Origin of the sequence: Providencia sp. JUb39, assembly GCF_012272845.1 — a bacterium.
Lineage (GTDB): Bacteria > Pseudomonadota > Gammaproteobacteria > Enterobacterales > Enterobacteriaceae > Providencia > Providencia lanzhouensis.
Map to the genome: position 1 here is coordinate 115,344 of NZ_JAAWXD020000001.1, position 115,343 is coordinate 230,686.

94 protein-coding genes, 2 tRNA genes, 3 rRNA genes and 1 pseudogene (1 of these 100 only partly in view) are annotated in these 115,343 nt (G+C 43.8%); 44 read left to right on the forward strand and 56 right to left on the reverse strand.

Annotation, left to right across the window (positions count from 1 at the left end):
* A protein-coding gene (locus tag HFU86_RS00510) for a hypothetical protein (RefSeq protein ID WP_187128503.1) crosses the window boundary here: on the forward strand, nt 1-282 show its 3' portion. Its footprint begins 246 nt before the window's first position; only the last 282 of its 528 coding nucleotides appear in the window; its start codon lies beyond the left edge, outside the window; the stop codon is at nt 280-282.
* Between the two features lie 300 nt (nt 283-582).
* Here the strand turns inward: HFU86_RS00510 and HFU86_RS00515 are convergent, their stop codons facing one another.
* From HFU86_RS00515 to HFU86_RS00525, 3 genes are read right to left on the reverse strand one after another with little or no spacing between them, the layout of a single operon-like run.
* On the reverse strand, nt 583-789 hold the full coding sequence (locus tag HFU86_RS00515; protein WP_187128504.1) for a DNA translocase FtsK: 207 nt from the start codon (nt 787-789) through the stop codon (nt 583-585).
* 54 nt (nt 790-843) lie between these two features.
* Nucleotides 844-1,203, reverse strand: coding sequence for a hypothetical protein (locus HFU86_RS00520; protein ID WP_187128505.1), 360 nt, complete (start codon nt 1,201-1,203; stop codon nt 844-846).
* A gap of 13 nt (nt 1,204-1,216) precedes the next feature.
* Nucleotides 1,217-1,744, reverse strand: coding sequence for a hypothetical protein (locus HFU86_RS00525; protein WP_187128506.1), 528 nt, complete (start codon nt 1,742-1,744; stop codon nt 1,217-1,219).
* Nucleotides 1,745-2,129: 385 nt separating this feature from the next.
* On the opposite strand from HFU86_RS00525, the gene HFU86_RS19925 reads away from it, so the two are divergent.
* The 3 genes from HFU86_RS19925 (at nt 2,130) to radC (ending at nt 3,661) form a co-directional block, all read left to right on the forward strand.
* A complete protein-coding gene (locus HFU86_RS19925) occupies nt 2,130-2,501 on the forward strand; it encodes a helix-turn-helix domain-containing protein (protein ID WP_187128507.1) in 372 nt (123 codons plus the stop codon).
* Nucleotides 2,502-2,614: 113 nt separating this feature from the next.
* Nucleotides 2,615-3,160, forward strand: coding sequence for a hypothetical protein (locus HFU86_RS20030; protein WP_187128508.1), 546 nt, complete (start codon nt 2,615-2,617; stop codon nt 3,158-3,160).
* 12 nt (nt 3,161-3,172) lie between these two features.
* Nucleotides 3,173-3,661 carry a RadC family protein gene (gene radC / locus HFU86_RS00540; RefSeq protein ID WP_187128509.1) on the forward strand — a complete coding sequence of 163 codons (489 nt, stop codon included), beginning with the start codon at nt 3,173-3,175 and terminating at the stop codon, nt 3,659-3,661.
* Here the strand turns inward: radC and HFU86_RS00545 are convergent.
* Together HFU86_RS00545 and HFU86_RS00550 are read right to left on the reverse strand one after the other, a co-directional pair.
* Nucleotides 3,658-3,957: a hypothetical protein gene (locus HFU86_RS00545; protein ID WP_187128510.1), complete on the reverse strand. Its 300-nt coding sequence runs from the start codon at nt 3,955-3,957 to the stop codon at nt 3,658-3,660. The two genes, radC and HFU86_RS00545, sit on opposite strands and share 4 nt — an antisense overlap.
* A 53-nt stretch (nt 3,958-4,010) precedes the next feature.
* Nucleotides 4,011-4,709, reverse strand: coding sequence for a hypothetical protein (locus HFU86_RS00550; protein WP_187128511.1), 699 nt, complete (start codon nt 4,707-4,709; stop codon nt 4,011-4,013).
* A 203-nt stretch (nt 4,710-4,912) separates the two neighbouring features.
* Here HFU86_RS00550 and HFU86_RS00555 point away from each other — a divergent pair, with 203 nt between their 5' ends.
* Nucleotides 4,913-5,098: a helix-turn-helix transcriptional regulator gene (locus HFU86_RS00555; protein WP_187128512.1), complete on the forward strand. Its 186-nt coding sequence runs from the start codon at nt 4,913-4,915 to the stop codon at nt 5,096-5,098.
* Nucleotides 5,099-5,479: 381 nt separating this feature from the next.
* Nucleotides 5,480-6,871: a hypothetical protein gene (locus tag HFU86_RS00560; RefSeq protein WP_187128513.1), complete on the forward strand. Its 1,392-nt coding sequence runs from the start codon at nt 5,480-5,482 to the stop codon at nt 6,869-6,871.
* Between the two features lie 125 nt (nt 6,872-6,996).
* Here HFU86_RS00560 and HFU86_RS00565 read toward each other — a convergent pair whose 3' ends face one another.
* The 3 genes from HFU86_RS00565 to HFU86_RS00575 are packed head-to-tail and all read right to left on the reverse strand — an operon-like array spanning nt 6,997 to nt 9,993.
* Complete coding sequence (locus tag HFU86_RS00565) at nt 6,997-8,931, reverse strand: AAA family ATPase (protein WP_187128514.1); 1,935 nt, start codon at nt 8,929-8,931, stop codon at nt 6,997-6,999.
* Nucleotides 8,918-9,418 (reverse strand): ABC-three component system middle component 5, encoded by a 501-nt coding sequence (locus HFU86_RS00570; protein WP_187128515.1) that lies wholly within the window; start codon nt 9,416-9,418, stop codon nt 8,918-8,920. The genes HFU86_RS00565 and HFU86_RS00570 overlap by 14 nt, the downstream gene beginning before the upstream one ends.
* On the reverse strand, nt 9,412-9,993 hold the full coding sequence (locus HFU86_RS00575; protein WP_187128516.1) for an ABC-three component system protein: 582 nt from the start codon (nt 9,991-9,993) through the stop codon (nt 9,412-9,414). Before HFU86_RS00575 ends, HFU86_RS00570 begins: the two co-directional genes overlap by 7 nt.
* Nucleotides 9,994-10,435: 442 nt before the next feature.
* Between HFU86_RS00575 and HFU86_RS19725 the strand changes: the two are divergent.
* Nucleotides 10,436-10,644 (forward strand): annotated as a pseudogene (locus tag HFU86_RS19725) (type II toxin-antitoxin system death-on-curing family toxin); the annotation flags it as partial.
* A gap of 214 nt (nt 10,645-10,858) precedes the next feature.
* On the opposite strand, the gene HFU86_RS00580 reads toward HFU86_RS19725, so the two are convergent.
* Complete coding sequence (locus HFU86_RS00580; RefSeq protein ID WP_187128517.1) at nt 10,859-12,115, reverse strand: nucleoside permease; 1,257 nt, start codon at nt 12,113-12,115, stop codon at nt 10,859-10,861.
* Between the two features lie 124 nt (nt 12,116-12,239).
* Nucleotides 12,240-13,058: a purine-nucleoside phosphorylase gene (locus tag HFU86_RS00585; protein WP_132497004.1), complete on the reverse strand. Its 819-nt coding sequence runs from the start codon at nt 13,056-13,058 to the stop codon at nt 12,240-12,242.
* Between the two features lie 203 nt (nt 13,059-13,261).
* On the opposite strand from HFU86_RS00585, the gene HFU86_RS00590 reads away from it, so the two are divergent.
* Nucleotides 13,262-14,464, forward strand: a complete 1,203-nt coding sequence (locus HFU86_RS00590) for an ROK family protein (protein WP_187128518.1) — start codon at nt 13,262-13,264, stop codon at nt 14,462-14,464.
* Nucleotides 14,465-14,554: 90 nt separating this feature from the next.
* Here HFU86_RS00590 and HFU86_RS00595 read toward each other — a convergent pair whose 3' ends face one another.
* The 6 genes from HFU86_RS00595 to fdhE all read right to left on the reverse strand — a co-directional run bounded on the left by HFU86_RS00595 (nt 14,555) and on the right by fdhE (nt 22,827).
* Nucleotides 14,555-15,721, reverse strand: coding sequence for a nucleotide sugar dehydrogenase (locus HFU86_RS00595; protein WP_132497003.1), 1,167 nt, complete (start codon nt 15,719-15,721; stop codon nt 14,555-14,557).
* Between the two features lie 76 nt (nt 15,722-15,797).
* Nucleotides 15,798-16,799: an NAD-dependent epimerase gene (locus HFU86_RS00600; RefSeq protein WP_108479134.1), complete on the reverse strand. Its 1,002-nt coding sequence runs from the start codon at nt 16,797-16,799 to the stop codon at nt 15,798-15,800.
* A 65-nt stretch (nt 16,800-16,864) separates the two neighbouring features.
* Nucleotides 16,865-18,523 carry an LTA synthase family protein gene (locus HFU86_RS00605; protein WP_036950700.1) on the reverse strand — a complete coding sequence of 553 codons (1,659 nt, stop codon included), beginning with the start codon at nt 18,521-18,523 and terminating at the stop codon, nt 16,865-16,867.
* A gap of 75 nt (nt 18,524-18,598) precedes the next feature.
* Complete coding sequence (gene selB, locus HFU86_RS00610) at nt 18,599-20,467, reverse strand: selenocysteine-specific translation elongation factor (protein WP_187128519.1); 1,869 nt, start codon at nt 20,465-20,467, stop codon at nt 18,599-18,601.
* Entirely contained in the window at nt 20,464-21,855 is a 1,392-nt protein-coding gene (gene selA / locus HFU86_RS00615; protein WP_108479132.1) for an L-seryl-tRNA(Sec) selenium transferase, read from the reverse strand. Before selA ends, selB begins: the two co-directional genes overlap by 4 nt.
* A 36-nt stretch (nt 21,856-21,891) precedes the next feature.
* On the reverse strand, nt 21,892-22,827 hold the full coding sequence (gene fdhE, locus HFU86_RS00620; protein ID WP_132496999.1) for a formate dehydrogenase accessory protein FdhE: 936 nt from the start codon (nt 22,825-22,827) through the stop codon (nt 21,892-21,894).
* Between the two features lie 316 nt (nt 22,828-23,143).
* Between fdhE and HFU86_RS00625 the strand changes: the two genes are divergently transcribed.
* The gene (locus HFU86_RS00625; RefSeq protein ID WP_132496998.1) at nt 23,144-23,797 is read left to right on the forward strand and encodes a YoaK family protein; all 654 of its coding nucleotides are present in this window, start codon (nt 23,144-23,146) and stop codon (nt 23,795-23,797) included.
* A gap of 71 nt (nt 23,798-23,868) precedes the next feature.
* On the opposite strand, the gene fdoI is transcribed toward HFU86_RS00625, so the two are convergent.
* Genes fdoI through fdnG form a run of 3 tightly spaced genes read right to left on the reverse strand, consistent with a single transcriptional unit; the run spans nt 23,869 to nt 28,525 of the window.
* Complete coding sequence (gene fdoI / locus HFU86_RS00630; RefSeq protein ID WP_036950687.1) at nt 23,869-24,525, reverse strand: formate dehydrogenase cytochrome b556 subunit; 657 nt, start codon at nt 24,523-24,525, stop codon at nt 23,869-23,871.
* Nucleotides 24,522-25,466: a formate dehydrogenase subunit beta gene (gene fdxH / locus HFU86_RS00635; protein ID WP_036950684.1), complete on the reverse strand. Its 945-nt coding sequence runs from the start codon at nt 25,464-25,466 to the stop codon at nt 24,522-24,524. Before fdxH ends, fdoI begins: the two co-directional genes overlap by 4 nt.
* Before the next feature lie 11 nt (nt 25,467-25,477).
* Entirely contained in the window at nt 25,478-28,525 is a 3,048-nt protein-coding gene (fdnG, locus tag HFU86_RS00640; RefSeq protein WP_154599595.1) for a formate dehydrogenase-N subunit alpha, read from the reverse strand.
* A gap of 175 nt (nt 28,526-28,700) precedes the next feature.
* Between fdnG and fdhD the strand changes: the two genes are divergently transcribed.
* Entirely contained in the window at nt 28,701-29,531 is an 831-nt protein-coding gene (fdhD, locus tag HFU86_RS00645) for a formate dehydrogenase accessory sulfurtransferase FdhD (RefSeq protein WP_187128520.1), read from the forward strand.
* Between the two features lie 97 nt (nt 29,532-29,628).
* Here the strand turns inward: fdhD and mnmE are convergent, their stop codons facing one another.
* From mnmE to rpmH, 5 genes are all read right to left on the reverse strand, one after another.
* Nucleotides 29,629-30,993, reverse strand: a complete 1,365-nt coding sequence (gene mnmE, locus HFU86_RS00650; RefSeq protein WP_187128521.1) for a tRNA uridine-5-carboxymethylaminomethyl(34) synthesis GTPase MnmE — start codon at nt 30,991-30,993, stop codon at nt 29,629-29,631.
* A gap of 111 nt (nt 30,994-31,104) precedes the next feature.
* Nucleotides 31,105-32,766, reverse strand: coding sequence for a membrane protein insertase YidC (gene yidC, locus HFU86_RS00655; RefSeq protein WP_036950675.1), 1,662 nt, complete (start codon nt 32,764-32,766; stop codon nt 31,105-31,107).
* 2 nt (nt 32,767-32,768) lie between these two features.
* Nucleotides 32,769-33,029 carry a membrane protein insertion efficiency factor YidD gene (yidD, locus tag HFU86_RS00660; protein WP_006660611.1) on the reverse strand — a complete coding sequence of 87 codons (261 nt, stop codon included), beginning with the start codon at nt 33,027-33,029 and terminating at the stop codon, nt 32,769-32,771.
* Complete coding sequence (gene rnpA, locus HFU86_RS00665; protein ID WP_006660612.1) at nt 32,993-33,352, reverse strand: ribonuclease P protein component; 360 nt, start codon at nt 33,350-33,352, stop codon at nt 32,993-32,995. The genes yidD and rnpA overlap by 37 nt, the downstream gene beginning before the upstream one ends.
* Before the next feature lie 18 nt (nt 33,353-33,370).
* The gene (rpmH, locus tag HFU86_RS00670) at nt 33,371-33,514 is read right to left on the reverse strand and encodes a 50S ribosomal protein L34 (protein ID WP_004906236.1); all 144 of its coding nucleotides are present in this window, start codon (nt 33,512-33,514) and stop codon (nt 33,371-33,373) included.
* Nucleotides 33,515-34,317: 803 nt separating this feature from the next.
* On the opposite strand from rpmH, the gene dnaA reads away from it, so the two are divergent.
* The 5 genes from dnaA (at nt 34,318) to HFU86_RS00695 (ending at nt 43,598) form a co-directional block, all read left to right on the forward strand.
* Complete coding sequence (gene dnaA / locus HFU86_RS00675; protein ID WP_036950671.1) at nt 34,318-35,709, forward strand: chromosomal replication initiator protein DnaA; 1,392 nt, start codon at nt 34,318-34,320, stop codon at nt 35,707-35,709.
* 5 nt (nt 35,710-35,714) lie between these two features.
* Entirely contained in the window at nt 35,715-36,815 is a 1,101-nt protein-coding gene (dnaN, locus tag HFU86_RS00680) for a DNA polymerase III subunit beta (protein WP_132496996.1), read from the forward strand.
* A gap of 9 nt (nt 36,816-36,824) precedes the next feature.
* Nucleotides 36,825-37,919, forward strand: coding sequence for a DNA replication/repair protein RecF (gene recF, locus HFU86_RS00685; protein WP_036950667.1), 1,095 nt, complete (start codon nt 36,825-36,827; stop codon nt 37,917-37,919).
* Between the two features lie 18 nt (nt 37,920-37,937).
* Complete coding sequence (gene gyrB, locus HFU86_RS00690; RefSeq protein WP_132496995.1) at nt 37,938-40,352, forward strand: DNA topoisomerase (ATP-hydrolyzing) subunit B; 2,415 nt, start codon at nt 37,938-37,940, stop codon at nt 40,350-40,352.
* Nucleotides 40,353-40,610: 258 nt separating this feature from the next.
* Entirely contained in the window at nt 40,611-43,598 is a 2,988-nt protein-coding gene (locus HFU86_RS00695; RefSeq protein WP_187128522.1) for an autotransporter domain-containing protein, read from the forward strand.
* A gap of 97 nt (nt 43,599-43,695) precedes the next feature.
* Here HFU86_RS00695 and asd read toward each other — a convergent pair whose 3' ends face one another.
* Nucleotides 43,696-44,802: an aspartate-semialdehyde dehydrogenase gene (gene asd / locus HFU86_RS00700; RefSeq protein ID WP_036950661.1), complete on the reverse strand. Its 1,107-nt coding sequence runs from the start codon at nt 44,800-44,802 to the stop codon at nt 43,696-43,698.
* A gap of 325 nt (nt 44,803-45,127) precedes the next feature.
* Between asd and HFU86_RS00705 the strand changes: the two genes are divergently transcribed.
* Nucleotides 45,128-46,312, forward strand: coding sequence for an MdtL family multidrug efflux MFS transporter (locus tag HFU86_RS00705; protein WP_187128523.1), 1,185 nt, complete (start codon nt 45,128-45,130; stop codon nt 46,310-46,312).
* Nucleotides 46,305-47,270, forward strand: coding sequence for an HTH-type transcriptional regulator YidZ (yidZ, locus tag HFU86_RS00710; protein WP_036950656.1), 966 nt, complete (start codon nt 46,305-46,307; stop codon nt 47,268-47,270). The genes HFU86_RS00705 and yidZ overlap by 8 nt, the downstream gene beginning before the upstream one ends.
* Nucleotides 47,271-47,344: 74 nt before the next feature.
* Here yidZ and ykgO read toward each other — a convergent pair whose 3' ends face one another.
* A complete protein-coding gene (ykgO, locus tag HFU86_RS00715) occupies nt 47,345-47,470 on the reverse strand; it encodes a type B 50S ribosomal protein L36 (protein ID WP_006660624.1) in 126 nt (41 codons plus the stop codon).
* A 211-nt stretch (nt 47,471-47,681) separates the two neighbouring features.
* Between ykgO and nagK the strand changes: the two genes are divergently transcribed.
* The 5 genes from nagK to HFU86_RS00740 all read left to right on the forward strand — a co-directional run bounded on the left by nagK (nt 47,682) and on the right by HFU86_RS00740 (nt 57,573).
* Nucleotides 47,682-48,593 (forward strand): N-acetylglucosamine kinase, encoded by a 912-nt coding sequence (gene nagK / locus HFU86_RS00720; protein ID WP_036950654.1) that lies wholly within the window; start codon nt 47,682-47,684, stop codon nt 48,591-48,593.
* Nucleotides 48,594-49,022: 429 nt separating this feature from the next.
* Entirely contained in the window at nt 49,023-49,661 is a 639-nt protein-coding gene (locus HFU86_RS00725) for an OB-fold-containig protein (RefSeq protein WP_132496992.1), read from the forward strand.
* Between the two features lie 74 nt (nt 49,662-49,735).
* Nucleotides 49,736-51,937, forward strand: coding sequence for a flotillin family protein (locus HFU86_RS00730; protein WP_132496991.1), 2,202 nt, complete (start codon nt 49,736-49,738; stop codon nt 51,935-51,937).
* 120 nt (nt 51,938-52,057) lie between these two features.
* Nucleotides 52,058-56,995 (forward strand): DNA repair ATPase, encoded by a 4,938-nt coding sequence (locus HFU86_RS00735; RefSeq protein ID WP_187128524.1) that lies wholly within the window; start codon nt 52,058-52,060, stop codon nt 56,993-56,995.
* Nucleotides 56,995-57,573: a rhomboid family intramembrane serine protease gene (locus HFU86_RS00740; RefSeq protein WP_187128525.1), complete on the forward strand. Its 579-nt coding sequence runs from the start codon at nt 56,995-56,997 to the stop codon at nt 57,571-57,573. The genes HFU86_RS00735 and HFU86_RS00740 overlap by 1 nt, the downstream gene beginning before the upstream one ends.
* Here the strand turns inward: HFU86_RS00740 and HFU86_RS00745 are convergent.
* On the reverse strand, nt 57,557-58,219 hold the full coding sequence (locus HFU86_RS00745) for a helix-turn-helix transcriptional regulator (RefSeq protein WP_187128526.1): 663 nt from the start codon (nt 58,217-58,219) through the stop codon (nt 57,557-57,559). The genes HFU86_RS00740 and HFU86_RS00745 overlap by 17 nt on opposite strands.
* 74 nt (nt 58,220-58,293) lie before the next feature.
* Here HFU86_RS00745 and HFU86_RS00750 point away from each other — a divergent pair, with 74 nt between their 5' ends.
* Complete coding sequence (locus tag HFU86_RS00750; protein ID WP_187128527.1) at nt 58,294-59,724, forward strand: MFS transporter; 1,431 nt, start codon at nt 58,294-58,296, stop codon at nt 59,722-59,724.
* 231 nt (nt 59,725-59,955) lie between these two features.
* Here the strand turns inward: HFU86_RS00750 and HFU86_RS00755 are convergent, their stop codons facing one another.
* On the reverse strand, nt 59,956-61,446 hold the full coding sequence (locus HFU86_RS00755) for an MFS transporter (RefSeq protein ID WP_187128528.1): 1,491 nt from the start codon (nt 61,444-61,446) through the stop codon (nt 59,956-59,958).
* Between the two features lie 93 nt (nt 61,447-61,539).
* On the opposite strand from HFU86_RS00755, the gene HFU86_RS00760 reads away from it, so the two are divergent.
* A complete protein-coding gene (locus HFU86_RS00760; protein ID WP_132496986.1) occupies nt 61,540-62,079 on the forward strand; it encodes a TetR/AcrR family transcriptional regulator in 540 nt (179 codons plus the stop codon).
* A 69-nt stretch (nt 62,080-62,148) separates the two neighbouring features.
* Entirely contained in the window at nt 62,149-63,021 is an 873-nt protein-coding gene (locus HFU86_RS00765; protein WP_187128529.1) for a hypothetical protein, read from the forward strand.
* Between the two features lie 74 nt (nt 63,022-63,095).
* Here the strand turns inward: HFU86_RS00765 and HFU86_RS00770 are convergent, their stop codons facing one another.
* On the reverse strand, nt 63,096-64,172 hold the full coding sequence (locus HFU86_RS00770; protein ID WP_187128530.1) for a nitrilase-related carbon-nitrogen hydrolase: 1,077 nt from the start codon (nt 64,170-64,172) through the stop codon (nt 63,096-63,098).
* A 559-nt stretch (nt 64,173-64,731) separates the two neighbouring features.
* On the opposite strand from HFU86_RS00770, the gene HFU86_RS00775 reads away from it, so the two are divergent.
* Nucleotides 64,732-66,024 carry an MFS transporter gene (locus tag HFU86_RS00775; RefSeq protein ID WP_187128531.1) on the forward strand — a complete coding sequence of 431 codons (1,293 nt, stop codon included), beginning with the start codon at nt 64,732-64,734 and terminating at the stop codon, nt 66,022-66,024.
* Between the two features lie 53 nt (nt 66,025-66,077).
* Here the strand turns inward: HFU86_RS00775 and HFU86_RS00780 are convergent, their stop codons facing one another.
* The 3 genes from HFU86_RS00780 to HFU86_RS00790 all read right to left on the reverse strand — a co-directional run bounded on the left by HFU86_RS00780 (nt 66,078) and on the right by HFU86_RS00790 (nt 69,079).
* The gene (locus tag HFU86_RS00780) at nt 66,078-66,722 is read right to left on the reverse strand and encodes a 3-keto-L-gulonate-6-phosphate decarboxylase UlaD (protein WP_132496983.1); all 645 of its coding nucleotides are present in this window, start codon (nt 66,720-66,722) and stop codon (nt 66,078-66,080) included.
* A 50-nt stretch (nt 66,723-66,772) separates the two neighbouring features.
* The gene (locus tag HFU86_RS00785; RefSeq protein WP_132496982.1) at nt 66,773-67,240 is read right to left on the reverse strand and encodes a PTS sugar transporter subunit IIA; all 468 of its coding nucleotides are present in this window, start codon (nt 67,238-67,240) and stop codon (nt 66,773-66,775) included.
* Between the two features lie 66 nt (nt 67,241-67,306).
* Nucleotides 67,307-69,079 (reverse strand): PTS ascorbate-specific subunit IIBC, encoded by a 1,773-nt coding sequence (locus tag HFU86_RS00790; protein ID WP_187128532.1) that lies wholly within the window; start codon nt 69,077-69,079, stop codon nt 67,307-67,309.
* A 427-nt stretch (nt 69,080-69,506) separates the two neighbouring features.
* Between HFU86_RS00790 and ulaR the strand changes: the two genes are divergently transcribed.
* Entirely contained in the window at nt 69,507-70,262 is a 756-nt protein-coding gene (gene ulaR / locus HFU86_RS00795) for an HTH-type transcriptional regulator UlaR (RefSeq protein WP_154599604.1), read from the forward strand.
* Nucleotides 70,263-70,377: 115 nt separating this feature from the next.
* Nucleotides 70,378-71,445 carry an L-ascorbate 6-phosphate lactonase gene (gene ulaG, locus HFU86_RS00800; RefSeq protein WP_187128533.1) on the forward strand — a complete coding sequence of 356 codons (1,068 nt, stop codon included), beginning with the start codon at nt 70,378-70,380 and terminating at the stop codon, nt 71,443-71,445.
* 105 nt (nt 71,446-71,550) lie between these two features.
* On the opposite strand, the gene HFU86_RS00805 is transcribed toward ulaG, so the two are convergent.
* From HFU86_RS00805 to asnC, 16 genes are all read right to left on the reverse strand, one after another.
* Nucleotides 71,551-72,846 carry an SLC13 family permease gene (locus tag HFU86_RS00805; RefSeq protein WP_187128534.1) on the reverse strand — a complete coding sequence of 432 codons (1,296 nt, stop codon included), beginning with the start codon at nt 72,844-72,846 and terminating at the stop codon, nt 71,551-71,553.
* 231 nt (nt 72,847-73,077) lie between these two features.
* Nucleotides 73,078-74,910 (reverse strand): glutamine--fructose-6-phosphate transaminase (isomerizing), encoded by a 1,833-nt coding sequence (glmS, locus tag HFU86_RS00810; RefSeq protein ID WP_036950619.1) that lies wholly within the window; start codon nt 74,908-74,910, stop codon nt 73,078-73,080.
* A 247-nt stretch (nt 74,911-75,157) separates the two neighbouring features.
* Entirely contained in the window at nt 75,158-76,528 is a 1,371-nt protein-coding gene (gene glmU / locus HFU86_RS00815) for a bifunctional UDP-N-acetylglucosamine diphosphorylase/glucosamine-1-phosphate N-acetyltransferase GlmU (RefSeq protein WP_187128535.1), read from the reverse strand.
* A 123-nt stretch (nt 76,529-76,651) separates the two neighbouring features.
* Nucleotides 76,652-77,077 carry a F0F1 ATP synthase subunit epsilon gene (locus HFU86_RS00820; RefSeq protein WP_006660646.1) on the reverse strand — a complete coding sequence of 142 codons (426 nt, stop codon included), beginning with the start codon at nt 77,075-77,077 and terminating at the stop codon, nt 76,652-76,654.
* Between the two features lie 21 nt (nt 77,078-77,098).
* Complete coding sequence (gene atpD / locus HFU86_RS00825; protein ID WP_006660647.1) at nt 77,099-78,481, reverse strand: F0F1 ATP synthase subunit beta; 1,383 nt, start codon at nt 78,479-78,481, stop codon at nt 77,099-77,101.
* Between the two features lie 34 nt (nt 78,482-78,515).
* Nucleotides 78,516-79,379 (reverse strand): F0F1 ATP synthase subunit gamma, encoded by an 864-nt coding sequence (gene atpG, locus HFU86_RS00830; protein ID WP_006660648.1) that lies wholly within the window; start codon nt 79,377-79,379, stop codon nt 78,516-78,518.
* Nucleotides 79,380-79,434: 55 nt separating this feature from the next.
* On the reverse strand, nt 79,435-80,976 hold the full coding sequence (atpA, locus tag HFU86_RS00835; RefSeq protein WP_006660649.1) for a F0F1 ATP synthase subunit alpha: 1,542 nt from the start codon (nt 80,974-80,976) through the stop codon (nt 79,435-79,437).
* Nucleotides 80,977-80,990: 14 nt separating this feature from the next.
* The gene (atpH, locus tag HFU86_RS00840; RefSeq protein ID WP_036950613.1) at nt 80,991-81,524 is read right to left on the reverse strand and encodes a F0F1 ATP synthase subunit delta; all 534 of its coding nucleotides are present in this window, start codon (nt 81,522-81,524) and stop codon (nt 80,991-80,993) included.
* A gap of 12 nt (nt 81,525-81,536) precedes the next feature.
* A complete protein-coding gene (atpF, locus tag HFU86_RS00845) occupies nt 81,537-82,007 on the reverse strand; it encodes a F0F1 ATP synthase subunit B (RefSeq protein ID WP_036950611.1) in 471 nt (156 codons plus the stop codon).
* Nucleotides 82,008-82,064: 57 nt separating this feature from the next.
* Entirely contained in the window at nt 82,065-82,304 is a 240-nt protein-coding gene (gene atpE, locus HFU86_RS00850; RefSeq protein WP_004246596.1) for a F0F1 ATP synthase subunit C, read from the reverse strand.
* A 47-nt stretch (nt 82,305-82,351) separates the two neighbouring features.
* A complete protein-coding gene (atpB, locus tag HFU86_RS00855; protein ID WP_006660652.1) occupies nt 82,352-83,170 on the reverse strand; it encodes a F0F1 ATP synthase subunit A in 819 nt (272 codons plus the stop codon).
* 33 nt (nt 83,171-83,203) lie between these two features.
* Entirely contained in the window at nt 83,204-83,578 is a 375-nt protein-coding gene (gene atpI / locus HFU86_RS00860; protein ID WP_036950608.1) for a F0F1 ATP synthase subunit I, read from the reverse strand.
* A 590-nt stretch (nt 83,579-84,168) separates the two neighbouring features.
* On the reverse strand, nt 84,169-84,792 hold the full coding sequence (gene rsmG / locus HFU86_RS00865; RefSeq protein ID WP_187128536.1) for a 16S rRNA (guanine(527)-N(7))-methyltransferase RsmG: 624 nt from the start codon (nt 84,790-84,792) through the stop codon (nt 84,169-84,171).
* Between the two features lies 1 nt (nt 84,793).
* Nucleotides 84,794-86,683, reverse strand: coding sequence for a tRNA uridine-5-carboxymethylaminomethyl(34) synthesis enzyme MnmG (mnmG, locus tag HFU86_RS00870; protein ID WP_132496976.1), 1,890 nt, complete (start codon nt 86,681-86,683; stop codon nt 84,794-84,796).
* 376 nt (nt 86,684-87,059) lie between these two features.
* Nucleotides 87,060-87,506 (reverse strand): FMN-binding protein MioC, encoded by a 447-nt coding sequence (mioC, locus tag HFU86_RS00875; protein WP_132496975.1) that lies wholly within the window; start codon nt 87,504-87,506, stop codon nt 87,060-87,062.
* Nucleotides 87,507-87,597: 91 nt separating this feature from the next.
* Nucleotides 87,598-88,059 carry a transcriptional regulator AsnC gene (gene asnC / locus HFU86_RS00880; protein WP_036950600.1) on the reverse strand — a complete coding sequence of 154 codons (462 nt, stop codon included), beginning with the start codon at nt 88,057-88,059 and terminating at the stop codon, nt 87,598-87,600.
* 161 nt (nt 88,060-88,220) lie between these two features.
* Here asnC and asnA point away from each other — a divergent pair, with 161 nt between their 5' ends.
* Complete coding sequence (gene asnA, locus HFU86_RS00885; protein ID WP_036950599.1) at nt 88,221-89,213, forward strand: aspartate--ammonia ligase; 993 nt, start codon at nt 88,221-88,223, stop codon at nt 89,211-89,213.
* Here the strand turns inward: asnA and viaA are convergent, their stop codons facing one another.
* Both viaA and ravA read right to left on the reverse strand, forming a co-directional pair.
* The gene (gene viaA, locus HFU86_RS00890; protein ID WP_132496974.1) at nt 89,214-90,671 is read right to left on the reverse strand and encodes an ATPase RavA stimulator ViaA; all 1,458 of its coding nucleotides are present in this window, start codon (nt 90,669-90,671) and stop codon (nt 89,214-89,216) included.
* Nucleotides 90,668-92,191, reverse strand: coding sequence for an ATPase RavA (gene ravA, locus HFU86_RS00895; protein ID WP_187128537.1), 1,524 nt, complete (start codon nt 92,189-92,191; stop codon nt 90,668-90,670). The genes viaA and ravA overlap by 4 nt, the downstream gene beginning before the upstream one ends.
* A 392-nt stretch (nt 92,192-92,583) precedes the next feature.
* On the opposite strand from ravA, the gene rbsD reads away from it, so the two are divergent.
* The 6 genes from rbsD to rbsR all read left to right on the forward strand — a co-directional run bounded on the left by rbsD (nt 92,584) and on the right by rbsR (nt 98,470).
* Entirely contained in the window at nt 92,584-93,003 is a 420-nt protein-coding gene (rbsD, locus tag HFU86_RS00900) for a D-ribose pyranase (RefSeq protein ID WP_187128538.1), read from the forward strand.
* A gap of 7 nt (nt 93,004-93,010) precedes the next feature.
* Nucleotides 93,011-94,525 (forward strand): ribose ABC transporter ATP-binding protein RbsA, encoded by a 1,515-nt coding sequence (rbsA, locus tag HFU86_RS00905; protein WP_187128539.1) that lies wholly within the window; start codon nt 93,011-93,013, stop codon nt 94,523-94,525.
* Nucleotides 94,522-95,484 (forward strand): ribose ABC transporter permease, encoded by a 963-nt coding sequence (gene rbsC, locus HFU86_RS00910; protein ID WP_036950589.1) that lies wholly within the window; start codon nt 94,522-94,524, stop codon nt 95,482-95,484. The genes rbsA and rbsC overlap by 4 nt, the downstream gene beginning before the upstream one ends.
* Before the next feature lie 39 nt (nt 95,485-95,523).
* Entirely contained in the window at nt 95,524-96,414 is an 891-nt protein-coding gene (gene rbsB / locus HFU86_RS00915; protein ID WP_132496970.1) for a ribose ABC transporter substrate-binding protein RbsB, read from the forward strand.
* A gap of 121 nt (nt 96,415-96,535) precedes the next feature.
* Nucleotides 96,536-97,459 carry a ribokinase gene (rbsK, locus tag HFU86_RS00920; protein ID WP_132496969.1) on the forward strand — a complete coding sequence of 308 codons (924 nt, stop codon included), beginning with the start codon at nt 96,536-96,538 and terminating at the stop codon, nt 97,457-97,459.
* 9 nt (nt 97,460-97,468) lie between these two features.
* On the forward strand, nt 97,469-98,470 hold the full coding sequence (gene rbsR / locus HFU86_RS00925; protein WP_187128540.1) for a ribose operon transcriptional repressor RbsR: 1,002 nt from the start codon (nt 97,469-97,471) through the stop codon (nt 98,468-98,470).
* Here the strand turns inward: rbsR and mdtD are convergent.
* Both mdtD and HFU86_RS00935 read right to left on the reverse strand, forming a co-directional pair.
* Nucleotides 98,467-99,879 carry a multidrug transporter subunit MdtD gene (gene mdtD, locus HFU86_RS00930; protein ID WP_187128541.1) on the reverse strand — a complete coding sequence of 471 codons (1,413 nt, stop codon included), beginning with the start codon at nt 99,877-99,879 and terminating at the stop codon, nt 98,467-98,469. The genes rbsR and mdtD overlap by 4 nt on opposite strands.
* A 45-nt stretch (nt 99,880-99,924) precedes the next feature.
* Nucleotides 99,925-100,617 carry a FadR/GntR family transcriptional regulator gene (locus tag HFU86_RS00935; RefSeq protein WP_132496967.1) on the reverse strand — a complete coding sequence of 231 codons (693 nt, stop codon included), beginning with the start codon at nt 100,615-100,617 and terminating at the stop codon, nt 99,925-99,927.
* Nucleotides 100,618-101,146: 529 nt separating this feature from the next.
* Between HFU86_RS00935 and HFU86_RS00940 the strand changes: the two genes are divergently transcribed.
* The 6 genes from HFU86_RS00940 to HFU86_RS00965 all read left to right on the forward strand — a co-directional run bounded on the left by HFU86_RS00940 (nt 101,147) and on the right by HFU86_RS00965 (nt 107,228).
* Nucleotides 101,147-102,686, forward strand: a 16S ribosomal RNA gene (locus HFU86_RS00940).
* Between the two features lie 65 nt (nt 102,687-102,751).
* Nucleotides 102,752-102,828: transfer RNA gene (locus HFU86_RS00945), tRNA-Ile, on the forward strand.
* Between the two features lie 133 nt (nt 102,829-102,961).
* Nucleotides 102,962-103,037 (forward strand) — tRNA-Ala (locus HFU86_RS00950).
* 201 nt (nt 103,038-103,238) lie between these two features.
* A 23S ribosomal RNA gene (locus tag HFU86_RS00955) occupies nt 103,239-106,144 on the forward strand.
* 142 nt (nt 106,145-106,286) lie between these two features.
* Nucleotides 106,287-106,402, forward strand: a 5S ribosomal RNA gene (gene rrf / locus HFU86_RS00960).
* The 16S, 23S and 5S rRNA genes sit together here with 2 tRNA genes alongside, the layout of an rRNA operon.
* 397 nt (nt 106,403-106,799) lie before the next feature.
* The gene (locus tag HFU86_RS00965; protein WP_187128542.1) at nt 106,800-107,228 is read left to right on the forward strand and encodes a hypothetical protein; all 429 of its coding nucleotides are present in this window, start codon (nt 106,800-106,802) and stop codon (nt 107,226-107,228) included.
* A 58-nt stretch (nt 107,229-107,286) separates the two neighbouring features.
* Here HFU86_RS00965 and actP read toward each other — a convergent pair whose 3' ends face one another.
* The 3 genes from actP to acs all read right to left on the reverse strand — a co-directional run bounded on the left by actP (nt 107,287) and on the right by acs (nt 111,404).
* Nucleotides 107,287-108,936, reverse strand: a complete 1,650-nt coding sequence (actP, locus tag HFU86_RS00970) for a cation/acetate symporter ActP (RefSeq protein ID WP_036950135.1) — start codon at nt 108,934-108,936, stop codon at nt 107,287-107,289.
* The gene (locus HFU86_RS00975; RefSeq protein WP_006663518.1) at nt 108,933-109,244 is read right to left on the reverse strand and encodes a DUF485 domain-containing protein; all 312 of its coding nucleotides are present in this window, start codon (nt 109,242-109,244) and stop codon (nt 108,933-108,935) included. Before HFU86_RS00975 ends, actP begins: the two co-directional genes overlap by 4 nt.
* Before the next feature lie 204 nt (nt 109,245-109,448).
* Nucleotides 109,449-111,404: an acetate--CoA ligase gene (acs, locus tag HFU86_RS00980; RefSeq protein ID WP_187128543.1), complete on the reverse strand. Its 1,956-nt coding sequence runs from the start codon at nt 111,402-111,404 to the stop codon at nt 109,449-109,451.
* A 397-nt stretch (nt 111,405-111,801) separates the two neighbouring features.
* Here acs and sodA point away from each other — a divergent pair, with 397 nt between their 5' ends.
* The 3 genes from sodA (at nt 111,802) to HFU86_RS00995 (ending at nt 114,193) form a co-directional block, all read left to right on the forward strand.
* Complete coding sequence (gene sodA, locus HFU86_RS00985; protein WP_132497200.1) at nt 111,802-112,428, forward strand: superoxide dismutase [Mn]; 627 nt, start codon at nt 111,802-111,804, stop codon at nt 112,426-112,428.
* A 142-nt stretch (nt 112,429-112,570) separates the two neighbouring features.
* Entirely contained in the window at nt 112,571-113,251 is a 681-nt protein-coding gene (gene yiiM, locus HFU86_RS00990; RefSeq protein WP_132497205.1) for a 6-hydroxyaminopurine reductase, read from the forward strand.
* A gap of 36 nt (nt 113,252-113,287) precedes the next feature.
* Complete coding sequence (locus tag HFU86_RS00995; protein WP_132497199.1) at nt 113,288-114,193, forward strand: LysR substrate-binding domain-containing protein; 906 nt, start codon at nt 113,288-113,290, stop codon at nt 114,191-114,193.
* Between the two features lie 32 nt (nt 114,194-114,225).
* Here HFU86_RS00995 and HFU86_RS01000 read toward each other — a convergent pair whose 3' ends face one another.
* Nucleotides 114,226-115,104: a pirin family protein gene (locus HFU86_RS01000; protein WP_187128544.1), complete on the reverse strand. Its 879-nt coding sequence runs from the start codon at nt 115,102-115,104 to the stop codon at nt 114,226-114,228.
* Nucleotides 115,105-115,343: the final 239 nt, after the last annotated feature.

Sequence of the window (115,343 nt, forward strand, 5' to 3'; positions counted from 1 at the left end):
AAAAAAATGATTTGGGCTAGCTTACTGGCATCTTATAATGGAATCGATAAAAATGCATATATTGAAAGGATAAGAAAAAAGATAACTAAAAAATATGGACGTGAATGGTGGGATGATATTAATAGAAGAATAAAACCCACTTATATTGCAAGACAGCGGCTATTAGAGCAAATAAACTCCACAGGACCAGCTTTAAAATATGCAGCATCGCAAAGTCTGTTTTTTGGGAGTCTTTTAAGTGAATCTCGCGATGATGTTTTAAAAAAGATTCCGAAAAAATAGATAAACCCGAAATACTATGCTACCTAACATTAAAAATGTATATTAATTTTAACTATTAATGGTAATGCTATAAGTGTTATCTGTACACGTTATATATCGTTAATGTTAAAGAGTACATATCGAAGTTAGTGGTGATCTAAAATCCGCCCCCCTCCCCCCAAGATGCTCTTGTGATTAAAAGATAGCTATTTTACCGCCTGCCATACACTAAAATATTACACTTTATAATTGTAACGTGGACAAAAAAGATTAGTATCGCTAAGGTCGATATTATGTAATTGGTTATTCACGGTATTAATTTCAAGTCGTAGTTTCCGCTTCCAGCATATCAAGAATACGAGCAGCGCGATTAAAACCAATGCGGAAATGTCGTTGTATTCTGGATATTTTTGATGTTTCAGATCGTGTTGTCTCCATTAACTGGTTCTGCGCAGACCATTCGCGAACTTCTGGCATCAGCGGATCTTTTTGATCGTTTATCTGTATAACTTGAGGTGTACTTGGCATAATCAATTTCCCTCTTTAATTGTAATAAGTTCATCTAACCTAGATTCTTTCACACTATCTAAGACCCATCATATTCACATACACACTCTCTCCATCATCAGTAATTTGAACGGTATAAGTAACGGGTTTTCTATGTGAAAAAGATTTAGAATTAGGGTGTTTGGGATAAACAGTATAGCCAACATCAGCGGCACATTGTCTTATTCCTGTTGAACCGTCGTATCCTAGCGTTCTTATATTTTCAATGTCATAAGTTGCATCTGAACCATCATATGATTTCCAACGGCTTTCCAATAATTGGTGAATAACCGCTTTGGTTGATTCATCGCTACACTTTGGCGTTTGTTCTTTACATCCAACTAATAAGAGCGTAGGTAATATGGATAATAACCAAACAGATTTCGATAATCTCATTATTTATTATTCCTTAGTTAACACGAATGTTTTTTGCAATTTTTCCAAATGTGAGTGGTCGCCGTTTCTTTACATAGAAATAAGCAACGTTGAAAGCGGATTTTTTATGGTTTCCGTGTAGAAGAGAATGCCATCCCTTGAAAGCTTCAATCTGTAGTGGCGTAAATGGCGTAGATGAGAAGTCAAACAGCACAAGTAAGGCCTTACCGTCATATGCCATCAGCTTTTTTATTTCAGTGGAATTTGTGTATGCTGCAAGTGTTGCTTTAGGAGCATCAGGGCGTCTAACGGCAAACTCTATAGCGACATCATCAATGACAAAATCAATGTAGCCATTGCCCGTCAATGTGCCAGGAAGCTTTGCCTGTACTTCTGGTGTAAGGTTGTCACCAAACCACCCCAAAAGGTAGCATCTTACCAGCGGTAAAAGTTCTCTTTCGTTACACTCATTAAGACGTAACGTTTTGACAAACTCTTGCCTATAGAGAGAACAGAATAGGTACTCGAAACTTTCAACAACGTTTTTTATTGTGGTTGCCATATCATATTAAATCCTATAACTATTTAATAATAATGAAAAAACATGGGGTTAACCACCATTGATATGATGTTTGGTTGGGCTTTTCTTACAAGGTTGGCCTACTGACGCTACCGCACCACAGTAGATACACTTTCGTTTCCCGTGATCAACGACATGATAATCAGTTGGACTTTTCTTACAGGGTTGGCCCGCATTAGCGGTCAAACCACAATATTTACACTTAGCCAAAATCTTTTCTTCCTTTTAAAGATACCTTTTTGATAAAAATGTCCATAAGCGAGTGTTGTTTGGCCATTATTACACTAATAGTGATATTTATACAAGTGCAAACGTAGCCGAAAATTCCACTTACTAGGTAAAGCGTGATACTAAGGTAGGTGGTTCAATGTCAAAACTCACGGTAACAGAAGCCGATAAACTTATTGGAAAGCGCATTCAGCAACGCCGCAAAGAAAGTAAGCTAACGGCAGCTAGCCTCTCTGAAAAGATTGGGGTTTCACAACAACAACTCTCTCGTTATGAACGAGGAACTAATAAGATCAATGTCAGCCACTTAATTGATATTGCTGCCTATTTGGACACACCAATTAGCTGGTTTTTTACCAGTCATGACGAAGAAATCAAGCAAGAGTCTGATAAGGTATACTTGAGTGTAAAAACAGAGGAGTTAAAAACTCAATTGGATACTTTATGGACAAAACTATCTACTGAGCAGCAACATGCTTTTGTTGTGCTTCTTGATAAGTTAATCAAATGATAATAAGAATCATTTGCATTTTAGTATTGAGATTGATATAATGCTAAAAGTGGTAAATATTGTATTTCCACTATCCAAAGTATATATTCAAAATCAAGCTAAGGTATTATCTATTGAAATATAATAGAGGGTTACGAGCGTCCCAACAAGGTCACTTAGACTGTTTATGTGGTATATATAGTTTAGTTAATGTACTAGCTTATTTATATGATGGGCGGATAAAAAGAAAACACCTTATTAACTTATTACTGCGACAATATAAATACCGATACGACATTTATGATTTAATATCATCTGGATTAGATGATGATGAAATGGACTATCTAATTCAATCAACCCTCCAACAAGGATATTATCTTAAGCACTACCCTCTAATAATCAAAAAACCTTATCAATACAAAATTAAACTCCGCACTAAAAATATTATAAAAGATATATTTACCTTTATTAATGATAAGAACAATCTTTATCAACGAGTAATATTATTTGGAACACAAGAACATTGGTCGATCATTACTGGTGCGGATAATAAATATTTCTATTTTTTTGACAGTTGTGGCAATGTAAAAGCACAGCATAAGTCCTTCTCCTTAATACCTCAAAAAACACGACATACACTATTCCCCTCAGCTATTTATTTTATTGAACGACTATTTTAGGTGAGAACAATCATGTTATTTAAACCAGCTAAAGAGAAAGGCTATTACACTATTAACAATCCCGTTACTGAGCAAGATATTTTTGATATAGCCAATACATTCCTAGCCAAACGATTCAAACGACGTACTAAATTAACTTCCCCCAATCAAACCCGTGAATACTTTAAATTAAAGCTGGCATCCTATGAGTATGAGGTATTTTGTGCTATGTTTCTCAATAATCAGAACCAAGTGTTAGCGTTTGAGGAGCTGTTTCGAGGAACAATTAACGAAACTGCCATCTATCCCCGAGAAGTTGTCAAGCAAGCACTATCATTAAATGCCGCCGCTATCATTTTTGTTCACAATCATCCAAGCGGCGCTCCTGAGCCAAGCAAAGCCGACAAACACATTACGTTAAAGTTGAAATATGCGCTTGAACTAGTGAATGTCAGAGTACTGGATCACTTTATTGTGGCGGGTAACGAGAGCCTTTCATTTGCTGAGCGTGGATTAATTTAAATGGGAAGATTAGCCTCATCAGCGCCTTGTTCAAGTAACTCATGACGCCTATATGCTATTTCTAAAAGAGAATCACGTTCATAGTTATCAACAAGGCATATAACAAATTCCCAGCGCGGCGGGAAATTACACAAAATTACGTGCATTCCAGCTTCTTTTAACAAGGCTGATAGCATGTGCGCAACTGGTCGAGTTTCTGAAATCCAATACCTACCAACCTTGCTGATAGATTCAACAGATGGAATGTAATAATTTTTAAATACAATTCTTCTTAGCTCCTGCATTTCTACATTCATTACTTATTTTTCCTATTAAAGAATATGCTCACACCTTAGAATAACAACGGCAGCTAACTTTTACGCTTTTTATTCTTCTTCAACGGATTAGTTCCACGTATTAAAAGCGCCTGTTCATTCCACGTAGAAATCTGTTTATTAATTAGTTCTCTATCCCACAGCGCTTGAATTTCCCTTGGAAGCCACTCCTGATTACCCTGTTCATCAATAAAAGCATCTTCATAACCATCCTCTTCAACTAATGGCGCAAGTTTAAAGTTACTATCTACTTGGCTAATATGTGGAAAATATTGCTTTCCACGCTTATTTTCAGCATTGAATTTTTCTGCAATTGCCATAGCATCTTTTTCTTCATCCTCAAGAGGCATAGCCATTTGATAATACCGATAGAGTAGCTGTCCTGCTGGTGTCATAGCGGCTTTTATCGTTGGAACCGGTCTCTTACGATCTATAGCCATTTCTTTGCTGTTATAACATTTGTTGATGCAAAAGCTGAGCAAATCACCTAATACATCGTAACTGAGCTCATTTACATTAAGCGTTTTTCCATACTGAACGTTGTAAATAAAGGCCAATTTCTCTAATGCATCCTGTCCTAAAAACGCTTTCTTAAGACTCAGGCCAACACTTTTAAATGCTTCGCATCTCTGCCTCTGACTTCTTGCACTTATATTCTCACTGCGATGCTCGCTTTGTTCTTCTGATGAATATGTTACGACCTCATTCAATGAGTCGTCTTGACTGGTATCCATTTAACCCTCCATTTCTATTGAGACTCAAGTGAAAAGTTGAGTCTCAATATTATCTGGTGAGTAAAAATATTTTTCAACTATTTTAGTTGTTATTAATCAACATGATATACCGATAGGTAGGAAAACTACTGCCTCCCCTCTCCAAAGGAGAAAACCCGCCCTCTTTAAACGCATTGTTCCATTAACAAAAGAGGAACAACGTTATGTACCAAGATCGCATCCTTCGTAAAAAAGAAGTCGTTAATCGTACTGGTCTTGCAGGGGCAACTATCTACCGGCAAATAGCAAAAGGTACTTTCCCGAAACCGAGGAAATTGACAGGAGAGGGAGGGCGTGCCGTTGGCTGGCTTGAATCAGAGATCAACGCATGGATCAGCAACCGCCAATAATGAACAGACATCTGGCATTTATGGCTGTTTCCATTTTTAAAAATGGAAAAAATACACTAACCCATTGAATGTGGTGAAGTAGTAAAAAATGAGCCGATCCCACTGGCAGGCGCTCTACTCAAGGGGTTCCTGTATCAGACATGGCTACTGATCAACAGTATAGAAAATTTACTACACATAATGGGGGGAGCAGGGTCTCCTCCCATTTAACCATACTATCCCTCATTCTATTCAAGCATTCATTTAATGAATTAGGGGGTAAATCAATGGAGATGAAATCGTTTTAAAGAGCAGCCGGAACCGCTGGTGGGTGCGCCTCCAAGCGCAAACCCAGACCATGCGGGAACAAGGCTGCTCTGTGAAATAACGCAGGAAATACTCATGAATAACAGGAAAATCCCAAAATGGACCTATGACCGAATTCAGGAAATCTGCAATATGGTTGTAGATAATGGTCAAATGCAAATAAATCGCAGGCAATGCTTAAGACGCTTCCTCACCCATATCTGGTTGGAAAGCGAGGAAAATGGCTGGACAATCATTACAAAACGCACTATTCGCACCGATTTTAATGCACTGGGACGGCGCTGGTGGATATTAGTAAAAGGAAAAAGAATGAATGCATATCCTTTAAAAATACTCCCCAAACTGATACCAGAACTGGAGTTTCATGCAGGAAAAGCCGCTAAAGACAGCAAGAAACGTAAATCTGATCGCTGGCTATTTGATCCCAAACGACCAATCGATGATATTGGGCAACTTTTGCTGGCTGATGTAGATACTGGTGAAACCTTCGACGTATGGACGCTGCTAAAGAAAACAGGAAAAGCTCCACAGCATAACGTTGATCTCATCCCTAAAAGTCAATATGAGCTAAAAAAGCGGGAAAAGCAGTGGTTAAAAGGTGTATCAAGAGGCCGGATGCATATGCGATTTATCGAGCAACTGAAAGAACACATCCCAATGCCTTACTATAAGCAGGGGATCCGCAGTCTTAACCATCTGTATAACGCCAAAGCTGAAGGAGATTATGTTACCTACGATCATACCTATAAACTGACGTTTGGCGGCAGGTTCTACGATAAAGCATATCAAAACTTACCTGGTGACTTGAAAACGGCTTTTCGTACGGGTTTGTTGAACTATGATATTGCTGGGTGCAGCTTGGCTTGTCTCAATACACTCTTTGCACGCTATGACATAGACTATCGGGTTGATAGTGCGCTATATCAAACCATCATGGAAAAATCAGGGCTTGAGCGTAAACAGAGCAAACTGCTTGTTCTTGCGACGATCTATAAGATTGGAAAGGTAACCGTTGGTATACAAAACGGGATAGGGGAAGATGTTTATCATTGGCTGGGTAACAATGAAGCTGAAGCCAAAAAATTGCTTACATGGTGGAAACAGCAAGCAAAGCCGCTACGTATAGCATTAGGTAGGCTGGTTCGCCGTATTAAACGGCAACACCGTAAAAATTGTGCATCACCACGGCAGTATAATCTATACCCTAATGATATTGGATTGGTGCTGAATTTAAAGCAGGAAAAGTATGAGCGGAAAGACGACAATGGGAGCATAACTTACAGTAAATTTGCACAAAATAAAGGGTTACTAACGCACATGGTTACGGGTATTGAGCAAGCTTACATACGCGAGGTTATACGGTTAAACCCCGGAAAAATTTGTATGTTAGACCACGATGGATTTGCTGCAATTGATGAGATTATTCAACCAGAACATGAGTTTATTAGGTTGGAATTAAAAACATGAGTAGCAACTCTGCTCTATATTTATCTATTTAATTAAAGCAGGGATAATGCCAAAACATTTTATTGGTTATTAACCCTGCTTTAGATTAGCAATGTTGTGAACGAAAATTTATATAATTTAAAAAATCAAATTAACGTCCCAGTGATAGCAGTTTTATTTATATCTAGAGAGCGAGCTTCTGTTTTGAAATGACGCCCTACAGTTAAAGAGGAATTTTCATATTCAGGATTGATTTCTGAAGTAGCGAAAATCAGCTGAAAATCATTCTCATAATTTGATGTTTCTTTCACAATAATCTGTTGAAGATTATGGCTTCTTTCTTTTTCCATTCCACCATCATCTATTCCATCAAGCATCATGAAACGTGGCAACCTCATGTATTCCTTTTTTTGACTAGCACTAAGCAATGATAGATGAAAAATATGTCTCAATACAACGGCAGAACTTTCAGAGAAGTTAATTGAGCCATTGACAGTGACAGAGTTTTCATAAAAACTAAAACTCACATTTTTAGCATCGATAAACTCAGACTGTCTTTCAAGGTCTTCTTTTAATAACCTAATAGCAATATTACTTACAGTTTCTGCAATATCATTCCGCCTACTCTGCTCTTTATTTTGTAGGGACTCAACCAGAGAAGTTAGCTCCTCTTTCTCTTTCTGTAGAGCATCTCTTGACTGTTGAAGGTCGGTAATAACAGTATGAAGCTTCTTATGCTCATAACTCTGATTTATTTCTTCTTCAATTGCTCCGATCTCTTTTGACACCTTTTCAAATTCTATTTCAAAAGAACTTTCCCAATTATTTATCGAAATATCAAAATCTTGTACAAGTTTCTTTGCTTCTTTATCTAATTGAGGTGATTTTAATTGTAATTCTGATAATTTTTTATACTTGTGTTCTAATAAAAACTTTGATTCTTTTAATTGCACAGATATCTCATTTCTCATTCGTAATAGTTGTGATGACTCCTTGCCTTTAGGAAGATGAGATTTACATAAACCACAACAATTTTCATCTGCAATATCTATTTCACTTAAACAACTGGGGCAAAAATTAAATTTAACTGAACCAAAATATTTTTTAGCCTCACCAGATTCATTTAAATTAAGCAGACGTTCTTCTAACTCATTAACAAACATTTCTGAATCAGCTATATCAAGTTTCAAACTCTCGATATCACTTTTATTTTTCTGTACTAAAGCTTTAGCTTTGTTTAAAGCTTTTCTTATATTAGATGTTTTATCTTTATCAGCTTTATTATCATTAGCTAACTCATAGCTTCTATTTTTTATTTGAGATAATTTATCTAATAAAGACATTCTTCTATTTTCAAGTTCCGTAATTTTTTCATCAATATAATGTAAATTTTCAGATTGACCAGATCTTCCTAAAATAAGAAATATACTCTTTAATTCGGAAATTCTTTTTGCTAATTCCACATCAACTTGCTTGAGACGTATTTGAGAGCTATATAACTTATCATCAAATATACCACAAATATAATCACCAATAGTTTCTCTTGTTAGAGGTTTATCAAAACTATCGCTACGAAAAATAGGGCTATGAAGAGACGGTTGGTCTGCATATAATATTCTGAGAATCTGATGCATAGTCAGAATCGACGCGCCATCGCCCTGCGCTAACGGAAGTTCTAAAGCATTTAATATTATTTGAGAAAAACTTAAACTTTGTTCTGAACGCCTAAAGGGATAAGTTTCCCATTGACTCGGCGATGATTCTATTGCCTGAGCCATATTCCCCCAAAATATACTCATAGGTCTCATTGACTCTTCACTGATTTCTCTCTTAAAACATGCGGGTTTACCGTTAAGAGAAACTTCAACTAACGTCATAGAGCATAACAATGCTTCAGGCTTCCATTTGATATTTTCAGCACCAAGAGAAAATGCCAAAAGATCCATAATAGTAGTCTTACCTGAACTATTTCTTCCCCTTAAAACATTAACCCCTTTATGAAATAAGCAGCTAAAAGCTTCATGACCCTGTTGAAAAACTTTTAGTTCACTTACCATAAGTGTTGGTTTAAGAAAAGTCATATCTATACTCCATTAACCCTGTTCTATCTTTCAATCCATCCTTGCCAAAAAGATGAAATTGAGAAAGCTTTTCGATAATAAAACTATTGATATCATCCCTTCTTTCTAAATATTTTTTCATAGAAATAAGTAATTCATCAGGTATTTTCATATTCGTTCTATATATTAATCCCCTGTTTAATTTTTCTTTAACTATTAAACCTGTCGCGGCCAAACATTTAATTGCAGCCAACTGAATTTGATACATATCTTTAAATGTTATATCTTGACTAATTGGATCATGATACTGGTTATGATATAATTTCGCTAATTTCTTTATCTGACTATAATTCACCGGCATTCTAATATTTTGAATTAAGGACGGAAAAATCATATAAAAATCAAGAATTCTAGCTTTATCAACCTCTAACTCTTGTACATGATCAACAATTGCAATCATCCGAAACAAACAATGATATGCGTCATATGCTGGATGGTAAATTAACATTTATCCCACCTAATATGGCAATTTCCACCAAGAAAAAATAACAACCCTAAAAGATCTCTTTGCGTTAATTTTAATAAATTACTTCCTAAAGACTCATATATAGAATTGATTAACTCATTAGTCTCTTTATCGATTACTGAATTTTCATTACCTTCTTGAATTAATGGAGTAATTGTCATCAAAAAATTTGTATAAATGCGATCAAGTATAATCACAAATATCCTCTGTGCTGTTCGAGATGTTTGAGTACGCATTACTTCCTTGTATGCTTTTTCTTTCATTTCTTTTGCAGGAATTAATAAATACGCCCTATTGCTTTCACTTAATTTGGCATCTAAACCACGTACATCCGTCTCATTTTGTACACTTAAATAGTGATTTAATTGTTCACAAAAATCTGAACATAGTTCTCCAGAGCCATCTGCCATTTTCTCATAGAGTTCAAACAACTCACTATTTACAGGGGAGTGAAAGTGATAATGCTTATCGTTAGTTTGATTACCAGCAACAATACTACCCCCACCATCCACAGTATTGCCAGCTTGCCTAACTTTTGATGATTGTTGTGTAAACAAATTTCATCCCTCTCAATGCGAATTACTTTGATCTCGACCAACAACGCTTCCGTTAGAGACTTTGTTCTTATTTTGTTCAACTTGATAATTATTATTATTTGAATTAATGCTAGTGCGATTTTTGACGCTTGTGTACACAATTCTCAGCGCCCAACCAGCGCCCAATCCCAAAAGAGCACTAATTAGATTACTAACCCAATTAACATCCATTTTTCTCTCCTTTACTTAAAAAACGCGGTAGATAATGTTAAAATAGAAATCAAACAATATTGCAATACAACATGCAAACAATTAAATAAATTATTGTGATCGCAGTATATATTTTATACATCAATTATAAATATTTATTATTTTACAATCAATTATAAAAGTCATGTAAGACACATCTCCTGAACAGGAATCTACCTTGGTTCCGAATACTTACTTCTGATTGCTTAGTACATATGAAGGTGCTACAGACGTATTTGAGCTAACTGCCACTTATTGGGTGATTATCGCTCGCAGTCACATCTTTAATGACGGCATGTTACTATGACCTTTCTCTATCTCAACGGTATCAGAATCCGTGATACCGACAATACGCTGGAAAACTTAACGGTATCGGCCACAGGAGAGAAGACCGTTAGCCAGCTAGAGCACAGGAACGAGTAGACAATTTCAACCCAACTCGATGAGCACCCTTACATTCTGTGTACTTAAGTGTGTACTTAACCAAAAGATAGATTAACAAAAAACCAATAAAATCAATGTTAATATATCAACATTCAATATTCAAATTCAATCGAATAAAATTCACTTTTCAGAATAACTATAAGCCAGCTTATTCACTGAATTCGCTGGCTTTTTTATTAAATCAAACTCAACCTTAACCCGCTTTTGCCATTTCCAACGGTTTCTCACGCTGGTGCTTATAATGGAAAGAGAAGTAGAAGATCACGGCCAATATTACGGTGTAGGACGAGAACACCAGCCAAATTGACTGCCAATCCTTCACACCGTCCACACTAAAGTAGTCAACGACCAATCCGCTCAATATCGCCCCAAAATAGGCACCCACACCATTCACCATAGTCATAAACAACCCCTGTGCACTGGCACGCATACGGTGATCCACTTCCTGCTCAATAAAAATAGAACCTGAAATATTGAAGAAATCAAACGCACAGCCATACACAATCATCGACATAATTAAGAACATCAAACCAATAGTCGATGGGTCACCGAAGGCAAAGAAGCCGAATCGCAATGTCCATGCCAGCATACTGAGCAGCATGACGGTTTTAATACCATAACGCTTTAAAAAGAATGGGATAGCGAGAATAAACGCCACTTCCGCCATTTGGGAAGCTGACAGCAAAATCGATGGATACTGAACAATCAAACTGTCTTGATACAGCGGATTACGCGCAAAATCATGCAAGAATGGGCTACCAAACGTATTGGTAATTTGTAGAACCGCACCCAGTAGCATCGCAAACAGGAAAAATACCGCCATAATCGGCTTTTTGAACAACACTAATGCATCTAACCCAAGCTTGCTCATCCAACTGGTGGTGATAGCCTGCTTATTTACCGCCATTTTTGGTAATGTCAGGGAATACATCGCGAGCAGCAACGAGCAACTTCCCGCCACATACAGCTGCATACTGCTCAACTCAAATTTCAGTAAGCTAATACTCCACATCGCGGCGATAAACCCGACAGTACCAAAGACACGAATTGGCGGGAAATTGGCAACAGAGTCTAGCTGATACTGACTTAGCGATGAGTAGCTAATGGTGTTCGACAGGGCGATAGTCGGCATAAATGCCATCGCATTGATTAACATTGCCCAGAACATCACTGAAGGATCCGCCACCGTCGCAGCGTAAAACAACGAACCGGCACAAATAATATGGCAAAGCATATACAGGCGGTTTGCAGGAATATATTTATCCGCAATGATGCCGATTAATCCGGGCATCAAAATAGCGGCAATCCCTTTCGAGCTGTACACCATACCGACTTCAGCCCCTGAAAAATCCAAGGTTTTCATCATGTAGGCACCCAATGTCACCAGCCAACTTCCCCAAACAAAATATTGCAGAAAAAGCATGACCTTTAAACGAGACTTAATATTCATACTAGGCTCCGTTTGGAGTGAATTTGGCGGGTAACATTCTCAGCTCGGCGATAACGCCCCAAAGGAAAACCGCTCCCGCACTGTCTTTCTATTAATTTGATAAAAATCTTAATTTGATAAAAAGTTAGAAGCGTTCAATCACGCCAGTCACTAATTTTAAGAAGGTTGCTTTCACTTTTTCAGCCGTTTCAATCACTTCATCATGGCTCAAAGGCTGTTCTAAAATGCCGCATGCCATGTTGGTCAGACAGGAAATACCGACTGTTTTAATCTGAGAATGGTGAGCCACCAGCGCTTCAGGTACTGTCGACATACCCACCGCATCAGCCCCGAGAGTTCTGATCATGCGAATTTCGGCTGGTGTTTCATAAGTTGGTCCCGTCCACCATGCGTACACGCCTTGGCGCAGAGACACACCTTGCTCCTTCGCAACATCCAAAATCTTTTGGCGCAGCTCTTTGTTGTACACTTCGCTGACATCAAGGAAACGTACGCCCAGCTCTGGATTATTTGGCCCCATTAATGGGTTATTCGCCGTCAGGTTAATATGATCAGTGATAACCATCAGGTCGCCCGGGTTAAAGTCCGTATTCACCGCACCACAGGCGTTGGTAATGATCAATTTTTCCACACCCAGCGCTTTCATTAAACGCACAGGGAATGTCACTTGATCCAGCGAAAAACCTTCGTAATAGTGGAAACGACCTTTCATCGCCACCACAGTTTTGCCTGCAATCGTCCCGATCACTAACTCGTTCGCGTGACCTACTGCCTCAGACTTCGCGAAATGGGGTACTTCGCTATAAGGAATATGCACCGCATTTTCTAATGTATCGGCAAATGGGCCTAATCCAGACCCTAAAATGATCCCAACAGTGGGCTTCATATCCGTACGAGATTGGATAAAACTCAGGCTTTCTAAGATATCTTTGGTGTTGTGCATAATGCGCTCCGCAATCAAATCAAATAAAGAAGATGATTGGGATAATAACGTAATTAGAAAATCTAACAGCGATCTTAATCTCATTTTGAGAAAATGTTGATAAACATGATATCTGTTAAAGTACTCGCCATGTGAATCTGTTAATCTTGAATGATTAGCTTTATAGCGGGATATTCCACTAGCGAAAACAGGAGGGGGAGCCATTGTTACACCGTTTATTGAACGAATTTCGCACATCCAAAAATTCCAAAACGCAAAAACTCAAAACGCTGTATCGGCTGATCCTTAACCACGGACCAATTCGGGCGGAAGCGCTAACCTCCCTCGCGAATATGAAACCCGCGACCTGTGCCAGGCTCCTCGATGAACTGAGTAAGTGCCAATTACTCTCCACTTCGGAACTTGGGGAATCAACGGGAGGACGCAAACCCATTTTGTATAGCGTCAATCCGGCTGATGGCTACTTAATTGGCATTGAGATGAGTGATATCTACTCTACGATTGTTCTGCAAAATCTGAAGTTAGACATTCTTGGCAAAGTCAAAATCAAGTATGAGCACCTCGAAACCGCCGAAAATATGCTCGACCATCTATTGGACAACGTCGATGACCTACTTGCTGAGCATCAGTTAGATACTCAAAAAATACTGGGTATCGGCATTGCCATCGACCATATTTTAGAACGCGATAAAGTGCCTTACTCTGACTACAGCGCACGAATTCAATCTCTATATCAGTATATTACCCAGCGCGTTCCCTGCTTTGTTCTGTTAGGAAGTGGCATCAGCTTCGCGGCCTTTGCGGAGTACCGTTTACGCTATGCCTCTGATAGCCAACGATTCTTACTCACCACTTGTGACACCGACATTCGCAGCTCGACCATTATCAATAACCAATATGCCCCAACGCCGATAAGCACTGCTCAAGCTTTTGGACACACGACTATCGATATCAATGGTCAGCGTTGTGAGTGCGGCTCGTTTGGCTGTTTAAAGCAGTACAGTTCATTGCACGCCATTAAGTCTCGCGTGATTCAGCATTTAAGACTTGGCAAACCCTCGGTCATTAACCAACTCGTCAAATCTGAAGATGAAATTAACTATCACACGATTTTTCAGGCGCTTGCCCAAAATGATGAGGTGTGTCTTAAAGCCTTAGAAGAAGCTGCTTATTACTACGGTATCGCGATTGCCAACGCGGTATTAATTACTCAAGCGGATGTGGTTGTTTGCGGCGGAACACTCACGCCAAAAAACCATTTCTTTGAGATGACCAAAAAATCCATTGAGCAAAAACTGTCGATTTTCCCGCATATCAAACCGCGCATTTACCCAGCTAATGATTCTTATGAAATCGTCGCTCAAGGTGCAGGTGGGATGGTGATGGAAAGCTATCTATCTGAATGACGACGGATACAAATAAAAAATGCCCCAACCTGTGGGGCATTTTCATTATAAATCACCGCTGACTATTTTAATCTTAGTCATTACCAAGCTTTAGTCATTGCCAAATAAGTCACGGGTATAGACTTTGTCCGCCACATCATCCAGTTCAGGCACCATACGGTTTGCCAGGATAATGTCGCTTTCCGCTTTGAAGGCATCTAAATCACGGATAACTTTCGAACGAAAGAATTCATCTTCTTTCAGTACTGGTTCGTAAACCACCACTTCAATCCCTTTCGCTTTAATACGCTTCATCACACCCTGCACCGCAGAGGCACGGAAGTTATCGGAGCCCGCTTTCATCACTAAGCGATACACACCGACTTTACGTGGCGCTTTGGCGATAATCGCATCGGAGATAAAGTCTTTACGCGTGCGGTTAGATTCCACGATAGCGTTAATCAGGTTATTCGGCACATCGTCGTAGTTCGCCAGCAACTGCTTGGTGTCTTTCGGTAAGCAGTAGCCGCCATAACCGAATGATGGGTTATTGTAGTGGCTACCGATACGTGGGTCTAAAGAAACCCCTTCAATGATTTGACGCGCATTTAAGCCACGGCTTTCTGCGTAAGTGTCTAATTCGTTGAAGTACGCCACACGCATCGCTAAGAAGGTGTTGGCGAACAGTTTTACTGCTTCGGCTTCAGTCCCGTCAGTAAACAGCACCGGCACATCTTTTTTAATCGCGCCTTCTAACAATAAGTCAGCGAAAATCTGTGCGCGTTCTGAGCGCTCACCCACCACGATACGGGATGGGTATAGGTTATCCCACAGCGCACGACCTTCACGTAAGAATTCTGGGGAGAAAATCACGTTGGTGTAGCCAAACTCTTCACGCAGACGCTCCGTAAAGCCCACTGGAATGGTGGATTTGACGATAATGGTCGCTTCCGGGTTCAGTTTGTTCACATCATGAATGACGGATTCCACTGAATTGGTGTTGAAGTAGTTCGTTTTTGGGTCGTAGTCTGTCGGGGTCGCCACAATCACGTATTGCGCGCCTGTATAGGCTTCGACTTTATCTTCGGTTGCACGGAAATTAAGTTGTTTTTCCGTTAGAAACTGTTCGATTTCGGTATCGATAATCGGGGATTGCTTATTGTTAAGCATCGCCACTTTTTCAGGAATGATATCCACCGCCACCACTTCGTGGTGTTGGGACAGTAACATGGCGTTAGACAGACCGACGTAGCCGGTACCTGCGATTGCTATTTTCAAACTTGCCTCTCAAATCCTTCTGCGGATATTTCAGGTGATAAACTATATTGATGGTAAATAGTATTGATGACCGATATTAACGGTGATAATACGACTTGTACCAGTCAACAAACGCCTGAACACCCTGTTCAATAGAAACTTGTGGGCGATAACCGGTGACGTTAAACAGGTCTTCGGTGTCTGCCCATGTCGTGTAAACATCTCCCGCTTGCATCGGTAAGAAGTTCTTAATGGCTTCTTTTCCTAACGCATTTTCCAATGCAGAAATAAAATCAATCAGCTTCACAGGCTGCCCATTACCAATATTATAAATGCGGTAAGGTGCGCTGCTTTGCGCTGGCGAATCTGAGCGATTTTGCGGGTCTGCTTGCGGGATTATATCTGAAACGCGAATAACACCTTCGACAATATCATCAATGAAAGTGAAATCGCGGCTCAGATCGCCGTTATTATAAACATCGATAGGTTCACCCGCTAAGATAGCCTTGGTGAATTTAAACAGCGCCATATCAGGGCGTCCCCACGGACCATACACGGTGAAAAAGCGTAAGCCTGTCGTCGGGAGCTGATAAAGATGCGAATAAGAGTGTGCCATTAGCTCATTGGCTTTTTTGGTCGCAGCGTACAATGAGATAGGGTGATCGGTGGACATGTCGGTGGTGAATGGCATTTTATCGGTCACACCATACACCGAACTTGAAGAGGCATACACCAAGTGTTTCACTTTCGCTTGGCGGCACCCTTCTAAAATCGCCAAATGCCCATTCAAGTTACTGTCAGCATACGCAAATGGGTTTTGTAATGAGTAACGCACCCCTGCCTGTGCGGCAAGGTGGATAACGCGGTCGAAATTCTCTTGAGTACACAGCACCAGCACTTTTTCGCGGTCAGTGATATCAAGAGGAATAAACCGGAACTGCGGATATTGTTCAAGAATATGCAGTCGAGACTGTTTCAATCCCTGATCATAATAGGCATTCATATTATCGATACCGATAACTTCATGCCCACTTTCTAACAGTCTTTGACACAATCTAAAACCAATAAACCCGGCACTTCCCGTGACCAAATATTTCATATTCGTTATCTTCTTACGTTATTAAATGATGGTTTATCAACATTCTAGCACTAATTAGAGATAAACTACTTGGTCTCATCTTTATTGGCGACACCGAGCACATGATAAACATAGTGGCGATAACCATCGAGTAACTGCTTATCTTCACAGTCATTCAGTTTACCATCGCATAAATGGCGCATCTTAATATTCGCTTCATAGAACGGCGAAACTTTCAAATTTGCGCGTTCCAATAACATTCCACCAAGGAATGAAATGTCCGTTAACTCACCCGTTTTAATTGCGGTACCCGCTTTGAGATTATCTCTTAGAGTAAATTGTGTCGCATAAGCGGGAGACGATAATGTGGACTTATACTTGTCCAAACTGATCCCCGGTTGATGGTCACCAAAATAGAGGAACATCAGTGGGCGCTGACGCTTTTCCATAAACGAAACGAAATCACGAATGGCCGCATCAGAATGGACGATTTTTTCCATATAATGGCTAAATTCGCCTGCGGAATCTTTATTATCTAGCTTATCTTTAATTCCATAGTCATCACTGTGACCTTCTTTATAAGGTCCGTGTTCATACATGGTTAATGCAAAAATAAAGACGGGTTTGTCCGTTTCTGTTGCCAAAATTTCTTTTACGTACTTCAGCATATCTTCCGTGCTGATCGTCCATAAATTATCTTGCAACTTGCCTGGATAACCTAACTCTTGAGGCTGAATGATACGGTCAACACCCATCGTTTCATAAGCGTGACCAGAATGATAAGCCCCTTTATTAAACGGCGTCAGGACAACCGTGTAATAACCGTTGGCTTTCATCTCTTTAAATAAGCTGTTATTTAAATGGTCGACCACAAAATAGAACACACCGCTTTTTTGTGCCCCGAAATCATCGCTATTTAACCCCGTTAATGCAGAAAATTCAGATAACCATGTTCCACCACCGAAGGTTTGTACGCGCATCGGACTATGTGCAATCATATTGGCATCTTGCTGGAACATAAATAACTCTGGCAGTTTCGTTCCCGCAGGTAAATCATAAACTTTAGGGTCAACTGTGGATTCTTGTAATAACAGCAGAATGTCAGGCTTTTCGGTTTGTTCATTCTTCGCCAAAGAAACATTCGCCGCTTTTTGTTCAAAATAGCTCGCATCACCCACAAAATGCGGTGATTTGTATTTCGCATTCTGTGCAGACATCACCAAGTTAGTCACTGTACCACGACCTTTCGGCAGCATTTGTGACCATTTATCAAAGTAATGCGTACTTGCCCAATCCGCCCCAAAGTAACCCACGATAACCATGAGCACACTAACCACACGTGATATCTTGCGTTTACATGGTGTCGATAAACGCCAGCTGATCACACCGTTGATGATAAGCAGAATAAATAATGCAAGTACCGCCACGCCCGCCAACCAATAGTGACCTAATGTCCCTAAGTTGGAGGTATCCGTCATCAAATTAATATCAGTGAAGAAAAGTTGCTCTTTATAATAGTGAACTTTTAACTGATTAAAGATTTTGATGATAATAAACAGGGTACTCGTAATAATTGCAGAGAAAACCCAACGAGCAGTGACTGTAAATAAAACACCAAATATGACAGCATAAACACAAATGGAAATCAGACCAGGATAGATAACGCCACTTTTTTCAAAGACTAAAAACAGCGAGCCAATAAAAATCAGCGCCAGATAAATACTCGCAATTAGTTTTTTATTCATTTGACTTCCACAATTCACAAAAAGGTATCAAGGTTAACAAAACTGCCAACATTATAATGGCGAAAACCCTACAATTTATTCAACAAAAATGCCTTTGTCTCGTAAATAATGCCCATCTTCTTTACGACGAGTAAAGCCACTTTTATCAAAGAACTCGAGAATTTGAATCGCAAGTTTACGACCAATACCCAGTTCATTACGAAAATCAGCGGCAAAAATCACCTCGTGATCAGCACAATGACGTGAAATAATTTGGGCAAATTGGCGGATCTGTTCGCTGCTATAATACCTATCGCGCACAATCGCTACGATCATCCCCATTTGTGCAGCTTTTTTCAGTATACGGCGAATAGTATCTTCATCGTGACCTGTTTCTACGGCAATATCGCGTACCCAACGAGCTTCAGGATGCGAGAACAGCCCTTCCACTTGTTGCCAAATACCTTGCTGCTTGGCATCAAACACTAACCCATGCTGCGGCATATGCAACCAGCCACGAGTCTGCTTAATCACCCCCTCGGCAATCAAATCATTAATCAATTTGAATACCAAGGTTTCATCCATCGTAGGCAGCGCCATTCGTTTCAATCGCGCTTTACCGACACCTATCTGATCGCTATGAACTTCATTGAAATTTTCGAGGGATTGAGTCAACTTGTCCTTGGCAACCTGCGCTTTAAACGCAGAAAGTACGACATCGCCGACACGGACAATATCAACTTGTTCCAACAAGGAATCTAATGCCGACTGAGTTAACTGGCGCGACCAACCGTAACTGTTTAAGTCTAGCTCACCGCTGGGCAACTGTAGGTTAAGCTGAGCCAGCTCATCATCCGTTGCACATAAACGAGATAACCAATCGAGAAACTCAGGCTGTCTCTTACCACGACGCGGAGACACTAAGCGGATCACTCGCGCCCCCGCAAGGGTTTGCCGCGCACTAATATCGCGAATAATTAATCTGTCATTATCCACCAGCCACAGTGGCGTATCTAAAATCAGCTCTGCCAACATTGGTGTTTCGCCCGATTCTGTCAGCAAAGAGACTCGCCCTGTAATGTGACTTGCACCGTGGTATAAATGCACGGGTTGCCAATGTTTAAGTGGCGCATCACAAGTCAGTTCCACTATCACCCGAGAGGCGATAAAAGCAGGTTGCTCGGCCAGCAGCCAATCACCACGGGTTATCGACTCTTTATCGATATTCCCCGTTAAGTTAAGCGCGACGCGATCTCCTGCTTGAGCAAACTCAGCCACTTGGTTTTGGCGATGAATCCCACGAATACGGACTGGAGTATCCGCCCCCGTCACCCATAAGGATTCACCCACATTCACTTTACCCGCTAGCGCCGTTCCTGTGACTACAATCCCCGCCCCTTTCACATGGAAAATACGGTCGATGGCTAAACGAAAACGCTGTTGCAGGTTAGTAGAAGAATTATGTTGTTGGTGCAGTTGCTGTAAGTATTGACGCAGTGCATCAATGCCTAGCCCTGTACTTGCTGAAGTGATAAATAGTGGCGCATTCAACCAGCCTTGGCGACGCAGTTCCGCGTGAACCTGCTGAGTGACCTCTGCCACTCTCTGCTCATCAACACGGTCAGCTTTGGTTAAAATCACCGAGACATCTTGGCAACCCGCAAGTCGTAAAATCGACAAATGCTCAAGGGTTTGCGCCATGATTCCATCGTCGCACGCCACCACCAGTAGGGCATGATTAACCCCACCGATCCCCGCCAACATGTTCGCGAGAAATTTTTCATGCCCGGGAACATCAATAAAACCGATTGAGCTACCATCAGATTGCGGCCAATACGCATAGCCAAGGTCGATGGTCATTCCGCGTTTCTTCTCTTCTGGAAGATGCGCGGTGTTCACGCCTGTCAGCGCTTGAATTAACGATGTTTTACCATGGTCAACATGACCGGCTGTCGCAAAAATCATGACAATAACGCCTGCACTAACTCGTGTTCATCCTCAAGACAACGTAGGTCTAGCCACAATTTGCCCTCTTTTAAACGTCCGATCACAGGCTGAGGTAATTGACGCCAACGGTTGGCAAGACGCTCTAAATTACCGCCTTTTCCATCAAGAGGCGCGAATGTAATCCCATAGCTGGGTAATCGGTCAACAGGAAGAGAGCCGCTACCAATTTGTGATAAACAAGGCTCAGCCTCGACAAAGAAACGATCCCCATAATAAGCTTGCAGCTTCACGAGGATATTTTCGGCACTCTGCCTAATTTCTTCTTGGGAACGCGTTAACCAACGTAATGTCGGCAGTTCAGTGGTAAGTTTTTCAGGGGTTAAATAGAGTTTTAGCGTCGCTTCTAACGCAGCTAGCACCATTTTATCTACGCGAAGGGCACGTTTTAAGGGATGTTTTTGAATGGCATCAATCCATTTTTTCTTACCGAGAATGATCCCCGCTTGAGGCCCTCCCAGCAGTTTGTCTCCTGAAATAGAGACTAAATCAATGCCTTGAGATAAATACGCTTGTGGCATCGGCTCCGCAGGCAATCCATACGCGGTCATATCAATCATCGACCCACTGCCTAAATCAATCGCCGTTGGTAATTGGTATTTTTGCCCTAAAACAGCTAGCTCTTCCCCTTCAACTTCCGCGGTAAAGCCTTCAATACTGTAGTTACTGGTATGCACCTTCATTAACAACCCAGTTTGGTCATTAATTGCATTTTCATAATCCCGTAAATGGGTTCGGTTCGTGGTACCTACTTCAACCAATTTACAGCCTGCCTGAGCCATCACATCGGGAACGCGGAATGCGCCCCCAATTTCCACCAGCTCACCGCGAGAGACAATCACCTCACGCTGCGGAGCTACCGTGGCTAATAACAGTAAAACCGCCGCCGCATTGTTATTCACAATACAGGCGTCTTCTGCCCCTGTTAGTTGGCACAGTAAGTCAGCAATAGCGCGGTCACGATGCCCTCGCGTTGCGCCATCAAGAGAATATTCTAAAGTGACTGGCGAGCTCATCACTTGCGAGACCGCATGGATGGCGGTATTGGACATCACCGCACGCCCTAGATTGGTGTGCAACACAGTCCCCGTCAAATTAAAGACGTTTTTTAACGCGCTGTGTTGCAATTCATCATGGCGAACAGAAAGTTCTGCTAACCAATCACCGTGCCAATCCGGTAAGCATCCGTCTTGTGCGATAGATGCTCGCGCTTGTTCCTGCATTTCACGAAGACATTCCGTAACCCAATGCAGACCCGATTTCTCTACCAACACCTGCGCTTCATCGAATTGCAAAAGCTTATCGATGGCAGGTAATTGGCGGTATAGCGCGACATTTGATTCATCCATAGTCACTCTTCTCTTTCTTACTGTGCAGCTAACAGATTATTTTTCGCCAGGGAATAAGAACGGGTTAATGCTGCTACGAGCAAAGCCTTCTTCTTCCATACGTGCGTCTAAAATGATCGAAGCTAAATCATCCGCTACCGCTTCCACTTTGGCTTCTTTCTCTTGGTATAAGACTTTCAGATAGCTACCACAGTCACCGCAACTTTCCGCTTTCACTGCCGCATTTTCATCATCCAGTGACCAGTAATTCAGGTCACGAGTTTGTTCGCAGTTACTGCATTTCACACGAACCATGTGCCACTCTGTTTCACACAGTGTGCAGTGCAAATAACGTAACCCTTGGCTAGTCCCAATTTGTACGATGCTAGAAACTGGCATGCTGTTGCACACTGGGCAATAATGGCGGTGATCACCGTGTTCTGCGCGAGCTTTACCTGGAATATTGGCCGCCATTTGAGCCCAATAGACAGACAATGCCGCCCAAATGAACATGGATTTATCCGCAGGAACTTTTTCAAACTGTTCGTTTAACAGCGCAGTTGCCATCTCTTCGAGTTCAGCTTCTGATGCTTTTTCTAAGTTTTCCAGGGCAGTACGGACAGAATCCGGCACGATCGGCATCAATTCGGCGATGATTGAACGTAATAATTTGTGCCAGTGATCCGTGCGTGGGAATGTTTTTGCATCTAATGGTGCAGCATTCGTTGCCATTGAACGCGCTAAAACCGCTTCCATATCCATCTCTAATGGATTGTCATGCTGCGCATTATTTTGCGCCGTTGCCACTTCCGCAGCGAAGTTCAGATAATCTGCAAAAGGATGTTCACCAACGCCTAACTCTTTTAATCTTTCTGCGCGACGTTGATAAAGGCTTTTTAAATTCGGGAATAAAACAGGCGGAATAAAACCGATGCCTTTCTCTTTTAATCTCTCTTGACCTAATTCTTCTTTCGGGACGATACGAATACCCATTGCTCTCTCTCTTTTATATTTTTTATAACAACTTACCCCGAGAAATTGCCTATTCGCATTTCCCCGCAAGCCTCTAAGAAAATATTCGATTAACCAGCAAGTCTTGCCGTTGTACCCGTCAGGATAAAACAAAAGTCACTGATAGGCTACTCTAGCCCTCCGAATATTCACCGTTGTTAACCCTAGTTTGTATATGGAAATAACAAATTGGTATTAGGGCATTTTTATTTGATATAACTACTGTTATTTCCATGATGTTAATCCAATTGGCACATATAATAGTGTGCTCTCTATCCGCATCATAAAGGGCAACAATATGACGTCATTATTTCACTTCGAAGCGAAGTCTCACACACCCTTCTTTTTATTGCTTGCCTTTATTGGCGGATTTGTCGATGCCTGCTCATTTGTCATCTTTGAGGTATTTACTGGCCATCTGACGGGAAATAGCATTTTAAGTATGATTTACCTCGCCAAAATGAATATTGGCATGTTGCTACTCTCTGCAATTTCCATATTAGGATTTTTTGCAGGAACATTTTTGGGTTCTTGGATTAGGCTCAAGCATAGCGCAATCGTGTTATACCGCTTTGTTCTAGGTCTGGTATTTTTAATATTTAGTGGTGTTTTCACTATTTATTTTTTCATCCAGCCTTTGTATTCACCTGATTTAGCCATTTTGCTGATCAGCTTATCAATGGGAATTCAAAATGGTTATTTTAATAAGGCAGGAACAGTTGGGATCCACTCCACCTATGTCACCGGCATGACCACATCCTGCATTAATGCCTTTTTGAAAAATGTGCCCGGGGACAGTAGCAAAAAAGTTTTACTCTTGGCTGTACTCTCTTTTATTACGGGGGGATTAGCGGGCGGGGTTTTATCGGTGAATTACCAATATGTCGGGTTTTCTGCCGTATTAATTCTCTTGGGATGCGCGCTAATTTACAGCTTCACAATCCGTGATTAACACTATCTATTTTAGTGATAAAAAAAACCCACAACCAATGTTGTGGGCTTGATTCATCGAGACAAAAACGCTTAGTTTTTCTCTTGCTGCTCTTGTTGCTGTTTCTCTTTAGCAACTAGCTCGCGGTACCAACGTGGGTGGTGCTTTCTCGCCCAACCACGTGTTACCCAACCTTCAACCATCGCACGTACAGAGCCTTTGACCCAAATTGCCGCATACGCATGCACAACAATCATCAGGATCAAGCCAATGGCTGACAGCGAGTGAATAAGAATCGCTGCACGGTACACTGGAATTGGGAAATAGTCCGCGAAGAATGGGCGCCACATAATCACACCAGTGACAACCAATGCCAGTAAGCAGATAGTGACCACCCAATACACCCCTTTCTGACCGAGGTTATATTGGCCTACGTCGCCAGCTTCTTCGTTTTTCAGTACTTTACCGATATTTTTCCCCCATTTGATATCTTCTTTATTAATGAAGTTATGATGGAAATAACGGAAGAACATAAAGACGAACAGCAAGAACATCGCCGTACCCACGAATGGATGCAAAATTCGAGACAGTTGTGGCGTGCCTAAAATGTTCATAAACCAGTTCAGCGATGGGAAGAAAAAGCCCAGCCCGCTGATAGCCGTGAACAAGAAGCAAATCACAACCGCCCAGTGATTGATCCTTTCAATCGGTTTGTGGCGAATAATTTTGTCGTTATCATCTGGCATCATTTCTGATCCTCCCCTTCTTTTGATTTCGAAGTGTCAGACGACATTGCGTTATGCAAATCTTCTAGAGCCTCTTCTTCATCTTTCTTGGAGACGCGGTTTGGACCAATTCCCACATAGTGGAAAATTGCCGCCGCAAATGTTGCCGCAAAACCAACCGCAGCAATCGGCTTCCAGATACCTTTCCAGAAAGTAACTGTTGGGCTGATGGTCGGGTTTTCTGGTAATCCGTGATACAACTGCGGCTTATCTGCATGGTGCAATACATACATAACGTGCGTACCGCCCACACCTTGTGGATCGTATAAACCTGCGTTTGCATAACCACGAGTTTTCAGCTCTTCAACACGCTCGCCAGCCATGCCAATCATGTCTTCTTTGCTACCAAAATGGATAGCGCCAGTTGGACATGTTTTCACACAAGCAGGCTCTTGACCGACTTCAACGCGGTCGACACACAGCGTACATTTGTATGCGCGGTTGTCTTCTTTGTTGATGCGTGGCACGTTGAACGGGCAACCCGCGATACAGTAACCACAACCGATACAGTGTTCAGATTGGAAATCCACGATACCGTTTTTATACTGGACGATTGCGCCTTCTGATGGGCATGCTTTCAGGCAGCCCGGATCGGCACAGTGCATACAGCCATCTTTACGGATCAGCCATTCAAATTTATCGTTCTCTTCCACTTCAGAGAAGCGCATTACTGTCCATGACTTAGCGGTTAAATCCGTTGGGTTGTCATACACCCCAACGTTTGTTCCGATTTTGTCGCGGATATCGTTCCATTCGGAACACGCAACCTGACACGCTTTACAGCCGATACAGGTTGTGACGTCAATCAGCTTTGCAACTTCTTCCTTATAGTCCCGCACCTGAGGTGCGGGCGTCAGGGAATTGGTGGCCGAGCGACGAATAATGTCCTGAGATTGCATTGACATAATTTATCTCCTTACACCTTTTCCACGTTGACAAGGAATGATTTAAATTCCGGCGTCTGAGTATTCGCATCACCCACATATGGCGTTAATGTGTTGGTGATAAAGCCCTTCACTGCAACACCTTCAAAGCCCCAGTGAATTGGAATACCGATGGTATCGATGTCTTTTCCATCCACTTGCAGGGTTTTAATGCGTTTAGTGACCACGGCTTTCGCTTTGATGTAACCACGTTTAGAACTGACCTTAACCGTATCGCCTTGCTCGATGCCTTTTTCTTTCGCTAAACGTTCACCAATTTCAATGAACTGTTGAGGTTGGATAATGGCATTTAACAGTGCATGCTTCGTCCAATAGTGGAAGTGCTCAGTTAAGCGGTAAGTGGTACCCACGTATGGGAACTCAGTCGCTTTACCCATTTGCGCCCAGTCGTCTTTAAACACACGAGCAGCAGGGTTTGACACCACATTTGGATGCAGCGGGTTAGTATCCAGCGGCGTTTCGATTGGTTCGTAATGCTCTGGGAATGGACCTTCTGCCATCTTATCCAGTGCAAATAAACGACCCATACCTTCAGGCTGCATGATAAATGGACCGACACCGCTTCCTGGGGCTGCAGTGCTGTAGTCTGGAATATCCATACCTACCCACTTGCTACCATTCCACTCAAGGATTTGGCGCTTCGGATCCCATGGTTTACCCATTGGGTCAGCCGATGCACGGTTATAAATCACGCGGCGGTTCAGTGGCCATGCCCATGCCCAACCTAATGTGTTACCCAGACCCGTTGGGTCGGAGTTATCACGGTTAGCCATTTGGTTACCTTTCGGCGTCCAACTACCAGAGAAGATCCAGCAACCGCTAGCCGTCGTACCGTCATCACGTAATTGAGCAAACGAGCTAAGCAGTTCGCCTTTTTTCACAATCACGTTGCCGTCAGCATCTTTCAGGTCTTCTAATGCGTAACCGTTGCTTTCTTGAGCCACTTCTTCCGGCGTTGGATTATCGCGGTCGAGGTAATCCCAAGTCATGCTCAGAACCTGTTCAGGTGCTGCGCCGCCTTCAGTTTCATACATTTGACGCAGGCGATGGTAGATACCTGACAGGATTTCACCATCACTGATAGCTTCACCTGGGGCGTCCGCACCTTTCCAGTGCCACTGTAACCAACGTGCTGAGTTAACAATTGAACCGTTTTCTTCAGCGAAACAGCAAGATGGTAGACGGAACACGGTGGTTTGAATCTCTTCCGGTTTCACATCGTTCATTTCGCCGTGATTTTGCCAGAAGTTTGCAGTTTCTGTGTTCAGCGGGTCAATAGTAATTAAGAACTTCAGCTTAGAAAGCGATTTCGAGACTTTGTTCTTGTTCGGGAATGAGGCTAATGGGTTAAAGCCTTGGCAGATATAGCCGTTAACTTCACCCTTATCCATCATTTCAAAATAACGTAGAACGTCGTAGCCCTGATCCCACTTAGGTAACAGGTCGAAGCCCCAGTTATTCTCTTTCTGCGCTTTATCGCCATAGAAAGTCTTCATTAAACTGACGAAGAATTTAGGGTAGTTGCCCCAATAGTTCACCTGACCAGCAACGGTCGCTTTTGGTGTATTCGCCGCTAAATAGCTTTCTAAGGTTGTTTGTTTTTCTGATGGTAATGTCAGGTAACCCGGTAAGCTCTGAGATAACAGACCTAAGTCAGTCAGACCTTGGATGTTGGAGTGTCCACGCAGTGCGTTCACACCACCACCTAACATACCCATGTTACCAAGCAGTAACTGGATCATCGCCATGGTACGAATGTTCTGCGCACCAACGGTATGTTGAGTCCAACCCAGCGCATATAAGAAGGACGCTGTTTTGTCTTTCGCGCTAGTTTCTGCAATGTATTCGCAGACTTGTAAGAAGTCTTTGATTGGCGTACCACAGATGTTGTTAACCACTTCTGGGGTATAACGGCTCACGTGCTCTTTCAATAGGTTCAGAACACAACGTGGATTTTTCAGAGTCGGATCGCGCAGCGCTAAGCCGTTCTCATCCATCTCGTAGTTCCACGTGGTTTTGTCGTATTGACGTTTTTCTGCATCGTAACCGGTGAACAGACCGTCATCAAAACCGAAGTCTTCACGGATAACTAAGCTGGCGTTGGTGTACGCCTCAACGTATTCACGTTGAATTTTTTCGTTATCCAGCAAGTATTTGATAACACCTGACAGGAAGGCAATATCGGTACCTGAACGGATAGGCGTGTAAAAATCCGCCACAGCCGCAGTACGGGTAAAGCGTGGATCGATAACGATTAATTTTGCTTTATTGTGGATTTTCGCTTCCATCGCCCAGCGGAAACCGACTGGATGCGCTTCTGCCGCATTACCGCCCATAACGACGATCAGGTTTGCGTTTTTAATGTCAACCCAGTGGTTGGTCATCGCACCGCGACCAAATGTTGGAGCAAGACTTGCTACCGTTGGTCCGTGTCAGACACGCGCTTGGTTATCCACGGCAAGCATGCCGAGGGCGCGACTAAATTTTTGGGTTACAAAACCTGTTTCGTTACTTGCCGCTGATGCACACAGCATACCGGTGGTTAACCAACGGTTGACCGTTACACCATCTTTATTCTGTTTAATGAAGTTTGCATCACGGTCTTCTTTCATTAACTTGGCGATGCGGTCAAACGCGTCGTTCCAAGTGATGCGTTTCCATTCATTAGTGCCTGGTTCGCGAACTTCTGGATACTTGAGTCGACTCTCACTGTGGATAAAGTCGATTAATCCTGCACCTTTAGGACAAAGTGCACCACGGTTTACCGGATGATCCGGGTCCCCTTCGATATGAAAAATGCTTTCTTTCGCATTCTTCGCGCCATCACCTAGGCTGTACATTAACAGCCCACAGCCGACAGAACAGTAGGTACAGGTATTTCGAGTCTCTTTTGCACGCAGTAATTTATACTGGCGTGTAGAGGCTAATGCAGTTGCTGGAGCAAAACCCAGCGCTGCTGCCGTTGTACCTGCCATACCGCCAGCGCAGATCTTAAAGAACTGCCTTCTGCTGACTTGCATGGGGGATCTCCTCATATACATTGCTCATGTTTACCTAACTTCGTCACAAAATTTGAGGTAAACTGTTCTTATTCAACGTCTTCCTTACGTATTCAGGTTCATTGCCTGATAAATGGTGTAAATTCTTTTTACCCATATCGAATATTATGTATCATTAGTGATAGGAATTCATCTAATGTATGAAACAAATACTACAAATAACCCCAAATTATCTAAAATGATCGGCGTTCAATCCACAATCGTGCAACAAAAAAATAACCTCGGTTCACTGGTTAATGATTTCGTTGCAGAGGAAATCCCTGTCGCTCTCGTTTATAACGGGATATCTCATGTGGTAATGATGGCGACACCCAAAGATCTGGATGATTTTGCTGTCGGATTTTCATTATCAGAAGGGATCATACAATCCCGTGATGAAATTCGCGGAATTGATATTGTGCAAGGTTGTCACCGAGGCATTGAAGTTCATATTGAGTTATCAAGCCGCCGTTTTATGGCGCTCAAAGAGCGTCGTCGTAATCTGACTGGGCGAACTGGCTGCGGTATTTGTGGTACAGAACAGCTCGATGAGATATTTAAGCCTATCACTCCGCTGCCATTCACTCAAACATTCTCATTATCTTATCTCGATAACGCCCTACAAGAATTGAAGACAGTTCAAGAAATTGGCGCATTAACCGGTTGTACTCATGCGGCCGCGTGGATCTCACCTGAAGGTCGCTTAGTGGGCGGATGTGAAGATGTGGGCCGCCATGTCGCGCTAGACAAGCTACTGGGAATGAAAAGCCGTTCGGATTGGCAGCAAGGGGCTATTTTAGTGTCTAGTCGCGCAAGTTATGAGATGGTGCAAAAAGCCGCAAGCTGCGGTGCGGAAATTCTATTTGCGGTTTCAGCCGCAACATCATTGGCGATTGAAGTCGCCGAAAAAGCCAATTTAACGCTGGTCGGTTTCTGCCGCCAAGGTAAAGCCACCGTGTTTACCCATCCCAGCCGGGTGATAGACTAACCAGTATTCACTCACCGCCTAAATGAATTTACATGCAATTTCTGTGGGCTAGAACCATTTTCCCGATGTCAGGAAAATGGTTTTTTATTTATCTTAATCACTTACCAATACAGAAACTCGAGAAAATACGCCCTAACAAATCATCGGAGGTAAACTCACCAGTGATTTCGCTCAGTTCTTGCTGAGCTAAGCGCAACTCTTCAGCCAGCAGCTCACCGGAGCGAGCATTCACTAACTGGTCATAGCCTTGTGCTAGGTGGGTTGCGGCATTGTTCAATGCTTGTAAGTGGCGACGACGGGCAAGGAAACCACCTTCTGTATTACTATTGAAGCCCATGGTTTCTTTGAGGTGATCGCGCAGCAAATCGATGCCTTTTTCTTCACGGGCAGATAAACGGATCAGTGGGTAACGGGCATCAGCGACAAATTCTACAGATTCCCCTGTTTTGTCTGCTTTATTACGAATAACCGTGACTGGCAATGTTTCTGGCAAACGAGCCATAAATTCAGGCCAAATCTCTTGTGGCTCAGTGGCATCCGTTGTGGTGCTATCTACCATAAATAGAACACGGTCGGCTTGTTCAATCTCTTTCCATGCGCGTTCGATACCGATACGTTCAACTTCATCGCTGGCTTCACGTAAACCGGCGGTATCAATAATATGCAGCGGCATACCATCAATATGAATGTGTTCACGTAGGACGTCACGGGTAGTCCCCGCAATATCCGTCACAATCGCCGCTTCACGCCCCGCTAACGCATTCAATAAGCTAGATTTACCCGCATTTGGACGACCTGCAATCACCACTTTCATGCCTTCGCGCAGCAAACTCCCTTGACGAGCTTGTGAGCGAACATCTTCTAAGTCCGTCACCACTTCGTTTAATTTGGCTTCAATTTTACCGTCAGATAGGAAGTCAATTTCTTCATCCGGAAAATCAATCGCCGCTTCCACATAGATACGCAAGTGAGTAAGCGCTTCCACTAACTGGTGGATGTGGGATGAAAAAGCCCCTTGTAAAGAGTTCATCGCGGAGCGTGCCGCTTGTTCTGAACTCGCATCAATCAGGTCGGCAATCGCTTCGGCTTGCGCCAAATCGAGTTTGTCATTTAAAAATGCACGCTCAGAAAATTCTCCCGGATTGGCAATACGGATATTGGCAATGGTCAGAATTCTTCTGAGTAATAAATCGAGAATAACAGGACCGCCATGCCCTTGTAGTTCAAGAACATCTTCCCCAGTGAAAGAGTTAGGTCCTGGGAAATAAATAGCAATCCCTTGGTCAAGAACAGAGCCATCTGCATCACGAAATGGCAGATAATCGGCATAGCGCGGCTTCGGTAACTTTCCGAGTACTGTTTCAGCAACAAGGGCTGCTTGCGGGCCGGATACACGTAAAATTCCAACCCCACCACGACCGGGAGCGGTTGCCTGTGCGACGATAGTATCGTTGATTTGCATGATGTTTCTCTGTCTATGACTAAAAAAATTGAGGCGACCCTAAATGGATCGCCTCAATGTTACTATAGAATCTGGCTTTGTGAAGCCCTCTAAACTCGATTGGAATTTAGATTATTTCTTCGCTTTCTTATCACGGCTATGTAAGCCACGTTTTTCCAGACCACGGTAAATAACCTGTTGCTGGATAATGGTGACTAAGTTGCTCACGATATAGTACAGAACCAGACCTGATGGGAACCACAGGAAGAACACGGTAAACACGACTGGCATGTAAGTCATGATCTTCTGCTGCATTGGGTCAGTCACGGTAGTTGGTGACATCTTCTGAATAACAAACATCGTCACACCCATCAGCACTGGCAGGATGTAGTACGGGTCTTGTGCAGACAAGTCTTGGATCCAACCAAAGAACGGTGCGTGACGCAGTTCAACAGAACCCATCAACATGTAGTACAACGCAAGGAAGATTGGCATTTGAATCAGCAACGGTAAACAACCACCCAGTGGGTTTACTTTTTCTGATTTGTACAGCGCCATCATTTCTTGGCTCATACGTTGTTTATCGTCACCAATACGCTCACGCATTGCAGCTAGTTTAGGCTGCAGTAAACGCATTTTCGCCATTGAGGTGTACTGTGCTTTAGTCAGCGGGTACATGATACCACGGACGATAAAGGTGATAACGATGATGGCAATACCCCAGTTACCAACGAAACCGTGAATGAATTTCAACAGTTTGAACAGTGGCTGAGAGATAAACCATAACCAACCGTAATCTACGGTTAAGTCTAAATGAGGAGCAACTTCCGCCATTTCTGACTGAATTTCAGGACCAATCCACAGTGTAGAAGAGTAGGTCGCAGCACCATTTGATGCGATGGTCAGAGGTTCACTCTTATAACCAACGATGGCTGATTTCTTATCGAGATCAATGGTGTAGAAAGTGCTTTGCTCAGAAGAAGCTGGGATCCACGCAGTTGCAAAGTATTGTTGCAGCATCGCGACCCAACCACCTTTGGTTGTCAGGCTTAAGTTTTTATCTTCGATGTCACTGAAACTATATTTTTTATAGTTATTTTCATCAGAAGAGTAAGCCGCACCGCGGTAGGTATGTAGAGCAAAGTTACTGCTGCCAGTGTCACGTTGTTCTGGTAAAGCGATGGTTTGCTTTAATTGACCGAAGAACGCAAGCGTTAAAGGCTGTGCAGTTGGGTTTTGAATGTTGTATTCAACATCAACAGTGTATTTGCCACGCTTCAGAATGTACGTCTTCTGATAAACCACACCGTTATTATCGGTGAAGGACATCGGAATACGTAATTCGTCTTGACCATCTTTTAACTCAAAGCTTGCTGCATCTGAAGTATAAAGAGGACGTTGACCATTGTTATTCGCTGGGTTGTCTGGACCATGAGGACCGATCAGACCACTTTGTGCCTGATAAACAAAACCTGGTGTGGTTTCCAATAAACGGAATGGGTTTGGTGAATTCAGGGTTGCAGGATAGGCTAACAGGTCAGCCTCATCGATATCACCACCACGAGTATTGATACGAATATCAAGTACGTCGGTTTTAACGGCAATAAGCTTACCTTGTTCACTACCTGTGACCGCTTGACCATCATTGCTTGCACTGCTCGGCATGTCCGTCTTTTGCTGAGAAACTTGAACAGCCTTGGTTTCCTGAGCAACTTTATCGCTCTCCCAAGCCTGCCAAACTAAGAACGACACGAACAACAAAGCGATGAGTAGAAGATTGCGTTGGGAATCCATCGTTATAATTCTCTATTATCATCAGTTTTTCTAGGTGGGACAGGATCATCTCCACCAGCGTGTAAAGGGTGGCATTTTAATACGCGTTTGGCAGTTAACCAACTACCTTTTAGCATACCAAACCTGCGCAATGCCTCAATTCCGTAATTAGAGCATGTGGGATTGAAACGACAACGAGGTCCTAACAACGGACTAATAGCCAGTTGGTAACCTCTGATCAGCATGATCAGGACTTTTGAGCCAAGCGACGGTGACGACGCCATAACTTATCCAATGATTCCGTAATCTGTTGATTGTCGAGATCGGCTACCCCTCTGCGAACCAGAACCACAAAGTCCATTGAAGGCAACTCATGTTGATGCAAACGAAAATATTCACGGGCTAATCGTTTGATACGATTACGCTCATGAGCACGTTTAACATTTTTTTTGGCGATGGTAAGACCGATGCGGGGATGCCCCAGCTCGTTAAGGCGACCAAGGATTGTTATCTCTGGGGAACTCGCCCTCTGCGGCTGCTTGAAGACATTGTCGAAATGCCTGGGAGTTAACAAACGTAACTCCCGGGTAAAAGCGAGCGTAACCACTATAGAGGGCTAGCTTTATTACTTAGATGAAACGGTCAGACGAGCGCGGCCTTTAGCACGACGGCGAGCCAGAACCTGACGACCATTTTTAGTGGCCATACGAGCACGGAAACCGTGTGAACGGTTGCGCTTCAGTACGGACGGTTGAAAAGTGCGTTTCATAACGATTTCTACCTAACTTTAAAATTTATTACTGATTCAGTAAACGCGTTGGCAACCAGTGGAAACTGATTTACACCTGTGCCTCTATCGCAACAATATAGAAAGAGGCAGGATTGTAATAAAACATAGGGGGTCACGTCAATAAAATGACGTAATCAAACCACTTTTTATTTAAACCTGGCTGACCGGTTTGCCGATATGTGCCGTGACAAGCTACGTATGGAACTCATTTATGCTGCCTTTTAGGCAAGTCTAACAGTTTAACTTTCAATCAACTCAAGCGTTTATTGACGTTACCCATAAAACCATGCTGCCTAAATTCATCATAAAAAGTGACATTCGCAGTGTACACAGGGAGGAAGATTATACGGACTCCTCCCTAAAGCGCAAGGATCTTAGCGGGATCCGAAAATATTTTTTGATCTTGGGAGATTATTTCTATATATAGGCTAAAGTTATCCCCAGACATGTGGAAAATTTGTCGTTGCCCGCGATCACCCAGCAAAATTCTCCCCTACCAGAGCCGCCTTATCACATTTGCCTGTGGATAAAAAGCATAAAAACTGTGTAAAAGAATGGAGATCTTGAGTGAATTTTGCGGTATGATCGCAGGTCTATTTCTGATCGGAGGATCAGGAATATGCTGTGGATAGATATGGTGAGTAAAAGTTAGTCAAACACCTTCTCTGGCCCCCTATTCTCTTAGTGACCACGAAAAGTGACTAATGGAATAGTTGCCAGTAAAAAAATTCTTAACGAAATCCGTAATTCTTGTTTCATTGACCTTGTTAGGGGAGTCCAACGTGTCACTTTCGCTTTGGCAGCAATGTCTTGCCCGATTGCAGGATGAACTACCTGCCACAGAATTCAGTATGTGGATACGCCCTCTTCAAGCTGAATTAAACGATAATACACTGGCACTGTATGCCCCGAATCGTTTCGTCCTTGATTGGGTGAGAGATAAGTACATCAATAATATCAATGAATTATTGAATGACTTTTGCGGTTCTGATGCCCCTGCTCTACACTTTGAAGTAGGCAATAAACCGATGACCATCGCGCCGGTGAGCCCTCAAGTACGCACGAATAATGAAATGCCTGCGTTCGCCGCACCATCTGCACCAGTAAAGCCAAGTTGGGACAACTCAGCTAAAGTTCAACCAGACGTGTCATACCGTTCAAATGTGAACCCAAAACACACGTTTGATAACTTCGTTGAAGGTAAATCAAACCAACTGGCTCGTGCGGCAGCGAGGCAAGTTGCTGAAAACCCTGGTGGCGCTTATAACCCACTGTTCCTTTATGGTGGAACAGGTTTAGGTAAAACGCACTTATTACACGCCGTGGGTAATAGCATTATGCAGCACAAGGCCAACGCTCGCGTGGTCTATATGCATTCTGAACGATTTGTACAAGATATGGTCAAAGCATTGCAGAATAACGCCATTGAAGAATTCAAGCGCTATTACCGTTCTGTCGATGCCTTACTGATTGATGATATTCAATTTTTTGCTAACAAAGAGCGTTCACAAGAAGAGTTTTTCCATACATTCAACGCCCTGCTTGAAGGCAATCAACAAATTATTTTGACCTCCGACCGTTATCCTAAAGAGATTAACGGCGTAGAAGATAGATTAAAGTCCCGTTTCGGCTGGGGTTTAACCGTTGCGATTGAACCACCTGAGTTAGAAACCCGTGTGGCTATTTTGATGAAAAAAGCCGATGAAAACGAAATCCAACTGCCCGGTGAAGTGGCATTTTTCATCGCAAAACGCTTACGTTCTAATGTGCGTGAGTTAGAAGGTGCATTAAACCGCGTTATTGCTAACGCGAATTTTACCGGTCGCGCTATCACTATCGACTTTGTTCGAGAAGCGTTACGTGATCTATTAGCACTGCAAGAAAAGCTGGTAACTATTGATAATATTCAGAAAACTGTTGCTGAGTACTATAAAATCAAAGTCGCTGATTTACTTTCTAAACGTCGTTCTCGTTCTGTCGCTCGTCCGCGTCAGATGGCAATGGCACTGGCGAAAGAGCTGACAAACCATAGTTTACCTGAAATCGGGGATGCTTTTGGCGGTCGTGACCACACTACAGTGTTGCACGCTTGTCGTAAAATTGAACAATTACGAGAAGAAAGCCATGACATCAAAGAAGATTTTTCAAATCTAATCAGAACATTATCATCTTAATTGCTATGAAATTTATTATAGAACGCGAGCAGTTATTAAAACCGTTACAACAGGTTAGTGGCCCTTTAGGTGGACGTCCAACGTTGCCTATTTTAGGAAACCTTTTACTTCACGTAAAAGAAGGTGCCCTGCAACTGACGGGGACCGACCTAGAAATGGAGATGATGGCCAATGTTCCGCTCACTCGTGAGCATGAAATTGGTGCCACCACGGTGCCTGCGCGCAAGTTTTTTGATATTTGGCGTGGTTTACCAGAAGGTTCTGAAATCCAAGTCGAGCTTAATGATGACCGACTGCTTGTGCGTTCTGGACGCAGCCGTTTCTCATTATCCACTTTACCTGCTGCTGACTTCCCGAACTTAGATGACTGGCAAAGCGAAGTCGAATTCTCTCTGCCTCAATCCATACTGAAACGTTTAATTGAAGCGACCCAGTTTTCAATGGCGCACCAAGACGTTCGTTATTACCTGAACGGTATGCTGTTTGAAACTGAAGGGCAAATGCTGAGAACTGTCTCCACAGATGGTCACCGCCTTGCAGTTTGCTCAATGGATATTGGTCAAGAATTGCCATCCCATTCTGTGATCGTACCTCGAAAAGGTGTCATGGAACTGATGCGCCTACTCGATGGCGGCGACGCGTTATTACAGCTACAAATTGGTAGCAACAATATTCGTGCTCATGTTGGCGACTTCATCTTTACCTCTAAACTCGTTGACGGTCGTTTCCCTGACTACCGCCGCGTTCTGCCAAAGAATCCAGATAAAACCTTAGAAGCCCGCTGTGATTTGCTCAAACAAGCCTTCTCGCGCGCAGCAATTTTATCTAACGAAAAATTCCGTGGCGTACGCTTATTCTTCAGTGAAAACCAATTACGCATCACGGCGAATAACCCTGAACAGGAAGAAGCGGAAGAGATTGTTGATGTGAATTACCAAGGTGGTGAGATGGAAATTGGCTTTAACGTCAGTTACATCCTCGACGTCTTGAACGCGCTGAAAAGCGAAAATGTCACACTGTTTTTAACGGATGCCGTTTCTAGCGTACAAATTGAAGACTCAGCAAGCCGCTCTGCGGTCTATGTTGTTATGCCAATGCGTTTGTAATCAGTCCGTATGATCCTTTCGCGTTTATTGATCCGCGATTTTCGTAATATAGAAGACGCCGATCTCTCCCTTGCAACTGGGTTCAATTTTTTAATTGGGCCTAATGGGAGTGGCAAAACCAGTGTACTGGAAGCAATTTATACACTTGGACATGGACGAGCCTTTCGCAGCATTCAGGCGAATAGAGTTATTCGTCATGACCAAGAACAATTTATTTTACATGGTAAACTGGGACACTCAGACACCGAACGTAAAACATTGTCGCTGGGTTTGAGTAAAAACCGCGAAGGCGACAGTAAAGTCCGAATTGATGGTACCGACGGGCATAAAATTGCGGAACTCGCAAAGTTATTGCCAATGCAGCTCATTACCCCTGAAGGGTTTACCTTGCTGAATGGCGGTCCAAAATATCGACGTGCGTTTATCGATTGGGGATGCTTTCATAATGAAGCCCTCTTTTTTTCAACGTGGTCGGACTTAAAACGTTTGTTAAAGCAGCGGAATGCGGCTTTACGACAAGTGACTCGTTATGAGCAAATTCGCCATTGGGATCAGCAACTCGCCCCAATTTCCGAACAAATTAGCCAATGGCGCGGCGAGTATATTGCAGGTATCGCAGAAAATATTGAGCAAACCTGCAAACAATTTTTACCCGAATTTTCACTTTCAGTCTCTTTCCAACGCGGTTGGGACAAAGAAATTGATTATTCAGAACAGTTAGAGCGGCAGTTTGAGCGCGATAGAGCGTTAACCTACACCGCATCGGGGCCACATAAAGCTGACCTACGAATTCGAGCCAACGGCATTCCCGTTGAAGATATGCTCTCTCGCGGTCAACTGAAATTATTAATGTGTGCACTCAGGTTAGCGCAGGGTGAATATTTCACCCAACAGAGCGGGCAACAATGCCTGTATCTACTGGATGATTTTGCTTCAGAACTTGATTCTGGTCGCCGGCAATTATTAGCGGCTCGACTCAAAGCTACGCAAGCACAAGTGTTTGTAAGTGCTATTACACCGGCGCAAGTCAATGATATGATTGATGCCAACAGTAAGATGTTTAGTGTAGAGCAAGGCAAAATAGAAGTTCAACCTCAGGAATAGAAAGAGCAGGAAACGTTGATGTCGAATACATATGACTCCTCAAGTATCAAGGTATTAAAAGGACTGGATGCGGTGCGTAAGCGCCCGGGCATGTATATCGGTGATACCGACGATGGAACAGGTCTTCATCACATGGTCTTCGAGGTTGTGGATAACGCTATCGATGAAGCCTTAGCAGGTTTCTGTGACGATATCGTCATCACTATCCATGCCGATAACTCCGTCTCTGTCCAAGATGATGGACGTGGTATCCCTACGGGCATCCACGAAGAAGAAGGTGTCTCCGCTGCAGAAGTTATCATGACTGTTCTGCACGCTGGCGGTAAATTTGACGACAACTCCTATAAAGTTTCCGGTGGTCTGCACGGTGTAGGTGTTTCGGTTGTTAACGCCTTATCTGAAAAACTTGAATTAGTGATCCGCCGTGATGGTAAAGTCCACGAGCAAGTGTACAAGCACGGGGAGCCACAAGGTCCTCTGACTGTGGTTGGTGAAACTGACCAAACAGGGACTCGCGTACGTTTCTGGCCAAGCATGGATACCTTCAAAGGTGTCACCGAATTCGAATACGACATTCTGGCAAAACGCTTACGTGAACTTTCATTCCTAAACTCAGGAGTTTCCATCCGTTTAATTGATAAACGTGATGGCAAAGAAGACCATTTCCACTATGAAGGTGGGATCAAGGCATTCGTTGAGTACCTGAGCCGTAACAAAACCCCAATTCACCCATCCGTATTCTATTTCTCCACTGAGAAAGACGGCATCGGCGTGGAAGTTTCCATGCAGTGGAACGATGGTTTCCAAGAGAATGTTTACTGCTTTACCAACAACATTCCTCAGCGCGACGGCGGTACCCACTTAGCGGGCTTCCGTGCTGCGATGACACGAACCCTGAACAACTACATGGAAAAAGAAGGCTACCAAAAGAAAAGCAAGGTCAACGCAACAGGTGACGATGCTCGTGAAGGCTTAATTGCCGTTATTTCTGTGAAAGTGCCAGATCCAAAATTCTCTTCTCAGACCAAAGAAAAACTCGTTTCTTCAGAAGTAAAAACTGCTGTAGAAACCATGATGAATGAGAAGCTAGTTGAATATTTATTAGAAAATCCAAACGACGCTAAAATCGTTGTTGGCAAAATCATTGATGCTGCTCGTGCGCGTGAAGCTGCACGTAAAGCGCGTGAAATGACCCGCCGTAAAGGGGCATTAGATTTAGCAGGCTTGCCGGGTAAACTGGCAGACTGCCAAGAACGTGACCCGGCATTATCTGAACTGTACTTGGTGGAAGGGGACTCTGCGGGCGGCTCTGCAAAACAAGGTCGTAACCGTAAGAACCAAGCAATTTTGCCACTGAAAGGTAAAATCCTAAACGTGGAAAAAGCGCGTTTCGATAAAATGCTCTCTTCCCAAGAAGTCGCAACACTGATCACCGCATTAGGCTGTGGTATTGGTCGTGATGAATATAACCCAGATAAACTGCGTTATCACAGCATCATTATCATGACGGATGCCGACGTCGATGGTTCGCACATTCGTACGTTACTGTTGACCTTCTTCTACCGTCAAATGCCAGAAATCGTTGAGCGTGGTCACATCTTTATTGCTCAGCCGCCACTGTATAAAGTAAAACGCGGTAAACAAGAGCAATATATTAAAGACGACGAAGCGATGGACGACTATCTGATCTCTATCGCGCTGGATGGCGCTGAGCTGCACTTAAGCGCAGAAGCCCCAGCCATGAAAGGCGAACAACTGGAAAAACTGGTTGTTGAATACAATGCCGCACACCGTATTATCCGCCGTCTTGAGCGCTTATATCCACAAGCGCTGCTGAACAGCTTAGTGTATCAATCCACACTGACTGAAGAAGCTCTGAAAGATAGCGCGAAAGTTGAAGAGTGGGCGAAAACCTTAGTGGCACGTTTAGAAGAGAACGAGCAAGCGGGTAGCTCTTACAGCTATATCATTCATGAAAACCGCGAACGTCAACTATTCGAACCAACTATTCGTATCCGTACCCATGGTGTTGATAGCGACTACAACCTCGATTTCGACTTCGTTCATGGTAGCGAATACCGCCGTATCACCGAATTAGGTGACATCATCGGTGGATTGATCGAAGAAGGCGCTTATATTCAACGCGGTGAACGTCGCCAGAATATCGACAACTTCGAGCAAGCATTAGATTGGTTAAGCCGTGAATCTCGTCGTGGCTTATCCGTACAGCGTTATAAAGGTCTTGGTGAAATGAACCCAGAACAACTTTGGGAAACCACCATGAACCCTGAAACTCGCCGCATGATGCGTGTAACGGTCAAAGATGCCATTGCAACTGACCAGCTGTTCACTACCCTGATGGGGGATGCGGTTGAACCTCGCCGTGCCTTTATCGAAGAGAACGCCTTAAAAGCCGCGAACATCGATATTTAATCAATATTCCAGCGAAATAATTAAATAACCCTATACTTCGGTATGGGGTTATTTTTTTATTTAATTTTAATCTTAAGTATCTATTTATTATTAATTCAACTTTAAATTCAATTAAATAAAATGACTAATTGTATTTAATTAATTGAATGAAGAATAAAAATAAAGTTTGTCTCATTTGATTTTTAATTTATAGAAAATAAAAATTACCGCATTAAGATGAAATAGATTTTACCCTTTCTAAAAATCTATAGGTCTATAATGAACAAAATAACTCCTGCTGTATCGCTCAGTTTATTTGCTCTATTTAATATCCAGATTACCTTTGCAAACTCCAATTATATCGATGCCAGTAAATTCATCATTGAACAGCGAAATCAGCGATTTGACGAACTACAAAACCAAATCATCCCGCCGTACCCAGCCCCGCAGTCTCAAGCGGCACAATGGGATAAAGACGTTAGCCAGCAAGCAACGCAATTAACAGGAAAGCGCAAAAAGAACGCTGAAAAAGATAAACAAAGCACACCAGAATATCTTTTCAATATTTACCGAGAATACGTGTTTAATCAAAAAGGGTTTAATTATAATGATTTTAAACAAATTAAAGCCTATAACCGTTTAAATAATTTATTCCATTTAGCCACCTTTGCAGATGACCCAATTCAAAATAGAGCTCGCTCAATGGATTTTATTCTCAAAGACTATTATTTACGTGGTCGCCCAAATCAAGTTCTCGATGATAAAGGCGAATATCTCCCAAACTATGTCGATATTACAGGCTCTTCTTACCCAAGCGGACATACTTGGAATGGATTTAAACAAGCCGCTGTATTTGCCACTATTTTTCCAGAAAAAGGGGCTCAATTTTTTGATAGAGCCATAGGCTACGGGGAAAGCCGTGTGATTGTCGGCGCGCATTTCCCAACCGATACCATTGCCTCGCGCGCCGCCAATTATTATCTTCTCGCCCATTTACTGAAAGAGGATAAAACCGCCAATGCACTGATTAGCCAAGCCAAAGAAGTACGCCAAGAACTGAACACTCAATGCACCATCAATGAAAAAAAATGCAAACCACCGATAGGCTCACTCCCCTCTTTTAATGAAAACCTAGGTTATTACGCTAAGCAAAATGAGCAGCCATCTCAGGCACTTCGCGTTGATCAAGTCCCTGCTGACGCCGCGTATTTGCTACGCTCTCGCTTTGCCTATCTTAATAAATCTCAATGGCAGCAAATTATTGCAGGCACCGCCTATCCCACTAACTCTTTAGCGGGCTGGGGAGCTAAACAAAATCAACCCGAAAGCCACTGGGGGCTGATTAACTTACCTAAAGCCTACAAAGGACCTACACATCTTGCTGAAGATTGGGTGGTGAATCAGCGCGTGACTCAAGATGATGTCGCTAACGTCGGTATAATCGATACTTGGAGCAATAATATTGAAGGTAAGGGGCGCTTAATCAAACAAGGGGAAGGCACCTTAACCTTAACGGGTACGAACCGTTTTGCGGGGCTGGATATACAGCAAGGCCGCGTGATTTTAACACAAGAAAACCACTTAACAGGCCCCGTCAATATCAATGGCGGAGGGCTTGAAGTCGGTTACATTCTACATGCGCCAGTTGACGTCACCAATGGCACACTAGCACTTCGTCACAGCATTAAAAATACAGTGACATTAAACCAAGGAGCCCGATTTATTGCTTCTGGCTCAGTTGACGACTTAGTGGTTAATAGCGGTGCTATCTTAACCCCTGGAGATAATCTTAAAGACCCAACACGGCGTATGACGGTGAATAATACTGCTACCTTCCAACCCGGCAGTGAATTTCATGTGAGTCTTCAGACAACAAGCACACAGGAGTTTGATGCCCTACATGCTGGCGGTACAGTGGCCATCAATGGCGGTAAGGTTAAAGTGTTCTTCGCTGAAGAATCACCGCCATTCAATGAGCATATACCGAATGAAGATGAAATTCAGGGGCGATTTCGAACCGAATACAACATTATTCGCGCCCCCAATATCCAAGGGAAATTTGATAGCATCGAACCTAACTACCTGTTTATTGGCACTACACTGAATTATGGTACTGATCCTCGCTCACCCTCGATGAAACTGGTTACACTCAATGTCGGTCGTAGTGAGCTGGCTTTTGATTCATTTGCAAAAACGCCAAACCAAACCGCCATCGCTCACGCCCTTGAAGATCTTCCATTGAATAACGCCCTGTATAAACGCTTAATTCTCAGCCAAACCACGGCAGGGGTTTACGACCTTCTTCACACTCTATCCCCACAAATTCATATCGATACCCTAGCTAGTCAGTTGAATAACCATCGCCAATATCACGGTACGCTGCTGCAACAAACACGCGCATCGGAAAATATCGTCAAAGAGCGCGGTGATAACCGCGGCAATGTGTGGGTAAATATTCCCTACCATTGGGACAGAACCCAAAGCGATGGAAATGCTTCCGGCTTTACAAACAGCAATTATGGCGTGTTCTTAGGGGCTGATAAGCATTTCTTCAATGATGACGTTATCTTTGGAATGAGCACCGGTTTTACCAAAAATTCCGTCTCTGGCGGAGTTGGTCATAGCCATAGTAACAACTATTATTTAGCCGCCTACGGTTCCCTGCAATTGGCACCAATCACCTTACGCGCAGGGCTTGGACACACATGGCACACCATCAAGACCGATAGAACAGTCACTTCATCCATTTATTCCGATCACAATACCGCCGACTACAAAGGCAAAACCAACCACCTGTTTATAGAGGCGGCTTATCCGTGGAAATCGGCATTCATCAACGCCGAGCCATTTGCAAACTTTGCCTTTACCAATGCCGAAAGCCATGGATTTAAAGAAAAAGGGGAAAAAACCTCGCTGGTGACAGGTCGCCAATCCCTCGATGCCACGACCACAACGCTGGGATTACGTTTAGATAACCAATGGAAAGTGGGCAATACATCCTCAATCGATGTACACGGGGAATTCGGCTGGCAGCATCAATATGACAAGCGGGAGCGTGAAATGGCTTTCCGATTCGCCCACCGAGACCAGCTTGCACCACCGCTAAACTATCGCGGGATTAATGCGCCGAAAGATGGCATGGCTATCAAACTGGGCTCCAGCCTTCAGCTGACAGACAATTTCAAACTGTCCATGGATTACAGCCAATTTACTGCTAAGGGATATTTAGAAAATAATCTTGATGCCAAATTGTTAGTGTCGTTTTAATCCATCAACACCACAAACATTAACATAATAAAAAATGGTACTGGAGCGTTTAATCACTCCAGTGCCATTCCTATTTTAGTTCGTTAAGAGAAGCGAACTACAGCAGAATTCTCAACATACGGCGCAGAGGCTCCGCAGCCCCCCACAGTAACTGATCACCCACGGTAAAGGCTGAGAGGTACTCAGGACCCATATTCAACTTACGCAGACGCCCTACTGGCGTGCTCAGAGTGCCCGTCACTGCCGCAGGAGTCAGTTCACGCATCGTGATTTCACGGTCATTCGGCACCACTTTCACCCACTCATTATGGGAAGCCAGTAATTGCTCCACTTCGTTCAGTGGCACATCTTTTTTCAGTTTCAGCGTGAACGCTTGGCTATGGCAGCGTAATGCGCCCACACGTACACATAAGCCATCAACCGGAATAATATTGCTGCCGGTTGCCAGAATTTTGTTGGTTTCCGCCTGCCCTTTCCACTCTTCACGGCTTTGACCATTTTCTAACGCTTTATCAATCCACGGGATCAAACTGCCCGCTAGCGGAACACCGAACGCATCCGTAGGCATGGAACCACTGCGCGTAAAGTCTGTGACTTTTTTCTCGATTTCTAAGATAGCCGATGCCGGGTTTTGCAGCTCTTTCGCCACTTGTGCGTGCAAAGAACCCATTTGTGACAACAGCTCACGCATATTGCGTGCACCCGCACCGGATGCTGCTTGATACGTAGCCACGGAAGCCCACTCAACCAAGTCATTCGCAAACAGACCGCCCAACGACATCAGCATTAAACTCACCGTACAGTTACCGCCGACGAAGGTCTTAATGCCTTTATTTAAGCCGTCTTGGATATGCTGATGGTTCACTGGGTCTAAAATAATAATCGCATCGTCTTTCATACGCAGTGCAGACGCGGCATCAATCCAGTAGCCTTTCCAGCCCGCTTCACGTAATTTTGGATACACTTCATTGGTATAATCGCCGCCTTGGCAGCTAATAATAATATCCAGTGCGCTCAGTGCATCGATATCAAATGCATCTTGCAACGTGCTGCGATGACCACCAAAAACAGGCGCCTCAGCCCCATGCTGGGAGGTGGTAAAAAAGACCGGGTGAATAACGTTAAAATCCCCTTCTTCTACCATTCTTTGCATCAATACGGAGCCGACCATTCCACGCCAGCCAATAAATCCTACATTTTTCATTCTCTTCACCCTGTCTGTTTACATACATCACCCAAAAAATTTCTACCCTCGACTTTCACTTTGCCAATCGAAGCGGGAAATTTTTCGGAAAGATAAAATTCAGAAATCATCAATCAACCGTATTAAACGTGACAAAATATGAACCAGTGTGCAAGTGAATTTCATCACTAATAGCAAGAAGATTAGTAATGACGCTAATAATTAGTAAAAACTTATTGGTTGATAATTTCCATTTTGGAAAATACTATTTTCCAATTAATCCATACATTCCATCATTCAACCCCATTAAGATTAGCGAGTTAATCCTCACAAAGTAGCGTATATCATGACCAAATATGTCCTTTTCAGTTTCTGGATCGTCCTTATCTATCCTTTGGGCGTTGACCTCCATTTAACCGGTATTCCTTACATTGCCGCCGATTTAAATGCCAATGAAAGCCAGCTCCATGTGGCATTTTCTATCTATTTAGCGGGTATGGCATCCACCATGTTAATTGCCGGATGGTGTGCCGATCATATTGGTCGAAAACCTGTCGTTTTAGTCGGTACGATGGTATTTGCCATCGCCTCTGTGATCGCCGGAAATGCCACCTCCATTGATACCTTCTTAGTGTCGCGATTCTTTCAAGGGATTGGCGCAGGTTTCTGTTATGTCGTGACCTTCGCTATTTTGCGTGATGTACTGACACCGCAGCGCCGCACCAAAGTGCTCGCCGCAATGAATGGTGTGACCTGCATCGCGCCCGTGTTAGCGCCTGTCATTGGATTTGCCATTTTGCTGATTCACCATTGGTCGGTGATGTTCTACTTTATGGCAGGTTATGCGGTTATCAGTATGCTATTTTGCTTAATCTCAATTAAAGAAACTAAGCCTTCTTCAGCATCACAAGCTACGCAATCGAATGCCCAACCAGCCACAGAAGAAAAGCTATTTAGCACCTTCTTTGTCACGCGCTTGATTATTTCCTGCTTCGGCATGGGCGTGATCCTAACTTACGTGAACGTCGCCCCAATTATCTTGATGGAAAACCTCGGTTTCACAACCGGCCAATACTCTACCGCCATGACCTTACTCGCGATGGTGAGTATGGGAACCTCGTTTTTGATGCCAAAACTGATTTCGACATTTAATAGCCATACCTTGCTCAATACAGCCCTAAGCCTATTTTTGGTCAATGGCGTCCTGCTTTCCATCTATCTGTTTGCCTTCCCACATTTGGCTCTGCTGTACATCGTCTTCGCCTTCTGCGGTGTTGGTTTCTCAATGCAGTTCGGCATCATTATGAGCCAAGCGCTGTCACCATTTGCCCAAAAAGCGGGGATTGCCAGTTCTGTTTTGGCCATCTCACAATTAAGCTGCGCCTCAGCGTATATTTGGGTGATGGGTGTGATGGGCGTTCCATCAATCAGTATGTTGTTAATTATCTTGCTTGCGGCGGGAATGATTGGCATGGTGTTGCTAAGAATGCCCACCACGCAAGTCAACCAACAGGTCGCTACATGTGAATAAGCAACTGCATCGATTAGACTTAAATTTACTGGTTATTCTGCAATATCTGGTGGAAGAGCGCAGTGTTAGCCTCGCAGCTAAACGCCTTGCAATCACCCCATCATCGGTCAGTAAGTCATTGTCTAAACTACGCCAATGGTTTGATGACCCTCTATTTATCCGCAGCCCGCAAGGGCTGCTTCCTACCCCACTCATGTTGCGCATTGAAAAATCACTGCCCGAGTTTTTAAATCTCTCACACTATATTGCTGAAATTCGTGATACTGAGAAACCACGAGGCATGACTTTCCGCTTAATGATGGAAGCACCGTTAAACTTAATCATGCTCCATGATTTATCCCTGAATATCCTCAATCAATATCCAGAATCTGAGGTCATTGTACGAGACTGGGATTATAACTCGTTGGCAGCACTGATTGCGGGGGATGCGGACATTGGGTTAGTCGGTCGTGAAAGTTTTCATTTATCCAGAGAATCGATAAGCCAACTACCCGATATTCTAAATTTCGAAGTGTTATTCACCGATAAACCTCTGGCGTTTATCCGCAGTGACCACCCCATTTTGCAAGAAGAATGGACGTTGGCAAATTACTTGAAATATCCCCATATCAGCACTGAATTTGGCAACCGTATTCCGTGGGCGCTCGATGATTTACTGGAAACCATGGGGTTACATCGCCAAATCCATTTATCCTTTTCGACCTTTGAACAATCCCTCTTAATGGCTTCTCGCCCCGACCATAACCTTATTACAAGCTCCCCGGGCTATTGCCAACACTATGTTAATGATTTTAACCTTGATTTAGTCTGCCTTCCTCTTCCTGTTGATGACATTCTCTACCAGCAGCTCGAAATCCCTTTTTTGATGCTGTGGCACAAACGTAATTCCTATAACTCAAAAACCTTATGGTTAAGAGAGCAGATCAAAAACAGTACGCTTGAGTTTGTAACAATATAAAAAAACGCCATGGCAAGGAGTATGAATTGCCACGGCGAAAGCAAGGATGCGAAGAAACAGAGAATAACGGAATACTAACCTTGAACGGCTTTGAAACGAGGATTGGTTTTACAAATTACGTAGATACGACCACGACGACGCACAACTTGGCAATCAGGATGGCGCTGCTTAGCGGTTTTTAATGAGCTGAGGACTTTCACGGTAACTCCCAATAACTATTTAATGTAAATAAAATACAATGTAATGTTATAATATTACATTTATGGGATATGACAATAATCGAATTAAAATCATCCCGCAATCATTTTTTGGGAAACTTTTGTATACTTAAGCCATTACTGACTCTCTGTCATTATTTATCAAATAGATACATTTCTATTTAATGAAATAGACCAATTTGAGGAAGATGAAATGTATTACGGCTTTGACATGGGCGGCACCAAAATTGAATTAGCAGTGTTCGACCAAGCGCTCAATCAAGTGTGGCAAAAACGTGTTCCAACCCCCAAAGATGACTATCTCGCGTTGCTCAATGCTTTTCGTGATTTAACGGCTGAAGCCGATGCGCAGTTTAACTGCCAAGGTAAAATTGGCATTGGTGTTCCGGGGATCGTCAATCACGCAGAAGGCGTGGTATTTACGACCAATGTCCCAAGCGCACAATACAAACCTTTCATTCATGACCTAACCAAGCTGTTAAATCGCCCTGTTAGAGTTGAAAATGATGCCAACTGCTTTGCCTTATCAGAAGCGTGGGATCCTGAATTCAAGCGTTACCCTAGCGTGTTAGGTTTGATTCTGGGCACTGGTGTTGGTGGCGGTTTCGTCATCAACGGCAAGGTCTTATCAGGGAAAAATGGCATTGCTGGGGAAATCGGACACATGAACATGAGTGTTCGTGCCGCAAAATATCTCGGGGACACCGTACCTGAAATTGTCTGTGGTTGTGGTCAAACAGCCTGTTTTGAAACCTACCTTTCAGGCCCCGGTTTCGAACGTATTTATGCCGCATTTACCGGTGAGAAACGCTCTGCTATCGAGATTATTGAACGTTATCACAACGGTGACATCGCTGCGAAACAGCATGTTGAACGCTATATGATGGTGCTGGCGATGTTTATGGGGCAAGTTATTACTGTCTTTGACCCTGACTTAGTGGTGATTGGCGGCGGCTTGTCACAATTTGATGAAATTTATCGCCTATTACCAGAAATGGTACCTCAATATCTTTATGGTATTGCGAAAATGCCCGTTATCGAAAAAGCCCGTTATGGTGCCTCTGGTGGTGCCCGTGGTGCTGCATTTTTGAACCTGGTCGATTAATTTTCCGCACTCATTAATACCCGTACTTAATGTCCGCAAACTGCTCTTTCCGCACATTATTCCGCAATCGCATCTCTACTCTTTCGACTTATCGAGAGTAGAGATGACCAATACCTCAAAATCACCAAAATATAATTGAGAATAATTATCATCTTTGTTATTTTTAATTAAATTGGCTAATAATCAACAAGTTAAATCTTTTTTCTTTTTCAGATTAACAACAGAAAATTAACCATAAAAATCAGCGAGATAATCTAGAAACTAGACTTAGACTAGTCCTATGTTGTTAACGCGAAAAGAGCTTATGATTAACGTGGTTTTGCTCATTTTTAGATAAATTCGCGATAAAAATACAGTTAAAGGCCATACACGTAACAGACAGATACCCGCTAAAGTCACATTCAGCCACTTAACTAAAGAGAAAAATAAATGAATTTGTTTTTAGAAAATTGCTTGGCTTTCCCAACCATTATCTTTAGCGGTTTACTGATTATTGTCCTGTTTTACTGGCTTTGTGCCGCTTTCGGTCTGTTAGATATTGATTTATTTAATATCGATACCGAATTGGATGCTGACGGCCTCGATCTCACTGGCTTTGCTGGCTGGCTAACAAAACTTGGTTTAGCCGGAATTCCTGTCACCATTATCTTGACGCTATTCACCCTCTTCGGCTGGCTGATTAGCTACTTTGCTGCACATTTATTCCTACGCTTTATTGATACGACCTTGCTACGTTACGCCGTTGGTGTCACGTCGCTAGTGATCACCGCCTTTATCTCCCTGCACTTAACCGCCATTTGCCTAAAACCCATCCGTAGCCGACTGGTTAATATTAATAAACCCAAAACGGTTCATCAGCTAATGGGGAAATTGGCAACGGTGCGCTCCGGGACGGTCACAGAACAAAATGGGGAAGCCACCTTAGAAGATGGCGGTGCGGGGCTAATTTTACAGGTTAGAGCACCTAGCTCTGAAAATATTAAACGCGGGGATCGCGTCGTTATCATCAGTTATGACCCTCAATCCCACAGTTACCAAGTTGTCACTGAAAACGAATTCAGGCAGTAAACACAAAAAATAAACTACCTACTTTGCTAATTAATAAAGAATGACGACATCGTCAGAACCCATGGAGAAGAAATATGGATTTGGCTGAATACATGCCTTTTTTAACGGTTGTTGGGGGAGTGATCATCATCATTCTTGGGTTCTTTGGTTTATTTAAAGCCTTCTACATCAAAGTCCCTCAAGGTACTGCTCTGATTGTCAACGACATGTCGTCACAACCTAAAGTGCATTTCACGGGTGCGTTAGTGTATCCCGTTATCTACAAAAAAGAGTTTATGCGCATTTCGCTGCTGACTCTGGAAGTAGATCGCCGTGGTAAAGACGGCTTAATTTGCCAAGATAACTTACGTGCTGATATCACTGTTGCCTTCTATCTGCGTGTTAATGAAACCACCGAAGACGTATTAAAAGTAGCAAAAGCCATCGGTGTTGAACGCGCCTCTGACCATCAAGCTGTCAGCGCCCTATTCAGCGCTAAATTCTCTGAAGCCCTGAAAACGGTTGGTAAGCAATTAGAATTAGCCAAACTGTTTGAAGACCGTCAAAGCTTCCGTGACCGTATTGTTGATGTGATTGGTAAAGACCTTAATGGTTACGCGCTAGAAGACGTAGCAATCGACTATTTAGAACAAACGCCGAAATCTGCCCTCGATCCGAATAATATTTTCGACTCCGAAGGTATTCGCAAAATCACTGAAATTACCGCTATCCACAATATCGAAACTAACCAAAAAGAGCGCGACCAAGAGTTAGCTATCAAAAAGAAAAACGTGGAAACCCGCGAAGCGAGCTTAGCATTAGAGCGCCAACAAGCCGACGCTGAAGCCCGTCAAAAACGTGAAATTGATAATATCCGTGCACGAGAACAAGCTGAAACCCTACGAGTTCAAGAAGAAGAGCGCCTCAAGTCAGAGCAAGCGCGTATTCAAACTCAGCAAGAAATTGAAATTCGTGAAGAAAACCGCATGCGTGAAGTGGAAGTGGCTCAACAGAACCGCACCCGTGCCGTGGCTATCGAAGAAGAGCGTGTCAACCGTGCTCGCGAGCTAGAAATTGTCGCCCGTGAACGTGAAGTTGAGCTGCAACGTATTGAAAAAGAAAAAGCGCTAGAAGAAGAACGTAAAAACATCTCTAACGTGATCCGCGAACGTGTTGCCGTCGAAAAAACTGTCGCGCAGGAAGAGGAACGCATCAAGGAAGTCCGCGAAATTTCAGAAGCTGAGCGTATGAAGCAAGTCACCGTGATCAACGCCCAAGCGGAAGCCGAAGAAGCCTTAGTTCGTCAGGTGAAAAAAGCCGAAGCCGATGAAGCCAGTGCCAAGCACCGTGCAGAAGAAATCAGCACTATGGCACAAGCAGAGCTGGAAGCTTCCGCCAAACAAGCTGAAGCCAAAAAACGCTTAGCGGAAGGGATTGAAGCAGAACATGCAGCATTAGGTTTAGCAGAAGCCCGAGTTCGCCAAGCCACTGCCGAAGCTGAAGAGAAAGAAGGTCTGGTTCAAGCCAATATCACCGCGGAAAAACTGTTAGCCGAAGCTCGTGGTCTGAAAGAAAAAGGCTTAACCGAAGCGCAAGTGATGGAAGCTAAAGCGAACGCCGAACGCGAGCAAGGTTTTGCCGAAGCGAAAATTCTGGAAGAAAAATTGGCAGCGCAGGCTCGCGGTGAAGAACAACAAGCCAACGCGAAAGAAAAACTGGGCTTGGCAGATGCCAAAGTCTTGGAAGAAAAACTGGCAGCCCAAGCTCGCGGTGAAGGTCAATTAGGGGCAGCACAAGCCGAAGTTATCCGCCAACGCCTGAAAGCGGAAGCTGACGGTCTGACTGATAAATTCCAATCTATGGATCACCTCAGTGATACGGCTCGTTCACATGAAGAGTTCCGTATGCGCCTTGAGAAAGAGTTCGAGCAATCCATGGCATCCATTGAAGCGAATAAAGAAATTGCTCGCGAGCAAGCGGATGTCCTGGCTGCGGCACTGAGCAAAACCAACATCGAAATTGTGGGCGGTGATGGCGACTTCTTTAACACCTTCTCCAAAGCGCTGAGCTTGGGTAAAGCCGTTGATGGGTTTATGGATAAAAGTAGCTTTGCCAAAGATAACCTTGAAAAGTTAGTCAATCGAGTCACAGAAGAGAAGAAAATTGATATCGCGTCCTTACTGCAAAACCCTGAAGTCAAAGATTTAATCAATGGTTTTATGGCTGCAAAAAGCGCACCACAAACAGCGAAAAACATCGTGAACAAACCCGTGTCTTACGATGATAACCAAAGCTAATTTATCAATATTCAGGCTTTTCAAGTAAGTTTTATACCTCATCCCGCCAAGTTGCAGCACATAGGCAACTTGGTGGTTTATGAGCGTATCTTTTTTTAAGACCAAGGAAATTCGTTAAACATGTCAGAAACCCAAGATGTGAATCGCGAACAGGAAATTCTCGACAGTGCCGTCGCGGAAGGTGGTGCGTACGAAATATTACGCAAGCGCTTAACCGAACAAGGGCAGCAACTTCACCAAAAAGCAGCTCAACTCAACGACAGCCGGTTGACTGAATTTGGTCAAAGCCAGATGGACATTATCGGGCGTATCCGTATTCGTACCGAAAATAACTGCCAAGCAAGGGACATTGTCCGTGTCGGTGACTGGCTGCTATTTGGCTATAACGTTTTTCTGGGTCTGAAAAAAGAAACTCACATTGAAGATGTTTTTTCCTTATATCAACTCACTGAAAATGAAGGTGATTTTGATGTAATCTCTGTCCCTTACGAAGAGACATTCCTCAATGATACGCGCTTTGTTCAGGATTTTACTGAGCTATATACCTATTACAAAAACACGCAATTACTGCAATTGGTCGAGCGTGATGGCAAGCTGTTAGCCAGCTTCCAAATTGGTGATCGGTTAACCGACGTGCGTGTTTTCCGCTGGTCAATTTCCAGCGATAAATCCCGCATCGAATACATCGATAACCGGGGTGAACGTGATATCGCCCTACCCCCCACCAATGATTTCGAATGGGTACGTACTACGCGGGAAAATACCGTTAATGGACGCTATCCTCACATTAATATTCTCGATACCGTCTTTGTGGAAACCATCGGCGGCGACCTAACCATCAAATGTGAAAATAATACCGAAGATGGGTTGGGCATATACCGCGAAGCGGTACTCGATAAAAACCAATCCCTCGATGACGCCCAAATTGAATATGCTCAGACTGGCAGCCTAATTTTACTCAAAATCTTGCCATACCGCGAAGAGAGCTGGCGCTATCTGGTTTACAACATTTTGAATCAAACCGTTCACCGTATTGATGCCATAGGGCAAGCGTGCGTGCAGTTGCCGGAAGATCACGGAATTATCTTCCCAGGGGGTTACTACCTGCAAAACGGGGAGTACAAAACCTTCGAGCAACCAATGGATGGCATGCGTTTTCGTCGTCTGCGCCGCTCACCTAACGGGGAAGATGTGCTGTATGTGTTTTATTCCCCGAACCAAGGTCGTATCGCCCTTTTCAATTATAATTTAATTGAACGTAAACTTGCCGTACCATTAATCGGTCATGGTTATGCCATGCTCGAAGATGGCAAAATGGTGCTGTTCGAAGGGGAAGGTGACGAAGCCACTCGCGTTCACCCTATGCAGGTGTGGCAAACCCCATTCTATTCTGACGAATTTGCCGATAAGCAGCCGCCACGGGGTGGGTTTCTTGGGCGTATCGGTAATGCCGATTTAGTCCGCGGGATCTCCGAAATTCTCCATGTCGCCAAAGAGATTGAAGGCAACCAAGTTTCCGTTTCCCGCTATGAACAGCTCAGCCAGCAACCTAAAAACTTGCTGGATATTTTCTATTGGTTTAATGACGAACAATGCTTAGGTATTGGCAAACTCTTAAAAGAGATCGCCCAAACCAGTGAGTTGGTACTCGACGAATACGAGAAAGTCGAAAACATCCGCCAGCAATCCGTCAAATCCATGAATGAGGCGGTCACTCGCCAACGCTCCTTACTGTCCCTCACATTGCCTGAAGGATGGACGGATATTCAACAATTTGTAGATGGGCTAAACGCCTTAAATGCCCAACAAGGGCATCTGATTTCATTGCGAGAATTCCGCTATATGGATCTCACAAAACTCAGTGAGATGGAAAATGAAATCACCGAAGCACAGCAACGCGTTTCCCAAGGCACTGCGCAATTTCTTGCCAGCGACAAAGCTCTGCAACCGTTTAAAACTCAGCTCGCGACCTTTGAAGAGTTAATTGAAAAAGCACAAACCAGCGCGCAGTTAGATGTCCCAATGAATGACATGGAAAAAATGTCAGCGGATTTGGACATGCTCTCTAATTTAATGGCTTCCTTGAGTTTTGATGATGTCACCTTACAGACCCATATCATCGATGCCATTTCGCACATTTATGCCCAGTTAAACCAGTCCCGCGCCCGCTTACAACAAAAGCGCAAATCCCAAACTAGCATTGAGAGCGTGGCACAATTTGGGGCGCAGTTCCGCCTATTTAGCCAAGGTATCACCAACGCGCTATCCCTCGCAACGGACCCAGAACGTTGTGATGATCAGCTATCGAGATTGTTGGTTCAATTAGAAGAGCTAGAAAGTCAGTTTAGCCATCACGATGAATTTCTTGATGATATTCTGGCAAAACGCGAAGAATTACTGGAAACGTTTGAATCCCATAAACAAGTCCTGATTGATGACCGCCAGCGCCGTTCGCAGAATTTATTAACGGCCGCCAACCGCTTATTAGAAAGCCTTCAACGCCGTACTGTACGCTTGCAAAACCAAGATGAACTGAATGCGTTTTTTGCTACCGACCCGCTCGCACAAAAAACCCGTGAAATCATCGAGAAACTACGAGAAATCAACGATAACGTCAAAGCTGACGATATCGATGCCAGACTCAAAGCCTCTCGCGACCAAGCCATTCGCATTTTGCGGGATAAAACCGATATCTTTGAAGATGGCGGCAACATTATTAAGCTGGGTCGCCACCGTTTCAGTGTTAACACCCAAGAGCTTGACCTGACTATCTTGCCAAAAGATAACCAGCTGTGGGTATACCTCACCGGAACGGATTTCCAAGAACCCATTGAGAACGCCGAACTTGCACAGTTGCAGCCTTATTGGACAGCCAACCTCGAATCCGAATCTGATACCGTTTATCGCGCTGAATACCTCGCGTACTCCATCATCTATGCCGCAGCAAAACGCCAAGATGGTTTGGATTACGACACCCTAAAAAGTGCGCTGTCTGCCCCTGAAAAAATCGACAAACTGGTGCGTGATTTTGCGGCTCCACGCTACAAAGAAGGCTACGAAAAAGGGATCCACGACCACGACGCTATCGCGATATTGAAAAAGCTGATCCCGATTGGTGAAAGCGCGGATTTACTGCGTTTCAACCCAACAGCTCGCGCCATTGCGGCGATTTTTTGGCATCACATTCAAAGCAACGAATACCCTGCCCAATGGCCAGAACGAGCCAGAACCGCGATGAATATCCGCCAGCTATTCAATAACGATGATGCCCTTTTAGATCTTCAAGCGGAGATCGAGGCAGATGTCAGCTTATTCCTGCAAGATAATCCAATTAATTGCCAAGCTCATGAGCAAGCTCAAGCTGCGGAATACCTCAGTTTTGCGTTAGCCAGAACGCCGATTGAATTGGTGTACAGCAAATATGCGCGGGATTTAGTGGCAGCACTACAAACGCGCTTAGAAGAAGCCCATATGTGGCTGGATTTCAATCATTCACAGCAAAACCTTGGCACTCGCTATGCTCAGCGCTGGGCGCTGTTGCAAAATTGGCTGCAAGGGCTGTGTTCGATTGACGAGTTTGCACATTTACGTCCATACATTCCAGGCGCCATCGCCATTATTATCTTAGATAAAATGGCATCGGCACGTTATAGCGAAGCTGATTTATACTTTAAAGTCACTGGATTACTAGGGGATCACCCGACAATCCACAACCAAACTCTCTCGTTAAGTTTGGATGACTTTTTCAGTCGAATGCGCGAACAGCGCAAGCAATTTATTCCAGCCTTCCGTCAATACCAAGCACTGCGTCAGCGCATTGTGAGTGAAGAGCGCAGCCGCCTAAAACTTCATGAGTTCAAAGCTAAGCCACTGAGCTCATTTGTGCGTAACAAGCTGATCAATGACGTCTATTTACCGATTATCGGTGACAACATGGCGAAGCAAATTGGCGCTCTAGGCGAAAACAAGCGTACCGATTTAATGGGCTTATTACTGATGATCTCCCCGCCAGGTTACGGTAAAACGACCCTGATGGAGTACGCGGCTGACCGCCTTGGTCTGATCTTTATGAAGATTAATGGTCCTGCGCTTGGGCATGATGTGCTGTCCCTCGACCCAGAGCAAGCCCCGAATGCTACCGCCAGACAAGAGCTGGAAAAACTCAACCTCGCCCTCGAAATGGGCAACAACGTGATGCTGTATGTGGATGATATTCAACATACTCACCCTGAGTTTTTACAGAAATTTATCTCCCTGTGTGATGGAACCCGTCGCATCGAAGGGGTATGGAAAGACAAAACCAAAACCTACGATATGCGCGGTAAAAAGTTCTGTGTTGTCATGGCGGGTAACCCGTATACCGAATCAGGCGAAGTGTTCCGTATCCCTGATATGCTCGCCAACCGTGCGGATATTTATAACCTGGGTGAAGTGCTCGGTGGGATGGATGAAGCCTTTGCGCTGAGCTACATCGAAAATAGCCTGACCTCAAACCCTGTATTGGCACCGTTGGCGCTGCGCGATTTAAACGATTTGTACTTGCTGGTGGATAAAGCCATGGGCAAATCAGTCTCCACTAATGCACTCAGCTACCCGTATTCCGATGCGGAAGTAAATGAAATTACTGCGGTTATTTCCCGATTACTCAGCCTGCGTGATGTGGTTCTGAAGGTAAACCAGCAATATATTGCCAGTGCCGCACAGTCCGATAAATATCGAACCGAGCCGGCATTCCGCCTGCAAGGCAGCTACCGAAATATGAACAAGCTCAGCGAGAAAGTCTCTTCCGTTATGAATGATGATGAATTAGAGAGATTGCTGGATGACCATTATCTTGGGGAAGCGCAGTTATTAACGACAGGTGCTGAAGAGAACTTATTGAAACTGGCTGAATTACGCGGAAGGCTGAATGAGAAAGATGCAGCACGCTGGCAGCAAATCAAGAAAGATTTCTTGCGTAACAAAGCATTAGGTGGTGATAATGCCGATGTGGGCGACCGCGTTGTCACTCAGCTCGCCCAACTGGTTGAAAGCGTACAATCTCTCGGACATCGATAATGCAAACTTGGCTAAGCCCGCGAATTAAATTACTGATTACCCTTGCGGGTTTGCTGATCGCTATTCAAATCGCCAATAGTTTAAGTGGCTACGCGCTTGTTGGGTTCGGCATCCAACCAAGAACGCTGCACGGGCTGGTGGGGATTATCTTCGCCCCACTGATCCACGGTGATTGGGCACATCTTCTGAGTAATCTGCCGCCGTTACTGGTTTTAAGCGCCCTGCTGCTGCATGATTCCATTCGAAAATATGCTTATGCCAGCGCGTTTATTATTGTGGTTGGCGGCTTGATTGTCTGGCTAGTGGGCAGAAATGCGCTGCACATTGGCGCTAGCGGCTGGATTTTTGGGCTTTGGGGCTTATTGATTGCCCAAGGTTTTTTCCGCCGCAAACTGTTAGATATCGTTATCGCCCTGTTAGTACTGTTCTATTTTGGCGCGATGGCGAGCGGGTTATTGCCTGTTCACCAGCAAATATCGACAGAATCCCATATTGCCGGTGCTATCGCCGGAATTGCCTATGCATGGTTAGCCAATAAAAAATTAAAAGCGACGCCGCCGACTACCCTTTCAAAGTAACCCGATATACACAGCGCCCTGCGCCATCAAGCAGGTATTGCTCCCGTTCAACATTCACCTTTTCCCCTAATACTTCGCGAAATAGTGCCAATTCAGAACGGCAAAAGTTTTGGCACGCGGTTGCCGCCGCGCAGATAGGGCAATGGTTTTCGATAAATAACCAGCTATCGCCTTCCTGCTCAACCTTCGCCATATAGCCCTCTTCGCTACGAACCTCAGCGAGTGCAGCTAAACATTGTTCTAATGGCAGCCCTTGGCAGCGCCCCAAATATTTACTGCGACTTTCCACTTCTCGCTGTTCAATCAGTTTTTCTAGCCCCTCATCACCAAAAATGGTTTTCACTGAATCAATGAGCTGCAAAGCCAGCTGGGCATGGGTATCGGGAAAACGTTGATGTCCCAGTTCCGTTAATACCCAATTTTGCCGAGGACGCCCAGCGCCAGATTGTGCGGTGCATTGAACACCTTCCACCAGCCCCAGTGACGTTAATTTATGGATATGCTGGCGTGCTGCTTCCCCCGTTAAACCCAGGTCATGGGCAATCACTGCTGTGGAAACAGGTCCTTTGGTTTTGATGCAAAACAGCACCTTATCCACTGCTTGAGTGAGATTTAGATTATCAAAGTATTTACTTGCTTTATTCATAGTGTAATTTTATTATCCAAGCCAATACTTGGATAATACCCTTTTCTTTACTCTTTCGTCCAGCAGGTCTGCGTATGAGCAACAAAACTGTCACCGAATTCAATGAAACAGGCACCGAACCTCAAGGAAAATGGGCCGATTTACTCAGCGGCACTAATGCATTATTGACGATAGCCCTCACAGGTGGCGTCGCACTTCATGCTATCAATATTTATATTGTCACCACGATTTTACCGAGTGTCGTCAATGATATTGGCGGTCTTGAATATTATGCGTGGAACACCACGTTATTTGTGGCAACCTCCATTATTGGCTCTACATTATCCAGTAAGGTACTGGACAGCCTAGGACCTAAACTTGCCTACCTTAGCGCTCTGTTACTGTTTTCCTTGGGCGCCATCTGGTGTGCATCCTCACCGTCCATGATCACCTTATTAGGCGGGCGCGCCTTGCAAGGGCTTGGCGGCGGAATGTTATTCGCGCTTAGCTATGCGCTGATCCGTATTGTCTTCACGCCAAACTTGTGGTCTCGCGCCATGGGGGTGATATCCGGTATGTGGGGGATAGCTACGTTGTGTGGTCCTGCTATTGGCGGTATTTTTGCTCAAGGGGGTCATTGGCGCTGGGCTTTTTGGGCTTTATTGCCCGTGGCGGTTGTGCTGGCAGTAATTGTTATCAACCAATTGCCGGGGAAAAAATCTCAGCAATCGCAAACAACAAAAATTCCCATTCTTGCGATTTCACTGTTAGTTATTTCCGTACTTGCTATCTCAATTGGCAGTTTATCGGAAAGCTTGCTCAGCAATCTTATCGGGTTATTTATTGGCATTGCCTTACTCGTCACCATTGCGCTTATTGATGGTAAAAATGGAAAGCGTTTACTCCCCACAGGGGCTTACTCCCTAAAAACTCAGCTTGGGGTTATTTTCCTGACAATGGGTTTACTGGTGGGGGGAATGACCACCGAAATTTATGTGCCTTACTTCCTGCAAACCATTCACCAGTTTTCACCATTGATGGCAGGTTATTTAACTGCCGTGATGGCAGCGGGGTGGACGGTGGGTGCTTTACTCAGCGCTAATAAAACGGGTGCCATCGTTTTACGCATCCTTAAAGCGGGTCCCGTTATCATCCTGGTATCGCTGATAATTCTAGCGGTTCTAACCCCTAATCTGGATTTAGTTAACTCCATTCCATTATTTATTCTTTACCTACTCGCCATGATGGGAGTTGGATTAGGAATTGGCATCTGCTGGCCTCATTTAGTTCTGCGAGTATTTAATGCGGCACCTAAAGGGGAAGAAAACTTAGCATCCTCTTCAGTGATTACGATCCAATTGTATGCAACTGCCTTATCTGCGGCATTAGTGGGCGTGGTGGTCAATAATAGCGGATTGATTAATCCTGGTGGGTTAGTTGGTGCTCAACAAGCCTCTGTCTGGTTATTTGCCCTGTTTGCTATTAGCCCATTCTTGGCTGCAGTTTTAATTCGCAAAGTTAAATAATCAGACCATAGAAGGATGCTCAATCACGAGCATCTTTCTATTTTGTTGATTATTTTTTAAATAAAAATAATGGGTTAGAAATTTCTCTCGAAAATTCCTTATTGGTTTTAAATTCCCGTAGAGATAGACACTCAGGCCCGTGAATCATTTTTTGTCTATTAAATGAAAAGTGCGCCTTTATTCGGCGCACTTTTTTCTTAATTTTTAGACAAGGTTATTTGAACAATATTGTTAGGCAGTACGCTTTTGACGAAAGAAAAAAGGTAGAACCAAAATACTCACCACCAGCACGATTACAGTGGCAATCATGACAGACATAAATGCGCTATCAAATGCTATACTCGCCTGACTCACTAAGAGACTTGCACTATCTTGCGATAACCCTTCAGCCACAATTAACGCTTCATCAAGGCTATCATAGACTTTGTCTGCTACCGTTAAACCTGTTGGTAATACCAGCTTCGCGGTATAAACCGCACTCATCAAGCCACCCATAAATGTTACACCGAGCACACTACCTAGCTCGTAAGCCACTTCTTCAATGGATGCTGCCATTCCTGCTTTTTCATCTGGCGCATTTAACATGATGGTCGTTGATGCTGTGGTAAAAATGGCACCTAATCCGAATCCAACACAGAATAAGAATGACAGTAATACCAAGCCGGTTGAGGTTTTGAATACCCACGCAACCCCAATGACGCCAACTAATGTGCAAATAAATCCTAAAATCATCATTAGCTTAGCGCCGACTTTATGTAGATACATGCCCGCTAACGGAGACGCTAACACAGACGCAATCGGGATCGGAATAATGTATAACGCCGCCTCGAATGGGGTATAACCTAATACCAACTGCAAGCGCTGACTTAGCAAAAGCTCGACACCAACGATAATCACGATGGATAAAATCGCCATCATAATACCCGCAAAAAATCGAGGGTCGCCAAGTAATTTGAAATCAATCATGGGCGATTCTGATGCTAACTGTCGACGGCTAAAAATAACCAGGAAGGCAATGCCGATCGCCCCTGCAATGAGTAACGTGAACCAATCAATATTGGCTTTTCCAAGTTCTTTCAAGGCGTAAATTGAACCAATCAGCCCCACCAAGACAAACAAAGAGCCTAAATAATCAATCGGTTGCTGCGAATTTCTCGTACTTTTTGGTATTAAAGAAAGCGCAAATGGGATCACCAACAGCACGACAGGTACGTTGATTAAAAAGACGGAGCCCCACCAGAAATGATTAAGTAATACACCGCCGACTAATGGTCCAATTGCCGCACCACCCGATGCCACTGCAGACCAAATACCAATCGCCAGTGCCCGCTCTTTCGGATCTAAAAATACTTGGCGAACAATGGCTAATGTCGCTGGCATACTAATCGCAGCACCCACCGCTAAGAAACCTCGAGATAAAATTAAGCTCAATGCACTCGGCGAAAATGCCGCGCACAGAGAAGCCAAGGCGAATAAAGGCAGCCCAAGCACAAACATCCGCTTATGACCTACTTTATCACTTAACATACCCGCAGCAGGCAATAGCCCCGCAACCACTAGCGGGTAAGCATTCATGATCCATAATTTTTCAGACGCTGTTGCACCTAGATCATGGGTGAGCTTAGGCAGTGCGGTATATAGCACGGTGACATCAATGACGATGAGAAATAAAACACTCGATACTAAGAGTAGAATAATCCAACGTTTATAATCTGCTATCATAAAATCTTCTCAACTTGTTTAATTGATCACCTTGATGGATGATCGTGCTATAATATAATTCCATACGTACGTATTGAAAAGAGGTTTTTTTAAATGGGACGTCAACGAACAATCGATCGCGAAAAAGTGCTAGAAGCCGCAGAAGAGATTGTCATTAATCAAGGTGCTACCGCACTGACGATTGATGCAGTCGCCAAATCAATGGGGATTTCTAAAGGGGGAGTCCAATACTGCTTTGGTAACAAAGAAGCCTTAATTGATGCCATGTTTGAACGCTGGAGCCACTCTTATGATGAAATTTTCAGTAAAGCAATAGCCCAAGATAACAGTCCTGAAGGTCGAGTGATTGCCCACATAAAAGCCACAGCGGATCACGATAAAACCAGTATCGCCAAAGGTGCCGCATTAATGGCTTCTCTGCTTCAAACACCTGAGTATTTAGAAAGCACCCGTAAATGGTATCGAGAACGCATTGCTAATTTAGATTTATCAACCGAAAGTGGCAAACGCGCTAGATTGTTATTTTTAGCCACTGAAGGCACTTTTATTTTGCGCCATTTTGGTTTGATGGATATTGATGATGCAGAATGGCAATCAATATTCAGCGATATCGAAAACACGTTTAAAGTTTAGGTGAAAATCCATTTTTGATATATCTAACACTCTCTTTTTTATATTTTTATCTAAAAAGGAGAGTATTCAATGAAGAAAATAAGTCATGAGTATACAGGTAAAATACTGCAACCACATATTGAACAAAACCAATCCGATTTGGCGAAACCTAAAAATAAAAAAAACGGGTTTATAGAGAGAGTAAACGGGTTGTTTAATACCTGCTTGTTTAACACATTGTTAAAACGCCCCAAGAAAACAAAAAATACAGAAATCATCCCTTCCCATCAAAGTTTCGTAAAGCTGACAATACCAGAGAATCCTTCTCCACAAAAAATAGAAAAAAATACGAATTTAGCGCCTAATGATATACATATTGAGCCTATAATCACGAAAATGATACCAAGCGAAATAGACCAATTTACAGAAAAGTTGCATCGTCTTAATATCACCTTTAAAGATAATTCGTTCGGTGCTAATCATCGGCCTACCTGTTTAGTCAAAAATAGTCCTGAATACCCCACAACCACTTTAGACAATCGTCATTATCTTGGTAAGGGGGAATATGGAACTGCCTATCGCATTGGTGAATTTGCGATTAAAATTCCTCATCGCGATTTAAACTTTAAATACAATAAATATGCGAAATACGATCGCTGCGCCAGAGTATTAAATGAGGTAAATCAAGATATTAACTTTGCACGCTCTACTACACTAAAAAACGGCAATGTCATTTTAGTCACTAAATTTATTGATGGGAGATCGATAAAAGGTAAGGAGGCTTCTGATTTTGTTAAATCCCGGGGGCGCACTCTTTTTGATCATGGCTCCGAAGGCAACGTAAAAAAAGATAGGCAGAAAAATCTGTTTTTAATTGATGCTGATTTTGCTGCGCAGCCTAAACAGCTAAATCGCACCCTGTCTGTCGGTACCACTGAAATCTATAAGCGTTATAGAAAATAACGATATCCGTTAGCTTAGAATTAAAAAAACCAACAACGTAATACACGCTGTTGGTTTTTGATTAATCGCGACCGTTATTGCTTATCATATACACTCGGTACAAACACATTTCGTTCAATCATTTTCTCGATTTGCTTATTTAAAATGGTTTCTCGGTAGTGTTTATGATTGCCTTGAGCCTCATGTAAGTAGGTATTTTTCGGGTAAATTGGTGTTTCATAAATAAGTTGAGCACATTCAGTCCGAATATCTTTCAGCCAATTACTGACCGAAGCATTGGCGCGGTGATGGCGCATCGCTTCGATATCAATCACCCCATAAACATAGGTAGAACCATTAGTATCCTCTTGTTTACCCACAATTTTACCCTTGTAATCCACAATCAGTGAACGACCGCCACCACAGTCAATTGGCGCTTGTGTGGTTGGGAACATATACATTGAGCCAATATTCGGCGCCACAACATAGAAATTATTTTCCAACGCACGGGCGCGGTTAGAAATTTCAAACAGGTCATTTTCAGTAAATGGCGTTGGTAATGAAGCACGGTACACCACTTCTGCCCCATTTAATGCCAGGCCACGACCGTTTTCAGGGAAGTTTCCTTCCATGGCCATCATTACCCCTAATCGACCAATTTCTGTATCAACCACTGGCCAGAAAGATTGTAATGAACGCCCATATTTTTTTATCCACTCATCGTACAGATCATGAGGCGATGCCGAACGTTCACACGGCAACAAAGAGGACATTTTATGGTGTTTCAGGATAATGTTGCCTTTGGGATCAATAACAAACCCAACGTTAAACATAATACCCGGCCAATCTGGATCGCGGGTTTTTGCCTGCGCCATGATGTACACATTCTGAGATTTCGCTAATTCACCCAGTCGGTCAGTCTCAGGGCCTGGAATATCAATAGCGCCATCTTTTAGAAATTCAGCAATCGGTAAATCCAGTGCTTCATCGTTGAAACCTTGCAAAGCCCCTTCAGGGAGAACAAGTAAACGAACAGGGAGATCCAATGAAGATAGCCACAGCGCACCGTGAGATAGCTCCTCAAGATGGTCGATATTTTTCATAATATCGCTACGCGTTTTTATTCCCCACGTTGTTGGCACTAAACCCACTACACCATATGGCTTTATCATAATAATTCTCCGATTTTATTTTCGATTTACCTGCATTTGGTATTGTTCAAAAATCAAACTCATCGAATATTATTCACATGTTAAATTTATGTCAAATAAATATTAAATTACACTTTTTGGATATTCACACTTAATCTGTTCAATATTTGAAGATAATATTTAAAATAAAAAATCAGGCTATAAACATATTAACAATCTAGTGATTATCTTATTAATTATAAATATAACCTCGCGTTACTTTATTTTAAAAACCACAAGTATCAATAAGATAAAAGATTATTGCTGTTTTTAATTTCTCCCTAAAATTAATATAGGAAAACATTTTCATTATTAAAAATAAAAACAAGGAACGTGAGTAAACTTAAATTTTATTAATATTTAACCCCAAAACAAAAACTGCAATAAATATCCTATTCCTGCATTTATTGTACATTTTATTAACATATCTATTGTGATTTAACTTAAAAAAGTAAAGTGTAATGTCGGCTTTTCAGATTTAAAAAATATATGTACTTGCCATTAAAAAAATATCAGTCGAATAACGATTAGAGAGTGATTTATGACAATACAAACATCTGAAATTACATCTGTCTCCTCAAAACGCACGACCTTTAAAGTCATGCTGGTTTGCTGGCTAAGCATTTTATTTGAAGGTTATGACGTGGGGGTGATGGGTGCAGTTTTACCCACACTCTCTGAATATAAAGAGTGGAATTTAACCCCTATTGAATTAGGCGCCTTGAGCAGTTATACCCTCGTGGGCATGTTCTTTGGTGCTTTTATTATCGGAACGTTAAGCGAGTTATATGGCCGACGACGCATGCTATTAATCTGCGTTACGCTATTTTCGTCCACCATGTTAGCCACCGCTTTAGCGCCAACACCTTGGTTTTTTGGATTAATGCGTTTTATCGGCGGAATTGGACTTGGGGGCGTGATCCCCGTAGCCGCGGCTCTCACTATTGAATATTCACCAACTGAAAAACGGTCGTTTAACTATGCCATTATGTACTCAGGCTACTCTCTGGGTATCTTATGTGCTGCGTTAGTGGCGATTGCGATTCTTAGCCAATTTGGTTGGCGTGGCGTCATGATGATCGGGTCATTGCCTTTGTTATTAATCTGGCCAATGTCCCGCCTATTGCCTGAGTCTATTGAATACCTTAATAACCGAGGGCAACACGAAAAAGCGAGAAAACTGGCGGAGAAACTTGAAGTTACCTATAACGAACCCGTGAAGCAAGAAAAACAGGCTTCCCGTAGCTTAAAAGAAGTTGTCGCGATTATCTTTTCCAAAGATTACCTGCGAGCAACCTGCTGTTTTTGGGTCGCTCTGTTCTGTGGTGGCTTCATCGTTTACGGCTTAAATACGTGGCTGCCATCCATTATGCGTAAAGAAGGTTATGATCTCGGCTCCAGCTTAACTTTCTTAGTGGTGTTCAGTTTATCTTCTGCTCTAGGTGGGTTATTCCTCGGAAAAGTCGCCGATAAATGTGGCGCTCGCGGCACAGTTGCATTCTTCTTTATGCTCGGTGCAATGGGTATTGGATTGATGGTCTTCAAGCAAAATATCTATATGAATTATTTACTTGTGGGCCTCGCGGGGATTGGTTGTATTTCTGCGCCATTAATTTTGACGGGCTATGTCGCCCATTTCTATCCATCCAGTGTGCGGGCTTCCGCAACTGGTTGGACAATGAGTATTTCCCGTGTAGGTGCCATGTCTGGTCCCATGTTCGGGGCTTATATTGCCAGCCTTGGGGTCGCCAGTAGTTGGAACTTTGCCGCGTTCTCTGCGGTAACGGTAATAGGCGGTATTGCCGTAATGCTACTGCCAAGTAAACGCTTATAAACCCAAAAACAAAATCCCCTCGGTAATTTCGAGGGGATTTTTATTAATGCCAATTACCAGAAACGAGCAATTTGTTCACGCAGAGCTTCTGCGGTGGCTTTTCCTTTTTCCCCGACCAATGCACGCCCAGCAATAAAAGCTTTGGCTTTGATACCTTCAAAAAGATGAATATCTTCCGGCACAATCCCGCCCGTTATCGACAGTTCGAGACCTAAATCAGAAAGTTGGCGCATTTTGGTGAGATCTTCAGGTCCCCAGCCCACGCCAGCGAGCTCAGCATCACGAGAACGGTGGTAAATCGCCTGTTTGATCCCTAAATTTACCCAGCGCTGAGCATCGTCTAATGTCCAGTTACCATACAGTTCAATTTGGATTTCACGACCAAATTCATCCGCCACTTTTTTACATGCCGTGATAGTGGCAATATGCGCCGCTGCCGAAACCGTGATCCAATCCGCGCCGGCTTCGAACGCCATTTTCGATAAAATCGCACCGCCATCCGTGGTTTTCATATCGCAAACAATAATGTGTGATGGATGATTTTTACGTAGTGTTGAAACTGCATTCATGCCTTCCGCAAAAGCCAAAATAGTACCAATTTCAATCACATCAACAAAAGACTCCACATTATCAGCAACCGCCAGCGCATCTTTCAGATTGGTTTGGTCTAATGCAATTTGAATTAAAGGTTTAGTCATTTGATTATCCTAGTGTTTTAGATTAAATCGGGTATATGGTGAATAACGGCTTAAGCCAATGCGGCATCAATCACCTGATAGACCTCGTCTGCGCTGGTGCAGCGGCGAATTTTATCGAGATCAATCCCCGTTTCGCTCTCTTCATCATCCAGTACTTGAGTCACTTCCATTAAGCCTTCCATATGTTCATCAGAAGAACTTCCCGCGAGCGTAATAAGGACATCCACAGGCTCACTTTCCCCATCAAATACAATCGGTTCTTTTAATGTCACCAAGGCAAATGCAGTTTTTAAAACGCCATTTTCTGGGCGCGCATGAGGCAAAGCTAAATTAGGTGCAATACAGATATAAGGACCTAACTCTTTGACGCTGCTAATAATGGCTTCATGGTAATCCGGCAAAATCGCCCCAGATGCGATGAGCATATCGGTGCCAATCTTAATCGCGTCCTGCCAATTATCCGCTGAGGCATGTAATTTAATGGAGTTGTTATCTATTAGAGATTGTTTGAAACCCATGACATTGCTCTCCTATCGTCATGGAAATTCATCACTGAATCCCCATGACAAATTTAGTTATTGGATTTATTTCGACTCACTAAAGTTATTATGAATAATTGCCAGTAATTCATCGCCGAATGAGTTCGGATTCAACATATTCTGCACACCCAGTACAAATTTACCTTCCCCTGCATCCATTTCAGAAGAGAGATGTTTGGAAGAGACAATAATGTCTGTATTCGCCAGTTTTGATTTGTAATCAGAGACCGCGCAGGAATCCATCACATGAGGAATACCTTTACCTTCAAGGTACTTAGCAATTTTCATTTTCATCATCATCGATGAACCTTGCCCATTACCACACACAGCAAGAATACTGACGGGTCTAGCACCTGTTGAAATAGGCAGTTCTGTTGGTTCAATCGGCGCATTTTCAACATTCAGCTCTACTTGTGGCTCAGCTTCCGCAGCGGCTTGCGCATCTTCTTCCGCACGCAATCTTTTCGACGCAAAGTACATGTAAACAAACGACAGCCCAATCAAAACAAAGAAGAAATATTTGGAGAAGGAAAGCCCCTGCATCACTGGTGGGAAAACTAACGCCCAGTCAGCCATCCCCATCCAGCCACTAAAATCCGTTCCTTGCTGACTAAATAATGAAATCGCCCATGCAGACCCAACCACTTCAATGATCCCCATCACGAAACAGATTTTCATGACGGCTTTCCAGCCACCGAAATGGTTGGCAAATACCCCAATTGTCGCGTTGGAGAAGAACATCGGGATAAAGCCAGGAATAATCATGATCGGGGAGCTTAATCCCAACATAATCAACACCGCAGTAAACTGCCCCAACGCTCCCCACATAAAGCCGAATACCATGGCATTAGGAGAGAAGGCGTAAATTGCCGCACAGTCAATGGCGAGTACCGCGTTAGGAATAACGCGCTCAGAAATCCCCTTAAACGCTTCAGAAAGCTCGGCAACAAACATCCGCACGCCGGTAACAATAATCTGGATGGCGACGGCGAATTTCAAACCGGTTTCGAGAATATAGATAGTCCAATGGGTTTTCCCTGCCATTTCTTGCAAGTTAGTTAGCCCAAAGGAAAGAAGAATGATGCCGAAGAAAACAGTCATCACAATCGCGGTGGCCGCGATGCTATCATGGAAAATATGCAACCATTTCGGTAGTTTAAGATTATCAACGCTATCGTTTTTATCACCGAGTTTATGGGCAATTTTAGTGGCGACCCATGATGCGACTTGCTGCTGGTGACCGATTGAAAACCCTGCCCCACCCGTGACTGATTCCGTTGGCTTGAACATAATATTGGATGAAATTCCCCAATACAGCGCCATGAGAACGGCTGAGTAAATAATGGTTTCCCACATGCTGGTGCCCAGCACAAAATAGAATACCGCGATCAACCCTGCTTGCTGGAACATGATATGTCCCGTCAGCATAATGGTTCGGATCCCCGTGATACGGCGGAAAAGCACCAAAAGAATATTAATCGCCAGTGCAATTAGAACCGTATATCCAACCCATGAATAGTTATCCCCCATGGTTTCCATGGTGGCCATCATTGAGGTATAAGGGTCGATAACTGAACCGGTAAGATGATGATATTCTGACATTTTTGCAATGACAGGTTTGAAGCTGGAGACTAATGTGTCGGCTCCAACTTGCACTAACATAAAGCCGACAATCGTTTTTATGGTTCCCTTCAGGATGGTTGTGCCATCTCTCTTTAGAAGCCAGTAGCCAATCAATGTCACTAATCCCAGTAATAACGGGGCTTTGGTCATCACTTGGCTGTAAAAAATATAGAATGAGTCATACAGAAAATCCATATTTTTACCCCTAAATCAAATTTAGTGTGAATTATTATCTTATTTAAAATTACATTACCCTGATCACAGACAAGCATTCTCACGCTATAATCAAACAGTTCATCAATTCAATCACTCAAATACATTTTGTAATCATAAGTAATCACCATTTGCTCATTAATGATTATTTGAAGTGACACTTTTTGACCAGTAAAAAACCCTACATTTGTTGAGCTGATCACAACAAATATAGTAAAAATCAATATTTACATATAGTTAAAGAATTAAATTGGCATGGGTAATTTTTGAATTTAGTGAGTTGACAATTTTCATTATAATCATATAGAATCAAATTCAATCATTTTGAGTCAAAAGTTATCATGGAATCGTGATTATAATAATCATCACTAAAGACGAAAAATGATTATACAGAAATAAGGCGCTACACATGAATGAGACACAAAGACATCATGAAATATTGTCTTTATTGAAAGAAAATCAAATCATTAACGTATCTTTTATCACAAAACATTTTGATATCTCACCGGCAACTGCTCGCCGAGATATCGCCAAGCTGGATGAGCAAGGCAAACTCAAAAAAATACGTAATGGTGCAGAGCGCATTGAAGAAAAAAGACTCAGATGGTCACCGCTGAATATCAACAGCACCGACCATTATGAAGAAAAGTCACAAATCGCCATGAAAGCGGCAGAACTTTGCCAACCGGGAGATAGCGCTGTTATCAACTGTGGATCCACCGCATTTTTGCTAGGACAGCAACTGTGTGGAAAAGGGGTTCAGATAGTAACGAACTATTTCCCTCTCGCCAGCTACTTGATTGAAGAAGAGCATGAAGATGTGGTTCTGATTGGCGGGCAATATAACCGAACACAAGGTATTTTCCTCAATCCTGCATTAAGCACATTGATGGGATATGCCGGTAACTGGATGTTCACTTCAGGGAAAGGTTTAACCGAAACAGGGCTGTACAAAACAGATATGCTGACTGCGGTCGCGGAGCAACAGATGCTCGATCGTATTGATAAATTGGTTGTCGTTGTGGATAGCTCAAAAGTCGGAAGCCGAACGGGCATGTTATTTTGCCCTACCGAAAAAATTGACTATCTCATCACTGGTAAGAACGCCGACCCGAAAATTATCAAAGCCATCGAAGCCCAAGGCACGCAAGTCATCCTTGTATAATTAGATTAACTATCTAATTCAACGAATTAACAAATTTATTCTGTATTTCGCCTTATTTTCATTAATAAGGCGCTAATCCCTTACATTTGAAATTCTGGATAGGAAAGGTGTTGCTATGAGTAAAGTAAATGAAATTACCCGTGAATCTTGGATTTTAAGCACATTCCCAGAGTGGGGAACATGGCTCAATGAAGAGATCGAAAAAACCGTCGTAGAACCCAACACATTTTCTATGTGGTGGCTGGGCTGTACAGGTATTTGGTTGAAAAGCGAAGGTAACACTAACATTTCCATCGATTTTTGGTGTGGCACAGGTAAAAAGACCCAGAAAAACCCACTGATGAATCAGCAGCATCAAATGATGCGTATGGGCGGTGTTGAAGCCCTGCAACCCAACTTACGTACCGCGATTTTTCCGCTCGACCCATTTGCAATTAAAGATGTCGATGCCATTTTGGCATCCCATGACCACGCTGATCATATTGATGTCAACGTTGCGGCGGCAGTGCTACAAAACTGCGGAGACCACGTTAAATTTATTGGTCCACAAGCCTGCGTCAACCTATGGACAGGTTGGGGTGTACCGGAAGATAGTTGCATTGTAGCCAAAGTGGGGGATGTGATTGAAGTCGGCGATATGAAAATTCGCGTTTTAGATTCATTCGACCGTACAGCGCTAGTGACCTTACCAAAAGGCGTTTCTTCCTATGACAAAGCCATTTTAGACGGTATGGATGAACGCGCGGTGAACTATTTGATTGAAACCACTGGCGGCTCTTTGTATCACTCTGGAGATTCTCACTATTCCAACTACTATGCGGCACACGGTAATCGCTACAATATCGATGTTGCCCTGCTTTCTTACGGCGAAAACCCGCGCGGTGTCACCGACAAAATGACCTCTTCCGATATTTTGCGTGCCGCAGAATCATTAGATTGCACGACAGTTATTCCATTCCACCACGACATTTGGGCTAACTTCCAAAATGACCCTCGTGAAATTGAAGTGTTATGGAATATGAAAAAAGAACGTCTGCAATATAAATTTGCCCCATTCTTCTGGCAAGTTGGCGGGAAATATACCTACCCAACTGATAAAGGACGCATGCATTATCAGCATTTCAGAGGCTTCCAAGATATCTTTAAAAACGAACCTGAATTGCCGTATAAAGCCTTCTTGTAAGATTGTTATCGATTAAAAAAACAAAATCCGGTCAGGCATACTCCTGACCGGATTTTTATTATCTTTATAAAATCGCTAACTTTATGTTAATCACCCAAATCGTGATTAAGGGATCACGCCCAGCAATTTAAACCAGAAATAATCCAGCGGCACCAAGACGAAAAAGGTCAAAATAAACAAAATCAGACACAGCCTTACGCCATCCATTAACGGCACTTTGCCCATTCCCATCGCGACAACAATCGGAGACGCTTGATAAGGCAATAAGGGTGTTGAGTAACCGATGACTTGTACCATGAGAACCGCAATTAGTGGTAAGCCCGTGGCATTAGAGAGAGATTCTGCTAACGGGGTATACAGTGCTGGAACGCCGTTTGCCGTCACCACAAAGTTTAAGCCGCTAGTCAGTCCTACTAAGCTACCAAAATCCATAAATGGGCTATTTGGATCCAGTGGCAGCATCTTTTGTAAGTAAGTACCAACCACCATTCCAACGTTGGAATAACTCACCAATGTTGCTAGGCTCAAAATCCCTGCCACATAGATACAAGTGCGGATATTCACCGCTTTAACAAACTCGTCATTGGTGACAAAACCGACTTTAGGCAGCAAGCAGAAACATGCCGCGACTAATCCCACCCATGCCGGTGAAATACCGTGAGTGGTATCCGTGATCCAGAAAAGCAATGTGACCGCCAACACAACACCGAGTTTTTTCTCATCGCGGCTCATCGGCGGTAAGTTTTTTTGCTCAACCACCTGCTGCAATTTGGCAGGAAACAGAAAATAGATACACAGCACCACCATTGCGCCTTTAATCAGCCCTAAGATTGGCATGTGCAAGAATAGGTAATTCAAATAGGAAAGTTTAAGGTGGTAGGTGGTTTCTATCGCCCCCGCCATGACGAGGTTGGGTACGTTCGCTGGCAGTACAGTTGCAGAAAGTTGGAAGGTACCAAAACCCACCGCCAGCGCTAACCCGATACGCCCTCGGCTGCCACTTTCTAGCCCGACTTTATCTGCTATTGCCATCACAATCGGCATCAGTAATGCAATTCGCCCCATATTCGACGGCATAATAAATGCCAATCCATAGGCGAGGATCACCACACCAATGATCAATGAGAGCCAGGATTTGGTAAAACGTCCTGAGATATGCTGCGCAATCCGTTCCGCCAGCCCCACCTTATTGATGGCAAACCCGAGAATAAAGCCGCTTAAAACTAGCCAAAATGCTTCCGAGGTGAACCCCGAGAAAATCACATTGGTTGGCGCTAGATGTAAGCATGCCGCTGCTGCTAAAAACAGTAATGCTACTAAATATTCCGGTAGTTTTCCTGTCGCCCAAAACCCTATTGTGATTGCGATGACAACCGCACTTAACCATTCTATCTCTGCCATCCACGTCGCCTTCTGCTGATTTTTATTGTTGTTTATTATTGCTCAATACTGCATCAAGAAAATTAAGTATACGTGAAATTGATAGCGAATAGATGCATGCAAAAGCAACTAATTAGCATCGGATTGTTATAGTTCAGCAGGGAAATTTTAATGGAGTGTAAGAATAGAGAAGCAATAAAAAGCCGGTGTTCTTTTACAGAACACCGGCTGGATTTTTAAATCAGAGCGAGATTACTCAACAGTCACTGATTTTGCCAAGTTACGCGGCTGATCCACGTCAGTCCCTTTGATTAACGCAACATGGTAAGAGAGCAGTTGCAGAGGAACAGTGTAGAAAATTGGTGCGATTAACTCTTCCACATGCGGCAGGGGAACAATTTTCATGTTTTCACTTGCCACAAAGCCAGCATCTTGGTCAGCGAACACATACAGCAAGCCGCCACGTGCGCGAACTTCTTCAATGTTAGATTTCAGTTTTTCTAACAGTTCGTTGTTCGGAGCAACGATGATAACTGGCATATCAGCATCAATTAACGCTAATGGGCCATGTTTTAATTCGCCAGCTGCATACGCTTCAGCATGGATATACGAAATCTCTTTCAGTTTCAGTGCGCCTTCAACGGCGATAGGGAACTGATCGCCACGACCTAAGAACAGTGCGTGGTTTTTGTCTGAGAAATCTTCAGCTAACGCTTCAATCACTTTGTCTTGAGACAGCATGCTTTCAATACGCGCAGGCAGTGCGTGAAGCGCATGAGCAATACGCTCTTCCAGTTCTGGGTTTGCCCCTTTCAGGCGTCCCATATATGCCACCAGCATCAACAATACCGTTAACTGGGTTGTGAATGCTTTGGTGGAAGCAACGCCAATTTCCGCACCCGCTTTGGTCATCAGCGAAAACTCAGATTCGCGGACTAATGAAGATGCGCCAACGTTACAAATCGCCAGGGACGTTAAGTAACCCAGTTCTTTAGACAAGCGTAGAGCGGCTAAAGTATCTGCCGTTTCCCCTGATTGGGAAATGGTGATCATCAAGCTACCTTTACGGTGTGCTGGTTTACGGTAGCGGTATTCAGACGCAATTTCCACGTCACAAGGAATACCCGCCAATGATTCAAACCAGTAACGCGCAACCATACCAGCGTTGTACGAGGTTCCGCAGGCAACGATTTGGATATGGTCAACTTTGGACAGAATTTCGCTGGCTTTTGGACCTAACTCGCTAAGGTCGATACCATTATCTTGGTTAAAACGCCCTTCGAGGGTGTTTTTAATCGCCATTGGCTGTTCATAGATCTCTTTTTGCATGTAATGGCGGTATGCGCCTTTATCACCTGCATCGTATTGAACATTCGATTCGATTTGCTCACGTTCAACTGGTGCGCCTTGCTTATCAAAAATACGCACAGTGCGACGAGTAACTTCCGCAATATCCCCTTCTTCTAAGTAGATAAAACGGCGAGTCACAGGCAATAATGCCAGTTGGTCAGAAGCTAAGAAGTTTTCGCCAACACCCAGACCGATAACCAACGGGCTACCTGAACGTGCTGCGACTAATAATTCTGGGTTGCGGCTATCCATAATTACGGTGCCATAAGCGCCACGTAATTGTGGGATCACGCGCTGAACCACTTCCAGCAATGTGCCACCTTGCTGCTGTTCATGATGAACAAGGTGTGCAATCACTTCAGTGTCAGTGTCTGAACTAAAGATATAGCCAAGTTTTTTCAGCTCTTCTTTCAGTTCTAAATAGTTCTCAATAATTCCGTTATGAACAACGGCAATGTAACCCGAGGTATGAGGGTGAGCGTTACGCTCGCTTGGAATACCATGAGTCGCCCAGCGGGTATGCGCGATACCAGTTCCACCAGAAACCGGGTTCTTTTCGGCTTCTTCCGCCAGCATTTGCACTTTACCGACTTCACGTAAGCGTTGCAGATGACCTTCATGATCAACCACCGCCATACCCGCTGAGTCATAGCCACGGTATTCTAAACGGCGAAGACCTTCTAACAGAATTTCCGCGATATCACGTTGTGCGACAGCACCAACAATTCCACACATATTAAGTTATTCCTAAATAAAGGGGTTATTCCCCCTCTTATTGTCGCAACCTGATTATTGTTCAGCTTTCGCTGTTCCCCAGCCTTGTAGAAACGGGGAATTTTATTGTTTTGTTTGTTTGCTACTTTGTAGCGATTTTTATATTAAAAAATACTGACCGACATTGCTTAGACTGCTAATTCTTAGATAACTAATTCGTTCATAGCTAATCAGAGGAGAGACTTGAATATCTCTCCTCTATATTTACTTATTTTTTCTTTACTGGGCGCTGCCAGTTTTTAATGTGTGTCTGTTTCACTCTGCTCACCACCAGCTCACCTTCGTTAATATCACGAGTGACCGTGGTACCAGCACCAATGGTTGCGCCATTAGCCACACACACTGGAGCAACTAACTGAGTGTCAGAGCCAACAAACACATCATCACCAATAACCGTTTTAAATTTATTCACACCATCATAATTACAGGTGATCGTGCCTGCGCCAATATTCACATTACTACCAATCTGAGCATCACCCAGATAGCTTAAGTGACCCGCCTTAGAGCCTAAGCCCAGCGTGGCATTTTTCATTTCAACAAAGTTACCCACATGGGATTTCGCTGCTAATTTAGCACCAGGGCGTAAACGAGCGAAAGGTCCAACAGTACATTCCGTGGATAATTCAGAATTTTCAATGACTGAGTATGGGCTGATAACTGAGTTATCGCCAACTACACAGTTTTTCAGTACGCAGCCAGTTTGGATCTGAACATTATTCCCCAGCGTTACGTTACCTTCGATGATCACGTTGGTGTCGATCACCACATCGCGACCGTGAGTTAAGGTTCCGCGAATATCAAAACGTGCAGGATCAATCAACATCACACCCGCTAACAGTAATTTTTCAGCTTGTTCTTTTTGGTAGATGCGCTCTAACGCCGCTAATTGCAGACGGTTATTAACCCCTTCCATTTCACTGAGATGGCTTGGGTGAACGGTCGCAATTTTGTTACCTTCTTTATGAGCAAGAGCAATGATGTCGGTAATGTAGTATTCACCTTGGGCATTGTTATTGTTCAGTTGGCTCAGCCAGCGGTTAAAGTCTTTTCCGCTTGCAACCATAATACCGGTGTTGATTTCTTGGATTTTACGCTGTTCTTCACTGGCATCTTTCTGTTCGATGATACCAACGACTTCGCCGTTTTCGCGGATAATGCGACCATAACCGGCTGGGTTATCTAGGATAACAGTGAGTAAGCCAATGCCGCCTTCTGGCTTAGCTTCTACCAGTCGTTGTAATGTGTCTTTAGCGATCAAAGGTACATCGCCATAAAGCATGACAATATCTTCATCATCTTGGAAGTGGGGAGCGGCTTGCTGCATCGCGTGGCCAGTACCCAGTTGCTCTGCTTGCAGAACCCAATTGAGGTTTTGTTCGCCCAGTTTTTCTTTCAGTAAATCACCGCCATGTCCGTATACCAGATGAATATCCGACGCACCGATTGATTTCGCTGTATCAATCACATGCTGAACCATTGGTTTACCTGCGAGTAAATGCAGAACTTTAGGTAAGTCTGAATACATCCGTGTGCCTTTACCGGCAGCTAAAATCACGACACTTTTTCTTTGCACAGTCATATTTTCCTGAAACTCCAACTTTGGGGTGAAAGTAAACCTATTTCCTGTATAAATTACTACATATTTCGCACAAATAAAAAAGCCAGTTAGTCAAACTAACTGGCTTTTTCTATATTGCTATCATTACATAAGCTTTTTAGTTAACTCGATAACTCGAAGTTTCGCTATTGCTTTTGCAAGTTCTGCTGATGCCTGAGCATAATCAACATCGCCGTGTGCTTTGCGGACATGTTCTTCCGCTTTGCGTTTAGCTTCCACTGCACGAGCTTCGTCTAAATCTTTACCACGGATCGCTGTATCAGCGAGTACGATAACACCTGTTGGTTGAACTTCTAAGATACCGCCGGAGAGGTAAATTAGCTCTTCTTCACCAAACTGCTTCGTAATGCGTACCATGCCCGGTTTTATGGCAGTCAGCAGCGGGGTATGCTGCGGATAAATCCCCAACTCACCTTCACTACCTGTCACCTGAATTTTTTGTACTAAGCCTTCAAACATCTGTTTTTCCGCGCTTACTACTTTCAGGTAGTATGTCATTGCAGCTACCATATCAACCTCTCGTCAGATGGATTAAAGCTTTTTCGCTTTTTCCACAGCTTCTTCAATGGTACCAACCATGTAGAACGCTTGTTCTGGCAGGTGGTCGTAATCACCGTTCAGGATGCCGCTGAAGCCACGGATAGTGTCTTTCAGAGAAACGAACTTACCTGGTGAACCGGTAAAGACTTCTGCAACGAAGAATGGTTGAGACAGGAAGCGCTGGATCTTACGAGCACGAGCAACAACCAGTTTGTCTTCTTCAGACAGTTCATCCATACCCAGGATTGCAATGATATCTTTCAGTTCTTGGTAACGTTGCAGAATAGACTGAACGCCACGAGCAACATCATAGTGCTCTTGACCAACTACCAGTGGGTCTAATTGACGGCTGGTAGAATCCAGAGGGTCAACCGCAGGGTAGATACCCAGAGATGCGATTTGACGGCTCAGAACTACGGTTGCGTCTAAGTGAGCAAAGGTGGTTGCTGGTGATGGGTCAGTCAAGTCATCCGCTGGTACGTAAACCGCTTGAACGGAAGTGATAGAACCAGTTTGAGTTGAGGTAATACGTTCTTGCAGAACACCCATCTCTTCCGCCAGCGTTGGTTGGTAACCTACCGCTGATGGCATACGACCTAACAGTGCTGATACTTCAGTACCTGCCAGTGTATAACGATAAATGTTGTCAACGAACAGCAGTACGTCACGACCTTCGTCACGGAATTTTTCAGCCATAGTCAGACCAGTCAGCGCAACACGCAGACGGTTTCCTGGTGGCTCGTTCATCTGGCCATAAACCAGTGATACTTTATCCAGAACGTTTGAGTCGGTCATTTCATGATAGAAGTCGTTACCTTCACGGGTACGCTCACCAACACCGGCGAACACTGAGTAACCTGAGTGCTCAATCGCGATGTTACGGATCAGTTCCATCATGTTTACTGTTTTACCAACACCCGCACCACCGAACAGACCTACTTTACCACCTTTCGCGAATGGACAGATTAAGTCCATTACTTTGATACCGGTTTCCAGCAGTTCAGTTGAGTTAGCTAACTCTTCGTAGCTTGGTGCAGCACGGTGAATAGACCAGCGCTCTTCTTCGCCGATATCACCTTTCATGTCGATTGGTTCACCCAGAACGTTCATGATACGTCCCAGAGTTGCTTTACCGACTGGTACTTCGATTGGGTGCTCTAGGTTTACAACTTCTAAACCACGGCTCAGACCGTCTGATGTACCCATTGCGATACAACGGACAACACCACCACCTAACTGTTGTTGAACTTCCAACACCAGTTTTTCTTTACCGTTAATAACCTCAAGAGCATCGTACACTTTTGGTACGTTATCTTGAGGGAACTCGACGTCCACAACGGCGCCGATTACCTGGATAATCTTTCCAGTAGCCATCTTGAATCCTCTACGTAATTCGTAAACCTAGCTGTTAAACCGCGGCAGCACCAGAAACGATCTCGGTCAGTTCCTGAGTAATGCTGGCCTGACGAGCTTTGTTGTAAACCAACTGCAACTCTTTGATCAGGTTTCCACCGTTATCTGTAGCGGCTTTCATCGCTACCATTCGAGCGGCCTGCTCACTAGCTAGGTTTTCAACGACGCCCTGATAAACCTGCGACTCGATATAACGACGCAGCAGGGTATCCAGCAACGCCTTAGGATCGGGTTCATATAAATAATCCCAAGATTTCTTCTTCAGTGTTTCGTCATCGCTTGCAGGCAATGGCAGTAACTGAAGAATCGTTGGCTCTTGAGACATTGTATTGACGAACTTGTTGTTCACCACATACAGTTTATCTAAACGCCCTTCATCATAGGCTTGTAGCATAGAGTTAACTGGGCCAATCAGGTCAGAAAGGGTCGGGTTATCCCCCATTCCGGTTACTTGTGAAACGACATTGCCGCCTACAGAACCGAAGAATGCTACCGCTTTAGAACCGATTAAAGCCAAATCAACCTGAACGTTTTTCTCAGACCACGTTTTCATGTCTGCCAGCAGTTTTTTGAACAGGTTAACGTTCAAACCACCACACAGACCACGGTCTGTTGAAACAACCAAATACCCGACGCGCTTAACTTCGCGCTCTTCGAGATATGGGTGCTTATATTCCAGATTACCTAATGCAAGGTGACCAATCACACTGCGCATGGTTTCTGCATAAGGACGGCTGGCCGCCATGCGTTCCTGCGTTTTACGCATTTTGGACGCCGCGACCATTTCCATCGCTTTAGTGATCTTCTGCGTGTTTTGCACGCTTCCAATCTTGGAACGTATCTCTTTTGCGCCGGCCATTTCTGCTTCTCCTTATTAACCAGACGGCCCATAAAAATTCACGGGCCGAATAGTATTACCAGGACTGGGTGGCTTTGAATGATTCGAGCAGTTTATTCAACTTAGCTTCGATATCATCGTTATATTTGCCCGCCAGACCAATTTCGTTCATAAGGTCAGCATGCTCGCGCTGTGCAAATGAAACTAATGCAGCTTCGAATGCACCAATTTTTGCTAACTCAACATCGTCCAGATATCCACGTTCTGCAGCGAACAGAGACAGTGCCTGCTCTGCTACTGACATTGGTGCATACTGTTTCTGTTTCAGCAGTTCAGTTACTTTCTGACCATGGCTCAACTGTTTACGAGTTGCGTCATCGAGGTCGGAAGCAAACTGAGCAAACGCTGCCAGTTCACGGTATTGAGCTAGTGCTGTACGGATACCACCAGACAGTTTCTTAATGATTTTAGTCTGAGCAGCACCACCAACACGAGATACTGAAATACCTGGGTTAACAGCTGGACGAATACCAGAGTTAAACAGGTTAGATTCCAGGAAGATCTGACCATCAGTAATCGAAATTACGTTTGTTGGTACGAATGCAGAAACGTCACCCGCTTGAGTTTCAATGATTGGCAGAGCAGTCAATGAACCAGTTTTACCTTTCACTTCACCTTTAGTGAATGCTTCTACGTAATCAGCGTTAACGCGAGCAGCACGCTCAAGTAAACGGGAGTGCAGATAGAAAACATCACCTGGGTATGCTTCACGTCCTGGTGGACGACGCAGCAACAGTGAAATTTGACGGTATGCGACAGCCTGTTTAGACAGGTCATCATAAACGATCAGGGCATCTTCACCGCGGTCACGGAAATATTCACCCATCGCGCAACCAGAGTATGGTGCTAAGTATTGCAGTGCAGCTGATTCAGATGCAGTTGCAACAACAACGATAGTGTTTTCCAGAGCGCCGTGTTCTTCCAGTTTACGTACTACGTTAGAGATAGTTGATGCTTTCTGTCCGATAGCAACGTAAACACATTTGATGCCAGAATCACGCTGGTTGATGATTGCATCGATCGCCAGAGCTGTTTTACCAGTTTGACGGTCACCGATGACAAGCTCACGCTGGCCACGGCCGATTGGAATCATCGCATCGACTGATTTATAACCAGTCTGTACAGGTTGATCAACTGATTGACGGTCGATAACACCCGGAGCAATAACTTCTACAGGAGAGAAGCCATCGTGCTCAACAGGACCTTTACCATCAATTGGTTGACCCAGTGTATTCACTACACGTCCTAACAGGCCACGGCCTACTGGAACTTCAAGAATACGACCAGTACATTTAACTTTCATGCCTTCTGCTAAGTCAGCATAAGGACCCATAACAACCGCACCAACAGAGTCACGCTCTAAGTTCAGTGCAATTGCGTAACGGTTGCCAGGCAGTGCGATCATTTCACCCTGCATGACTTCGGCTAAACCGTGAATACGAATGATACCGTCGTTAACGGAAACAATCGTACCTTCATTGTGAGCTTCACTCACAACATCGAACTGAGCAATACGCTGTTTGATCAGTTCGCTGATTTCGGTGGAATTCAGTTGCATATGCTCCAGTCCCCTTAAGACTGCAAGACGTCAGTTAAACGCTCTAAGCGACCGCGGACACTACCGTCAATGACGAGGTCTCCCGCACGAATGATCACTCCAGCAATAACAGACTTGTCAATTTTGCAATTCAGCTTAACTTTGCGTGACAGACGTTTTTCCATCGCGGCAGAAATTTTAGCTGACTGCTGTTCACTCAGTTCGTTCGCAGAAAGAACATCAACTTCAACAGTTGATTCCAGCGTATCGCGCAATTGGATAAATTGAGCTAATACTTCTGGCATCGTTGTTAAACGACCGTTTTCCGCCATAACACGAATCAGATTTTGAACATGCTCGTCAATTTCATCTCCACAAACAGAGATAAACGTTTTAGCTAATGTTTCTGGTGCAATAGAACCAGAAAGCAGCTCACCAACCTGTTCATTGCGCGTCACCTCAGAGGTGAAGGCCAGCATTTCCTGCCATTTAGCAACAGCTTGGTTTTCCACAGCAAAGTCAAAAGCTGCTTTGGCGTAGGGGCGAGCTACAGTAGCGATTTCAGACATGCCCCTCCCTCCTTACAGTTCAGCGACTAGTTTATCAACGATGTCGCTGTTAGCAGCTTCATCCACGGAACGTTCGATGATCTTCTCGGCACCTGCGATAGCAAGCATCGCAACCTGTTTACGTAACTCTTCACGTGCACGTTTACGCTCAGCATCAATTTCAGCTTGCGCTTGTGCTACGATTTTTGCACGTTCTGCTTCTGCTTCCGCTTTAGCTTCATCAATCATTTGAGTGCGTTGTTTATTCGCTTGTTCAATGATGATTTGAGCTTCAGCTTTCGCTTTTTTCAGTCGGTCGGTTGCGTCGGTTTGCGCCAGTTCCAGGTTCTTTTTAGCACGTTCTGCGGAAGATAAACCGTCAGCAATTTCTTTTTGACGTTTTTCTATGGCCGCCATAATCGGTGGCCATACATACTTCATACAGAACAAAACAAACAGGACAAACGCGATAGCCTGGCCGAGGATTGTTGCATTTAGATTCACAGACAATACCTCTTATTTATTAGTTAGTTAATGTTCTTAATGTGTGCCGAACGTTAATTAGGCAACAGCGAACATTACATATAAGCCCAGACCAACAGCAATCATCGGAATAGCATCGACCAGACCCATTACGATAAAGAACTGTGTACGCAGCAGAGGAATTAAATCTGGCTGACGAGCAGCGCCTTCTAAAAATTTACCACCTAGGATGCCGATACCGATCGCAGCACCGATCGCCGCTAAACCCATCATAATAGCGGCAGCCATGTACAGCAGATCCATACTCAGGTTTTCCATGACAGTCTCCAGTTTGTTTCAGTTAATACAATTATTGATTAATAAAATTAGTGCTCTTCAGAAGCCATCGACAGATAGACAACAGTCAGAACCATAAAAATAAAGGCTTGTAGCGTAATAATCAGTATGTGGAAGATAGCCCAAGGCAGGCTTAACAACCACTGTGACCACCACGGAAGCAGAGCCGCGATAAGAATAAAGATCAATTCACCTGCATACATGTTACCAAACAGTCGCAGACCGAGTGATACAGGTTTTGACAGCAGGCTAACCCCTTCAAGAATCAAGTTTACAGGGATAAATACCGGATGGTTGAAAGGCTGCATAGTGAGCTCTTTCGTGAATCCGCCAATTCCTTTCATCTTGATGCTGTAAAAGATTATTAGGATAAACACACCAATTGCCATCGACATCGTGATACTCACATCTGCGGTTGGAACAATACGCAGAGCAGGTAAACCTAAGTAGTGCTCACCGATGTATGGGATGAAATCAATTGGAAGTAGATCCAGAAGGTTCATTAAAAATACCCAGACGAACACCGTTAATGCCAGAGGGGCAATAACTTTGCTCTTCCCGTGATACATATCACGGACTGAGTTATCAACGAAACCAATGATCAGTTCTATTGCAGTCTGTAACTTACCGGGTACGCCACTAGTCGCATTGGCAGCAACTTTTCTAAATAGCCACAGGAATAAAGCCCCGAGAACTACGGAGAAAAAAAGCGAGTCAATGTTTAACGCCCAAAACGTTGGACTAGCGTGGGGATCGACCAACTCAAAGGTACGTAGATCCAACTGAAGGTTTCTCAGATGGTGACCTATGTACTCATTTGTAGTCATCACTTCTCCTGATGCAGACATGATGCCTCTTACCCTTTTGTAGTTTAAAAATACTTACCGTTTTACAACGGCTGGTGCAACAATCTGAACAATCAGCACCGCTAAATAGGTCAAACCCAGTGGTGTTATTGACGCTTTAAACACACCAAAAGCAACAACTAAGACAGTAATAGTTGTCACAACCTTTAACCCTGCTCCTAATGCAAAGAACCAGGCAATGCGGACAGGTTCATCCTCTTCTTTTGCTTTTTCAAAGCGTGATAGCAGCATAAATACGATATTAGGTAACCAGCATGCTAACCCACCAGCAAGAGCAGAGGCCCCCCATTCTATACTATTTGCACAGAAAGCCCCACTGAGGATTACAAAAGTTATTAACTGAATAGACAGTTGCTTAGAAGCATTACTGCCATAAAGGGAAACAGACATAACTTTGTGTACTCCCAGCTCTCTCAGCCTAAGAAACGCTAAGGGTTGTAATAAAACTGCCTTTGCTTAAATGTGTCAAGAGACAAAAACGTGCAAATTATACGGGCAGGCGAAATGAATTCAATCAGTAAGTAGCGAAAAGGTGAATAAATATTTAATTTTTTCGAGATAGCGCAGAATTAAGACAGGTGGGATTAATAATTTATTAACGATTCGTCGCCTAAAAATAACTTTATGTGATTAAGATCACAACAAATCTTAATCTCTTGATTAATAACCACACTCTTTATCCGGTTAGAACCCTATTTTTAAGCCATAAATCAAATAATTAAATTTGTTATTTTTTAGGCAAAAAAATGAAAAAATAATTTGGATATTTCATTATTAATGCTAAAACGATTTAGTAATAATATTAGATTAGGAATATTATTACGATTAATGTGATTATTTTTGATATATATTCGTTAATATTCTGTAAATAACAAGTGAATTTAAATTATCTTTATTTTAATTATATATAAAAATAGCCGTAACATTGTAAATGTACGGCTACCGCTCTAAAAGATAAAATAATTTTACTAAAAACTACGTTATTTTTTGAATAATTTAACCAAGTGACGCTGTTCGTCTAATTCTGGAATTTTTAGCTCTGTAATGGACTCAACTTCAAATCCTTCAGGTAGCTGTGTGAGTTCTTCGTTACGAACCACACCTTTTAACGCATAAAAGCGCCCTTCCCTTGCAGGAAGATGGTGGCACCAACTCAGCATATCGTTGAGTGATGCAAAGGCTCTGCTAATTACGCCATCAAATCCATCTTCAACAGGGTACTCTTCCACTCGAGATTGAACTGGCTCAATGTTAGTTAGCCCTAACTCATGCTGAACCTGTTTTAGGAAGCGTATACGCTTCCCTAAGCTATCCAATAAAACAAAGTGAGCATCAGGTCGTACGATCGCTAAAGGAACGCCAGGAAGTCCAGGGCCCGTTCCTACATCGATAAATTTGTCACCTTCAAGATGATCGTTCACCACGATGCTGTCCATGATGTGGCGAACTAACATTTGTTCCGGCTCACGTACTGACGTTAAATTGTACGCTTTATTCCATTTGTGCAATAAACCGACATAATCGACTAACTGCTGTTTTTGCTTGTCAGTCAGTTGGATGTCGGCCTTTGCCAATAGCTTGGTCAGTTTGCTAAGTAAATCCATATTATGCACTCCGACGCAACATGCCTTGTTTTTTGAGCCACACTAACAGAATTGAAATAGCTGCTGGTGTGATCCCTGAAATACGAGAGGCTTGACCAATTGACGTTGGTTTGTGGTCATTCAGTTTCGCCATGACTTCATTAGATAAGCCTTTCACTTGCTTATAGTCTAAATCAACAGGGAGTAAGGTATTTTCATTACGCAGCTGACGTTCGATCTCTTCTTGCTGACGAGCAATGTAACCTTCGTATTTCACTTGAATTTCAACTTGATCTGCCGCTTGAGGATCTTCAACACCTGGAGAAAACAGATTTAACGAGGTCAGCATTTGATACGTCATTTCAGGACGACGCAGTAAATCTTCACCATTCGCTTCTTTCGATAATGGAACAGTTAAAATTTGGTCGATTTCTTCATGGTTATCAGATTTAGGGTGAACCCAGATATCTTTTAAGCGTTGACGCTCTTTTTCAATCATTTCGACTTTGCGGTTGAAGTGTTCCCAACGAACATCATCCACGAGACCTAATTCACGTCCTTTTTCGGTTAAACGTAAATCTGCGTTATCTTCGCGTAGCATCAAACGGTATTCCGCACGGGAAGTGAACATACGGTACGGTTCTTTAGTCCCTAATGTGCACAGGTCGTCAACTAATACGCCTACATAGGCTTGGTCACGACGAGGGAACCAGCCTTCGAGGTCAAATGCGTGTTGTGCAGCGTTAAGGCCGGCTAATAAACCTTGAGCAGCGGCTTCTTCGTAACCTGTTGTACCGTTGATTTGACCCGCAAAGAACAAACCTTCAATAAATTTGCTTTCGAGAGTTTGTTTTAGATCGCGTGGGTCAAAGAAATCGTACTCAATGGCATAACCAGGGCGGACGATCCTTGCATTTTCCATTCCCTTCATGGAATGAACTATTTTCATTTGAACATCAAATGGCAAGCTGGTGGAGATCCCGTTTGGATAAATTTCATTGCTAGTTAAACCTTCTGGCTCTAAGAAGATCTGATGTGCATTTTTATCCGCAAAACGCATGACTTTATCTTCAATTGAAGGACAGTAACGAGGACCGATCCCTTCAATGATCCCTGCATACATAGGGCTGCGATCTAAGTTATTACGGATCACATCATGAGTTTGCTCATTGGTATAGGTGATGTAGCAAGGCACTTGTTGTGGATGCTGCTCTTGCGAACCTAAAAATGAGAATACCGGCATTGGGTCGTCACCTAGCTGTTGAGCTAACTGACTGAAATCAATAGTTCTTGCATCAATACGTGGTGGTGTACCTGTTTTTAAACGGTTTACACGTAATGGCAATTCCCTTAAACGTTGAGATAACGTAATTGCTGGTGGATCACCTGCACGACCACCACTGTAGTTTTCTAAACCGATATGAATTTTTCCATCAAGGAAAGTACCTACGGTTAATACCACCGCTTTGGCTTTAAATTTTAAGCCCATGCGGGTAACAGCGCCAGTTACTCGGTTATTTTCAACAATCAGATCTTCAACAGGTTGTTGGAAGATCATTAAGTTTGGTTGGTTCTCTAATGCAGTTCTAACGGCTTGGCGATATAGCACGCGGTCTGCTTGTGCGCGAGTTGCACGAACCGCTGGGCCTTTACTTGCATTGAGTGTTCTAAATTGAATACCCGCTTTGTCAGTTGCGGTAGCCATTAAGCCACCGAGGGCATCAATTTCTCTTACCAGATGTCCCTTACCGATCCCACCGATGGCTGGGTTGCAAGACATCTGGCCCAATGTATCAATATTGTGAGTCAGTAATAGGGTTTGACGCCCCATACGTGCAGCTGCCATTGCTGCCTCAGTACCGGCATGACCACCACCAATTACGATGACGTCAAATTGCTCTGGATAAAACATGTGTGAACCTTAACGTTAGAAAATGCGGATTCTGCATTCGAGGAGTGAATTCTACTCAAGTTTGATGGAGAGACCAAGCCCTGGCCTCTCGCCTATATAATATAAAGATCTTTTTTATTTAAAGATCTCTTTATTAGATCTTTTATTAGGATCGACGGTTTCTGTGGATAAGTGAATTTTCACTTTAAAGATCATCAAAGTGTAAAGGATCATATACTGTGAATGATCCGTGATCCTTTTGCGTATAAGCTGGGATCAAAACAGGGACTTATGCACAGGCCTTGGACGACCTAAAACTTATAATCTGGATAACTACCGGTTAATACCATGATCTTACCGGAGTTATCCACAGTTGTTTGCGGTTAATTTGAACAGATCAGAGTTCGTTTGCCCAAATTTTAACCCATTCTCCTGCGGGATCTTCAGGAATTTCGTGTTGCTGAACATCAATTTCGAAGCAATCACCGATCCTTTTTGCACCATGATCCTGTAATAAGGTATCAAGAGTATGGATCGCACCACAAAAAGTGTCATATTCCGAACTGCCAATTCCCACAGCACCGTACTTGATCTTACTCAGGTCTGGTGACTGAGATTGAATTGCTTCAGCTAACGGTTGGATATTTTCGGGAAGATCCCCTGCGCCATGTGTGGAGCTCACCACCAGCCATAACCCTTCAAGTGGTAAGTCATCTAGTTCAGGACCGTGCTGTATATCCGTTTCATAGCCGAGTTCTTCTAAAATCTCTGCCATATGCTCCGCTACATATTCGGCGCTGCCCATGGTACTGCCACTAATTAAGGTTACTTTTGTTACGCTCATGGTCACTCTCTTTCACATTAACAGGGCGCTATTGTACGCTGTGAATGAGCTGGGATCTACCTGTGGATAATGTGGTTATATCATTTTTTTTCTACGGGGTGATCGTTCGCATGATCGGGTTCTGTAAGGAGATCAGCGTTTCAGTTGATTGAATTTCATCGATAGTCTGAATTTTGTTGATAAGTACATCTTGAAGGGAATCTATCGAGCGGCACATTACCTTAATAAAGATACTGTATTGACCCGTCGTATAGTAAACCTCCACGACTTCCTCTAAAGCATCTAGCTTTTTGAGGGCAGTATGATAATCCTTGGCACTTTTTAAAATGATCCCTATAAAGCAACAGACATCAAAACCCAATTGTTTTGCACTGATATCGATACGGGTTCCTTTTATGATCCCAGCTTGCTTCATTTTTTCCACTCGCACATGAATAGTTCCGGGACTTACCGAGAATTTTTTGGCGAGTTCAGCATAAGGTGTACGTGCATTGACCATTAATTCGTGAAGTATGTCACGATCGAGATTATCGATTTGATAATTTTCTGGCATTATTTAGCCCTCATTTTGATGATTATTCATTTTTATACCCATTTTTTTAATCAAAATAAACAGTAAAGGCTTTTTTTAATGATGGATATTGAATTTATACCTCGTTTTGTTGCTTAATCTACACATCGGCTAATTACAGCTAACAAATTATGGGTAAAATTATGGACAAGTCATTCATCGAACATCAGCAACAAATCAGCTTTGTTAAATCTTATTTCTCACGTTTACTTGAAAAAGAGCTTGGCTTAATCGAAGTTCAAGGTCCTATCCTGAGCCGTTTAGGTGATGGTACACAAGATAACTTATCAGGCTGCGAAAAAGCCGTTCAAGTAAAAGTGAAATCAATTCCTGGTGCAACGTTTGAAGTGGTTCACTCTTTGGCTAAATGGAAACGCAAAACCTTAGGTCGTTTTGGTTTCAGCGAAGGTCAAGGTCTGTACACGCACATGAAAGCGTTACGTCCGGACGAGGATCGCTTAACCCCAATCCACTCCGTCTATGTTGACCAGTGGGATTGGGAAAAAGTGATGGCAGATGAGGATCGTACGCTTCCTTATCTGAAGCAGACAGTGGGTAAAATCTATAAGGCAATAAAAGAAACAGAAGCTGCCGTAAGTAAAGAATTTGGGCTGGCACCGTTCCTGCCAGACCAAATTCACTTTATCCACAGCGAAGAGCTGCTAAAACGTTACCCAGATTTAGACGCGAAAGGTCGTGAGCGTGCGATTGCGAAAGAATTGGGTGCGGTATTCTTAATCGGTATTGGTGGAAAACTGTCAAGCGGTGAATCCCACGATGTACGTGCACCAGACTACGATGACTGGACAACCGAAAACGAAGATGGCTTCAAAGGCTTAAACGGTGACATTATTGTTTGGAACCCAGTATTACAAGACGCATTTGAAATCTCTTCAATGGGGATCCGTGTCAGCCCTGAATGTTTAACTCGCCAACTCGCATTAACAGGTGATGAAAAACGTATGGAACTAGAATGGCATCAAGCGTTAGTCAAAGGTGAAATGCCACAATCTATCGGTGGTGGTATTGGTCAATCTCGCTTAGTGATGTTACTGCTGCAACGTCAACATATCGGTCAAGTTCAGTGTGGTGTTTGGTCGCCAGAAATGGCTGAAACAGTTGAAGATATGCTGTAATTAGCGATTAAAACGGCGTAGTAGTCGGCTTTTTAGCCCTGTATCAAAGCGCCAGATATGATCAAATATCTTCATGATACCGGGCTTCCCATAATTTGAAACAGATACTGCATGGAAGCGGTATTTACCAACCTTCTGAAGGGACTTAATCTTCTGAATTAACTCATCCGGTAAGCGTTGAGCCACAAAGTCCGAAATGACAACCGCATCGGCATCACTCCACTGTTTTGACTCTAATTTTACCGTTGTTTCTCGTAAACATGCTGCCAAGTCTGTTCCACCACGGAATGTTTGATGCAAGAAGCGCATGCATTGTTCTAAGCCATCCGCAGAGAGAAGGTCATAATGAACAATTTCAGTGGAAAACAGCATCACGTGACAAGCTCGGTTATCCGCCAGCGCGATTTTCATTAAAGCCAGACAGAACGCTTTTGCACAGCGTTCATTGATTCCACCCATAGAACCTGAAGTATCGATACATACTACAAATGGCCCTCTAGGTTGATCTTCATGTTGATGATGGGTCACTGGACGTAAAACTTTGCGTTCTTGCCAGCTTTCCCCTTGTAAGCGATAGGTAATAAGCTGCTTCTCTAATAACTTGCGGTAGAACTCAAATTCAATATCTTCGAGCCCTAACATCGCAAGCTCAGCAGGTAATAGCCGCAGAATATCGTCACTCTGGTTTAAGCCATTCACTTGTTCAGGTACGGTTTCCGGGACTTTTTCCATCACCGTCATCGGCTCAAGGATCACATTATCATCCAGAATAGATTTGGCTGATTGGCTACGCCCCAGTAGCTGAGCAATTTTTTCCAGCTCGGGTTGCTGGCGCAAAAAATCACTGTAGCGAGCGATTAATTGATCATTATAAGCCGCTGGGTTACTAAACCCTTTGCTCAGATCCCATAATCGCCCAGAAGAGCGCTCATTTTCCCCTAGAATATCCTCAAGATTTCCGCTCAGTGCTAAACGGCGTTGTAATTCCGCCAGCAGTTGCTCTTTTTCCTGTTCTAAGAGTTCTTTATGTAATGTAGTCACCTGCAAAATCAAACTAATACGCCAACGCTGAACAATCAAAGATTGCCGCGCACTGCGATTTTCAATTTTTCCCTTTTGCAGTTGTAGGGCTTCACGGTAAAACGGGGAATCTAACTGCTCGAGCCGTGCTATCACATCGGGTAATTGCGTGAAAAACTTATCAGTGTGAATGCCCAATGACTTCTGATATAGCCCAAATTCTTCAGAAAGTTGCTGAGGAACTAACGCATCTTGCAGCTTCTGTTTAAGGTCTTTTTTCCAACTGGAGAGATCTTTTAATAGCGCCTTTTTCAATCGAGGATGCTTTTCAAAGAAAACCGCCAGCTGTGGGGTGGCGAGAAGAGAAATAATAATCTCTTCAATCAGCTGGCTTTCATTCACCGAAAGCAATAATTCGAGGGACGCTAGGCTCATCATAATGAGTTAGCCACCTTTCCCATAATTTGCTGGCGGAGCTGGGTCAATTTATCGCTAAGCTTAATAAAGCTCTCTTCAACATCCGCGAGCCAGTGCGCCTCGATAAACAGGTTAGGTTGCTGCTTCTCAAACTGATATTTCGCCCCTTGGATCTCATTTTGGATAGCATCAAGCTTATCCAACCACTCTTTATTATTGGTTGTCGGTGCTGCTGTAGGGTTTTTATCTTGTAAATATAAGGTTGATGCTTGATGGCTAACATCTAATAGTTGGATCTGGTTTAAATTATTCACTTCAGCGGCTAGCTCTTGCGCGAAACCAATCCCATTAAGATGAGCTGATAAGGTGGTGCCTTTATTAAGGAAATTCACCAGTGATTTTTTCTCGGTGGTAATAAAGGTCACTTTCATATTATGTAGCTGTAATGGGCGATGCAAAAATAGGGTTACACGCCCTTCGCTAATATTCTCAGGCAACACATAAGAGGCTTTTCGTGCAAACATCGCGTTATTTTTTAAAACCTTAAAAGCATCTTGGTTATTTTGATCTTGGGTGGATGACATCCACTGTTGGTAAACCTGCTCAATTTCTCGCGTAAATTGACGTTGTTGCCAACCATCTTCTTGTACTAATGACTTGAGCAATTGGGGCAGTAAGTTCATTGACTGCATATCGTGCCATAAGCAATCTTTGAGTAGCACAATATCCAACGGTGAAACAGAGTTTCGACCATTAAAGAATGCGCTAGCCTGCAATAAATAAACGGCTTTTTTCCAACGTCTATCAGAGACATACAGATTCTTCTCTGTGGCATCAATTTGTTGGCGTAATTGGTAAATCAATTCAAAACAGTGATCGGGCAGCGAAACCTTGGGAATTTCTTTTTGCCATTCTCGGTACTCTTCTTCACTGATTTTTAGGTGATCAGGAACCAAATTTTCTTCTTGCTGAGATTTGCCAGTCAGCAGCGCACGGAAATTTTGTTTCTCTTGTACTTTATCCAGCCAAATTCGCAGCAACATCCTATCAAACAGCGCTTCAAGACTATTATCCGCATCGGGTAGCTCGTTGGATGCGGTGACTAGCAAGCGCATGGGGATGTTTTTTTCTTCATCCCCATTACGGAATTTTCGCTCATTTATGGCGGTTAGTAAGGTATTTAAGATGGCAGGGCCTGCTTTCCATATTTCATCCAGAAACACCACTTCCGCATCGGGCAGGTATCCTTTAGTTAAACGCTCATAACGCCCTTCATCTTTTAAGGCTTGAATGGAAAGCGGTCCAAAAATCTCTTCGGGGGTAGAAAAGCGCGTCATTAAATATTCAAACGCATTCGCTTGGCGGAAGGCATATTTCATGCGGCGGGCAATTAAGCTTTTCGCTATCCCAGGAGGACCCAGCAAGAACACGCTTTCCCCACTGAGCGTGGCGAGCAAACACAAACGAATAGCTTGCTGACGTTCATACAAACCACCTTCAAGGTAGTTGCTTAATTGGGCTATCCGTTCTGCTAATTGCATAAGGTGTTCCTTTTCTCTAAATAACTCGTCTAAGGGTTAGAGGGAGATGGTTATTGACCAAGCTATTGCTAGGTTAGCTGTCCTTTTATTCATTGTGCAATCAGTTTTGTGATTTTTCTTTGATGTTATTTCGGATAAAGAGCAACAAATTTAGGTTGTAGCGAACAACTGAGTATTAATTAAGCAGGAACGATTCAGCGACAACTTATTCAATAAGTTAGCTTTTTATGCGTAAAAATAGGCTAACGAAACGTTTCGATAGTGATCACAAAACCAAGATAAGAACATTGAGTTGTGACTATTCTTTACTATTATTGTATAAGCGAAACGTTTCGCTCATGCAGAGCCGAAACTCGAAAGTAGAAAAAACAGACTAAAAACGGTGGTAAAGAATGAAGAAAGGTATGTTGCTTAACTCAAATGTTGCTTCCGTGATTGCAAAACTCGGTCATACCGACCATATCACGCTGGGAGATGCAGGTTTACCCATTCCTGCCAGTGCTGAACGTATCGACCTAGCGGTGACGCAAGGGCTACCGGATTTTATGTCTGTTTTGAGGGTGGTCACCCAAGAAATGCAGGTAGAAAAAGCGATACTTGCTCAAGAAATCAGCAAAATAAATCCGCAAATGGAAAAAGCTATTTTAGCCCATCTTCATGAATTGGAAGCGGCGCAGGGAAATCATATTGAAGTCATCTATTGCAGTCATGAACATTTCAAGCAACGTACTCATGAAAGCAAAGCCGTGATCCGAACAGGGGAATGTTCACCATACGCTAATATCATTCTTTGTTCTGGTGTGACTTTCTGAGGTGACTATGCAACCTTTATTAGAACTTATCGGCATTGATAAAGCCTTCCCCGGTGTAAAAGCTCTCTCTGGAGCCGCCTTAAAAGTCTACCCTGGTCGAGTGATGGCGCTGGTGGGGGAAAATGGTGCGGGTAAATCCACCATGATGAAAGTACTCACGGGGATCTACAACAAAGACGCGGGCGCGATCCGTTACCTTGGTAAAGAAGTGGCGTTTAATGGTCCGAAAAGTTCCCAAGAAGCGGGGATTGGGATCATTCACCAAGAACTGAATTTAATTCCTGAACTTACCATCGCTGAAAACATTTTTTTAGGTCGCGAATTTGTGAACAAATTCGGCAAAATCGACTGGAAAAAAATGTTCAACGAATCAGACAAACTGCTCCAGCGATTAAACCTTGATTACGATAGCCACCAAACTATCGCCGAATTATCTATCGGTGAACAACAAATGGTGGAAATTGCCAAAGTTCTCAGCTTTCAGTCTCAAGTCATCATTATGGATGAACCGACAGACGCACTGACCGATACCGAAACCGCCTCACTCTTTCGCGTGATTGAAGATTTAAAATCCCAAGGCTGCGGCATTGTGTATATATCTCACCGTTTAAAAGAGATCTTCGAAATTTGCGACGACGTGACTGTTTTTCGTGATGGCCAGTTTATTGGTGAAAAGCCCGTCAGTGAATTAGAAGAAGAAAAACTGATTGAGATGATGGTAGGACGCAAACTGGAAGACCAATATCCGCGAGTCGATGTACCTGTTGGCGATATTCGCCTGCAAGTTGAAAATGTCTCTGGTCCCGGTGTAACTAATGCCAGTTTCACGCTAAAAAGCGGTGAAATTCTAGGAGTTTCAGGTTTGATGGGCGCAGGACGTACGGAGCTGATGAAAATCATCTACGGTGCAGCTCCGAAAAAATCTGGCAATATCCAGTTAGAAGGTAAAAACGTCACCTTAAAAACCCCGCAAGATGGCTTGAATAACGGCATCGTTTATATTTCGGAAGACCGTAAGCGCGATGGGTTAGTGCTGGGGATGTCAGTAAAAGAAAATATGTCCTTAACGGCATTAGGTTATTTCAGCCGTTTTGGCGGCAGCTTAAAGCACAGTGAAGAACAGATGACCGTGGGGGATTTTATCCGCTTATTTAATATTAAAACCCCATCCATGGACCAAATTATTGGCAACTTATCTGGTGGTAACCAGCAAAAAGTGGCTATTGCCCGTGGACTAATGACACGACCGAAAGTGCTTATCCTCGATGAGCCAACCCGTGGTGTCGACGTCGGGGCAAAAAAAGAGATCTACCAACTAATCAACCAATTTAAAAAAGAAGGGCTGAGTATCATCCTCGTATCTTCAGAAATGCCTGAAGTGATTGGGATGAGCGATCGCATTTTGGTTATGCATGAAGGGCATATCAGCGGCGAATTCTCTGCCAAAGAAGCAACGCAGGAAGCCTTAATGGCGGCCGCAGTCGGTAAAAATTACGGCTCAGTTCAGGAGTTAACAGCATGAGTTCAACAACCGCACCATCAAAACGCTATTTCAGCAAAGCATGGCTAATGGAGCAAAAATCCTTAATCGCCCTATTAGTCTTAATTGCGATTGTTTCAACCCTAAGTCCTAACTTTTTTACGGTCAACAACCTGTTTAACATCCTGCAACAGACTTCTGTGAACGCGATTATGGCGGTGGGAATGACATTAGTGATTCTTACGTCGGGCATTGATTTGTCTGTGGGATCACTATTGGCATTAACAGGCGCAGTAGCTGCATCGATGGTCGGAGCTGAAGTGAATGCCTTTGTTGCTGTCGCAGGAGCATTAGCGCTCGGTGCTGCAATTGGTGCATGTACAGGGGTGATTGTTGCAAAAGGTAAAGTCCAAGCTTTTATCGCCACATTGGTCATGATGCTATTACTGCGTGGTGTAACCCGTGTTTATACCGATGGCAGCCCAATCAATACGGGTTTTAGTGATAACGCTGATTTATTTGGTTGGTTTGGTATTGGTCGCCCATTAGGTATTCCTACCCCAGTATGGTTAATGGTTATCGTCTTTGCTGCGGCATGGTACATGCTGCACCACACTCGCTTAGGTCGTTATATCTATGCGTTAGGCGGAAATGAATCAGCGACCCGCTTATCCGGTATTAATGTCGATAAAATTAAAATTATCGTTTACTCCCTGTGTGGTTTATTAGCAGCGCTGGCGAGTGTGATTGAAGTTGCACGTTTATCTTCAGCTCAGCCAATGGCGGGTAACGGTTATGAATTGGATGCGATTGCTGCGGTTGTACTAGGTGGTACAAGCCTTGCTGGTGGTAAAGGGCGCATTGTAGGTACGCTGATTGGTGCGCTGATCCTTGGTTTCTTAAACAATGGTTTGAACTTACTCGGTATTTCCTCGAACTACCAAATGATCGTAAAAGCCGTTGTGATTTTATTAGCTGTACTTGTTGATAACAAAAAATAGTGACTCTGACCCCTACCCGATAACGACAGGAATTTTCTTATGAAACTGAACAAATTAGCGACTTTATTTACCGCTTTTGCACTAACAGCAACCGTCAGTGTGAACGCTATGGCCAAAGAGAGCATTGCGCTGGTTATTTCAACCCTGAACAACCCATTCTTTGTGACCATGAAAGATGCGGCACAAAAAGAAGCGGACAAACTGGGTTATGAACTGATTGTTTTGGATTCTCAAGATAACCCGGCGAAAGAGTTAGCGAACGTCCAAGATTTAACGGTACGTGGTACCAAATTAATGCTGATCAACCCAACCGACTCTGACGCAGTAGGTAACTCTATCCTGATGGCTAACAAAGCGAAAATCCCCGTGATCACCTTAGACCGCGCCGCTAACAAAGGTGAAGTGGTGAGCCATGTTGCTTCTGATAACCGTATGGGCGGAAAAATGGCGGCAGACTTTATTGCCAAGAAAACGGGCAATGATGCCAAAGTTATTCAATTAGAAGGGATTTCTGGAACGTCGGCAGCTCGTGAACGTGGTGAAGGTTTCAATACGGGTGCGAAAGAGCATAAATTCAACGTATTAGCGAGCCAGCCTGCGGATTTCGACAGAACTAAAGGCTTGAACGTTATGCAAAACTTGCTGACAGCGCACCCTACTGTTCAGGCTGTTTTTGCACAAAATGATGAAATGGCTTTAGGTGCGTTAAGAGCATTACAAACTGCCGGTCGTGATGACGTTTTAGTGGTTGGTTTTGATGGCACAAATGACGGTATCAAAGCAGTTCAAGGTGGAAAATTAGGCGCGACGATTGCTCAACGCCCAGATCAAATTGGTATTGTTGGGGTGCAGATCGCAGATAAAGTATTAAAAGGCGAGAAAGTCGAAGCAACAGTTCCCGTTGAATTAGAACTCGTGGTAAAACAGTAATTTGTAGTAAAAAAACAATTCGATATAAAGTAATAATTCTTGATAAAACAAGAAGATTGATAAATCGCCGTGAAACTTAGCGGCGGTTTATTTAATTGCGTAGCAAAAGGACATAAATGTGATGGCAGCAGCTAAACTGGTTGTTTTAGGTAGTATCAACGTTGACCACATTCTCAATGTGCAACAGTTTCCCCAGCCAGGCGAAACAGTAAGAGGTGATAGTTACCAAGTTGCTTTTGGCGGTAAAGGCGCGAACCAAGCAGTCGCCGCAGGTCGTAGTGGTGCTGATATCACATTTATTGCTTGTGTCGGTGATGACGATGTCGGCGTCAGCATCAAAAAACAACTGCAAAAAGATACGATTAAGATTGATTGTATTGATTCAGTTGCTGGTGAAACAACGGGTGTTGCACTCATTTATGTGAACGGGCAAGGCGAAAATATTATTGGGATTAATGCTGGGGCTAATGGTCACCTCTCCACAGAGCGACTGGCAGGGTATCAGCAAAAAATTGTCGATGCTGATGCTTTATTGATGCAACTTGAATCGCCAATTGAAACTGTTCAAATGGCGGCTGAAATTGCGCGTCAACATCAAACCCAAGTGATCTTAAATCCTGCGCCTGCACAAGCATTGCCTGATTCGCTACTGTCGCTGGTGGATGTGATCACGCCAAACGAAACGGAAGCTGAGCATTTAACGGGTATCGCGGTTAATGATGAAGACGGCGCACAAAAAGCGGCGCAAGCACTGCATCAAAAAGGCATTAATAAAGTGATGATTACATTAGGTGCCAGAGGGGTTTGGTTCAGTGAATCTGGCAAGCAAGGCAAAATAATTCCGGGCTTTAAAGTGAAAGCGGTGGACACCATTGCAGCAGGTGATACATTCAATGGGGCGTATGTAACTGCGCTACTTGAAGGTCAGTCCGATGAAGATGCAATTGTCTTTGCCCATGCGGCTGCTGCAATTGCAGTGACGCGTCCCGGCGCACAACCTTCTGTTCCATGGCGTAATGAAATAGACCAGTTTCTTCTTCAATAGGATTAATTTGTGGCAACAATGAAAGATGTTGCTCGCCTTGCTGGCGTGTCAACATCCACCGTCTCCCATGTTATCAACCAAAATCGCTATGTTAGCGAAAGCGTCACTTCACGGGTAAAAAGTGCCATCGAACAACTCAACTATGCGCCATCGGCCTTAGCGAGAAGTTTGAAGATGAACCGCACCAATACCATCGGAATGTTACTGACTGCCAGTAATAACCCGTTTTATGCGGAAGTCGTGCGTGGTGTAGAACGTAGTTGCTACGAATTGGGTTACAGTTTGATCCTGTGCAACACGGAAGGGGATTTCAAGCGGATGGATCATAGCTTAGAAACCCTTCTGCAAAAACGCGTCGATGGGCTTCTTATTATGTGCACTGAAGCGCAAGGTCCATCCAAAGAGGTATTTTCTCGTTATCCCTCCGTTCCTACAGTAATGATGGACTGGTCTCCGTTTGAATCAGCCGGAGATATTATTCAGGATAACTCGTTCCTCGGCGGTGAAATCGCCACGCGTCATTTAATCGATGCGGGGTTTACTCGAATCGCCTGTATTGCCGGTCCTCAAGATAAATCTCCCGCGCAAGCGCGTTATCAAGGTTTCCTTCATGCCATGAAGGCTGCATCCCTCAAAATCCACGAAGAATATATTATCTTTAGTGATTTTGAATTTTCAGGTGGATTTGATTCGATGAATAAGCTTTTGGCGTTATCGAATCCCCCAGATGCTATTTTTGCGGGGAATGACGCGATGGCGGTCGGTGCTTACCAAGCTATTTACCAAAAAGGCATGAAAGTGCCTGACGACATTTCCATTATTGGTTATGACGATATTGCACTCTCTTCTTATATGATCCCACCACTCACCACTGTTCATCAGCCAAAGGACGAACTTGGTCAGCAAGCGGTTAACCAACTTATTTATCGAATGGATAACCCAGATGCGGAACCCTCTGTTTTAGTTTTAACGCCAAAACTCGTGGAACGCCAATCAGTGAGGAAACGCTAATTCTGCGTTTTCTCAGATTTTTTGCCTTTGCCTTTAATTAAATTATCGCCATCGGTTTTACTGAGTAATAGAAACACAAAGGCAGAAAGTAACGTGATAGCTCCAATAGTAATAAAGGTGTAATGGAAGTTATCCACGACATTACTATTTGGCTGGTTATCAAAAAAGCTCAAAATAGTGGCGCTCACCGCGATCCCAAAGCTAATCGAAAGTTGCTGAGTCACCGCTAGCATACTGTTGCCAGCGCTAGCATTATTATCCGTTAAATCCGCTAGGCAAATGGTATTCATGGCAGTGAACTGGGTGGACATCACCATCCCTAAAACAAACAACGGAACGATAAGCAGGTAAATCGACATATCTGGAGATTGCAGCGAAAACTGCGAGACCATCAACCCTATAATCACCGTGACAGTAAATAGCGTATTACGGTATCCAAATCGGGTTAGAATTCTTGTGACTGCGGATTTTGCTGTAATCGAGCCAATGGCCAGTGGAGCCATCATCATTCCTGCCACCACCGCTTCATAACCAAATCCCACTTGCAGCATCAATGGCATTAAGAATGGAATGCTTCCAGTACCTAATCGAGTGGCGATGTTACCGCTAATACCGATGGAAAAGGTTCTTGTCTTAAATAAGTTGAGCGGAATAATAGCGTGCTTAATGCGCCTTGCGTGAAGTATATAAAGAAGAAGACAAAGAAAACCACCAAGAACAATAGCCAAAGGAATATAGCTAGATAATGATTTATCGCCAAACAGATCCAAACTGACGGAAAGCATGACCAAGCCAAACCCAAATAAAATAAATCCAAGGGTATCAAACTTACGTTTTGGCATTTTAAAATCAGGCATATGTTTTAATGCATACACAATCCCAAGCACACCAATAGGGATATTAATAATGAATATCCAATGCCATGTGGCATAGGTGACGAGAATACCACCTAACAGAGGCCCTAAGATGGGACCGACTAATCCAGGGATGGTGACAAAATTTAAAATAGGCAAAAGTTCACTGCGCGGATATGCCCGAATTAATGCGAGTCGCGCCACTGGCATCATCATTGCTCCGCCAATTCCTTGGATAACGCGAGAAATAACGAGCACAGTTAATGAAGGGGAAAGCGCACAGAGCAATGATCCTAAAGAAAACAGAGAAACCGCAATAATAAAGATACGTCGAGTACCAAATCTATCGGCAAACCAACCACTCACCGGAATTAACAGTGCAACTGTTAGGGTATAGCTCACCACGGCAGATTGCATCGCTAATGGGGAGTGATGCAAACTTTTGGCGATATCAGGTAGTGCCGTATTCAATATAGTGGCATCTAACGCTTGCATAAAGAAAGCCATCGCGGCAATCCATGGCAAACCCGACATATTTTTAGCAGTTTTAAACATCCGTTACCTATCGATAAATTTGGTGAGCGAATTCGTTCTGTTAGCTTATTTGTTCATTGTCGTTAATAAGGTATAGCAGAGATCGTAAGCTTCACGACTATTGCCGTTAATAATAGCATCAGCAAGTTGTTGATGAAGTTCCACTTCAATCGCATCATTTTCTGTTATTGCATCAAAATAAAGCTGGTACACCGACCTAAACAGATTCGCGAACGAAATTAAAAACGGATTACAGCACGCCCGATAGATAGTGAGATGAAAACGAAAATCAACTTTTATCCAGTGAGGTCTATCGAACTCTTTTTCTAAGGTTACCATTTCATTTGATAGTAATTGTAGAGACTGTTTTTGTTCTTCTGTGGCATTCAGTGCAGCGAGATAGCAAGCTTGAGGCTCAATGGCGAGACGAACAACTTGAAAGTGTTTAATCACCACCGATTTTTCTTCGCTGTTAATCCACCAATTTAATAAGTCTTGGTCGAGAAAGTTCCAATTCGATGCGGGCATGACTCGTGTACCAATTCGAGGGCGAGCTAAAACCATGCCTTTTGCTGCTAATGTTTTAATCGCTTCTCTTATGGCGGTTCGGCTGGCATTAAACTGCTTTGATAATTCTAATTCACTGGGAAGAATAGAGTCAGATAAGTAGGTGCCTTTTAATATGAGCTGTCCAAGACTCTGCGCAATAATAAAAGAGAGGTTTTTTTGTGAGGCATTTTGTTGCTTGCTCAATTCCATAATTCATCTCATACAGATACTAATCAATGATATGTTACGTGAGTAAATCAATTATTGCTGCTGAAATAGTCAAAAAACAGTAGTAATTTACGCTATTAAGTCATATTTGGCTAAAAAAAGCGCGAACGAAATAAATATGTAAAAAAACACTTGCGAGATTTTTCGAGCTCCCTATAATGCGCATCCGTTGTCACGACAAACCAGCTCGAAGAAAACCTCGAAGCCCCGTGATAACAGAGGTGAAGAAAGAAAATAGTTGAAAATAATCGCTTGACTTTCTAAATAAAAAACGTAGTATACGACACCTCGCGACAACGACCTAAAGTCGATAATCAAAAGATTAAGTCGCACCGCTCTTTAACAATTTATCAGACAATCTGTGTGGGCACTCACAGGACACTATCAAAAAAATATTTGATTTTAAGTCTTGAAGAGTGACTAACACGTTAATTCATATATATGAACTAATAGGTAATTTGGTTTCTTCGGAAATCAAACGACAGTAACATTCTTTGAGCATCAAGCTTTTTAATTGAAGAGTTTGATCATGGCTCAGATTGAACGCTGGCGGCAGGCCTAACACATGCAAGTCGAGCGGTAACAGGGGAAGCTTGCTTCTCGCTGACGAGCGGCGGACGGGTGAGTAATGTATGGGGATCTGCCCGATAGAGGGGGATAACTACTGGAAACGGTAGCTAATACCGCATAATCTCTTAGGAGCAAAGCAGGGGAACTTCGGTCCTTGCGCTATCGGATGAACCCATATGGGATTAGCTAGTTGGTGAGGTAATGGCTCACCAAGGCGACGATCCCTAGCTGGTCTGAGAGGATGATCAGCCACACTGGGACTGAGACACGGCCCAGACTCCTACGGGAGGCAGCAGTGGGGAATATTGCACAATGGGCGCAAGCCTGATGCAGCCATGCCGCGTGTATGAAGAAGGCCTTAGGGTTGTAAAGTACTTTCAGTTGGGAGGAAGGCGTTGATGCTAATATCATCAGCGATTGACGTTACCAACAGAAGAAGCACCGGCTAACTCCGTGCCAGCAGCCGCGGTAATACGGAGGGTGCAAGCGTTAATCGGAATTACTGGGCGTAAAGCGCACGCAGGCGGTTGATTAAGTTAGATGTGAAATCCCCGGGCTTAACCTGGGAATGGCATCTAAGACTGGTCAGCTAGAGTCTTGTAGAGGGGGGTAGAATTCCATGTGTAGCGGTGAAATGCGTAGAGATGTGGAGGAATACCGGTGGCGAAGGCGGCCCCCTGGACAAAGACTGACGCTCAGGTGCGAAAGCGTGGGGAGCAAACAGGATTAGATACCCTGGTAGTCCACGCTGTAAACGATGTCGATTTGGAGGTTGTTCCCTTGAGGAGTGGCTTCCGGAGCTAACGCGTTAAATCGACCGCCTGGGGAGTACGGCCGCAAGGTTAAAACTCAAATGAATTGACGGGGGCCCGCACAAGCGGTGGAGCATGTGGTTTAATTCGATGCAACGCGAAGAACCTTACCTACTCTTGACATCCAGAGAACTTAGCAGAGATGCTTTGGTGCCTTCGGGAACTCTGAGACAGGTGCTGCATGGCTGTCGTCAGCTCGTGTTGTGAAATGTTGGGTTAAGTCCCGCAACGAGCGCAACCCTTATCCTTTGTTGCCAGCGATTCGGTCGGGAACTCAAAGGAGACTGCCGGTGATAAACCGGAGGAAGGTGGGGATGACGTCAAGTCATCATGGCCCTTACGAGTAGGGCTACACACGTGCTACAATGGCGTATACAAAGAGAAGCGACCTCGCGAGAGCAAGCGGAACTCATAAAGTACGTCGTAGTCCGGATTGGAGTCTGCAACTCGACTCCATGAAGTCGGAATCGCTAGTAATCGTAGATCAGAATGCTACGGTGAATACGTTCCCGGGCCTTGTACACACCGCCCGTCACACCATGGGAGTGGGTTGCAAAAGAAGTAGGTAGCTTAACCTTCGGGAGGGCGCTTACCACTTTGTGATTCATGACTGGGGTGAAGTCGTAACAAGGTAACCGTAGGGGAACCTGCGGTTGGATCACCTCCTTACCATTGAAGTGTACTTGTGAAGTGCTCACACAGATTGTCTGATGAAATAGAGTAACGGTATCGATAGGCTTGTAGCTCAGGTGGTTAGAGCGCACCCCTGATAAGGGTGAGGTCGGTGGTTCAAGTCCACTCAGGCCTACCACTTTTCTCTTATGCTGTGTTGTGGCTCAGCTCGTTTACTTATGTAAACTTCGCTAACCCACGCCTTGCCTAAGAAAAAAGACTTTATAATGAGAAATCATATAAAGGATAATCGATACTGGAATTACCTTTATGGGGCTATAGCTCAGCTGGGAGAGCGCCTGCCTTGCACGCAGGAGGTCAGCGGTTCGATCCCGCTTAGCTCCACCATAAACTTTCTGATTATTCAGAATAGATTAGAAATAGTCTATTGCGAATAATTATGCTCTTTAACAATCTGGAACAAGCTGAAAATTGAAAACAACGCACATTGTTTATCGCTTAAACAATGTGAGAGTCTCTCAAAAATCTCAACGTGAATGTGTTCAATTGACCGTCGGGTCAGTTGGTAAAGACACCTTCGGGTTGTGAGGTTAAGCGACTAAGCGTACACGGTGGATGCCTAGGCAATCAGAGGCGATGAAGGACGTGCTAATCTGCGATAAGCGTCGGTAAGGTGATATGAACCGTTACAACCGACGATTTCCGAATGGGGAAACCCAGTGCAATTCGTTGCACTATCGTTTGATGAATACATAGTCAAACGAAGCGAACCGAGGGAACTGAAACATCTCAGTACCTCGAGGAAAAGAAATCAACCGAGATTCCCCTAGTAGCGGCGAGCGAACGGGGAGCAGCCCAGAGTCTTAATCAGCATTAGCATCAGGAGAACGGTCTGGAAAGGCCGGCAGTAAAGGGTGATAGCCCCGTATCCGAAGGTGTTAGTGTTGTGAACTCGACGAGTAGGGCGGGACACGTGTTATCCTGTCTGAATATGGGGGGACCATCCTCCAAGGCTAAATACTCCTGATTGACCGATAGTGAACCAGTACCGTGAGGGAAAGGCGAAAAGAACCCCGGCGAGGGGAGTGAAATAGAACCTGAAACCGTGTACGTACAAGCAGTGGGAGCACCTTTATGGTGTGACTGCGTACCTTTTGTATAATGGGTCAGCGACTTATATTCTGTAGCAAGGTTAACCGTATAGGGGAGCCGTAGGGAAACCGAGTCTTAACTGGGCGAATGAGTTGCAGGGTATAGACCCGAAACCCGGTGATCTAGCCATGGGCAGGTTGAAGGTTGGGTAACACTAACTGGAGGACCGAACCGACTAATGTTGAAAAATTAGCGGATGACTTGTGGCTGGGGGTGAAAGGCCAATCAAACCGGGAGATAGCTGGTTCTCCCCGAAAGCTATTTAGGTAGCGCCTCGTGAACTCATCTTCGGGGGTAGAGCACTGTTTCGACTAGGGGGTCATCCCGACTTACCAACTCGATGCAAACTACGAATACCGAAGAATGTTATCACGGGAGACACACGGCGGGTGCTAACGTTCGTCGTGAAGAGGGAAACAACCCAGACCGCCAGCTAAGGTCCCAAAGTCATAGTTAAGTGGGAAACGAAGTGGGAAGGCTCAGACAGCCAGGATGTTGGCTTAGAAGCAGCCATCATTTAAAGAAAGCGTAATAGCTCACTGGTCGAGTCGGCCTGCGCGGAAGATGTAACGGGGCTAAACTATGCACCGAAGCTGCGGCAGCGATATGTAAATATTGTTGGGTAGGGGAGCGTTCTGTAAGCCTGTGAAGGTGTGCTGTGAGGCATGCTGGAGGTATCAGAAGTGCGAATGCTGACATAAGTAACGATAATGCGGGTGAAAAACCCGCACGCCGGAAGACCAAGGGTTCCTGTCCAACGTTAATCGGGGCAGGGTGAGTCGACCCCTAAGGCGAGGCAGAAATGCGTAGTCGATGGGAAACGGGTTAATATTCCCGTACTGGTGATAATTGCGATGGGGGGACGGAGAAGGTTAGGCTGGCCGGGCGACGGTTGTCCCGGTTTAAGGATGTAGGCAGGTGAATTAGGCAAATCCGGTTCACTATATGCTGAGGTCTGATGACGAGTCACTACGGTGGCGAAGTAGCTTATACCCCGCTTCCAGGAAAAGCCTCTAAGCTCTAGATTATCATTAATCGTACCCCAAACCGACACAGGTGGTCAGGTAGAGAATACTCAGGCGCTTGAGAGAACTCGGGTGAAGGAACTAGGCAAAATGGTGCCGTAACTTCGGGAGAAGGCACGCTGGCATTAGGTGAAGTGGTTTACCCATGGAGCTGAAGCCAGTCGCAGATACCAGCTGGCTGCAACTGTTTATTAAAAACACAGCACTGTGCAAACACGAAAGTGGACGTATACGGTGTGACGCCTGCCCGGTGCTGGAAGGTTAATTGATGGGGTTATCCGTAAGGAGAAGCTCTTGATCGAAGCCCCAGTAAACGGCGGCCGTAACTATAACGGTCCTAAGGTAGCGAAATTCCTTGTCGGGTAAGTTCCGACCTGCACGAATGGCGTAATGATGGCCAGGCTGTCTCCACCCGAGACTCAGTGAAATTGAACTCGCTGTGAAGATGCAGTGTACCCGCGGCAAGACGGAAAGACCCCGTGAACCTTTACTATAGCTTGACACTGAACATTGAGCCTTGATGTGTAGGATAGGTGGGAGGCTTCGAAGCGTGGACGCCAGTCTGCGTGGAGCCAACCTTGAAATACCACCCTTTAATGTTTGATGTTCTAACGTAGCCCCATTATCTGGGGTGCGGACAGTGTCTGGTGGGTAGTTTGACTGGGGCGGTCTCCTCCCAAAGAGTAACGGAGGAGCACGAAGGTTGGCTAAGCATGGTCGGACATCATGCGGTTAGTGCAAAGGCATAAGCCAGCTTGACTGCGAGAGTGACGGCTCGAGCAGGTACGAAAGTAGGTCTTAGTGATCCGGTGGTTCTGTATGGAAGGGCCATCGCTCAACGGATAAAAGGTACTCCGGGGATAACAGGCTGATACCGCCCAAGAGTTCATATCGACGGCGGTGTTTGGCACCTCGATGTCGGCTCATCACATCCTGGGGCTGAAGTAGGTCCCAAGGGTACGGCTGTTCGCCGTTTAAAGTGGTACGCGAGCTGGGTTTAGAACGTCGTGAGACAGTTCGGTCCCTATCTGCCGTGGGCGTTGGAAGATTGAAAGGGGCTGCTCCTAGTACGAGAGGACCGGAGTGGACGCACCACTGGTGTTCGGGTTGTCATGCCAATGGCATTGCCCGGTAGCTAAGTGCGGAAGAGATAACCGCTGAAAGCATCTAAGCGGGAAACTTGCCTTGAGATGAGTCTTCCCTGACTCTTTAAGGGTCCTAAAGGAACGTTTAAGACTAAGACGTTGATAGGTTGGGTGTGTAAGCGTAGCGATACGTTGAGCTAACCAATACTAATGAACCGTGAGGCTTAACCTGACAACACCGAAGGTGTTTTTGGGATGAGAGATTGAGTTGATTTTCAAAGCAAGTGAGAAGCCGAAAGGTGAAGGACACACAGCTTGTTCAGGATTGAAGTTCTGGTTTAAGAAAAAACTTAGACGGGAATAAACAGAATTTGTCTGGCGGCAATAGCGCGGTGGTCCCACCTGACCCCATGCCGAACTCAGAAGTGAAACGCCGTAGCGCCGATGGTAGTGTGGGGTCTCCCCATGTGAGAGTAGGGAACTGCCAGACATTAAATTAGCCGAGAAGCCACCCATTGGGTGGCTTTTTTGCGTTTGGAGGTACTGAAAATTGGCAAGAGTCAGCTTGCTACGATCCTAATTATAAAAGTTAGCCATAAAAAGGCTGCAATAGAAGCACGATTCTTACCATTGATTAAAATTAATAATCGCTCATAGAAATTAATTGATTATCATTTAAACATCTAACACATTATTCCTTCTCTACTTTTTACTCTGTACCTTCCCATAATGACTCTAATGTAAAATATAATAGGTAAGAATTGTTAAATTGATGTTTAATTATATTGTTCATATACTATTAAAAATGGTTATTTTTAATCAATTAAGATGCTGAATTGTTAAATTTAGCAGAAAGAAGATGAGCATTCATCAAATAGGTGGGTTATATGAATAAAATGAAAAGTAACAATAGCCAGATTTTTGAGCAGATTATTTCTGTGAATAAACAGCAAGAGAATGAATTTAACAATGGACAAGATGGCGCCATTATCCTTTCACTGTTAGTGATGTTTTTTGTGCCCTTCTCTTTACTCGTGATGGTGAAAAATTACCTTGGATTAGAGAACAATGCTATGGCAATTGTTTCAGTGGTTGTTCTTAGTATTGGAATTGTCGCTGGTTTATATAAAAGCTTTAGAATAGGGGCTAAGTTTGTCGATAAACGCCCTATGTTGGAGCAATTGCTTTCGCGTTATACACCTAAAGATAAAGCGGAGTATCAAAAGTTACTCGCTGAAAAGCAAAGTAACCCTCAAGGCTTTTATGCTTTAGTCGAAGATTGGTTAGCAATAGAAAAACGCGCTTACGCCAATTAAGTATAAGCATTAAAAAAAGCGACTCATTTGAGTCGCTTTTTTGTTTCTATCGATGAATTTAGTGAGATTTGCCTTGCTCAATACCTAAGCCAATTTGTGAGCGTACAAACTGCTCTTTAAAGCGGGCTCTTTCCATTTTACCTCTCTCTGAATTATCGGTGACTGAGAATAGCCAAGATGCCGTAAACGCGACAATCAACGAGAAGAATGCTGGGTATTCATAAGGGTAAATTGGTTTTTCATGATGCAGAATAGTCACCCAGATTGTTGGGCCTAAGATCATGAGTACGACTGCGGTTATCAAGCCTAACCAACCACCTGCAAGAGCTCCCCGCGTAGTTAACTTACTCCAATACATTGATAGCAAGATAATTGGGAAGTTACAGCTTGCTGCAATAGAGAAGGCTAAGCCCACCATGAAGGCGATATTTTGTTTCTCGAACAAAATTCCTAAACCAATCGCTACGAAGCCAAGGATCACCACGGTAATTTTTGATACGCGCAATTCATCGCGTTCATCGGCTTTACCATTTTTAATCGCCATCGCATACAGGTCGTGGGAAACCGCAGACGCACCCGCCAACGTTAAACCAGCAACAACCGCGAGAATGGTGGCGAAAGCAACCGCAGAGATAAACCCAAGGAAGAAGTTTCCACCTACAGCATCGGCGAGGTGTACCGCTGCCATGTTGGTACCACCGATTAAGGCGCCAGCTGCATCTTTAAAGTCAGGGTTTGAACTAACCAGAACGATAGCTCCAAAACCGATGATAAATGTCAGAATGTAGAAGTAACCGATAAATCCAGTCGCGTAGAATACGCTCTTACGAGCTTCTTTTGCATCGCTAACGGTGAAGAAGCGCATAATGATGTGAGGTAAACCTGCTGTACCAAACATCAAGGCCAATCCAAGAGACAAGGCGGATATTGGGTCGGAAACCAGTCCTCCGGGGCTCATAATGGCGATACCATTTTTATGTACTTCAACGGCTTCTTTAAATAACGTATTGAAGTTGAAGCCGACATGTTTCATGACCATAACAGCCATAAAGGTTGCGCCTGCGAGTAACAAAATGGCTTTGATGATCTGTACCCATGTGGTTGCGAGCATCCCACCGAATAGCACATACAGCACCATCAATATCCCAACAATCACGACAGCAATATGATAGTTAAGCCCAAATAACAGCTCTATCAGCTTTCCTGCCCCAACCATCTGAGCGATTAGGTACAGTGCCACAACCACTAAGGAGCCCATTGCAGACAGAATGCGGATAGGTCTTTGTTGTAATCGATATGACGCGACATCCGCGAAAGTATAGCGACCTAAATTTCGTAAGCGCTCGGCAATTAAGAACAGAATAATTGGCCAGCCAATTAAGAAGCCGATGGAATAGATAAGCCCATCGTATCCCGAAGTATAAACTAGAGCCGAGATCCCTAAGAATGAAGCTGCGGACATAAAGTCACCCGCAATTGCCATTCCATTTTGGAACCCTGTAATTTTTCCGCCGGCGGTATAGTAATCAGAGCGAGAGCGAGTTCTTTTTGAAGCCCAGTAAGTGATATAAAGCGTAAAACCCACAAACAGCAAGAACATCACAATGGCTTGGATATTGACAGGTTGACGCTCAACATCGCCTGTCAGGGCATCAGCGAACGCCATTGACGAGGTAAAAAACAGAATAAGTGAGAGCAAGACTTTCATTTTTCTACCTCTTTTAAGATTTCGGCGGTTAAGCGGTCAAATTCACTGTTAGCGCGGATGACATATAAACCCGTTAAGATAAACGAGATCACAATCAGCCCAACGCCCACAGGAATACCGCGGGTGATGTAGGAACCTTCAGTGATTGGGGTACCTAGCCAGCTTGGATCAAACGCGATAAGAAAGATAAAACCAACATACAGAACTAACGTTATTGCAGATAACAACCATGAAAAGCGACTACGTTTTCTCACTAATTCTTGAAAGAGAGGGTTCGCCTCGACCTTTTCGTAAGCAGTAGCATTCATCAGAGTTCTCCTCTGTTATTGTATTATTGGCATACTCTGATAGCTCAAAGGCGGATTTTAGGGCGACACATGGCTACCCAAGGAATTAACTGGGTATTCGGTCAGACTCTATTTTCTGCTGATTGAGTGATGCTGAGTATTGATTTTAGGTCGCCCGAAGGCGACCTGTAGTGCCATGAGCTATCTACACAACTATTTATATAGCTACGAGATACTCATTGACTGTTTTTCTTCGAGCAGTTTTTCGACAACACCTGGATCTGCCAGTGTGGAAGTATCTCCAAAATTACTGGTATCACCTGATGCAATTTTTCGTAGGATACGGCGCATTATCTTACCGGAACGCGTTTTCGGTAAAGAATCTGTCCAATGCAAAACGTCTGGCGTGGCAATCGGACCAATTTCTTTACGAACCCAATTACGCACTTCAGTGTACAACTCTGGGGATGGTTCCTCGCCGGAAATCAACGTGACATAGGCATAGATTGCCTGCCCTTTGATGCTATGAGGAATACCCACGACAGCAGCTTCAGCAACCTTCGGATGTGAAACGAGGGCAGATTCAATTTCTGCTGTCCCTAAACGGTGACCTGAAATATTCAGCACGTCATCAACACGACCAGTGATCCAGTAATAGCCATCTTCATCACGACGCGCACCATCACCACTAAAGTACATTCCTTTAAAGGTGGAGAAATAGGTTTGTTCGAAACGTTCATGGTCCCCAAACAGGGTACGAGCTTGACCCGGCCAAGAATCCACAATGACTAAGTTACCTTCTGTTGCACCATCGATAGGCTCACCAAGGTTATCAACCAATGCAGGGCGAACGCCAAAGAATGGCAGTGTTGCTGAACCTGGTTTTAACATCGTTGCACCCGGCAGTGGTGTGATCATGAAACCACCGGTTTCCGTTTGCCACCATGTATCAACCACTGGGCAGCGGCTGTTCCCCATTTTCTTGTAGAACCATTCCCACGCTTCTGGGTTGATTGGCTCACCGACCGATCCCAAAATACGTAGAGAATCGCGCTGGGTACCTTCAATCGCTTTATCACCTTCCGCCATCAGTGCACGAATAGCAGTTGGTGCGGTATATAGGATATTGACTTGGTGCTTATCAACGACTTGAGCCATGCGGTTAACCGCTGGATAATTTGGCACACCTTCGAACATTAAGGTTTTTGCACCATTAGATAACGGTCCATAAAGCAGATAGCTATGACCCGTTACCCAGCCCACATCCGCCGTACACCAGTAGACTTCATTTTCATGATAATCAAAGGTGTATTTGAATGTCAGCGTTGCATAAACCAGATAACCGCCCGTGGTGTGGAGAACCCCTTTAGGTTTACCTGTGGAGCCGGAAGTGTAGAGAATAAACAGCGGATCTTCTGCATTAACCTCTTCCGGTGGGCAATCTGCGCTTACGCCTTGGATAACGTCGTGCCACCAAAGGTCACGGCCTTCAACCCAGCTTGGTGCATTACCTGTACGGCGGTAAACAATCACATTCGCGACGGTAGTGACTTGTGGGTTTTGCAGTGCATCGTCCACGTTCTTTTTCAGTGGAATAGCGCGACCTGCACGCAAGCCTTCATCAGAGGTGATGATAAGCTTAGCTTTACAGTCAATAACGCGCCCAGAGACTGCCTCAGGGGAGAATCCCGCAAAGATGACGGTATGGATAGCACCGATACGCGCACATGCCAGCATCGCGACAGCGGCTTCAACCACCATTGGCATATAGATAGCGACGACATCCCCTTTGTGGATGCCTTGCTTCTTAAGAACGTTTGCGAACTGGCACACATCATGGTGCAGCTCACGGTAAGTGATATTTTTTGATTGGTTAGGGTCATCACCTTCCCAGATGATAGCGGTTTGGTCGCCACGAGTGGCTAGGTGACGGTCTAAACAGTTAGCGCTCAGGTTTAAGGTGCCATCTTCGAACCAGCGGATATTGACGTGCCCTGGGTCAAATGAGGTGTTCTTAACGCGAGTGTAAGGTTTAATCCAATCAACGATTTTCCCTTTTTCGCCCCAAAATCCTTCGGGGTCTTGAATCGAGCGTTGGTACTCATCGTTATACTGTTGTTCGTTTATCAGGGCATTTTTAGCAATATTAGCAGGAACGGGATGTTTAGTTATTTGTGTCATATTATTATCTCCTTGCAGATGTTAATAGTATGTCAAAAAACAGTTAACTGAAGTATGGATGGTTACTTTGTTTTTCTTTTGAGCGGAAGATCACGTATTAATAGTAATGGGATTTGCAGTATGATCATTTGATGCTAAATCCATGATTGAAATAAAAATTCAAAAATATAACTAACATTAGAATTAAAGAAAAACAAAGGCGAATTATAGTGGTATTAGTTACTGAATAATCTATTGATGATAGTTGTTGGAAAAATCCACAGAATTCACATGGATATGATAATGATTTTCATTAACACTAAAATAACTATAATGGGTGCGTGGTTAAAAACACGCAGTTACTGAAATCCTAATTCAGTCTGTGAGGTAGAAAGATAAGTCACTGGAGACAAACAATATGAGTTATACATTACCTGCTTTACCTTATGCTTACGATGCGCTGGAACCTCATTTTGATAAACAAACCATGGAAATCCATCACACCAAGCACCACCAAACTTACGTGAATAACACCAATACCGCCTTAGAAAAACTGCCTGAATTGGCGGGTTTAGATATTGATGTGTTAATCCAAAAATTAGACCAAATCCCCGCAGATCAACGTACTTTTGTACGTAATAACGCGGGCGGCCACTCAAACCATAGCCTGTTCTGGAAAGGGTTAAAATTAGGTACTGAACTGCAAGGCGAACTGAAAGCCGCTATTGAGCGTGACTTTGGTAGCGTTGATGCCTTTAAAGATCTGTTTGAAAAAGCCGCAGCTTCCCGTTTTGGTTCTGGTTGGGCGTGGCTGGTATTAAAAGCCGATGGCAAACTGGCTGTGGTTTCTACTGCAAACCAAGACAGCCCATTAATGGGTGAAGCAATTTCCGGCGCTTCAGGTTACCCAATCCTTGGTTTAGATGTTTGGGAGCACGCTTACTACCTGAAATATCAAAACCGTCGCCCTGACTACATCAAAGCTTTCTGGTCAGTTGTGAACTGGGATGAAGCAGCAAAACGCTTCGCAGAAAAAACCAAGTAATTTTTTTGCTAACTGATTTTTTTAATAAGCGCGGTTCTTAGGAGTCGCGTTTTTTGTTTTTACCGTCGGTATAACGTTGTTATCTCTATGGTCATTCTTTATGATGAAAACTCTTTCTGGCGGGGTTATCGGGAGCAAAACGGTGAAAATACATCCTCAAGTTTTTATTGGTACCATTCAAAGCACAGCCCATTGTGGAGTTAGCGCTATTCATAAGCGAGCTGTGGATGGGGTATTAACTTTAAACAGCTTAGGCATTGAAGGGGATGAACAAGCAGAAACGCGTTTTCACGGTGGGCCTGATAGAGCGTTATGTCATTACCCGCAAGAACATTATGAATTTTGGCGACAACGATACCCGCAATTAGAGGATTTATTCCTTCCTTCCGCTTTTGGTGAAAACCTGTCAACTCAAGGAATGACCGAAGAAAACGTTTTTATCGGTGATATTTATGCTTGGGGTGATGCACGCATTCAAGTTACTCAGCCGCGTTCCCCTTGCTATAAACTCAATGGGTTAACGGGTGTAGAAAATTTTGCTCAAGTGATGCAGGACGAAGGTCGTTGCGGCTGGTTGTACCGAGTGATTAAAGGCGGTAGTGTCGGTGCGGATACCCCACTTAAACTACTGAGCCGTAATAGTGATGTCTCGATGCAAGAAGCGATTATGATAGCTTTCCATGCGCCGTATGATGAAGAGTTATACCGTCGATTATTGTCTGCGGCGGGGCTATCGGCGAGTTGGAGCCTGACGATGCAAAATCGGTTAGAGCATCATAAAATTGAAGAGTTTAGCCACCGTTTATTTGGTCGACGCGGCTGATGGTTTATCACTGTCATTAGGATTGAGGAAAACAGCATGCAGTACGATTTAAATGACCTCTATTATTTCGTTAAAGTCGTTGAACATGGTGGTTTTTCTCAAGCAGGTGCGGCGCTTGGGATCCCAAAATCAAAACTCAGTCGTCGTATTGCCGACTTAGAGCAAAAACTAAATGTCTCACTGATTTATCGATCAACACGGCAATTTCATGTCACTGATATTGGGCAAGTTTTTTATCAGCAATGTAAGAATGTCGTGGAAGAAGCTGATATCGCCCATGAACTGATTTGCTCAGTACAAACACATCCCAAAGGTACTATTAAGCTCTCTTGCCCCGTTACTTTATTACAAGTCTATTTGCAGGATTTACTGATTGATTTTATGGAAAAATATCCTGATATCGATGTGCAAATTCTGGCAGTTAACCGCCCCGTCGATGTGATCAGCGAAGGGTTGGATTTGGCATTACGCGTACGTTCATTACCCCTGGATGATTCTGGAATGATGATGAAAGTGTTGGGGTATTCTCGGCGGATATTAGTTGCTAGCCCAAATGTTTTTCGTGAAAAAGGGGAGCCATCAACCCCTGAACAGCTGGTGGATTACCCTGTTCTTGCCAATACGGAGCATTCACAGCGTTATTCGCTATCTTTAAAAAATAGTGATGATCTCAGTGTGACAGTGCATGTCACTCCCAAGCTAGCAACCACCGATATTTTAACGTTATATCGTGCTGCGGTAAGAGGGCTGGGGATTGCTCGTATACCCCGAGGTGTGGTTGAAAATGAGTTAAAAAGTGGTGAATTGGTGGAAGTGTTGCCAGATTGGCAGTTTCCAGAAGATATCATTCATGCGGTGTACCCTTCCCGTAAAGGGTTGTTACCCGCAGTTCAGTTATTTCTCACTTATTTGGCTGAGAATATGGCGGCAGGGAAAAAATAAAGTCCCCTGAAAAAATTCAGAGGACTTTATGGTTAGCTGGCATTCGGGATCCGACCAAATTTACCGCTATTAAAATCATTCACGGCTTCGTTTATTTCTTGGCTCGTATTCATGACGAATGGGCCATATCCCACCACTGGCTCATCGATAGGATCACCGCTGAGCAGCAGCACTAAAGCTTCATCGGTGGTGGCTTCTAACAGCACATTGCTATCAGTAGCATCAAGGATCATCAACTCACCTTCATTCAATGCAGTATGACCATCCACAAATAAGCTGCCTTTCAACATCACCAGTCCAACATTGCGACCCGTTTTTGTTGGCAGTCCCACGACTTTCCCTTTATTCAGACGCAGATCCCAAACATCAAGGGCGGTAAATGTGCGTGCGGCGCCTGTGTTGCCTAGATAGTCGCCTGCAATGACCCGTAATGTGCCCGCCTCATTCGGTAAGTTAATGGTCGGGATAGCATCGCGAGTCAGCAATTGGTAACCCGGTGCAGCCAGCTTATCTTTAGCGGGTAAGTTGACCCACAACTGCACCATATCCAAAGTACCGCCATTTTTCATAAAGTTATCAGATTGATATTCTTGATGAAGTATTCCTGATGCCGCTGTCATCCACTGCACATCACCTGGTCCGATAACCCCACCTTCTCCCGTAGAGTCGTGGTGAGCCACTTCGCCGTCATACACGATGGTGACGGTTTCAAAGCCTTTATGTGGATGCTCGCCAACACCACGATTATCCCCTTCAGATGCTGGGAATGGGTGCGGCCCCGCTCTGTCCAACAGTAAGAATGGGTTCAGGTATTTCCCGTGGTTGCTATAACTAAACATGGAGCGAACAGGGAAACCATCACCAACCCAGTGGCTACGTGGGGATTGATAAATACCAATAATCTTTTTCATGGTGTGACTCCTAAATTTGTTTGATGAGCAAATAATAGAAGAGTCAGCAGAGGACGAGTAGTAGCAAAAATAGGTTTCATTGTTGCAAAAACAGGACAACAGGATTAGGGCTATTATCCTATTTATAGGACAGAGTTTACCAAAATCCGGACTACTCAGCTAAAAATCGGTGTATTACTGTAATCAGCAAGAAAAAGAGCCAGTCAGTGTTCTATTTTCTAACCTAATAATGTTTACGA

Bases quoted from the DNA above. Each gene is read 5' to 3' on its own strand.
- HFU86_RS00515 (WP_187128504.1), bottom strand. From the start codon at position 789: ATGCCAAGTACACCTCAAGTTATACAGATAAACGATCAAAAAGATCCG.
- HFU86_RS00520 (WP_187128505.1), bottom strand. From the start codon at position 1,203: ATGAGATTATCGAAATCTGTTTGGTTATTATCCATATTACCTACGCTC.
- HFU86_RS00525 (WP_187128506.1), bottom strand. From the start codon at position 1,744: ATGGCAACCACAATAAAAAACGTTGTTGAAAGTTTCGAGTACCTATTC.
- HFU86_RS19925 (WP_187128507.1), top strand. From the start codon at position 2,130: ATGTCAAAACTCACGGTAACAGAAGCCGATAAACTTATTGGAAAGCGC.
- radC (WP_187128509.1), top strand. From the start codon at position 3,173: ATGTTATTTAAACCAGCTAAAGAGAAAGGCTATTACACTATTAACAAT.
- HFU86_RS00545 (WP_187128510.1), bottom strand. From the start codon at position 3,957: ATGAATGTAGAAATGCAGGAGCTAAGAAGAATTGTATTTAAAAATTAT.
- HFU86_RS00550 (WP_187128511.1), bottom strand. From the start codon at position 4,709: ATGGATACCAGTCAAGACGACTCATTGAATGAGGTCGTAACATATTCA.
- HFU86_RS00555 (WP_187128512.1), top strand. From the start codon at position 4,913: ATGTACCAAGATCGCATCCTTCGTAAAAAAGAAGTCGTTAATCGTACT.
- HFU86_RS00560 (WP_187128513.1), top strand. From the start codon at position 5,480: ATGAATAACAGGAAAATCCCAAAATGGACCTATGACCGAATTCAGGAA.
- HFU86_RS00565 (WP_187128514.1), bottom strand. From the start codon at position 8,931: ATGACTTTTCTTAAACCAACACTTATGGTAAGTGAACTAAAAGTTTTT.
- HFU86_RS00570 (WP_187128515.1), bottom strand. From the start codon at position 9,418: ATGTTAATTTACCATCCAGCATATGACGCATATCATTGTTTGTTTCGG.
- HFU86_RS00580 (WP_187128517.1), bottom strand. From the start codon at position 12,115: ATGAATATTAAGTCTCGTTTAAAGGTCATGCTTTTTCTGCAATATTTT.
- HFU86_RS00585 (WP_132497004.1), bottom strand. From the start codon at position 13,058: ATGCACAACACCAAAGATATCTTAGAAAGCCTGAGTTTTATCCAATCT.
- HFU86_RS00600 (WP_108479134.1), bottom strand. From the start codon at position 16,799: ATGAAATATTTGGTCACGGGAAGTGCCGGGTTTATTGGTTTTAGATTG.
- HFU86_RS00605 (WP_036950700.1), bottom strand. From the start codon at position 18,523: ATGAATAAAAAACTAATTGCGAGTATTTATCTGGCGCTGATTTTTATT.
- selB (WP_187128519.1), bottom strand. From the start codon at position 20,467: ATGATTTTTGCGACAGCCGGTCATGTTGACCATGGTAAAACATCGTTA.
- selA (WP_108479132.1), bottom strand. From the start codon at position 21,855: ATGGATGAATCAAATGTCGCGCTATACCGCCAATTACCTGCCATCGAT.
- fdhE (WP_132496999.1), bottom strand. From the start codon at position 22,827: ATGGGTATTCGTATCGTCCCGAAAGAAGAATTAGGTCAAGAGAGATTA.
- HFU86_RS00625 (WP_132496998.1), top strand. From the start codon at position 23,144: ATGACGTCATTATTTCACTTCGAAGCGAAGTCTCACACACCCTTCTTT.
- fdoI (WP_036950687.1), bottom strand. From the start codon at position 24,525: ATGATGCCAGATGATAACGACAAAATTATTCGCCACAAACCGATTGAA.
- fdxH (WP_036950684.1), bottom strand. From the start codon at position 25,466: ATGTCAATGCAATCTCAGGACATTATTCGTCGCTCGGCCACCAATTCC.
- fdhD (WP_187128520.1), top strand. From the start codon at position 28,701: ATGTATGAAACAAATACTACAAATAACCCCAAATTATCTAAAATGATC.
- mnmE (WP_187128521.1), bottom strand. From the start codon at position 30,993: ATGCAAATCAACGATACTATCGTCGCACAGGCAACCGCTCCCGGTCGT.
- yidC (WP_036950675.1), bottom strand. From the start codon at position 32,766: ATGGATTCCCAACGCAATCTTCTACTCATCGCTTTGTTGTTCGTGTCG.
- yidD (WP_006660611.1), bottom strand. From the start codon at position 33,029: ATGGCGTCGTCACCGTCGCTTGGCTCAAAAGTCCTGATCATGCTGATC.
- rpmH (WP_004906236.1), bottom strand. From the start codon at position 33,514: ATGAAACGCACTTTTCAACCGTCCGTACTGAAGCGCAACCGTTCACAC.
- dnaN (WP_132496996.1), top strand. From the start codon at position 35,715: ATGAAATTTATTATAGAACGCGAGCAGTTATTAAAACCGTTACAACAG.
- recF (WP_036950667.1), top strand. From the start codon at position 36,825: ATGATCCTTTCGCGTTTATTGATCCGCGATTTTCGTAATATAGAAGAC.
- gyrB (WP_132496995.1), top strand. From the start codon at position 37,938: ATGTCGAATACATATGACTCCTCAAGTATCAAGGTATTAAAAGGACTG.
- HFU86_RS00695 (WP_187128522.1), top strand. From the start codon at position 40,611: ATGAACAAAATAACTCCTGCTGTATCGCTCAGTTTATTTGCTCTATTT.
- asd (WP_036950661.1), bottom strand. From the start codon at position 44,802: ATGAAAAATGTAGGATTTATTGGCTGGCGTGGAATGGTCGGCTCCGTA.
- HFU86_RS00705 (WP_187128523.1), top strand. From the start codon at position 45,128: ATGACCAAATATGTCCTTTTCAGTTTCTGGATCGTCCTTATCTATCCT.
- nagK (WP_036950654.1), top strand. From the start codon at position 47,682: ATGTATTACGGCTTTGACATGGGCGGCACCAAAATTGAATTAGCAGTG.
- HFU86_RS00725 (WP_132496992.1), top strand. From the start codon at position 49,023: ATGAATTTGTTTTTAGAAAATTGCTTGGCTTTCCCAACCATTATCTTT.
- HFU86_RS00730 (WP_132496991.1), top strand. From the start codon at position 49,736: ATGGATTTGGCTGAATACATGCCTTTTTTAACGGTTGTTGGGGGAGTG.
- HFU86_RS00735 (WP_187128524.1), top strand. From the start codon at position 52,058: ATGTCAGAAACCCAAGATGTGAATCGCGAACAGGAAATTCTCGACAGT.
- HFU86_RS00740 (WP_187128525.1), top strand. From the start codon at position 56,995: ATGCAAACTTGGCTAAGCCCGCGAATTAAATTACTGATTACCCTTGCG.
- HFU86_RS00745 (WP_187128526.1), bottom strand. From the start codon at position 58,219: ATGAATAAAGCAAGTAAATACTTTGATAATCTAAATCTCACTCAAGCA.
- HFU86_RS00750 (WP_187128527.1), top strand. From the start codon at position 58,294: ATGAGCAACAAAACTGTCACCGAATTCAATGAAACAGGCACCGAACCT.
- HFU86_RS00755 (WP_187128528.1), bottom strand. From the start codon at position 61,446: ATGATAGCAGATTATAAACGTTGGATTATTCTACTCTTAGTATCGAGT.
- HFU86_RS00760 (WP_132496986.1), top strand. From the start codon at position 61,540: ATGGGACGTCAACGAACAATCGATCGCGAAAAAGTGCTAGAAGCCGCA.
- HFU86_RS00765 (WP_187128529.1), top strand. From the start codon at position 62,149: ATGAAGAAAATAAGTCATGAGTATACAGGTAAAATACTGCAACCACAT.
- HFU86_RS00770 (WP_187128530.1), bottom strand. From the start codon at position 64,172: ATGATAAAGCCATATGGTGTAGTGGGTTTAGTGCCAACAACGTGGGGA.
- HFU86_RS00775 (WP_187128531.1), top strand. From the start codon at position 64,732: ATGACAATACAAACATCTGAAATTACATCTGTCTCCTCAAAACGCACG.
- HFU86_RS00780 (WP_132496983.1), bottom strand. From the start codon at position 66,722: ATGACTAAACCTTTAATTCAAATTGCATTAGACCAAACCAATCTGAAA.
- HFU86_RS00785 (WP_132496982.1), bottom strand. From the start codon at position 67,240: ATGGGTTTCAAACAATCTCTAATAGATAACAACTCCATTAAATTACAT.
- HFU86_RS00790 (WP_187128532.1), bottom strand. From the start codon at position 69,079: ATGGATTTTCTGTATGACTCATTCTATATTTTTTACAGCCAAGTGATG.
- ulaR (WP_154599604.1), top strand. From the start codon at position 69,507: ATGAATGAGACACAAAGACATCATGAAATATTGTCTTTATTGAAAGAA.
- ulaG (WP_187128533.1), top strand. From the start codon at position 70,378: ATGAGTAAAGTAAATGAAATTACCCGTGAATCTTGGATTTTAAGCACA.
- HFU86_RS00805 (WP_187128534.1), bottom strand. From the start codon at position 72,846: ATGGCAGAGATAGAATGGTTAAGTGCGGTTGTCATCGCAATCACAATA.
- glmS (WP_036950619.1), bottom strand. From the start codon at position 74,910: ATGTGTGGAATTGTTGGTGCTGTCGCACAACGTGATATCGCGGAAATT.
- glmU (WP_187128535.1), bottom strand. From the start codon at position 76,528: ATGACTGTGCAAAGAAAAAGTGTCGTGATTTTAGCTGCCGGTAAAGGC.
- HFU86_RS00820 (WP_006660646.1), bottom strand. From the start codon at position 77,077: ATGGTAGCTGCAATGACATACTACCTGAAAGTAGTAAGCGCGGAAAAA.
- atpD (WP_006660647.1), bottom strand. From the start codon at position 78,481: ATGGCTACTGGAAAGATTATCCAGGTAATCGGCGCCGTTGTGGACGTC.
- atpG (WP_006660648.1), bottom strand. From the start codon at position 79,379: ATGGCCGGCGCAAAAGAGATACGTTCCAAGATTGGAAGCGTGCAAAAC.
- atpA (WP_006660649.1), bottom strand. From the start codon at position 80,976: ATGCAACTGAATTCCACCGAAATCAGCGAACTGATCAAACAGCGTATT.
- atpH (WP_036950613.1), bottom strand. From the start codon at position 81,524: ATGTCTGAAATCGCTACTGTAGCTCGCCCCTACGCCAAAGCAGCTTTT.
- atpE (WP_004246596.1), bottom strand. From the start codon at position 82,304: ATGGAAAACCTGAGTATGGATCTGCTGTACATGGCTGCCGCTATTATG.
- atpB (WP_006660652.1), bottom strand. From the start codon at position 83,170: ATGTCTGCATCAGGAGAAGTGATGACTACAAATGAGTACATAGGTCAC.
- atpI (WP_036950608.1), bottom strand. From the start codon at position 83,578: ATGTCTGTTTCCCTTTATGGCAGTAATGCTTCTAAGCAACTGTCTATT.
- rsmG (WP_187128536.1), bottom strand. From the start codon at position 84,792: ATGGATTTACTTAGCAAACTGACCAAGCTATTGGCAAAGGCCGACATC.
- mnmG (WP_132496976.1), bottom strand. From the start codon at position 86,683: ATGTTTTATCCAGAGCAATTTGACGTCATCGTAATTGGTGGTGGTCAT.
- mioC (WP_132496975.1), bottom strand. From the start codon at position 87,506: ATGAGCGTAACAAAAGTAACCTTAATTAGTGGCAGTACCATGGGCAGC.
- asnC (WP_036950600.1), bottom strand. From the start codon at position 88,059: ATGCCAGAAAATTATCAAATCGATAATCTCGATCGTGACATACTTCAC.
- asnA (WP_036950599.1), top strand. From the start codon at position 88,221: ATGGACAAGTCATTCATCGAACATCAGCAACAAATCAGCTTTGTTAAA.
- viaA (WP_132496974.1), bottom strand. From the start codon at position 90,671: ATGATGAGCCTAGCGTCCCTCGAATTATTGCTTTCGGTGAATGAAAGC.
- ravA (WP_187128537.1), bottom strand. From the start codon at position 92,191: ATGCAATTAGCAGAACGGATAGCCCAATTAAGCAACTACCTTGAAGGT.
- rbsD (WP_187128538.1), top strand. From the start codon at position 92,584: ATGAAGAAAGGTATGTTGCTTAACTCAAATGTTGCTTCCGTGATTGCA.
- rbsA (WP_187128539.1), top strand. From the start codon at position 93,011: ATGCAACCTTTATTAGAACTTATCGGCATTGATAAAGCCTTCCCCGGT.
- rbsC (WP_036950589.1), top strand. From the start codon at position 94,522: ATGAGTTCAACAACCGCACCATCAAAACGCTATTTCAGCAAAGCATGG.
- rbsB (WP_132496970.1), top strand. From the start codon at position 95,524: ATGAAACTGAACAAATTAGCGACTTTATTTACCGCTTTTGCACTAACA.
- rbsK (WP_132496969.1), top strand. From the start codon at position 96,536: ATGGCAGCAGCTAAACTGGTTGTTTTAGGTAGTATCAACGTTGACCAC.
- mdtD (WP_187128541.1), bottom strand. From the start codon at position 99,879: ATGTTTAAAACTGCTAAAAATATGTCGGGTTTGCCATGGATTGCCGCG.
- HFU86_RS00935 (WP_132496967.1), bottom strand. From the start codon at position 100,617: ATGGAATTGAGCAAGCAACAAAATGCCTCACAAAAAAACCTCTCTTTT.
- HFU86_RS00965 (WP_187128542.1), top strand. From the start codon at position 106,800: ATGAATAAAATGAAAAGTAACAATAGCCAGATTTTTGAGCAGATTATT.
- actP (WP_036950135.1), bottom strand. From the start codon at position 108,936: ATGAAAGTCTTGCTCTCACTTATTCTGTTTTTTACCTCGTCAATGGCG.
- HFU86_RS00975 (WP_006663518.1), bottom strand. From the start codon at position 109,244: ATGAATGCTACTGCTTACGAAAAGGTCGAGGCGAACCCTCTCTTTCAA.
- acs (WP_187128543.1), bottom strand. From the start codon at position 111,404: ATGACACAAATAACTAAACATCCCGTTCCTGCTAATATTGCTAAAAAT.
- sodA (WP_132497200.1), top strand. From the start codon at position 111,802: ATGAGTTATACATTACCTGCTTTACCTTATGCTTACGATGCGCTGGAA.
- HFU86_RS00995 (WP_132497199.1), top strand. From the start codon at position 113,288: ATGCAGTACGATTTAAATGACCTCTATTATTTCGTTAAAGTCGTTGAA.
- HFU86_RS01000 (WP_187128544.1), bottom strand. From the start codon at position 115,104: ATGAAAAAGATTATTGGTATTTATCAATCCCCACGTAGCCACTGGGTT.